Raw genomic sequence first — 115,343 nt, 5'->3', positions numbered from 1 at the left:
TTGCTCAATTTAATTGGAATTTTGTTGCTACGGATATTGATTTAGATTCTTTAGATGCAGCACAAGATATTATTGATGATAATAATTTAGAGTCAAAAATTGAATTGCGTCAACAGTTAAATGAGCAACAAATTTTAAAAGGAGTTCTAAAAGATGATGATTTATTTTCTGCTGTAATGTGTAATCCACCTTTTTATAAATCTGCAGAAGAAGCACAAGGCGCTAATAGAAGAAAAACCAAAAATTTAGGTAATAATGCTGTTAGAAATTTTTCTGGAAATAATAATGAATTATGGTTTCCTGGAGGAGAAAAAGCCTTTTTACATAATTATTTGTATGAAAGTTCTTTGTTTTCTAAACAAAGTATTTGGTTTACAAGTTTGGTTTCTAAAAAAGAAAATGTAGAAAGTTTACAAACGTCATCAAAAAAACTAGGAGCAAAAGAGTTTAAAGTAATTGATATGAATCAAGGAAATAAAGTTACTAGAGTTGTTTGTTGGCGGTTTTAGTAAGTGTTTTAAAGGTAAAAATGAAGAATTAATTTTTTTTAGTTAAAAACAATATCATTGATTTTATATTTTTTGCACACATAATGTAAAATTGAATAGACTAACATATGTACAAATAACAGACATATAAAAGCATACAACGGAACGCCTAAAAGTTGATAAGGCCAATAATAAGTCCAAACACCTAAATAAATTGTAATAACTTCGCCAAAAGCGGGTAATATTAAAGCTAATATTATTGCTAAAACAATTTTATTTTTTTGCGATTGATTAGATAAAAGCGGAATTAAATTGCGTTCTAATTTATACAAGTAATGAAAAGCTAACATCCAAGCAAATGGCAACCATAAAGGCAACTCTCTTGTAACTTTATTATACTCCCAATATCCATTAGAAACACCCCAAGTTTCACCAACAATTCCGCCAAAACCAGTTAATAACATCCCGATTAAAAGCAACCAGTTTTTGTTTGTTTTTGGTTTTATAATTTCTGTATAGATATTATGAAAAATTTTTAAAAGTAAAATAAAGGCAATTATAGCATCATATTCTTTTAAAACTCCAATAAAAATACCTGCAATAATTAATTTGGCAAGCGATTTTAAAATTTCTTTATAAAATTGTTTTTTGTTAGTGATCAAAATGTTGTTTTTCTTTTTTTAGTTTTTGATACCTTTTTTCGTGAATGCGAAAATCGATAAAGTAAGTAAATAGGTAATAAATAAAAAATGAAATGCTAAAAAGTAAAATGAATTTTAAAGATATTAAGTTTTTAAGACCATAATTTAAAATGCCCAAAAATATAGAAAAAGGAATTATAAAAATACAAGCTTGAAAAAAAGAATATTTATGTTTATTTTTTCTTTTATCGTTCCAATAATTTATAAAATTTTCGTTCTTTTTTTCATAATATTTCTTTGAATTCATAGCTTTATTACATCAACAAAATAAACACACATTTACCTATTTGTCAAAAATAAAAAAACCGAAACAATTTGTTTCGGTTTTTAAGATAATCTTTTTATAATCTTATAGATTAGGAATAACCAATTCTTGGCCAGGATGAATTACATCTGGGTTTTTTAAGATGTTTGTATTTGCATTAAAAATAACAGTGTATTTACCTGCACTACCGTAATATTGTTTTGCTATTTTACCTAAAGTTTCTCCACTTTTTACAGTATGATTTGCAAAAATTGTAGTGTCTGCTACTTTAATATCTGCCATAATATCTGTAGGGTTGTCGCCTCCAATTTCTTTAATTTTATCCCAAATTAAATTTTTTTCATATTGCGTAGCAGCAGTTCCTTTTACAATTAACTTTCCGTTTTCTTCTTTAACATCACCATTTTGAATGTTTAATTCTTGACCTAAATCTAGTACACTTTGATATTTTGCTTTCATATTATTGATTTTTGTTTAATATATAATTTTTTTATCTAATAGTTTTGACATCATCTACATAATATCCTTGTTGAGTTAAATCTCCATCCACTTCACCACCTAATTTTTCTTTTCTTCTCTGTAAATATATTTCTTCATAATCTTGTGTGTAATGAGCAGAAGTAACGACATTTAAATCAAATTTAATGGTTGTAAAAGTTTCTTTTTCTGTATTTGCTCTAATCATTATATAGAATTCTACATAACCAATATTTTTAGCACTGTCATAATCTAAGGTTATAAAGCCAAAATCATCCTTACCAATAGAATTACTTGGAAAATCTAGGGCAATACAACCACAAGATGCTTGTACATCATAAATAATTAAAGGAGCATTACCTCTATTATAAATTTTGTAAGTTGTGGAAATTTCTGAACCACGTAATATTGGATAATAGTGACGCTCTGGATCTTCAATTTCCATTTTGGTTTTCTCGACTTTGTCAATATCAGGTTTTCTTAAATCACAAGAAACCGTTATCAAAGCGATTAATAAAATAAAATATATATTTTTCATTGAAGTGATTTTTTAAATTTTAATTAAATATAATTTCATCACAAGCTAAAGCTTTTTTACCCTTTGTTATGCTTTTAGTTATTTTAACGATAAAAGTGTTTGGTAATTGTTCGTCATCAAACTTTGTAGGTAAATCTATAGATATTTCTTTTGTAGCTAAATCTGTGTTATCTACAGTAAGTTTTAATTTTTTTACTACTTTATAATTAGTGTCTAATATTTCAATTACACTAGGGTAAAATATAGCATGTTTTGTGTCTTGTAAAAATGAAAATGTTATTTTTTTAGATTCTTTAATTTGTTCTTTATCAATCTTTAATATTAAATCATCTATAGAGCAAATTAGCCAATTTGTATTATAATCTTTTAGACCAAATGCCGCATCATTTAACTTGCTTATATCTCTATAATCTTCATCTAATTTAGACAAAACTTTAAACGGTTTTTTGTAAAAATAATGTTTTCTTTTATGATATCTAAAAATATTTTGTCTCCAACTTTTTATGTAATCGTCTAAGGTGAATTTTAATTCATTGTATGTTTTTAATTTAGAAGATTTGCTAAAAGCAGTTAATCTATCTAATAAAAGAGCTGCTTCATTTTTTACAATTATTTGATCTTGTTTATTTAAAGTAGCAAAACCATAAGTACCTAAGCCATAATCTCTCATTATTTCTAATTTAAGAAAGGTTAGGGCAGTAGCAATTTTTAAAAACTCTTTATCATATTTGTTTTTCTCTGTATTAGCATCAAATTCTTCATAAAAACTAAAAAATAATTTAGGATCTAAATATTTTTCTATGGATTGATGAATGCCGCTATAAATACCTAATTCCTTTTTATTTATAAAAAATGAATTATTAACAAAAGAATAATAATTGGCTAATGCACCTGCTAATTTTTTTGGATATTTCTCATGAAAAAAAGTATCAATTTCATTGTCGATATTAATATTGGTATTCCATAAAAGTTTCGCAAATAAAGTAGCTTTTAAATCTTGAAAAGCACTGTAATCATATTCGCTTCCGTGCAAGAAAACACCATTAACACCAAGTTTTTTGTATAATTGTAAGTTAAGTTGTGTTACTCTTATTGATGGATAAATATCAAAGTAATTATCAAAATTTACGGTATAATCCCAAATATAAACGTTGTTAACGTAGCTACGCCATTTTTTAATATCGTTTTCAAATTTCTTATAATATTTAGAGAATTCAATAGGCACACCTTTTTGAATATTTATAGTACTGTAAAAAAGACCAACATTAGGTTCTGCTTTAAATTTAGGAATTTCTTTAACAGTAACATAAGCAGTTGTAAAAAATGATAAGTTTTTATAATTTTCAGCTAATTTATTTAAAAAAGTAAATATTGCTGGCGCTGCATCTTTTGTAGTATTTCCTACAGCTTTACATGTGTTACAAGTACATACAATATTATTATCATTTGGTAAAATCATGTATTTGTTTAATGCATGATCGCTTTCATATGTATTTTTAACATGTTCATTTACGTATTTAAATAAACTATCGCTTGTAAAACAATACTGATTTTTAACTCTTCTATTACCAAATTGAGCATAAACTGTTTCTGGTAAATTGTGTTTTTTTAGAATCTTAGATATATTATGCCCCCAAAGTCCCCATTCTAATTCTAAGTAATTTGTTTTATTCCAACCTCTAAAATTTGGGTCAAAATTAGTAGAAAAATATGGTTCTCTATATTCAAAATCTGGATAAGAGCAATGGCTAAATTTATTAGGAATTTCTATTTCATTAGTAATGGTATTTTCTATAACTTCTTTGGTTTTATCCTTAAATTTTAGCGGTGTATATTTTTGAAAAAAAGCATTAATTCCAAATACTAAATTTTGCGTATCAAATGCTTGTATTGTTATGTTATTATCTTTTTTATAAAAGCAATAATTTTCTTTTTGTGTAGGGTTTACTCTTAAAACAATGTAATTATAGTTGCTATTTAAACTATTACTTCTTTCTATATCTATAGAATGACCAGTAATTTTCTTAAAATTATTACGAAATTCATTTGCTGCTTGCTCAACAAATTTGTCTGCAGCAAGAGGAATATTTATTTTTGGATAAATTTTATGTTCTTTAGAATATAAGGGTGCATTTTTTTTTTGAGCACAAGAAGTAATGCTTAAAAAAATCATGATTATATAAATGCTTTTATTAAACATATGGAGGTAGAATTATTTATGTTTAGAATTTTGTTATTATTGATACCGATAAATTATATTGATTAATATAAGCCAATGCAGTGCTATCTGTTATTGGACTTTTAAAATTAATCCATGATCCATTTAATAAAAGCAATGTTTTTGCAGAAATATTATGTCCATAACCAGCACCAACAAGTACATTAGAAAAATCTAATAAAGCAGTTTCACCTTCTGGTAATTGATCGTTAAAAGGAGCGCTACCAAAAGAAACTATAAAGCTTATATAATCTTGTTTGGGATTAATATTTATTTTAGTTTGTGTGGCAAAATTAAAATACATATTTGCAGGATAATTCTCAACATCAGTAAATCCTGTAATAGCATTAGTTACACTAGTAGAATAGCCAGAAGAAGACATAAGCTGTAATTTAGCATTTAGCCAAATGTCTTCCCAGTTTTTAGACGCGCCAAGATTTAAGGTTATAAAACTAGAGTTATTTTGTAAATAAGAATAACGTAGTCCTGCTTGTGCTTCATACCCGTTTTTTAATTCTTTATATGCATTACCATATAATATAAATTTAGGAAAAAACTTTGATCCTAATAAAATACCAACATCAGCGTATAATGTTGGGTTAATAATTCTTGAGTAATTTAAACCACCTTGAACACCAACACCAGATCTTCTTGCAGCATAATTTAAATCTGCACCAAAGGTATTTTTATTATCATATTTATGAGAATAAGCTAAACTTGCTAAAGAAGTACTAAAAGGTAAAGAATCTGATGTAGCTTTTGTAAAAGAAGCAGCTAGTTTGTTTTTAAGTTCTGCTGCTTTAAGTATACTTAAAGAAGAATTCCATTCACTTCTTTCAAAAGGATCATCAACAACTCTAAATTTTTGATAATAATAAGCAGAATCATATTGCTTCATTAATTCAAATACAAGTCCTTTTTTATATTTTAAAAAAGTATCATTAGGATATTTTTCTATTTTTTCATTTATAATTTCTAAAGCTTCATCATTAGGTTTTTGAACAATATATAAATTAATCATTCTTTGTAAAGAATAGTTTTCTGCAGGATTTAGAGAATCAGACATATTATAATTTTCTAAAGCCTCGTCGATTAAACCTTCTTCCTCTTGATTTTTAGCTCTAAACCATAAAACTTCAGCTAAAGAATTTTTAATTGTTCTATCGTATTTATAAATTGTTTTTAATGAATCTAAAACAACTATAGCTTCATCATATTCTTTATTTTGAGCAAGTAGACCAGAAAGTTTTAATTTAAAGTTTTTATTTTGTGGATAAAAACTCAAAGCACTCTTGCTATAATTTATACCTCTTTCAAAATCAGGAATTGCAGAAGATGCATTAATTGCCATATCTAACAATCTTTTGTTATTGTTTTCTCTAGTTAACCCATCATCAATAACTTCTAATGCTTGACTATTTCGCTGTTCTTTTAGTAAAAAACTTGCATACTCTTCAACTTGTTGTACGTAAACAGCAGGATATCTTAAATTTAGAGGATATTTTTGCTCTAAACTTCTGGTAATGTCTAAAGCATCATCATATAATTCCATTTTTTGATACAAAGTAGATTTTCTTAAAAGGTAATCTGGATTTTCTGGATCCAAGCCAATTAATTTATCTATTTGATCTGTAGCTTCATCATATCTTTCTAAAGATAAAAGAATTCCAAATATTTGTTGTTCTGCAACTTCTTGAAAATCAGGAAAAGAAACTAATTCTACAAACATTGGTAGTGCAATGTCATATTGTTTATCTCCAACATATTCTTTTGCTCTATTGTACATAATATTATTGTATGCAGAAGTAATGTCGTCATCATTAGGAAATTTTTCATGCAATGCTAAAACCTTTTTTTCATAATTTTCATCAGTTTTAATGGGTTTATAAAGTTCCATCTCTTGAATTAATAATTTCTTACTATTCGGACTTTTCTTTATCGCTTTAGTTAAAAAATATTCTGCATCAACATCATATCCTTTTCCTAAAGCATTTTTGATAACATAATCTTGAGATTCTGAATTACCATTTAACTCTACTAATTTTTTATGTGTTTCATACGGATCGTTAAACTCATTAAAACCAGCAGTTTGTTGCATTAAGTAAGGCAATGTAATAGAATGAATATCTGGAAACTTGTCTTTAGGAACCTGTTTTGAGTCGTTTATAAAAGCAATTGCTTGTGCGTGCCTTCCTAATTGTTCTAATAAACCAATTTTTTTTTCTATTAATTGTCTATCATGCTCCATTACTAATAAAGCTCTATCTGTAAATTGTAATGCAGATTCTGGGTTTCCTTTTAATAATTCGTTTCTTATAATACCTAAGTATGCTTGTTTACTTTCAGGATTATTATCAATTACAATTTTATAGATTTCATTAGCATCATCATATTTTTTTTCTTCTAAGGCTTTGTTTCCATCGCCAATCATAATATAATTATAAGACTCTTTTATCTCTGTATCTTCTGGATATATTTGATAGATTCTTTTTAAAGCTCTTTCTGCTTCTTCAAAATTACCCATCTCTTTATAAATTGCAATTTTACGCAACCACCAAGTTTTACTGTATGGGGTTATTTCTAAAAGTTCATTTACAAAACAAATAGCATCAGAATATCTTCTTGTAGTTTGCTCAATATTAACCAGATATTTTAGAACTGTTGTGTTTTTTCTGTTTTTATCATAAACTTGTCTTAAAACGTATCTTGCAGTATCATATCTACCTAATTGTAAATTTGCAGCACCTAAAATAGTTTTTAAATCCTGATCTGTTGGAGATATTTGTAGACCTCTCCAGCTCATTTTTGCTGCTTTCGTAAAATTTTGTTCAGCAATATCTTTCTTAGCTTCCTGAAAATATAAATCGGAAGATTCATATACTTGAGCATAAACTTTTATTTGTGATAAAACAATCACAATAAAAATATATATAAATTTATTTACTTTCATATTCAATATTGAGGTAATTTTATGTTTTAATGATATCAGAATCTGCCGAATTCTTTTTCTTTTTTAATCTATCAAAAAGACTTTGTTTTTTTTCATTTGTATTAGGCTTATCATTATTATCCTTTTTCTTATCTTCATTATCAAACCCTTGTCTAGTCATAGTTCCCCAAGCAAGCTCTCTAGATGTAATATAACTAAAATATCCTTTTAAAGAAAAGAATAAAATCATTGGGTGATATAAAATAGGTTCAATAATTGCTGTTATAAATAATGTAACTACTTCTCTGGTAGTATTGTAATATTTAAATGTCATTTGATCCCAAATAATTACTATTGATGAAATCATAATAGCAAAAGTATAGGAGTATAACAAAATTAAAGGCGCAAAACTCCAGTTTACATAACCATAAAGCACTAAAAATATTGAGAAAAGAATACCAAAAGCTTCAATAATTGGAGCTAAAAATTCAAAAATAAAAATATATGGAAACGTGATTAATCCTAGTCTTTTATAACTAGGATTAAATAAAATCTTTCTGTGATCACTAAACATTTGGAACAATCCACTGGCCCATCTTGTACGTTGTCTACCTAAAATTTGAATATTTGGCGGACCTTCTGTCCAGCAACAAGAAAGTGGTATATAACCAATTTTATAGTCCATTCTGTTATTCATCATATGAGCTGCCATTCTAGTTAACATATCCATGTCTTCTGCATGAGAATCAGCTCCATATCCACCAGCTTTAACGGCAATTTCTTTATCAAACATACCTAAACCTCCAGATACATTAGGTACAGAATTAATAAATTCCCAACCCATTTTTCCTAATAGGTAAGATCTAATATATTCTAATTCTTGAAAACGAGGTATTAGTGCTTTTGGTGGTCTAACCCTAGTAATAACTCCTTCATCAATTTCACAGTTATTAGACATTCGTAAAGTTGCACCTACAGCAATAACCCTTACTTTAGAGTTTAAAATAGGCTTAATCATTTTTGTAAGTGTATTTCTTGCCAAAATACAATCTACATCTGTGTTTAAGTAATATGGAAAAACGGAAGCATTTAAGCCAGCATTAAAAGCATCTGCTTTTGTACCACCATTTTCTTTATCAATAACTGTTAATATCTCATACTTAGGGTTTTCTGATTTAAAAGTTCTTTTGTAAGGTTTCGATTTAATTTTCTCTACATAAGCAAAAGGTGCTTCAACTAATTCGAATTCTTCAATTAAAAGATCTAAGGTTTTATCTTTACTACCATCATTTACAATAATTACCTCAAACAATGGGTAGTTTAATGTAAGTAAAGATTTTACATTAATAATAATTGTTTTTTCTTCATTATATGCAGGTGCAATTACCGATATACCTGGTGCAAGATTAGAATTTAATAACTCTTCATCATCTATATCTGTATTATAACTTTTATATTTATTAATTGCTATAAATGAAAATACAGATAATATTAGGTAACTAAGAATTAATGCAGTTGCATAGAAAAAAATAAAGTATTCGTAAACTTTTACAAAAATATCAAACATTTATTTATATTTTATTAAAGGAGTTTCAATATGTTTTAAAATTAACAGATCAAATCCTTTTAATGAATTTTTTAGGGTTTGAAAGGCAATTTGTCCTTCATAGCTATAATTTAATATTGCTTCTGCAATAATTTTTTTTGTATCTATATTATTTGTTTCACCAAATATTTCTTGTAAAAAACTTAAAGATTTACCTGTATTAAGTTTTTTAATTGTTTTTACAATTGCTACTTGACAAACTTCTGGCTCTGTATAGTATCTTTCAATAAGTGTATCTTCGGTTTCTTTTATATCTAACTCTCCTAATGATAATATAGATTCTGCTCTAATATTTGCATTATCATCTTCTAATTTTTCTAATAAAATTTCATCAATACCTTTTTGTTTAAAAAAGCCAACCATTTTTATTAGAAAAATAACTAATGAGTCATTTTTAGAATAGTTAATCCATTTACCTAATCCCTCTAGATTACCTCTAATATTTTGTTGTTTTAAGTATTGCATTAATTCTATCTCATCCCATTTTGTTAGATTTCCTTCAAAATCATCAAAAAAACGATAAGGGTCATTAGAGCTTAATGCTAAGTAAGAGTTTCTAGCTTCACTTCTAATTCTTTTATTTTTACTATAAGCATATTGTAATATTTTAGAATCGAATCTATTTAAGTCTAAAACGAATGCTTCTTGAAAAGCATCCATTTTTTCACTATTAGATCGAGAGTCAAACTTTTCTTCTAAGTGTCTTACAATACCTAAAGCACTAATAATTAGTGGGTATTTTTCTGATTCTTTGTCGTCATTTTTAAATTGTACAAGGACATCTACACCTATATCTAAAGATTCTCTATTAACATTACCAACTATATCTTCAAAGCTATCAAAAACTTCTTGTTCAGAAAATTTTTTGTCTGTAAACAAAATTTGTTCAAACAGAGCTATTATATCTGGTACACTGTCTTTAAGTTTTTTCTGCAGTTTATTGTACCTTCTTCTAATAGTATATATAGTAATTACTAGTGCCAAAGTTGCAATTATAAAAAACACTGTTAAAACAACAGTTATTTGTATAATTAGAGGAAATGTCTTTATTTTATAGACAAATGAAAGAAACCACTCAACGAAGCTCATTTATTTAATGAATTATATATATTAAATTGCTTAAGTTGGGGATAGGTAATTATATTTGACGAAAGTAATAAAAAATCACCAAATACAGCTGTATTTCTATGAATTGTATATTTTTATAGGTGAATGACTTCATCATAAGCATCAGCAACAGCTTCCATTACTGCTTCACTCATGGTTGGGTGAGGGTGAATTGTTTTTAAAACTTCATGACCAGTTGTTTCTAACTTACGTCCCAAAACTGCTTCAGCAATCATATCTGTAACTCCAGCACCAATCATATGGCAACCTAACCATTCGCCATACTTAGCATCAAAAATTACTTTTACAAAACCATCAGGAGTTCCAGCTGCTTTAGCTTTACCTGATGCAGAAAAAGGAAATTTACCAACTTTTAATTCGTAACCAGCTTCTAAAGCTTTTGCTTCAGTTAAACCAACAGAAGCTATTTCTGGAGTAGCGTATGTACAACCAGGAACATTTCCATAATCAATTGGTTCTGTATGTAAACCAGCTAATTTTTCAACACAAGTAATTCCTTCTGCAGAAGCAACGTGTGCTAATGCTTGTCCAGGAACAACATCACCAATAGCATAATAACCAGGTATATTTGTTTGGTAATAATCGTTTACTAAGATTTTATCTCTATCAACTATAATTCCAACATCTTCTAAACCAATGTTTTCTATGTTCGATTTAATTCCAACTGCAGATAATAAAATATCAGCGGTTAAAGTTTCTTCTCCTTTTTTAGTTTTTACAGTAGCAACAACGCCTTCACCAGAAGTATCAACAGACTCAACAGAAGAATTTGTCATTACTTTAATTCCAGATTTTTTAATAGAACGCTCAAATTGTTTAGAAACATCAATATCTTCTACAGGTACTACATTTGGCATAAATTCTACAATAGTAACATCAGTTCCCATTGAATTATAAAAATGAGCAAACTCAACACCAATTGCACCAGAACCTACAATAATCATAGATTTTGGTTGATTTGGTAAACTCATTGCTTGTCTATAACCAATTACTTTTTTACCATCTTGCGGTAGGTTTGGTAATTCTCTAGAACGCGCACCAGTTGCAATAATAATATTGTCTGCACTATATTCAGTAACCGTTCCGTCTTCTGCAGTAACATCTACTTTTTTACCAGTTTTTATTTTACCAAAACCGTTAATAATATCGATTTTATTTTTCTTCATTAAAAAAGCAACACCTTTGCTCATTCCTTCTGCAACACCACGACTTCTTTTAATAACAGCTTCAAAATCTTTATCAATTGCTTCAGCTTTTAAACCATAATCATCAACATGTTTTAAGTAATCATACACTTGAGCAGATTTTAACAATGCTTTTGTTGGTATACAACCCCAATTAAGGCAAATACCACCTAAAGATTCTTTTTCTATGATGGCAACTTTAAAGCCTAATTGTGATGCTCTAATTCCAGTTACATATCCTCCAGGTCCACTTCCAATAATAATGATGTCGTATTTCATTCTTAATTTTTTTTATGTTTAAAGTTTAAAATAATGATAAACTATAGTTTTATTCTACTTAATATTTTGAATCGCAAATTTATCGATTCTAACTTTAATTTTATATAAAAAAAGTTATATTTTTTTTGGGCGTTTTAACAGGCTTTCCGTTCTATCTTTTTAAACTGAAAAAAGTTCAGTTTAAAAAGGATGCCACTTCAATCCCTAACGCGCTAATTTACTAATTTTTGTTTATACAACCAACTGTTTTCTGCAATTGCAAGCTATTTTACATTCTCTCAGGAACTTTAATTCCTAATAATGAAAATGCAGATTTTATAGTCTCAGCAACTTTATTAGCTAATTGAACTCTAAATATTTTTTTATCTTGAATTTCTTCACCTAAAATAGAAACATTTTGATAAAAAGAATTAAATTCTTTTACTAAATCATAGGTATAGTTTGCAATAATTGCTGGTGAATAATTTGCAGCAGCGAGTTGTATCGTTTCTGGAAATAATTCTAATTGTTTTAATAATTCTTTTTCCTTTTCATGTAAATCTATAGAAACAGATTTTGAAAAATCAAAGTCTGCTTTTCTTATTATAGACTGAATTCGTGCATACGTATATTGAATAAAAGGACCTGTATTACCTTGAAAGTCTACAGATGATTTTGGGTCAAATAAAATTCTTTTCTTAGGATCTACTTTTAGAATAAAATATTTTAATGCTCCTAAACCAATCGTTTTGTATAAATCTCCTTTTTCTTCCTCAGAATACCCTTCTAATTTACCTAATTCTTCAGAAATTTCTTTAGCAGTATCTGTCATTTCAATCATTAAATCATCAGCATCAACAACAGTTCCTTCTCTCGATTTCATTTTTCCAGAAGGTAAATCTACCATTCCGTAACTTAAATGATGCAATTGTTTTGCCCAATCGAAACCTAATTTCTTTAAGATTAAAAACAATACTTGAAAATGATAATCTTGTTCATTACCAACTGTATAAACCATTCCGCCAACATCTGGGAAATCTTTTACACGCTGAATTGCAGTTCCAATATCTTGAGTCATATAAACTGCTGTTCCGTCTGAACGTAACACAATTTTTTCGTCTAAACCATCGTCCGTTAAATCGCACCAAACAGAACCATCTTCTTTTTTATAGAAAACTCCTTTTTCTAAACCTTGATTAACAACGTCTTTGCCTAATAAATAAGTATTGCTTTCATAATATAAAGTGTCAAAATCTACCCCCATGTTTTTATAGGTGGCTTCAAAACCTTTATACACCCAAGAATTCATTTCTTTCCAAAGTGCAACAATTTCAGCATCTCCAGCTTCCCATTTTAAAAGCATTTGTTGAGCTTCTATTAAAAGTGGTGCTTCTTTTTTGGCTTCTTCTTCGGTTTTTCCTTCGGCTATTAATTGAGAAATTTCTTTCTTATATTCTTGATCGAATTTTACATAATAATTACCAACTAATTTATCGCCTTTTAAACCTGAAGATTCTGGAGTTTCTTCGTTTCCGAATTTTTGCCAAGCCAACATCGATTTACAGATATGAATTCCTCTGTCGTTAATAATCTGAGTTTTATAAACTTTTTTACCAGCTGCTTTTATAATTTCTGCAACAGAATAGCCTAATAAATTATTACGAACATGACCTAAATGTAAGGGTTTATTGGTGTTTGGCGATGAATATTCTACCATAATGGCTTTTTCATCCGCCTTTGGTAAAACGAGACCAAAACTAGCATCCAAATAAATAGTATTGAAGAAATTGGTATAAAAAGCATCGTCAATTACTAAATTTAAAAAGCCTTTTACAACATTGTAATTTGTAATTTCTGTTACATTTTCTACTAAATATTTTCCTAAATCTTCGCCTATTTGTACTGGGTTTCCTTTCTTGAAACGCAACATAGGGAAAACTACAACTGTAATATCTCCTTCAAATTCTTTTCTAGTTGCTTGAAATTCTACTGATGGAATTTCGATATTATATAAAGCTAAAAAACCTTCTTTTACTTTGGTTTCTATGGTGTTTTGAATGTTCATGTACGCCTAAAAATTAAGTTGCAAAATTACATAATTTTATTTGTTTTTCATTACTGTTTTTTAGAGCTTATTATTTGTATTTTTGCGCAATGGAAAAACGCTTACAAGAGCTTCCTAAATTAGCTGAACAAGCTAAAAAAGAAAGCAAAAAATATTTTACGAATCTAAAGAAAAGAACTCCTAAAAATTTAGATTATATAATGCAAGAATTGCATGATAAAGAGTTTGAAAAAACAGATTGTTTAGCATGTGGAAATTGCTGTAAAACGTCAAGCCCTATTTTTATTGATAAGGATATTGAGCGTATTTCTAAACACTTAAAAATGAAAGTTGTTGATTTTGTTAGTCAATATTTACAAAGAGATGAAGATGATTTTATGGTGTTAAAATCGGCGCCTTGTACTTTTTTTGATGAAACTGATAATACTTGTTTTATTTATGATGTTCGTCCAAAAGCGTGTGCAGAATATCCTCATACTAACAGAGTGAAATTTATACAAATTACAGACTTAACAATTGCAAATACGGCAATTTGTCCGGCAACTTATAATATTGTTGAAGCGTTAAAAAAACGTATTCCTTTAGAATCTAATGAAAAGAGAAAAAGAAAATAGATTTATTTATATATTAAATATTTATTTCTAATTAATTTAAATTCATTTAAATCTTTTGTCCAGGTTTTTCTAATTTCTTTTTCAGATACACCTTGTTCTATTTGTTTTTGTAGTTTTTCTGTTCCTGCTAATTTAGTAAAGAAAGTGTTAAAAAAATCTTTTTCTTTAGCATAGTTTTTATGACCTTTATAAAAATCAATTAACCATTTTAATTCAATTTTAGTTAATTTTTCTTCATTTCTTAAATCATATCCATAGCAAATTTCACCTTTATGTTTTGGATATTTAGCGCCATTATTTGGTTTTGGCTTAAATTCAAAATAAAATCTTTTTAATTTTAAATATGGACTTCCTGCAATTTGGAACTGCATTTCAGTTCCTCGACCTGCAGAAACGGTTGTTCCTTCAAAAAAACAAAGGCTAGGATAGAGGTTAATACTTTTATCGTTTGGTAAATTTGGCGATGGTTTTACAGGTAAACTATATTCTGTTTTGTGTGTATAATTTTCTAAAGGGATTACAGTTAAATCGCATTTAATTTCGTTTTCTAACCATTTTTCTCCATTAATCATTTTTCCATATTCGCCAATTGTCATTCCGTAAACAACAGGAACTTTGTGCATACCAACAAAACTTTTATGAGCTAATTCTAAAACTGGTCCGTCTATATAATGACCATTAGGATTTGGTCTATCTAAAATAATAACCGGAATTTTAAGCTCTGCACAAGCTTCCATTACATAATGTAAGCTAGAAATATACGTGTAAAAACGAGCACCAACATCTTGAATATCAAAAACAACAACATCAATATTTTTTAATTGTTCTGCAGAAGGTTTTTTGTTTTTTCCATATAAAGATATAATTGGTAAACCTGTTTTTGTGTCAATTCCGTTTTTTACAATTTCTCCAGCATCAGCTTTTCCACGAAAACCATGTTCTGGCGCAAATACTTTTTTTACTTTAATGTCTAAAGAAAGTAAGCTGTCAACCAAATGTCTTTGTACTTTATTTTTTGAAGTCGTTTGAATAATTGAAGTTTGATTGCCAACAATTGCAACATTTTTTCCTTTTAATAAATTAAGGTACAAATTAGTTCTTTCTCCGCCAGTTTTTAAAATGGAAGCACTAACTATATTTTTTTCAATTGTTGTATTTGGTTTTTGAGCGCAAGAAATTAGGGTAAAATTCATTGCTAAAAACCAGCATAAATATGTACTTTTGAAAGGTTTAAAATTTATCATCAATTTGAATTACGAGTTATTTATAGCCAAACGTATTATTGCTGGCAAAAAGTATAAAAATAGTATTTCGTCGCCAATAATAAAAATTGCAATCACAGCAATTGCGTTAGGAATTATTATTATGCTAATTGCAGTAGCAACTGGCGCAGGATTGCAGTATAAAATTCGCGATAAAATGGCTGGTTTTAAAGGTCATATTCAAATTGTAAATTATGATGCCAATAATTCTGATGTTTCTATAACGCCTATAAAAAAAGAACAAGAATTTTATCCGAAGTTTAAAAATATTGATGGCATAAAAAATATTCAAGTTTTTGCAAATAAAGTAGGAATTTTAAGAACAGAAACAGATTTTGAAGGAATAATTTTTAAAGGAGTTTCTACAGATTACGACTGGTCTTTTTTTAAAGAATATTTAGTTGCTGGTAAAGTACCTAATTTTAATCAAGACAGAACCAGAGAAGTATTGCTTTCTGAAACAGTTGTAAATCGTTTGCAACTAAAATTAAACGATACCATTTTATCAACCTTTGTTAAAACAGCTAATAGTAAATTACCATCCAACAAAAAATATATTATTTCTGGAATTTACAATACAGGTTTTTTACAGTTTGATAAAAACATGATGATTGGCGATATTAGAGAGGTTCAGAAATTAAATAAATGGACAGAAAATGAAGTTGGTGGTTTTGAAGTTCTCATTGATGATTTTAACGAAGTTGATAAAAAAAGAGAAGAAATTTATTTAGAATTACCTGCTACTTTAACTAGTAAAAGTATTGTAAACGCATATCCTAATGTGTTTGAATGGATAGAACTTTTTGATAATAATGTTTGGTTTATTATTGCCATTATGATTTTAATTGCAGGCATAAATATGATAACTGCTTTGCTCGTTTTAATTTTAGAACGCGTACAAATGATTGGTATTTTAAAAGCTTTAGGAAGTAATAATACAAGTATTAGAAAAATATTTTTATACAATGCTTCTTATTTAATTTTAAAAGGACTTTTTTGGGGCAATGTTATTGGTTTATCAATTATATCTATTCAATATTATTTTGGGATAATTACCTTGAATCCAGAAACATATTATGTAACAACAATGCCAGTTTACATCTCTTTTTCGGCTGTTTTACTGTTAAATATTGGTACTTTACTTTTATGTTTTTTAATGCTGATAATTCCGTCTTATATTATTACAAAAATACTGCCTTCTAAATCTATTAAGTTTGCTTAATTTTAGTTTCTAGCTTGTTTTTATTTTGGCGTTCCGCAAGCGGCGCGCTTTCCGTTATATCTTTTTATGAATAAAATTTTAGAGTTCATTTGTAAATTTAGAATTCATTTAAACTTATTCTTTTATTTAAAAATTCCGTTTACATAAAAAGGATGCCACTACAATCGCTAACGCAGACTTTTTACAAACTTTTAGACACTTTTTATACTAGTAGCAAATTTGCGTTAGCGATTGAATGGCGTGTTTGAGCTCTTTAACACTTTAATAAAAAAAGTGTTAAAAGCGAGTAATGAAAGCGCGACCTTTTTTAGGTAACGCCCAAAAAATACGTTTTTATAAGTTAGATGTATACTCAGAGCCAAGAAATTGTTTAAAGTACTGTTTTGATGATTCCCTTTATAAATCAATTTTAAGGAATAAAAAATGGTATTTAATTTACTTTTTACTAAACGGAATTTTTAGTCTTTTCAAAGTTATTGATTTGCATATGAACGATATTTAAAAAATAGAATAGATATAAGTAGTTTCTTTGTTGTGTAATTAATAGCAAACTAATTTTATAAGTTGGGGGACTTTTTAATATTAGTTCGAGGTCGTCTAAAGATTTATATTTTAGGCGATTCTCTTTTTTTTGTCAATTTTTTAAATTCAACGAGTTTTATATACCGTTTAAAGAGCTTTATTTACAATTCAACGAAATCGTTGCGTTAAAGACATATAAAATTGTTTCTTTGATATGTATTTAATTATACAAACATATTTTATAAGTTGGGGAATTTATAAATTGTAAATTTAAACCGTTTAAAATTAATTTTTTAAACGGTTTTTTTATTTAAAAAAATGAACAGAACTAAGTTTAGACTCTTTATGGTTTAAAGCCTTTTTTATAATTTTATAGACGATTTAGTATTTTCCTTAAAAAAGAAAAGCCCTATTTTTCAATAGGACTTTAATAAAACTAAACTAAACTTAATTTCTTCTTTTTCTAGTGGTTTCTGTCTTTCGAGAATTATTATCTGTTTTTTTATCTAATTTTTGAGTTGTACTTCTTCTTGTATCTTTTATAACTTCAGTTCTTTTATCATTTGTAGGTTTTCTGTACGAATTATTAGAGTTTCTTTTGTCTGTATTTCTATCAATCGTTGAAGTTGTATTTCTTCTCGTGTCTTTTATAATTACAGTTCTTTTATCATTTGTAGGTTTTCTGTACGAATTATTAGAGTTTCTTTTGTCTATATTTCTATCAATAGTTGGAGTTGTGTTTCTTCTCGTATCTTTTACAACTACAGTTCTTTTATCGTTTGTAGGTTTTCTATAAGAATTATTAGAATTTCTTTTAATATCTCTATTTCTACCAATAGTTGAAGCTGGTTTTCTTCTTTTTATGATAGTACTTCTTTTACCAATTTTAGCATTTGGGTTTGCTTTGTAGTAATAAAAGTTTGCATCTTCTCTAAAGCGATTGTAGTTTCTGCTAAAATCTGATCTATAAAAATATGCGTTATTGTAATCGAAAATATCACCAAAATTTATACTAAATCTTATTCCGTTATTGTAATAATAATCTCTTACATTTCCGTAAAAAGCAGGATTTCCAAATCTATCATAACGTATATTTAAATCGCCAACTTTTGTAAGTCTATCTCTATAATATCTCATAAAAATAGAACCAACTCTAGAAACATTTCCTCTATAATCATAATTAATAAAAATATTTTCTATTCTAGTAATTCTACCTCTGTAATCTCTATCAATTCTTAAACGGCTGTTATTTTTAATTCTTGAGCCATTATAATCATAATAAGTATCATTTTCAAGAGCGTTAAAATCAAAATCACCATTTGTAAAAATAAAGAACTCAATGCCGTGTTCAATAAAATTTACAGCATTATTATAAGTGTAATTTGCCTCAATTTTGTTAGGTAATTCGTAGTTTGTCTTAGCTTTAACTGTAGTAGTCATAATAAACATTCCTACTAAAATAAGTATACCTTTTTTCATAATATATGGTTTTAAGGGTTTTGCCTACACTAATTGCTTTTCGGCATCCGCATTTGTTTTTAATATTTTCAAAGAGCGTGCCAAAATTAGAAATGGTTTAAAGGTTTTAAATAATGTTAATTGTATTTTTCTGATTTATAGTGTTTTATTTGTATTCAAAAAAACATAATTAACTAGTATAATTTTCTATATTTTTACGATTTATAAAGAAATAATTAGAAAATGACCGAAGCCATTGAGAAAAGTCTAAAAAGAGGAGTTAAGTTATTAAATAATATTTCTGATGATGAGTATTCTAACATAATCCTAGAACTATTAAAAATAGTTAATCTAAGTTGTTTTTTATTTTTATCAGTATTTATAGAATTGATAAATATTTATCATTTATAGTAAAATAGAAAAATATACTCTAAAAATTAGTTCTTAATTGTTTGAAAATAAATTTTTTATCTCCTTGTTTAATGTACATTTCCCTACAGTTTGAAGGGTGTAAAAATGTATAATTTTTAGTAATGTCAAAAAAAGAATTATCTACAGTAAAACAACCTTCAAAATCTTTTTTACCACATTTAGCGTGTCTCGAAATTTTGTATTTTTTATCTTCTAATTTCTCATCAATATGAAACCAAGCGCCACTGCCAATACCAGATAACCAAGTGCCTTTTGGTAAGTTAAATGTTTCAATATCTGGTAATTCTGTTCCGATTAAATTAAGTTGATTATCAAATTTTTTAAAAAAAGCAGCATTGTATTCTTTTAAAATAGATCTGTTTTTATAAATCTCTATTTTTTGATTTTTTACATTGTAAACTTCTTTAACCGTTTTCCCTTTTAAAGTATTACCAATAGGACTTGGAGTTAGTAAATAAGAGCTTTTTAGCTTTAAAGTAATCCTTTTATTTGTACAAGAATAGATAAGTGTATCAGTAACAAATCGTGCACAATTGCTGGCTTTTTTCATAAATGCGCCATAAGGATATTCTTTTTCAGTAATTAAATTATGAATAAATTGTAATGCATTATCGTAGTTTATTTCATCATTTATACTTGCAATTAATCTGCCTTCTCCATGCGTTTTTTCTGGATGTTTTTCCAACCACAATAAAATGTTGTCTAAGTTTGATATTTTATTATTTTTAAACGTGGCTTTTAAAGGAATATGAAGCTCAGGATCTGTTGCTACAGATCGAACGCGTCCATTTCCATAAGAAGTTATATATCTACCAAAATCGAAATATTTAATTTCAGATTCATTTTTTTTTATCAACAATAAAGCAGCATGTCCTGCTTGAACTGCATGCTCGCTACCAATGCCAATTTTTGGCCAAAATTTACTTGAAGATTCCCAATAAGCAGGTCTAACAACAGTATCAGGATAAGATAAAATAACTATAATTGCATTTTCTAATTCACTTTTTTCCATTCAAAATTATTCTTTATCTAAATGTGAAATTTAGATAAGTTTTTTTTAATGTTTTAGTTATTGTCGAAAATTGCGTTTTTAATAATTCCAAAAGTTTTAAATGCGAAGTACATGGTAAAAAATAATAATGCTACACCAATAAAAATAATAGCATAGGCAACATATAATTTTGGCGCTTCTGTAAATTTATCTAAAGCTTTAAAACCAAATGTAATTATGATTGGCGTAATGATAAATAGAAATATCAAAATACCTAACCTAATTAACCCTTTGCTTAATAAATTTAAATCTGTACTCATTTTTTATAATTTTGAATAGCATTTCTAACACTTCCAAATTTTTGCAATAATTCACTAGCTTCTTTTTGGTCGATATTTAATTCTTTAACTAACATTTTTTCACCTCTATCAACTAATTTATTATTTGATAATTGCATGTCAACCATTTTATTGCCCTTTATTTTTCCTAACTGAATCATCGTTGCTGTTGAAAGCATATTTAAAACCATTTTTTGTGCAGTTCCAGCTTTCATTCTAGAACTTCCTGTCACAAATTCTGATCCAACAACTACATCAATAGGAAATTTAGCAGTGTTTGATAACGGGCTATTTGCATTACAAGAAATGCAACCAGTAATAATGTTATGTTCATTGCATTTTTCTAAAGCAGCAATTACATACGGCGTTGTGCCAGAAGCAGCAATGCCAACAACAACATCTTTATTAGAAATTGAATGTTCTTGTAAATCCAACCAACCTTGATTTGTAGAATCTTCGGCAAATTCAACGGCTTTTCTAATGGCATAGTCGCCACCAGCAATTAAACCAACAACCAATTCATGAGGAACGCCAAACGTTGGCGGACATTCTGAAGCGTCTAAAACGCCTAATCTTCCTGATGTGCCTGCACCAATGTAAAAAAGTCGTCCACCAATTTTTAGTTTATTAACTATTTGTTCTGTTAACTTAGTTATTTGTGGCAAAGATTTTTCTACAGCCAAAGGCACAGTTTTGTCTTCACTATTAATATTTCTTAAAATAGAAGATACAGACATCATTTCTAGATGATTGTATTTCGAATCTTGTTCGGTAGTTTTTATAAATTTCATGAATTCAAAAATACATTTTTTTTATGAAGAATAGATTTTAAAGCCTTTGTATTGTAAGTAAAATACATAAGTTTTTGCAGTTATAAAGAAGTAAATTTAATTTAGATTTTACTCTAAAATCCATGTTATAAAATCTTCTTTGTCAATAATAGACCAAGAATGAGGATGCCTTTCTCCATTTGCTCTATAGCCTTTATTTTGAGTTTCTATCAATTCTATATTAGATTCTCCAAATTCTGATTTTAATTTTTCTGATAACTTTTTAATATAAAAAGCATTTAAATCTTCATATTTATTATTTGCTCTTTTTTTCCACCAAACTAAATCTGGTTCTGTGTAAAATCTAATTTTTAAGTTTTTTAAGCCAGTTAGATTTTCTATATTTTCTGATTCAAATGTATATGGAGCGTTTTTTTCGTACGGTTTAATTCCATCGGATGGATTTCCAAAAATAGAATCAAATTGATGAATTACCCAAGTAGATTCTTGTATCGCAGGTTTAGAAACGTTCTGCTTTAAATTCTTTGCAGACACTCTATATAATGCTAAAAGATCAATAGGAGCATCGACAATAAAAACACCTTTTGGTTTAATTTGATTTTCAGATTTCATGAGATAATCAGTAATTAATAAACTCACATTTCCACCGCCAGAAAAACCACCAATAAAAATATTTTTTTCTGATATTTTTTCTTTACGAATTGTTTCTGTTAATAAATTAGCTAAATCTTGTTTTTCGGTTTCTGTTAAATATAAATGCAAATTAAAATTCATGTACAACACAGAAATTCCGTTTTTACTACTTATTTCTGCAATATTAAATTCTGATTTTGTGTTTTCTAAATCGCAAGGAAAACAAGGAAATAAAATTAGTAATCCGTTTTGTTTATCAGATTTAACTAATTCATATTCAGTAGTTTTTATTGTTTTTGATGAGGTTTTTTCGGAAATCGTTTCCTTATTTTGTTTTTTGCAAGAAATAAAAAATATAAAAATGATGATAAAGTATTTATGCATTTTCTTTTATTTTAGTTTGAAATAAATGAAATAGTTCTAATTTTTCTCAACCAAATCTAGCGTAAAAGTATCCGTTTCTGAAATATGAAAATATCCCAAAGGAAAATTATCTTCATTCGTTGTGTTAATCATATTACCTAACAATGAAGAAGGAACAGATTGAAAAGGCCCTCCAGAATTTTGCCCACTTTGACTATTTAGTATTTCAAAAAAAGTATAAAAATCTTTCGTAATTCCAGACATTTTTACGGTAACTCTATTAGGTAATTCTATTTCATCTTCTTGATAAAAAAAAGAAAAATTATAATCATTACCATCAAAAAATCGGTCGTCAATTGATAAAAATAGATTTTCTGAAAAATCAAATAAATAATAATTTTCTACAATTGGTTCATCAAAAAAAGATACTTTTAACTCTGTTTCTTCGCCAGAAAAAAGTGTTTCATCTCCTTGATAAACATCAGTAAAAGGTGTAGATTTTACTTTTGTAGCAAATCCTTTATAGGTTTCATTATTATAAATTACAGTTAATTCATAAGATGTATCATCAGCAGGAATAAATGAGTTTATAGGTTCGTAATTCCCATCAGAATTTGTGTTCGAAAAATTAATAATTGTATTTGTAGATACGTCTGTTAAAAACACTGTTGCACTTGTAACAGCAGGAATTGTTTCATCAAAATAATCTGCAGAAGACGATAATTTTACAATCGTTTTTGCAGTTACAGGGCTTCTATTAAAATAGACTTCAAAAGAAGCGTCAATAATTAATTTTGGTTCAATTGAAGGTACGTCAACATCTATTACTTTTTCGCAACTTGTAAAAAATAAGATGAATAAGATAGGAAGTATATATAGTTTTTTCATTTTTCTAAAATTTAAAATTATAAGTAACAGAAGGTACTAAGCCAAAAATTGAAGTCTGAATAGCTTCATTTCTATAGGTTTCTCGATTTTGACTAAAACTAATAGAAGCGGCATTTTGTCTTCCATATAAATTATATATTCCGAAAACCCACTCACCTTGCCATTTTCTATTTTTATTACTTTCTGGAGTTAAAGTTGCCGAAATATCAAGTCTGTGATAAGCTGGCAATCGATCTGCATTTCTTCTATTGTCATCATAAATTGGTACATTTAAACCTTGAAATTCATATTGTCCTACAGGATAATTTGTTGGCTGCCCAGTTTGAAACAAAAAGTTGGCGTTAAACATCCATTTTTTAGACAATTCATAACTCGCATTTAAAGAAATATCGTGCGTTTTATCATAAGCGGTATTATACCATTCTCCTTGATTTATTCCTGGTTCACTAGCAGTTCTTCCTGGTGTTTTTTGTTCAGATTTAGAAAGTGTATAGGAAAGCCAGCCTTTAAAATTTCCTTCATTTTTTTTAAATAAAACCTCTAAACCATAAGCTCTGGCTTGTCCGTTTAAAATAACAGTTTCAATTTCGTTATTGGCAACTAAGTTGGCGCCATTAATATAATCGATTCGATTTTGAATGTCTTTATAGAAAACTTCTGTTTCTAAAGAATAATCTCCATTTTTGATAGATTTAAAATAACCAGCAGCAAATTGATCTAGTAATTGCGGCTTTATATATTTGCCACTTGGCGCCCAAACATCTAATGGAGTAGGAGATGCCGTGTTGGAAAGTAAGTGTAAATATTGTGCCATTCTGTTGTAACTTAATTTAAATGAAGTTTCATCATTTAGTAAATAAGACATAGAAAGTCTTGGCTCAAAATTGTTAAAAGTAGCAAGAACATCGCTTCTTTTATATGATTCTGTTGATGTTGCTTCTGCAGATTCATACTTTTTAAATTGCGAATTGTAAATTACAGGATTGTCGTTTGCATATACATTTAATTCATCTTGTCCTAAACGTGTAAAGTTGCTAAAACGCGCGCCATATTGCAAGGTAAGTTTGTTATTAATTGAATGTTCTGCTTCTAAATATGCTGCAAATTCATTGGCATATTTGTCAATTAATTTTTCTGATTGTATACCAGAATCTTCTCTATTTGGAACAATTTCTCCTGGATTAAATTTGATGTAAATATTATTGATTCCATAACTCAGTTTTAAATTTTCATTTAAATAATGTTTAAAATCGTATTTTAAGTTGAAGTTTGTAATTCCAGAATCCCATTCAAAGCCAACAAAATCGAGGATTAACCCGTAGAAATAATCAGAATATATTGCAGAAAGATTAGAAAATATTTTATCAGAAAATAAATGATTCCAACGTAAGTTTACAACATTGTTTCCGTATTTATTAACGAAGTTATCACTAATTCCAAAAATGTCTTTTCCAAAATAAGTGGATAAGAAAACATTGTTATTGTCGTTAAATCTGTAATTTATTTTAGTATTTAAATCATAAAAATAGGCTGTGTTATCATTATCAAACAGTGGTAAAAATAAATGTGCATAAGATGCTCGTCCACCAATAACAAAGGAACTTTTTTCTTTTACAATTGGACCTTCTGCTAATAATCTGCTAGAAACTAAACCAATTCCTCCCGTTAAATTAAAATTTTTACTATTTCCTTCTTTCTGATAAATATCTAAAACAGAGGATAATCTTCCTCCAAAACGTGAAGGAATTCCACCTTTATATAATTTTACATCTTTAATTACATCCGGATTAAATACCGAGAAAAAACCAAGTAAATGAGAAGAGTTAAAAACAATTGCTTCATCTAACAAAATTAAGTTTTGATCAGCTGCGCCACCTCTAACATTAAAGCCAGAAGCGCCTTCACCAGCACTTGTAACACCTGGTAAGAGCAATAATGATTTAATAATATCTGCTTCACCTAAAACTACAGGAATTTTTTTAATCGTTGCAGCTGTTAATTTGTTAACACTCATTTGTGGAGTTTTAACATTTAGTTTTTCTATGTTACCTTCAATAATAATTTCATTTAAACTTTCGGTTTCTTCTGATAGTTTAAAGTTTTTTGTTATTTTTTCTGATAAGTTAATAGTTTCTGAAATTGATCTAAATCCTAAATAACTAACTTGAATCTTATAAGTTCCTTTAGGTATTGTAATGGAATAAAAGCCATACTCATTTGTTGTGGTTCCTGAGTTTAATTCAGGAAAATAAATAGAAACTCCAAATAAAGTTTCATTATTATTAGCATCATAAACAGAACCACTAATTGTTGTTTTCTCTTGACTAAAAGTAGATAATGAGAAAAGAAAAAGTATAAAAAATATTTTTTTGAGTTGAATCATATTTTTTTGTTTAATATAAATGGTTATTTAATCAACAAAAATACAGTTTAATAATGTTAAAAATTGATTAATTATAAACTATATCTTCAACTTCAATTTTTTTATTTTTTATAAAATCATACAAAGTTAATCTTCGTAAAGTGAAGTAATCTATCCAAAATTTTTCTAAAGAATTTAAATATTGTAATACAGAACTGTCTTTTTCTTGTAATGCTATATTTAAATCTGTAATTGTAATTTTACCAAGAACAAACCTTTTTTTAGTAATTTCATATCTTCTTACAGCAATTTCTTGCGCCTTTTTTGCTGTTTCTAAAAAGTTACGCTGATTTTGCCAATTTAAAACATGAAGATAAATTTCTTGTTCAAATTCTTGTTCGTCTTGCTCAATATTTGTGTTTACTAAATCTTTATTTGCTTCTACTAATTTTCTTTTAGATTTAGAAACACCCCAATCTAAAATAGGTATTCCTAGAGATAATGATACATTTTGTTGTTGATTATAGTCTTGAAATAAATCGTTAAAAACTGCACCTTGCTGAGAAATTCCAAAATTAGCATTTAAACTTAATTGTAACCTATTGCTGCCTTTTACTTCTGCAACATCTTGTTCTGCTTCTAAGCGTTTTCTTCTAAATTCTATAACAGCTTTTCTGTTTTCTTTTGCTTCTTCTAACGCTTTTTCTACTGTAACAGTAAAGGTTGATAATTCTTCTGGAATATTTAATAAAATACTTTCTGTATCTAATGATAAATATCTAGATAAATTTTGAGACGTTCTTTTAAAATTTATTTCATTTGTTGTTACATCATTTTTAGAGTTTAATACAGAAAGTTCTATTTGAAGTAAATCATTTTCTGCTATTTTTCCCATTTTAAATCTCCCTTTAGAAATTTGAAATAAAGTATCTTGATTAGATAAATTAGATTTTGCAATTAAAGTTTGAACTTGCGCTTTTAATAATGCAAAATATTTTAAAGAAGTGTTGTATGAAATTTGTTCCATATTTTCAATAAAATCTCTTTTCGCTTCTTCATATATTAAAGGCTCTATTTTTTTATTCCATTTATACTGATTATAGAAAAGAGAATTTTGTCTATAATTTATAGAAAAAGGTACAACAGCATAACCCGTTGAAGCATTATCGCCAAAAACACTAACTCTTTCTACTTGCGTGCTAAAAGAAATAGTACCACCAGTTAATGGAATATTCTGATTTAAAGATAAACTACCATCAATTCTAGATTGATTAGATCTAACAAAAATATCTTGTCCATTATCATTTGTCATTCTATTTACCGCGTTTGAATATTGAGGTAAAGTAGCATCTAAACGTAATTGGGGTAAAAAACTAGCTTTGTAATTTACAAATCTCCAATAACTAGCTTCATTTTGATTAAGAAGTGTTTTGTAATCAGGAGAATTTTTTTGTGCAATTGTAATTGCTTCTTCTAGTGTTATTTGTCTTTGACTAAAAATTGTAAATGATAGAAATAAACAAAATGGTATTAGTAACTTTTTCATTAATTTTAATTTTTTAAAAGAGTATTTTATTACAATTTATATGTCAAAACTAAATTTTTAACATTCATTTTTTATTCTGATCTTAATGCTTCAATAGGTCTTTTTTTTGCTGCTGCTTTTGCAGGAAATATTCCAAAAGTTAGGCCAACCATCACAGCAATAAAAAAGGAAGCGAAAATTGATGTTAAAGATAATACTGTTTCTATACCAGAAAAAGCTTCAATAACATAGGCTCCAATAATGCCTAAAATAATTCCAACAATTCCTCCGCCAACACTAATAAGAACAGACTCTGATAAAAATTGTAAAACAACATCTTCTTCAGTTGCGCCAAGAGCACGAATTATTCCTATTTCTTTGGTTCTCTCTAATACGGATGCAAGCATAATATTCATAATTCCTATACCACCAATAAGTAGTGATATTCCTGCAATTATGCTTAATACAATATTGAAAATTTGTTTTGTTTTTTGTTGTTGTTTTAAAAGTTGAATTGGTATCGTAATTTCAAAATCTAAAACATCATTATGTCTTCGTTTAAGCATTTTACTCAAAACTTCTGCAGTAGCTTTTAATTCATTCGAATTTGTAACCTGAATAGTTAATTTATCAATTTGATGATAATTACCTCTTAAGTTTTTCTTTTTTGGTCCGTTTTGATTTGTGTTTCTAACATTAACATCATCAACAATTATTTTTCGATCTTTATATCTAACCAAAAATGTATTTGTAGGTATGTAAATATCTTCGTTTAAATCTCTTATGCCTAAATTTTCTTGAGCTTTATCAGAAATTAATTTTTCTTCTATTACGCCAATTATTTGCAACCAAACATCTTTAACTTTTATATGTTTGCCTAAAGCACTTTCTCCTGTAAATAGTTTTTTTTCAACTTTTTTACCAACGATACAAACAGGTAAAGCATTTTTAATTTGATATTTAGAGAATGATTTTCCTTTTTCTAATTCAATATTTGTTGATTCTAAAAAGTTAGGTGTAATTCCCACAAGTTTAACAGGCAGTTGTCTTCCGTTATTAATAACATACGTGTTTAGTATTATTTCTGGACTAACAATCTTTACACTAGGAATATTTTTTTGAATACTTTCTGCATCTAAGATATCTAATCCTTTAGAAAATCTTTTATTTTCTGTTTTACTACTTTCATCTTCATTATCATTTTCATTCTCTTTTTTTTCATCAGGTATTGGTGTTACCACAATGTTATTTACACCAACTAATTCTAATTGAGATAATATTTCTTTTTCTGCTCCGTTACCAATTGCTAGCATTGTAATTACAGATGCAACACCAAAAATAATACCTAATGCTGTTAAGAAGGTTCTAACTTTATTTGTTTTAATAAACCAGAAAGCTTCTGTAAAATTAGAGATTAATTTTTCTAAAAGTATTTTGCTTATAATCATTTTTGCAAAGGTGTTATACTTTTATTTTCTAAATCTTCTGGTTTGTTTAGGTAAACAATATCATCTACGTTTAAACCTTTATTTATAATTATAACTTCATTATTAGATAAACCTAATTCCACTTGTTTTTTTTCGATAGATAATCCTGTTTTTACATAAGTGTAACTTATGGAATCTTTAGCAAAAATGGCTTCTAAAGGTATCATTAAAACATCTTCTATTTTTTTTGTAAGAATTTTATTAGCAGTTGTCATTCCTGGTCTAATATTTTCATTTGTTTCGTTAAGTTTAATTAATACTTGAAACAATTTAATATCAGAACCAGCTCTAGTTTCGCCAACATTAGCAACTTCTGTAACAACACCTTCTATTTCTATATCAGGAAAAGCATCAAAACCAATTTTAGTTATAAGTCCTTTTTTTATTTTTCTAATATCAACTTCGTTACTATATGTTTTAGATTCCATTTTGTTTAAATCTGGTAAACTAGCAATTGCAGGTTCCCAAGGCGATATTGTAGAACCAACTTTTTTCTTAGTTCCATTCCATTCTTTAACATAAGTAACCATACCATCGTCTTCAGAAAAGATTGTGAATTTTTTTTGCAAATCCATTAAGTCTGATATCTTTTTTCTGATCTTAGAAACTTCTGTACCTACTTCAATCATTTTAGCATTTGCCTGATTTTTTTTAATTGAGTAGTCTTCTTTTTTTTCTTTTAAATCGCGTTCATATTTTTCTATTTTAATTTCTAGTTGTCTGATTACTCCTGGAGCTTCAAATTGAGATTGTTTAAATTCTAATTTGTTTTCTTCAATATCAAATAATAGATCTTTAATAGAATTACGTTCTTGTTTTAAAGTAAGTGTTGTATCTAATTGTTGTTGAGTGTATTTAGATTCTGCTTTTTCTAAATTTAATTGTGCATCAAGAATTTTACCATTAAGTTCTGACATATCTAGTTTTCCTATATAGTCACCCTTTTTAACAACGGTACCTTCTGGTACTAAATCTTGAATTTTGATGTTGTATAAACCAAATCTTTGAGCATTACTTGGTCCATTAATTTGTTTTGAACTTGTAGATTGGGCTTCACCAGAAATATATACTTCGTTTACAAATGTGCCTTTTGTAACTTTGGCTGTTAAGTACGCATCAGCATCAGAAGAAGAGGAAAAATAATTATAAATTAAGTAAGTTCCTACAATGATTATGATGGAAATTATAGCAAATTTTTTCTTATTCATTTGTTTTAGTGTTTGTTGGAAACCAAAACTAATGAAAAAAGAGTGCTAAAAAGCACTCTTTTTTGTTAATGTTTTAAGAAAACGTAAATTTATAACTATTTTAAAATACTATTTAAAGTAGAATTTGGTCTCATAGCAGCATCTGTTAAGTCTTCATTTGGAAGATAATAACCACCTATGTCTACAGAGTTTCCTTGAATAGAATTTAATTCTGAAATAATTTTAAGTTCATTTTTAGTTAGAGTTTCTGCAATAGATGTAAACTCAGCTTTTAATTCTGCGTTTTTATCTTGATTAGCTAAAGCTTCTGCCCAATATAAAGCTAAATAAAAATGAGAACCTCTATTGTCTATTTCACCAACTTTTCTTGAAGGTGATTTGTCATTTTCTAAAAATTTATCAGTAGCATCATCTAAAGTTTCAGCTAAAACCAATGCTTTAGAATTATTAGTAGTTGTACCTAAATGTTCTAATGAAACTGCTAATGCAAAAAATTCTCCTAAAGAATCCCAACGTAAATGATTCTCTTCTAAAAATTGTTGCACATGTTTTGGAGCAGAACCTCCAGCGCCAGTTTCAAATAAACCACCACCACTCATTAAAGGAACAATGGATAACATTTTTGCAGATGTACCAACTTCTAATATTGGAAATAAATCTGTTAAATAATCACGTAAAACATTTCCAGAAACAGAAATAGTGTCTTCTCCTTTTATAATTCTTTCTAAAGTAAATTCAGTAGCTTTTATTGGTGATAAAATTCTGATATCTAAACCAGTAGTGTCATGGTTTGGTAAATATTTATTTACTTTTTTAATAATTTCTGCATCGTGTGCTCTATTTTTATCCAACCAAAAAACAGCTGGTGTATTTGATGCTCTTGCTCTAGTTACTGCTAATTTAATCCAATCTTGAATTGGTAAATCTTTCGTTTGGCACATTCTCCAAATATCTCCAGCTTCAACTGTATGTTCCATTAAAACTTTTCCAGCGGCGTCTATAACTTGAACTTTTCCATCAGATGGAATTTCAAAAGTTTTATCATGAGAACCATATTCTTCTGCTTTTTGAGCCATTAAACCAACATTAGGTACAGTTCCCATTGTTGTAGGATCAAAAGCACCATGTTTTTTACAGAAATCAATTGTTGCTGAATAAATACCTGCATAAGCACTATCTGGAATTACAGCTTTTGTGTCTTGTAATTTTCCTTCTGCATTATACATTTGTCCAGAAGTTCTAATCATTGCTGGCATAGAAGCATCAACAATAACATCACTTGGTACGTGTAAATTGGTAACACCTCTGTCGCTATTAACCATTGCTAATTCTGCACTATGATCAAGCGCAAAACGAATGTCTTGCCTAATTTCATCACGTGTATTTTTTGGTAATTCGTTTAATTTACCAAGAAGGTTTCCAAAACCATTATTAACATCAACGCCGATTTTCTTAAATGTTTTACCGTATTTTTCAAATAAATCTTTAAAATAAACACGAACAACATGACCAAAAATTATTGGGTCACTTACTTTCATCATTGTTGCTTTCATGTGTAATGAAAACAATACGTTTTTATCTAAAGCATCTTCAATTTGCTCTTCTAAAAACTCAAGTAAAGCTTTTTTACTCATTATTGTTGCGTCAATAATCTCACCATCTAACAAAGCTAATTTATCTTTTAAAACGGTAACTTTATTTGTAGTACTTGTATGAACTATTTTTATTGTAGTTCCTTTTTTTAAGGTAACAGATTTTTCATTATGTGCAAAATCACCTTCGGTCATTGTTGCAACATGAGTTTTAGAATCTTTAGACCATTTACCCATAGAATGTGGGTTTTTACGAGCAAAGTTTTTTACCGCTTTTGGAGCTCTTCTGTCAGAATTTCCTTCACGTAAAACTGGGTTTACTGCAGATCCTTTTACTTTATTATACAAAGCAGAAACAGCTTTGTCTTCATCTGTTATTACTTCTTCAGGATAATTTGGTATAGCATAACCCAAAGCTTGTAATTCTTCAATAGCATCTTTTAGTTGCGGTACAGAAGCACTAATATTTGGTAATTTTATAATATTAGCATCTGGCTGATTTGTTAATTCACCTAAAACAGCTAAAGCATCTTCAACTTTTTGATCATCAGTTAAATAATTAGAAAAATTTGCTAATATTCTAGATGCTAAAGAAATATCTTTAACTTCAATTTCTATATTAGAAGATTTTGTAAAAGCTTTTACAATAGGTAAAAATGAACGTGTAGCTAATGCTGGTGCTTCATCTGTCTTTGTATATATAATTTTGGCTATTTTGCTCATAAAAATGTTTTATTTTTTCTAGAATATTAATTGCTTTGCTGTTACGAAATTGATTTCGTTTAAAAAGCGGAACAAATTTATGAATTTAAGGTGAGATTTTTAATGTTAAATTAGTATTAATTTTTATTTATTATAAAGGTTTCTATAAAAAAAACACTCTTTTCTTAAGAAATTGATACTAAGATAAAAAGCCATATCTTACAATTGTTTGTAGAGATATGGCTTTCTTTGAAATAGTCTTTTACACTTTTTTGTATTTCTACAAATAAAATAAGAGTTTGCTCTTATATTTCTTATTTAAAAGAAATTATATTTTTCTATTTCAATGTTTGAAACATTCTTAAATTTAAACAAGCATTCTACTTTTTTTAAACTTTTTATTGATGTTTCTGTAGTTACCTTTATAGATAAGATATTTCATTTTTGTTAATAATTTTCATAATTAACTAAGTTAAAGCAGTAAATGTTATTTTTTAAATAAACATTTACAGCACTATCTTATTTTTTAGATAAAAACAATTTATAAAGAACGTACTTTATATTTTAATACTCATTTTTTAGTTTTTGAAGACTTAAAGTTGAATGAATATGTAAATTATACTCAAATATAAGTTGCTTTTTTAAATATACAAAAAATTTAAAATATTACTAATCAACATAATATGAACTGTAGTTGTTAACATTTGTTTATAAAAAAAAAGCGTTGTGAATTTTCACAACGCTTTTTTTTATTATTCTTTAAAAAGATATTATCTTCTTTTTTCAGTAATTCTAGCTTTTTTACCAGTAAGACCTCTAAAGTAGAAAATACGAGCTCTACGTACTTTACCTCTTTTATTAACTTCAATTTTTTGAATAGAAGGTAAGTTTACAGGAAAAATTCTTTCAACACCTACAGTTCCAGACATTTTTCTAATTGTAAAAGTTTCTGAAAGGCCTGTACCTTTTTTCTGTATAACAACTCCTCTAAAAAACTGAGTTCTTACTTTTTCACCTTCTTTAATTTCATAAAACACAGTAATTGTGTCTCCAGCAGCAAATTCTGCAAATTCTTTTTTTGTTACAAATTCGTCTTGAACAAATTTAATTAAAGCTTCCATTTCTTTATGTTTATAGTTTTCGTAAAACAACATTCACGATTTTTTCGTCAGAGGTTAATTTAGCGTTTGCAAAAGTAGTAATTATTTTTTGTTAGTAAAACTAAAAAGTATTATTTTTTGTGCTGATAATTAGTACAATAGAAAACCCAAAATTTACGAGATTCTTTATTGTTAATTTTTATAATAATAGGTGCTAATTCTGTAACATTTTCAAAGTATTCACTTAATAACGGATTTATTTCTCCTTTTAGTTTGTGATCTTTAAAACGTTTGTCAGAATCAATAAAAATAGCGTTTTTGTTTTTTAAAGTAGATAAATCATCACCTAAAAAATCGAAATGTAAAGCAGGTAAACCTATAATGTTTTGTGCGTAAACTTTATCATCCATAAAAAAGTTTAAACATGCTGATGTTTTATAATTATCTTCAGAAAATACAAATGTGTTTGGATATTTTTCTTGCAATTTAGTAGTTTCAATGGCTAATTCTTTCCATCCAACCCAAGTGTCGTCGCTTTTTATAGGAACTAAATAAAAGATAATTTGCAAGCTAAAAAGCACGTGAAATACAATTGAAAAGATAACTTGAATTTTTAATAATTTCTTATTGATAAACATTCCAGCTAAAATAATTCCTGTAATATACGAAGGCATCATCCAATTTAATTTTACCCAATAAATAGGAGTGAGGCTAAAGAAGCCAACAAAAGTTGGAATAAAAAATGCTAATAAGAATAAGGTTTTTGCTTGCGGAATTTTAAATTTTAATAAAGCTCTTTTTATATATTTATAGGTAAACGTAATAAATATCAGAAATAAAACAGGCAATAATAAAAACATTTGATGCCCAATTGCGCCAAAGAAATAGGATGTAGAAAATTTAAATTCTGATATTGAACTTGTTCTATCTGATGATTGAAAAGCAAAAGATGCAAACTCGTTTTGATAATTCCAATACCAAACAGGAAAAGTTACTGCTGCAGAAATCAGTAAGGAAAACCAAAGCCAAGGAGAAATTAATAATTTTCTGTATTTATTTGAAAAAAATAGAAATGCAATAAGTCCTATTTGTAATAATAAAGCGGTGTATTTGCTGTCGAAAGCTAAACCCATTGCAATTCCGCCTAAAATCCAAAACAACTTTTTACCTTCAAAAATTGCTTTGTATAAACAGATTAAACTCAATGTCCAGAATAATAAAAGTGGAACATCAGGAGTAGAATTAAAAGATAAAATGGAAATAAATATTGTAGAAGCTAATAAAACAAAAGCGCGTTGTAATTTTTTTTTGGATAAAAAGTAAGACGCTAATTTGTGAAAACTTAAAATGGTTAAAGAGGTAATTACAAAGTCGGCAAATTTTATGGTAAAAATTGATTGCCCAAAAACATCTGTAAAGATTCTTAAAATGTAGCCAATCATTCCAGGATGATCAAAATACGATAAAGATAAATTTTGACCGTATAAATAATAATAGGCATCTTGTGGCATTAATCCCATAAATGGGAGTAAAATCAAACGAAAAATTTGAAATCCTAAAACCCAAGAAATGGCTTTATTGTTTTTTATATATGATAAAAACTTATTCATCTTCAAGTAAATCTGGTCTTATTTGCTGTGTTCTTTTATAAGCTTGATCGCTTCTCCAATCATCAATTTTTGGAAAATTACCAGATAGTAAAACAGCCGGAACTTTCATGCCTTCAAATTCTGCTGGTCTTGTATACACAGGTGGTGATAATAAATTATCTTGAAAAGAATCTGTAAGCGCAGATTGTTCATCCCCAATAACACCCGGAATTAAACGAACAACAGCATCTACTAAAACTGCAGCAGCTAATTCGCCACCTGTTAAAACATAATCTCCAATTGAAATTTCTTTGGTAATATATTTATCGCGAATTCTTTGATCTACACCTTTATAATGACCAGTTAAAATTAAAATGTTTTCTTTTAAAGAAAGTGTATTTGCGGTAGATTGATTTAAAGTTTTTGCATCTGGCGTCATGTAAATTACTTCATCATAATTTCTTTCTGATTGTAATTTTTTAATACAACTTGCAATAGGTTCTATCATCATAACCATGCCAGCGCCGCCACCAAACTGAGTGTCATCAATTTGTTTGTAATTGCCTAAACCGTATTGGCGTAAATCGTGAATTACAATTTCTGCTAATCCTTTGTCTTGCGCACGTTTTATAATAGAATGATTAAAAGGACTTTCTAATAAATTTGGCGCTACTGAAATAATATCTATTCGCATCTTGCAAATGTAAGTTTTTTAAGGAGTTTTAAAAGAAGGTTTTTTTATGGATTTTGAAAATCAGAATCTATAATTTATATGTAGTTTAAAAAAAGTAACTATTAATTTACAGCAATAAAACTTACATTTTTTATTGAAATGTATAAAAAGAACTTTAGACTTAGTATTCTTAAAAAAAAGTTCTAAAATTAATCTACAATAAGTGTAAATGGGATACTATATTTAATGTTTACAGCTTTGCCAGATTGAAATCCTGGTTTTATTTGTGGCATTTGTAGCATAACTCTTTTTACTTCTTCTTCAATTTTTATATGAGGAGCTCTAACTTTTATATCTATAACATCTCCGTTTTTATCTATTTTAAAAGCAATAAAAACTCTTTTTCTTCCTTTTGATAAACCTAGTTGTTTTGGTAAATCGGCATTAAATTTTTTAGCAAAATGCATTTGAACACCTTTGCTAAAACATTTTTTTGCTGCTTGAAAACTTTCAGAATTTTCGCATCCAGGGAAAATTGGAATCTTTTGATAATTAATTACCGTATTTGTGTTTATGATTGATTGACTTCCATCAAAAGAAAAAATTTGTAGAATGTAACTATTAATGGGGCTTTTATCAGTAAAATTTAATTTTTGAATAGGATATTCTTTAAAAGCTGCAATTATTGCTGATTCTATATAATTTGATCTTGCTGATGTTCTTATATTAAAAGGTTTATCTTTATTATCAAGTTCAAAAAATAGATTTAATTTATTATTTAATCTGTTTAAATTTACTTTTTCTGTAATTCCTTCTGGTAATTTTTGAACTAAATATTTTGAAAATTCATTATCTGTAGATGGTTTAGAAAAAGAATCTGGATAAAGATTAGGTTCTTTGTAGATATTTTCTTCGCCTTTTTTATAAGGAATTGAAATTCTATAAGAAGTCTTGCTTAATTTGTTATTAAGCATTCCAGGTGTTTCAATTAGAGGAAAAGATGCAATTGTTCTTTTAATTTCATCACTATATTTTATGGTTTTTTTTGTTTTCTTTAGTGATAAACTACCATTTTTATTTAAAGTACATTCAAAGAAAATATTGGTTTCATTTTCGGTAACAATAGAAAAATTAAAAGTGTTGTAAAAATGTTTTTTAAATTCTATTTCTAAACAATTTTCTATGTCTTCAAAATAATCTAAATCTTCACAAGCTTTGCAAACAGGAGGCGTTTTAATAATTATTATTGAGCTACAATTAAAAATGTTTTTAGAACCTTTTTTAGAAATAATTTGAAATAAATAACTATTTTTTCTATCTAAGTTTTCTATGTTTAACTTTTCTAAAGGATATTTTTTAAATGCTTTTTTTACTTCATTATCTAAATCTACAGAACCGTAACTAGAAACTTTAATATTGTAGGGTTTGTCTTCTTTATTGATGTTAAAAGAAAGAAGAATGTTATTTTTATCTTTTAAATATCTTACTTTTCTTAAAAGTTTTCTTGGGATTTCTTTTTTGAAATATAGCGATAATTCGTTTTTTGGGTTTGGATCAGAAAGTGTTTCGTAATCAAAACTTTCATTAGATTGCGAAAAACTCATCAGAAATGAAAATAGAGAAAATAGTAATAGATAGTTTTTCATAAAAATTTATTTTTTAAGGTTTCAAAAATATGAAAGCTTATATTATTTTAATTATTTACACTTACATGAAACAAAGCTTCACCTTTATTTACAATCGGAGTTTTATTTATGCAAAAAATATAGCAATCAAACGGTGCGTAAATACGCTTTTTAAATTCACCAAACGGATCTTGAATAACTCCTAAAAGCTCTTTCTTTTTAACATGAGAACCATTTTTAGCTAAAAGTTTAAACATCCCAGAATAACTAGAACGCAACCATTTAGATTTATTAATAAAAATAGTTTTTTCAGTTAAGGAAATTTCTCCGTCAATAAAACCTAAATGAATTAACACATTTTTTGTTCCTCTAATTCCTTGATTTATAACTGTATTGTCTAAGTTTTTAGATTTACCACCTTCAAACAACAATACGGTTTTACCCATTTTTTTAAGTGATTCTCGTAAAGATTTTGCAATATAACCAGAGTGAACCACAAAAGGAGGGTTAAAAATATTGGCTAATTCTAAGGTTTCTTTCTCAGAACTTTCTAATCTAATTTGTGAAACATTATCACGCTCACCACCACCAGTATGATAATCAATAACATAATCTACAAAAGGTGCAATTTCTTTTGTAAATTGATATGCAAATTGACTTGCTAAAGAGCCGTTTAAAGATCCTGGAAACATTCTGTTTAAATCTCTACCATCAGGAAACTCTCTAGTCTGAATTAAATATCCAAAAATATTAAATACAGGAATACAGATAATTGTTCCTTTTTTTGGGACGTTTAATTTTTGGTTAATAATTTCTCTAATAATACTAACGCCATTTATTTCATCTCCATGAACACCAGCTAAAAGTAAAATTACAGGGCCTTCAACTTTAGAGCGTTCAATAATTACAGGTACTTTTACCGTAGTTCTTGTGTGTAATTTGGCAACTTCTATGTCTAAAACGGTACGTTTTCCTTCTGGAATATTTTTACCTAAAAGTACTAAAGGTTTATTCGACATGTATTTCTAAGTATCTAATAATTTCTTTTGCAATATTTTTTCCTGTAGCAATTTCTATTCCTTCTAAACCAGGAGAAGAATTAACTTCTAAAACCAAAGGTCCTTTAGAAGATTGTAACATATCTACACCAGCAACTCCTAAACCTAAAGCTTTTGTTGCTTTTAATGCTGTTTTTTCTTCTTCGTCTGTTAATTCTATAACAGTTGCATTACCACCTCTGTGTAAATTAGAACGGAATTCGCCTTCTTTTCCTTGGCGTTTCATTGCGCCAACAACTTTACCATCAACTACAAAAGCTCTAATATCTGCGCCACCAGCTTCTTTAATAAATTCTTGCGCAATAACCCTTGCACCTAAGCCATTAAAAGCTTCTAAGACAGAAGTTGCTGCATTTTTAGTTTCTGCTAAAACAACGCCTAAACCTTGTGTTCCTTCTAACAATTTTAAAATTAATGGAGCTCCACCAACAGATTCAACAACATGTTCTACATCTTTTGTGTAGTTTGTAAAAACAGTTTTTGGTAAACCAACACCTGCTCTTGCTAATATTTGTAAGCTGCTTAATTTATCTCTTGATTTTACTAATGCTTGGGATGAAACTGCAGAAAATACTTTCATCATTTCAAATTGACGAATAACTGCTGTTCCGTAAAAAGTTACAGAAGCTCCAATTCTTGGAATAATGGCATCTATATCTGTTATATATTCTCCTTTATAAAATATTTTAGGAGATCTTTTTTCAATTTCGATATTGCATTTTAAATGATCTACAACCAAAACTTCATGTTTTCTTTTTGTTGCAGCTTCGACCAATCTTCTTGTTGAATATAATTTCGGATTTCTAGATAAAATTACAATTCTCATTTATTCTATGTTTTTTAATTTATAGGATAGATTTTTCTTTGCAGTATCTATCACAAATTTTTTATTTAAAAATTTTCTTCCCAAAAGTATTGGAAAAGTCATGTCTTTACGTTCACTTAATGTTAAATGTATAGGAAAAGATTTGTTGAAAATAATTATTTTAGTTTCAATTAAAAACCTTTTTTCAGAAATTCCATTAGAACTTTTTACCATTTTTGATGCATAGTTTTTGGTAGAAAATTCTTTATTATTGTAAAACTCGTGTTCTGGATCTAATAACGTAAATCTAATAAAATTATCGCCTTCAACCTCTATTTCTTCTATATTAGAACAATGTATAGACGAAGTATAAGCTCCAGAATCTACTTTTAAATCAATATCTTGTAAATGTAATTCAGGAAAATCTGCTTTATCAATTCTACCTATTGTAGTTTTCATGTATGTGAATTAAACTGTTGTAAAATTAGTTATAGTTATTGACTTTATAACTAAAGATGAAAAAAAAATTAAAAAGCAGCAATTGCAGCTTCTGCACAACGTTCTCCATCCATTGCAGCCGAAACGATTCCACCAGCATAACCACCGCCTTCTCCACATGGAAATAATCCTTCAATTTCTGGATGCTCTAAATTTTCTTTTCTTGGAATATTTACTGGTGATGAAGTTCTAGATTCTACACCTATAATATTTGCTTCGTTTGTATAATAACCATGCATTTTTTGTCCAAAAGCAGCAAAACCTTTGCGTAATCTACTTCCTATAATTTTGGGCAATAAAGAATGCAAAGGAGCAGATTTTAAACCTGGTTGATAAGAACAATCATTTAAATCTGATGATAGTTTTCCATCAACAAAATCTACCAACCTTTGTGCTGGTGCAGCTTGTGTTCTTCCGCCAGCGAAAAAAGCTATTTTTTCTAAATCTTTCTGAAATTCTAATCCTTTTAAAGGACCAAATTTTTCATATTTTTTAAAATCTCTATCAATATCTAACTCAACAACAATTCCTGAATTTGCAAACTTATTATTTCTTCTAGATGGCGACATTCCGTTTACAACAACTTCACCATTTGCAGTTGCCGCAGGAACAATAAATCCTCCAGGACACATGCAAAAAGAATATACACCTCTATTATTAACTTGATGCACTAAACTGTAAGCTGCAGCTGGTAAAAGTTCATCTCTTTCTCCTGAGCAATGATATTGAATTTGATCTATAATTGTTTGCGGATGTTCTACACGAACGCCCATAGCAAATGACTTTGCTTTTAATGCAATTTCTTTTTTATGTAGCAATTCGTAAATATCTCTAGCAGAATGACCAGTTGCTAAAATAACAGAATTTACTGACATTTCTGTTCCGTTTAAAAGCTGAATTGCCTCTAATTTATTATTCTTTATTTTAAAATCTGTAACTCTTGTTTCAAAATGAATTTCGCCACCAAACTTTAAAATATTTTCACGAATATTTTCAATAATTTTTGGTAATTTATTGGTTCCGATATGAGGATGCGCATCAACCAAAATTTGTTCTGTAGCGCCATGAAAAACTAGGTTTTCAAAAATTCTACGAACATCTCCACGCTTTAAGCTTCTAGTGTAGAGTTTTCCATCAGAATACGTACCAGCTCCACCTTCGCCAAAGCAGTAGTTAGAATCTTCGTTTACAAAATGATCTTGATTTATAGCTTTTAAATCTCTTCTTCTGTCTTGTACATTTTTACCGCGTTCTAAAACAATAGGTTTAAAACCTAATTCTATACAACGCAAAGCAGCATACATTCCTGCAGGTCCAAAACCAATTATATGAACTTCTTTTGCCTTAGAAACATCTTTATATTCAAAAATATAATCAGATTTTTCTGGAATTTGCTCGTTTATATAAACGGCAACTTTATAATTAAAGATGATGTCTTTTTTACGAGCATCAATAGATTTTCGTAAAACTTTTACAGCAGAAATTTCAGAAACATCAATGCTAAGTTGTTTAGAAGCTTTGTATAATAGTATATTTTCTTTGCGTTCTTCTATTAAATTTACACGAAGTTGCAGGTCTTTAATCATAAGTAATTTTAGAAATTTATAGAGCTTCTAATCTGTCTAAAATTAATTTATATTCAATAATGCTAGCTCTACAAATAGGTATAACAAAATTTAATTTTTCTTTTATAACATCTTCGGGGTCATTTGCTTGAGCTTGTTTTTCGAGTTCTGTAATTTCGGCTAAACATTTAACTCCCATTAAACCAAAAGAAGATTTTAAAAAATGGCAAATGCTCCTCACAGATTCGTAATCCATTGTAGTTAAACTTTCCTCTAAAGTATCAACTCTCGGAGTTGTATCAGTTAAATAAACACCAATAAGTTGAATTAATGAATCTTTATCCGAAGAAAAGTATTCTTTAAGAGAGGTTAAATCGACAATATTACTGGTTAAAATTTCTTGAATATCCATGCTTTTAGTAAAATAGGGGAATAATAATATAATATTTAATAATCGGTAAATATAAATAAAAACTTGTACTAAATTTTTGATAAATATCAGTTAGTTAATATTTGTTCATTATTTTTGATATTTTCTTTCTAGTTCAATAGTTTTTTTACTTCTGAAGCTATTATTTTGTTTCCAAATTTTTGTGCAAGTTTGTCTCGTTCTTTTTGAGTTGCACCTTTATCCATTGATTTTATAAGACCATTTTTACCATATTCTTCAAGTTTATCTTTTGTGATGATTTCGTTGTTTACGATTATAACATAAGCTGGCTTTTCTATTTTTATATTTTGTCCGAAGAAATTAAAACCATAGAGGATAACAAGTAATACAATAATTTGTTTCATGTTTTTTAATAAAAAGTGTAAGCGAAGTTATGTTTTTTAGGTTCAAAATAAAAAAGCCGTAAAATGATTTCCATTTTACGACTTTTAAACGTTTTATAAATTTTACTCTTAGAGTAATTAAATCCTTTTTAATTTCTATCAATTACACTACCAGAGCCAACAGATTTAATATCTATATCTGTAGGATTTCCTTTATAGTAAACGCTACCAGAACCAACTACTTTTGCTTTTATTTTAGTGTCAACAGTAATTTTTACACTACCAGAACCCGCAATATTAGTGTTTAAAATATCTGTAGTTAAGTCATAGCTTTTTAAGCTTCCAGAACCTGCAATAGAACAAGTTAATTCGTTTGATTTTCCTGTTAATTCAATGTTTCCAGAACCTGCAATATTTGAACTAATTTCATTAGCTTCAACATTTAAAGTAATGTTTCCAGAGCCGCCTAAAGCCACCGTAAAATCGTGATTTTTTATAGTTTCATTACTTGTGATGTTTCCAGAACCAGCTAAAGAAATTTTTTCTATACTTTCAAAATAAACAGTAACTGTAAGTCTTTTGGTAGTATTGATATTTGTGTTTTTCTTAAATTTTATTTGTAAAAGATCTTTTTCTATTTCGGTTACTATATAAGGTATAATATTTTCTTCACCTTCAATAATAATTTTGCCTTCTTTTCCTTTTACAAGAATAACATCAAAAGAACCACCAACGGCAACTCCATCATAATTAGAAGTTGTTCTGTTTACTGTTATTACTTTTCCGTTTCCTCTAATTCTTTCGTTTTTTTGTGCGTTAACAGCAATTGTTACTGTAAAAATAATTGCAGTTAAAATGATTTTTTTAAACATGATTTTATCTTTTTTGGTTGATTTTTTATTAATATTCTCTAATTGAAACACCTCCGTATTGAGATCTTATTTTTAATTTAGAATTAGAGTTTCCTTTTCCAAATTTACCTTCGTAATATTTTTTTGCAGATTTTGATATTTTTTTATAAAATGCTACTTTATCATTTTCGATTTTAAAACCAGCATATTGCAAATCTACTTCGAAATCGAATACTGCATTACTTTCAACACCAATTTTAACACCTGCATATTGAGCATCAATTTCTACATTTTTAAAATTTTTGGTTAATTTTTTTACAGAAATAGAACCATAATCAGTGTCAATTATTAAATTCTTTTTAATGGTACCAAAACTCATACTTACATAATCAGAATTCCCGTTTATACTTGTAGCTTCATCAATTGATAAAGAACCATAATCTGCATTAAAATTAATATCTTCAACTGTACCAAATTTTAACGTAGAGTAATCGCCATTTATTTTTAAATCGCCAGCTTTGTCAATCGTAATTTTAGAATAATCAACATTTATATTTCCACTTTTTATGTAACCAATTGTAGATGAATTACAATAATCAAGAATAATATTGTTATAATTAGCCGTTAATTCGCCAACAGAAATTTTACCATAATCACAATCTATAGTTGCTTTTCCAGATAAATAATCTAAAAAGATACTTCCATAATCATTGTCTAAATCTACGGAATTAGATTTTGGCATTCTTATTTTGTAGTTAATTTGATAATTTATGTTGCTGCTTTTTTTCCAGAAAGACCAACTTTTTTGTTCTTTTTCAAAATTAGTTTTTGCAGAAACAAAATTAGAAGAAGCATCAAAAGCAACATCAATAGCTGCAAGTTTATCTTCTACGCTATCTAAATCATCACCTTTTACGGTAATTGTAACTTCAATTTCTACGCTGTTTTTATCCCAAGTAGTAATATTTAAATTTCCATATCTATTATTAATAGACACTTTAGCATCTGCATTTACAGTATATTTTTTCTTGATAATTTTCTTTTTTTCGTGCTTTTTTTCATCAGTAGTTGCTGAGGTAATGAGCGGAAAAAGTAAGAAAAGGAGTGTGATTTTATATATAGATTTCATTATTCTTAAGGTTTGGGTTTTTTATTTCTTCAATTTGGAGAAGCACATTTTCTAAAACTTCTAAACGCTGTTGATAATTTCTAATCATTGCATTTATAATTTTTCTTGTATTACCATCGGTATTTAGCTCCTTAACAAAAGTTTTATAATTGTCTTCTAATTCTTCTAATTGCTCTAAAGCTTCTTCAATAATTGTTTCTGTTTCTAAACTTCTGTTTTTTTCAAGATCTTTTAATTCTTGATGAATGGTAGAGACAAAATAGTTTTGCACTTCTTCCATTTTTGGCGAAACATCTGCTAAATCCATTTGTTGTTGTTTATGATTGCTGCCCAACCAAAAACCCAAAACTAAAACTACGGATGCTGCAACACTTAACCATTTCCAAGAAGTTTTATTTTTTTTCTGTGGTTGATTTAATTTGCGCTCAAAACGTTCTAAATGCCCTGAATGTGGCTCTTGAAAATCGAAATTATTTTCAGAAAAAAAATCATTTAATTTATTTTCCATATGCTTGTCTTTGTGTATTTTCTGCAAGTAAAACTTGCTTTAATTTTTTCTTTGCTCTAGAAATTGTGGTTCTCACATTTTCGTTTGTATAATTTAATATTTGTGCAATTTCCTCATAATCATAACCCTCAATTAAATTTAAAGTGAGCACAACTCTGTAATTTTCCTTTAAATTTTGTAAAGTATTTAAAACACTTTTTGGGTTTAAACCTCTATAATCTATTACCTCTTCTTCTATTTCATTATTTGGTATCACTTCCATTTTTACTTCTTGATACCTGTTGTTTTTCTTTAACTGAGTTAAACTTTTATTAATTACAATTCTTTTTAACCAAGCACCAAAAGTAACTTCTCCTTTATAAGTATTTATTTTTGTAAATACAGTTAAAAACGCTTCTTGCATTATGTCTTCTGCTTCATAATTATCTTTTAAAATTCTGTGCGCAGTATTATACATTGCTTTATAATAAGCTTTGTATAAATCTAACTGCGCGTTTTTATCCGACTTTTTGCAGCGTTCTATAAGGTTGGTTATATGTGGTTGATTAGTTTCCAATAAAACGTTTCTATATTAAAGACAAAATTGTTTTTAAGTTGTGACAGTTTGTATAAAATAATTTTTAATTGTTTTTTTTATATCAAAATTAAAGGTTGTTTAATATTGATTCTAAATTCGATTTATCTTCTATTTGATGAAATTCCCAACTTAAATTATAGGTTATTTTTTCATCAATTTTAAGCTGTTTTTCAGGGCTTAAACATTCTAATTCTGTAAATAAATGATTACCAAAAATAGTTACAGAAGTTCCATTATCTGGATACGTTGCTCTGTCATCAAAATTAAATTTTTCTATAAATAAAGTATCATTTAAATAACCAGCAACCCAGTTTTTGGCATCTAAACCAATTTTTTGAGGCAAGTCTTTAGATGATTTTAAAGATAAAACTCCGTTTTTTACAGCTACATTTTCTTCGGCATTATTTTTTGAGTCAGGCCATTTAGAGATTGTAAAACCATCTTTAAATTTACTGTTATCAGAAATTGGTGTGTAACAAATATTAGGAGTTTTAATTTTTGATAAACTCCAAATAGTTAATGGTATTTTTTCTAAATCGATATTTTTTGCAAGTTTCTTTTTTATCAATTCTTGATTGATATGTACCTGAGTTCCTTTTTCTGAAATTGTAATTGTTCTATTAATTTGAATCCCTAATAAATCACTTACCGGACTTTTTAAAACAACGCCATTTTTTAATAATGTAACAGAATAAGAACTCGCATTTATATAAGGATCAGGAATATGTCTAGAACCCGTAATTAAATGAAAATAATCTTCAGAACAAGGTAAAACTCTATTTCCACCAACATTTGGCGCTTGTTTTATGCTGTTAATAGAAAAATAATTTCCAATTTTAAAGTTGATACCTTCAAAATCTTCGTTTTCATAAAATACGTTTTCTCCATCTAAAAATCCGAAGAAAATAATTCTTCCAGTTTCTGGAGTTACAATTAATTTAATTTCTAAATTCGAAATTTCAATAGCCTTTTGCCAATTTTTGTAAGTTATATTTTTTACTTTAATCACGTATATTATTTTTCTTCATCACAAAAATGATAAAAAAAAGTGAAGTATTTATTTTAGTACTTAGTAAAAAATAAAATTGGTTTATAATACTTTTTGGTTTAGTTGTATAAATAAAGGTTGATTCTCCTTTTTAGTTTAACTTTAAAATAAAAATCAAAAATTATAAAGTTTGGTGTAGCATTATTATTTTAACCTTGGCATAACAATTGACTTAATTATTAAAGATAATTACTATTTGTTTTTTAAGTATTTAATTATCAAGTTTTTATAATTATAAGCGAGATGTTGGTTTTTCTTATTTAACAAAATCAATGTCACAATGACAGATATACAGCATATGAGCAAATCAAAGATAATAAAATTAGACAGTTTGTCGTTTCAAAATATGATGAACGAAGATTCTGAATTAATCCCGTTAATGACGGCAGAAGATGAAGAAATTATTAACAAAGAGAGCGTTCCAAAAACATTACCAATTCTTCCGTTAAGAAATACAGTTTTATTTCCTGGTGTTGTAATTCCTATTACAGCGGGTAGAGATAAATCAATTCAATTAATTAAAGACGCAAATAAAGGCAATAAAATTATTGGTGTTGTAGCACAACGAAATGAAGAAGAAGAAGAACCAACGTTAAAAGATATTCATGCAACTGGTGTTGTTGCACAGATTTTACGTGTTTTAAAAATGCCCGATGGAAATACAACGGTAATTATTCAAGGAAAAAAACGTTTTGAAATAGAAGAAATTATTCAAGACGAACCTTATTTAAAAGCTACTGTAAAAGAAGCGATTGACGATAAAGAGGTTACAGATAAAAAAGAATTTGATGCAATTATAGATGCAATTAAAGAGCAAGCTTTAGAGGTAATTAAAGAAAATCCCATGTTGCCTTCAGAAGCATCTTTTGCAATTAAAAATATTCATTCTGATGCATTTTTGGTCAATTTTATTGCATCAAATATGGATTTAACTGTAATGCAAAAACAAGTAATTTTAGAAAAAGACAATTTAAAAGAACGCGCATTACTTACTTTAAAAAACTTAAATAAAGAACTTCAAAAATTAAAATTAAGAAATGATATTCAATCTAAAACTCGTGAAGATTTAGACCAACAACAACGAGAATATTATTTAAATCAACAATTAAAAACCATTCAAGATGAACTAGGTGGCGTTTCTAATGACGAAGAGTTAGAAGAAATGCGTAAGAAAGCTAAAACAAAAAAATGGAGCAAAGAAGTTGCAGAAACGTTTGAAAAAGAAATCAACCGTTTAAAAAGAATGAATCCACAAGCTGCAGAATATGGAGTTCAAAGAAGTTATTTAGAGTTGTTGTTAGAATTACCATGGGGAATTTACTCTGAAGATAAATTTGATTTAAAACTGGCAACAAAAGTTTTAAATAGAGATCATTTTGGATTAGAAGATGTAAAAGACAGAATTATTGAACATTTGGCTGTTTTAAAGTTAAGAGGAGATATGAAATCGCCAATTATCTGTTTATACGGACCTCCAGGAGTTGGTAAAACTTCGTTAGGAAAATCTATAGCAGAAGCTTTAGGACGAAAATATGTTCGTATGTCTTTAGGTGGTTTGCGTGATGAAGCAGAAATTCGCGGTCACAGAAAAACCTATATCGGCGCAATGCCAGGAAGATTAATTCAGAACTTGAAAAAAGCAGGAACTTCAAATCCGGTTTTTGTATTAGATGAAATTGATAAGTTAAGTAATAGTCATCAAGGAGATCCTTCTTCTGCAATGTTAGAAGTTTTAGATCCAGAGCAAAACACTTCTTTTTACGATAATTATTTAGAAGTTGGGTACGATTTATCAAAAGTACTTTTTATTGCAACGGCTAATAATTTAGGGCAAATTCCTTGGGCTTTGCGAGATAGAATGGAAATTATAAATGTTACTGGTTATACAATTGAAGAAAAAATAGAAATAGCCAAAAGACATTTATTACCAAAACAATTAAAAGAACACGGTTTAACAACCAAAGATTTAAAGTTAGGTAAAAAACAATTAGAACAAATTGTTGAAGGATATACTCGTGAATCTGGAGTTCGTGGTTTAGAAAAGAAAATAGCAAAAGTGGTTCGTTTTGCAGCAAAATCTATTGCTTTAGAAGAAGAATATGATATTCATATTTCATCAGAAAAAGTAGAAGAAATTTTAGGAACGCCAAGAAATAGAGATAAATTCGAAAATAATGATGTTGCTGGTGTAGTTACAGGTTTAGCTTGGACAAGCGTTGGTGGTGATATTTTATTTATTGAATCTATTTTATCTAAAGGGAAAGGAACGCTTTCTATTACAGGTAATTTAGGAAATGTAATGAAAGAATCTGCAACAATTGCTTTGCAATATATAAAATCGAATGCAGAAGAATTTGGAATTAAACCAGCAATTTTAGAGAAGTACAATGTGCACATTCACGTACCAGAAGGCGCAACACCAAAAGATGGGCCAAGTGCAGGTATTACGATGTTAACTTCATTGGTTTCTTCTTATACGCAACGTAAAGTTAAAAATAAGTTAGCAATGACTGGCGAAATTACTTTACGTGGAAAAGTATTGCCTGTTGGCGGAATTAAAGAAAAAATATTAGCTGCAAAAAGAGCAAATATTAAAGAAATAATTTTGTGTAAAGAGAATGAAAAAGACATTTTAGAAATAAAAGAAAGCTATTTAAAAGGCATGACTTTTCATTATGTTACAGATATGAAACAAGTAATAGAATTGGCGCTCACAAAGCAAAAAGTAGCCAATGCTAAGAAATTAGTATAAATTTAAAAGCCTCTCAATTTTTTGAGAGGCTTTTTTTATGCTTAAATGTTATCATCAGTTTAAAAAGTAAACTCTTAATTTTAAAATAGAATATTTTTTTGAAGCTATTTCCTGCTTTCAGCACTCGCTTTTTTTATTCAGAAAAAGAATAAAAAAGAGCTCAAACAAATGCTTCAATCAGGGCTAGGCTTGTTTATTGGCTTTCTGTTTTTTTTAAGTTTTATTTTTTACTAGCAATTCTATTGTTTTTATTAAAAGATGTTTACGGAATTTGTTTTTTGTAATATTAAATTATTTCGTAGCTCTTTTTATAATCTTTATAGGTAACAAATTAAGTTGGTTTTTTACTGTAGAATATTTAAAAAGTAAAAACTACTTATTTTTTAAAAATGTAAATTACAGTTGTTTATAAAATTAATTTTATTTTAGATTTAATAAGATGTTAATACTGATATTTTTTGAAAGAAATTTATTTTGTCTAAATTTACTTTTTTATCATTTGAATAATCATCAATTATGAAGCAGTTTTTACTATTTTTTTCAGTAACGATCTTTGCTATTTTTATTGGTAGTCAAATTACAGAAGGTGTACTTTTAGTTCCATATTGGCAATCTTTATCAGCAAGTGATTTTTATACATTTTATAATAATTTTGGATCTTCTATCTCTCAGTTTTACACAGTTTTAACTATTGTTGCTGCATTAATTCCTGTTATATTTTCCGTTTATTGTTTGTCAATTAATTATAACGCTTTAAAATTTTCGTTAATTTCTGCGTTTTTTTCTCTACTTTTTGTTGCTAGTTTTTATATCTATTTTAAAGGTACAAACGAATTATTTTATCAAGCAACTTTTAATGAAGTTGAGTTAAAAAAAGAATTAATAATTTGGAGTTACTGGCATTGGGGAAGAGTTTTTATAGAAAGTCTTTCCTTATTATTTTTGATTTTAGCTTGTGTTAAAATTCAAAAAACAAATAGAGATTACACTTTTAAATAATTGAAAATATTATTCTAAAAAAATAAAACCTAAAAGCGTCTTTTCAAAATTTTGAAAAGACGCTTTTAGGTTTAAGAGACTTAATTTTTTTCTAAATGATTAAACGAACTCCGCCTAATTCTTCGATTTTATAAGGAAAACGATCTCCAGGAGAACCAATAAACATAAAGTTAATAGGAATTTTCCATCTTTTTGATAAACTTGTAATTAATTCTGGAGAAAATACACCTTCTTCAATAATAAACTCGATGTCTATTTCAGGATATTCTCTGTCTAGAAAATCAATTTCTAGTGCAAGGTTTTTAGGAATAGGATTACTTTCATTCGTTACAAATACAAGTTTTAATTTTTTTGTGTGCTCGTTTTTAGAAATATATAACATTACTTGGTTTAAGTTTGCAATATTATCTCCTTTCGTAAAGAAAACAAACTCTTGAGAATTAATACGATGAATTACAGCAAGTAGTTTTTTATCAGTTAATATTACAAACCTTCTTATAGGATCAAAAACAGTGTGTATCAGCTTTAATAAAAATTTTAATAATAAAGTTCTGTTTAGCATAATGCTAATAAAAATAATAGAAGGTACAAAATATTCTAAAAAGACAGATAAATTACTTGGTACACCTTCTTTTGGTTTCATTATTAAATTTCCAAATAGAGCAAAACAAACTGCAGTAAATGCAATTAAAATACCCATCCATCTTGCTTTTTCAGGACGAGGTAAACTATTTCTTTTTACTTTTAATAAAACGTTACCAATTGCAAATAATGCCATTACAGATAAAAAAGAAATAGTGTAAACACCAGCCAATAATTTTACATTTCCATTTGTAATTAATAACACAGATATCGTTAAAATTAAAAACACAATAATAATACGATAAGAACTTCCTTTTTTATTTTTCTTTAAAAAATACTGAGGCAACACACGATCAAGTGCCATACGTTCTAATAACCCAGAAACACCAACAAAACTCGTAAGTACAGCTCCACTAAGTACTAAAAAAGCATCAATACCAATTAAGATTGCTAGCCAATTACCACCAACGTGAGATGCCATTTCTATTAATAATGTATTTTGATATGAATCGCTTTGTAATAAAGGCATTGCAAAAAGTGCAAGCGCAAATACTGCTGCTAACGGGTTGATAACACTCACTACAACCCACATATTTTTTAATGTTTTTGGAAAAACCCCTTTTTGTTGTTCTTCAACAAAATTGGCAGAACTTTCAAAGCCAGAAACTCCAAGCATTGATGCTGCAAAACCAAGAAAAATTGCCTTAGTTATGCTGCCGCCAGTTACTGGTAAATTCCAGTTTTCAATAAAAGTTCCGAGTCCGTGAGATATTAAAAAATAAGTTATAAAAATACTTAATATTAGAAAAGAAGATAAGTGAAAAATAAAAATTCCGATGGCAACTTTAGCGGATTCAGAAACACCACCAATGGTAAGAATTGCAAAGAAAAATAATAGAATTATCGTAGCAATAATAATGGGAATTGACGGAATTAAATGGTGTAAATAATGAATTGCTTCATTAGCAGAAATAACAGCAGTTGCCATGTAAGATAACAGCGTTAAAGTAGCTGCAAATGATGCAATAGACTTACTTGTTGTGTTTAATAAAGCATTATATGCACCACCATTTAAAGGTAAAGCACCAACTACTTCTCCATATATTTTTCTAAAAAGAAAGAGTACGGCAGAAACAATTAGTAGCGTAATCCAAGCATATTGGCCAGCAAAAGCAATTGCTAATGCAGAAACATATAAAACCGATGAACTAATATCGTTTCCACTTATAGCAGTAGCTGCTAATACAGATAGTTTTTTATGAGTTTTCATTAATTAATTTTTGTTTACTGAGAATTTTAAGTAGTAAAAATATTTTAGTGTATAAAAATATATTCAGTTTGTTGCTTTATTATTAAAAAAAAACCAAGCTAATCTACTAGTTTATATAATCAATAAATAAAAAAGCAATTCCACTGTAAAATTAATATTAAAAAATCAGAATTATATTAAATTATTAAATTATTAATTCTAGATAATTCTTCTTCAGAAAAAGTAGTGTTTTTTATCGCTTTAACACTATCTAAAATTTGATCTGTTTTACTTGCTCCAATTAAAACAGAGGTAATTCTATCATCTTTTAAAATCCAAGAAATTGCCATTTGTGCTAAATTCTGATTTCTACTTTTGGCAACTTCATTCAGCGCATTAATTTTAGGAAGCATTTCTAAAACTTGATCGGTTTTTAAATAACGACCATCTTTTACTGCTCTGGAATCTTTAGGTAATCCTTTTATGTATTTATTAGTTAACATCCCTTGTGCTAAAGGCGAAAAACAAATGGCACCAACACCAGAATTCCCTAATAAATCTAATAATCCATTTTCAACCCAACGATCAAATAAACTATACCTTGGTTGGTGAATTAAACACGGAGTTCCTAAGTCTTTTAATATTTTAAATGCTTTTTCTGCTTCTTTTGGTTGATAATTAGAAATACCAACATATAAGGCTTTTCCTTGTCTAACAATTAAATCTAAAGCACCCATAGTTTCTTCTAAAGGCGTGTCATAATCTGGTCTATGATGATAAAAAATATCCACATAATCTAACTTCATTCTTTGCAAACTTTGGTCTAAACTAGAAACTAAATATTTTTTAGAGCCAAAATTTCCATAAGGACCTTCCCACATATCATAACCTGCTTTTGATGAAATAACCAATTCATCTCTATATTTTTTAAAATCTTTTTTTAAGATTTTTCCAAAAGTTTTTTCAGCAGAACCATAAGGAGGACCATAGTTATTTGCCAAATCAAAATGTGTAATTCCGTTATCAAAGGCACATTTTAATAAATTCCGAGCATTATCAAAATCATCATTTTTACCGAAATTATGCCATAAACCTAACGAAAGTTCAGGTAAAAGCAAACCGCTATTTCCTGTTCTTCTATAGTTCATATTATTGTATCTTTCTGAATCTGCTATGTATTTTGCCATGATTATTTTTAAATTAATCTCTTAGAATAATTATTAATATTTAGAGTTGTATTCTATTCTCAAAGTAACAAAAAAGCAACGATTTTACAATCATTGCTTTTCATATATTTCCGTTAAATATCTTTTAGAAGTTTACTTAATTTCTTTGGATCTTCTTTTTACTGCCAACTGAAACTGAAAACTGAATACTAAATAAGTGCTTCTTTTAAAATTGTAATTGGGTGTTTTGCAATACGATTTGTTCCATCAAAAATTTGATGTCTACAGCTTGTTCCTGCCGCCACAATTTGAGTGTCTTTTGGTGTATTTCTAATTTTAGGAAACAAAGTATCTTCACCAACTTGCATAGAAACTTTATAATGTTCTTTTTCATATCCAAAAGAACCAGCCATTCCGCAACAACCAGAATTAATGATCGTTACTGAATAATTTTCTGGAATATTTAAAATTTGGAAACTTGCATGCGTTCCAGACAATGCTTTTTGATGACAATGTCCGTGGATTTTTAAAGTCTTAGCGTCTGATGTAAATAAAGAAGTATCAATATTTCCTTTTTCTAGTTCTTTGGCTAAAAACTCTTCGAACGTAAAAGCATTTTTTGCTATTTTTTTTGCGGATGTTTTATCATCTGCTAAACGAATGTACTCATCTCTAAAACCTAAAATAGCAGAAGGTTCAATTCCTACTAACGGAGTTTTATCAGTAATAATATCTTTAAAAGTATTTACATTGTTATTACAAATTTGTTTTGCTTCTTTTAAAAATCCTTTAGAAATATGACTTCTTCCACTTTCATCATGTTTCATCGTTTTTACTTCGTAACCTAATTTTTCTAATAAAATAACGGCATCTTGTCCTATTTCTGCATCGTAAAAATTGGTAAATTCATCATTAAATAAATAAACTGCTTTTTTAGATGTTTTTGGGTGATGTTTCTTTAACCAACTTTCTAATGTTTGATTTGCTAATTTAGGAACTGAGCGTTCTACAGCAACTCCTAAAACTTTTTTGGCAATAATTGAATTGGTAAAAAAGTTAGTAATTGAAGGAAAAGCACTTCCTAATTTATTGTATTTAGCATTATTTGCGAATAATTTATTTCTAAAAGAATACCCATTTACTTCTTGATATTGATATAAAAACTCTGCTTTCATTGTAGCAATATCTACATTACTTGGGCATTCTGATGCACAAGCTTTACAGCTTAAACACAAATCAAAAACTTGTTTTAATTCTTTATGATTAAATTTATTTGCTTGATCAGAATTTGTTAAAAATTCACGCAACGTATTTGCTCTTGCCCTTGTAGTATCTTTTTCATCTTTTGTAGCTCTATAACTTGGGCACATGGTTCCGCCAGCGTCTACAGGTTTTCTACAATCTCCCGTACCATTACATTTTTCTGCAAGTTTTAAAATTCCTTCATTATCAGAAAAGTCTTGAATTGTTTTAATTTCTGGTTCAACTCTATCAATTTCATATCGCAGACTTTCATCCATAGCAAAAGCATCTGTAATTTTTCCTTGATTAAATACATTATTTGGGTCAAATGCTTTTTTAATTCTTCTTAAAAGTTGGTAATTTTTATCACCAATAATTAATGGAATAAACTCTGCACGTACAATTCCGTCTCCATGTTCACCAGAAAAAGAACCTTTATATTTTTTTACTAATTCAGCAGTTTCAGTAGTAATTTTTCTAAATAAAACAACATCTTCTTTTTTCTTGATATTTAAAATAGGACGTAAATGTAATTCTCCAGCACCAGCGTGTGCATAATACACTGCATTTTGTTGGTATTTGGCCATGATTTGAGTGAATTCCTCAATATAATTTGGTAAATCTTCTAAAGCAACAGCAGTATCTTCTATACAGGCAACCGCTTTTTTATCGCCCACAATATTAGCTAAAGCACCTAAACCAGCTTTACGTAAATAATGCACTTTCGCAATGTCTTTACCATACACTTTAGGGTGATAATAGCCAAAGTTATTTTTCTCTAAATCAGTAATTAATTTATTTGCTAAAATTTCTGTTTCTTCCAAAGAATTTGCAGAAACTTCAAGCATTAAAACAGCTCCTGGATCTCCTTGCAAGAAGAAACGATTTTTAGCTAATTCTCTATTGTTTTTTGTGCAGTCTAAAATAGTTTTATCCATTAATTCACAATTATATAAATTGTGATTCATGGCAATTACAGTAGCTTTTAAGCTCTCGTTTATGGTTTTAAAATGTGTACAAACCATAATGCTTTCCTTTGGAGGTAAAGCGTCTAATTGTAAAGTAATTTTAGTAGAAAAAGCTAAAGTACCTTCACTTCCTGCTAATAATTTTGCAACATTTATGGTTTTTGAATTCCCTCCAAATAAATCAGAACTTAATAATTCGTCAATAGCATAACCAGTACATCTTCTATGAATGGTTTCTTTAGGAAACTCATTTTTTATTTCTTGTTGATTTTCAGTTAAAGAAAGTTCATCAAAAAGATTTTTATAAATTAGACCTTCTTGGGTGTTTTCTTTTGTTTTTTTGATGAAATCTGCCGAAGAAACCTCTTTAAAAATAGCTGTACTTCCATCACTTAAAATCGCGTCGATTTCTAATACTTTGTCTCTAGTTACTCCGTATTTTATAGAGGTACTTCCAGAGGAATTATTACCAACCATTCCGCCCATCATACAACGGTTAGAAGTGGAAGTATTTGGGCCGAAGAACAAACCAAAAGGTTTTAAGAAAACATTTAAAGAATCTCTTACAACGCCTGGTTGTAAAGTTATAGTTTTTGCTTTTTCATCAAATGAAATAATTTCTGTAAAATGTTTAGAAACATCTACTACAATTCCGTCTCCTACACATTGGCCTGCCAAAGAAGTTCCTGCAGTTCTTGGTATTAAAGTAATGTTGTTTTTTGTAGCAAAAGCAATTAAGGTTTTTATATCTTTTTCATCCTTTGGAAAAGCAACTGCTAAAGGAATTTTCCTGTAAACAGAAGCATCTGTTGCGTATAAAGTTTTGTGTAAATTATCAAAAAGAACATCACCAGAAAGTGAGTTGTTTAATGTTTCTAGAGTGGCATTATCAATCATCAAAAATGTAATTTATCTAATTAACAAATATCTGAATTATATTATCATTAAAAGAAAATAGGATAGGAGTTTACGTATTTTTATTGAATTGATAGAAAATGAATTAAAATGTTGCTAAATTGTTTAAATAAATTTTTCTATGCAATATTAATTTGATGATTAATAATCTTAATGTTAAATTTAAATGTTTAAAATTATTTTTTTACTTTTTTATCAATTTTTACCTACAAAAATGCTTGTGTTTATTTCGTTAATATCAAAGGCTAATTCCTCTCCATTAGTCCAAAGAATTTTTGCTTCTTCAATTTTATTACATTTTCCTAAACCAATATGAAGCGCAGTATTTAAGCCCTGACTGTAAGGAGAAGAGGTTGCGCCAACAACTCTTTTGTAAATATTATTACAGGTTTTTATAGTTAAAATTGCGCCTTGCGGACTTGTGTCTTTATTAGGAGAATTGCCAACTTTTATGGTAATAAAATTATTATTATTTATACTGTTGTTTGTGTATAAATGCCAGTTTCCTCGTTCATTTGCGTAAATAATATCTTGATCTCCATCTGCATCATAATCTATAGTTTGTGCTTGGCTACCAACAGCGCCTAATTCTTTAGAAATAATGTTATGATTTTTAATATTCTTAAAAGATTTTCCTTTTTGATTCATTAATAAAATCTGTTTGTTTTCTGATGCTGGATTTCCAAAACGAACAACAAATAAATCAGAAAAGCCATCATTATTAAAATCACCAACTGTTGCACCAGTAGTTTGTTCTGGAATAGAAATACCCATTTTTGTGGTAACATCAACAAAAATACCATTTCTGTTTTCTAGTAATTTTGCGTGCATTTTTTCTGTAGAAATTAATTCTGGAGCTTCTATAACATTATGAATTACACCAGCTGTTGGCGCTGCTTTTGTGTCTGCATGTACTTTCCAATACCCATTGCCAACATAACCAATGTAAAGTCCATTTTTTTTAGTTTCAGAAGGAAAACCTTTTGCTTCTTTTTGAGTTAAGCTAAAGTTTTTATAATCTTTAGACATATTTTTTATATCTAATTTTTGTTTATTTTTCCCTATGAAAACATCAAAATTAGGATAAGACATTTGTACGTTTTCTATTTTAAAATTCCCATCAATTTTCAATTTTTCAATTGTGTAGGGCTTAAATCTTTCAAAAAAAGCAAAACGTTTGTTTTCTTTATCATAAAAATCGATGTTATTAAAGGCGTGAGCTGCAGAAGTAATAAATAAATCAAAATCTCCATCATTATCAAAATCAATTTCAGAAATAGAACTAGCTTCAATAGTTTTTGCAGCATCACCTAAAACATTTTTATCTGCTTCAGAAAAAGTCATTCCTTTTTCTCCTTTTACAGCAATTATATTTTTACCTCCATAAAAAATAAAATCAGAAATAGTATCATTATTAAAATCGGTTAAGAGCGTTTTATAACTTAATCTATCTCCTTTTGGTAATTTGTTTAAAAACGTAAAATTTCCTTTACCATCATTACTATGAAAATTATTAGCACCATTTTTAAGTTGTTCTGGAGTAGGGAAACCAGTTATTAAAAGATCTAAAATACCATTAGAGTCGTTGTCTATTAATTTTGAAGCTCTTCCTCGCATTTTTTCTAAGCCTTCAATTTGACTTCCACGAACTATAGTTCTGTCTTTATTTATTTGATACAAAAGCGGATTTCTTGGTTTAGAACCACCGCCGCCACCTTGAACAACAATAAGATTAATAAGACCATCAAAATCATAATCTGCAATAGTAACGCCATGTAAATCTCCCTTAGTAAGTACTTTAGGTTTGCTAAAAGCTCCTCCATTATTCCAGAAAATTAAAACACGCCAGCTATGTTCTATTAAAATCATATCTTGTAAACCATCTTGATCTAAATCGCCAATAATTGCATTGTCCCATTTTTTTCGAGGTCTTTTTGCAATAGGTAATATCTCTTTGCCAGCTTCTGTAAACTGTAGTTTTTCGTTGCCAGCATTAGTAACTTTTTTTGAGTGCTACAAGAGATTAATAGAAGCAAGCATAAAATTGTTGTTAAGTTTTTAAGATTGATGAATTGAAGCATAATTATAATTTTATTTTAACAAAAATACTAAACTACGTAAGCGAAGGCTTTAAAGAAATTAACAAGAAGTACCTCAAAATTACCTTGTGTAAATAGAGGAATTTAGAAAATTATGATTTGTTATATTTGTAAAGAATCAAACTATCAATTCAAATGAAAAAACTACTGTTATTTTTTTTCTTATTTACTATTTCTTTATCAGCACAAGAAGTTGATTTGTCTTATTACTTGCCAAAAAATACAACATACAATCAAAACATACCAACACCTAAATCTGTAATTGGTCATGAAGTAGGTGAGTGGCATATTACACACGATAAATTAGTGGAATATATGAAAGTTTTAGCTTCTTCTTCGGATAGAATCTCCATCGAAAATAGAGGCACAACTTATGAGAATAGACCTTTATTATTACTCACAATTACATCGCCAGAAAATCATAAAAATTTAGAAAACATTAGACAAAAACACCTTGATGCAACAGATGATGCTGCTGTAGATATTTCTAAAAATCCAATTGTTGTCTATCAAGGATTTTCTATTCATGGTAATGAGCCAAGTGGTTCTAATGCTGCTTTGGCAGTTGCTTATTATTTGGCTGCGGCAGAAAATATTGACGAATTATTAAACAATACTGTTATCCTTTTTGATCCTTCTTTTAATCCTGATGGATTGCAACGTTTTGCATATTGGGCAAATACAAACAAGAATAAAAACATAAATCCAGATCCAAATGACAGAGAATATGCTGAGGTTTGGCCAGGTGGAAGAACGAACCATTATCAGTTTGATATGAACAGAGATTGGTTGCCAGTTCAATTGCCAGAAAGTAAGGCAAGAATAGCAAGTTTTCATAAATGGTTGCCAAATATTTTAACAGATCATCATGAAATGGGAAGTAATTCTAGTTTCTTTTTTCAACCGGGAATTCCGAGTAGAACAAATCCGTTAACACCACAAATGAACCAAGATTTAACCAAAGAAATTGCAACGTATCATGCAAAAGCGTTAGATAAAATTGGTTCTTTATATTATTCCGAAGAAAGTTTTGATGATTTTTATTATGGAAAAGGTTCTACGTTTCCAGATATTAATGGAAGTATCGGAATTTTGTTTGAACAAGCAAGTTCTAGAGGTCATGCACAAGAAACAGAAAACGGAATTTTAACATTCCCTTTTACCATTAGAAATCAATTTACAGCAGCTTTATCAACTTTAGAAGCGGCAAAAAATATGAGAGTAAAAGTCTTACAATATCAACAAGATTTTTATAAAGAATCTAAAAATTCTGGAGAGAAAAAAGCCATTGTTTTTGGTGATGAAAAAGATGCAGCTAAAAGTTTTTTATTGGCAGAAGTTTTAAAACGTCATCAAATTAAAATTCACGAAGTTGCTTCTGATTTTACAGAAAACGGAAAAAAATTTAAAAAAGGTTACAGTTATGTTGTGCCAATGAATCAGAAAAATCAACGTTTGGTAAAAGCAATGTTTGATGTAAGAACAAAGTTTAAAGATAGTTTGTTTTATGATGTTTCTGCCTGGACTTTTAATCATGCTTTTGGCGTTGATTATGTAGAAAATATTCCGCTTTCAAAAGCAGGAAATGAAATCACCGATTTGAAAATGAAAGTTGGTAAAGTTTCTTCTAAAAGTGATTATGGATATTTAATGCCTTGGAATGAATATTACACGCCAAAAGCGCTAAATGCAATTTTACAAAAAGAGTTACGCGCCAAAGTTGCTATGAAAAACTTTAAAAATCGAGGAAACGATTATGATTACGGAACGATTTTTATTCCTGTGCAAAATCAGAAATTAAATGCTGATGAGTTACATCGGTTTTTAGAAGAAGTAGCAATAGAGAGTAATGTAAAAATTACAGGAGTAACAACGGGTTTAAATGATGGAATTGATTTAGGAAGCGGAAATTTTAAGGTAATTACAAAACCAAAAGTAGCTATGTTGGTTGGTGATGGAATTGCAGGCAACGATTCTGGAGAAATTTGGCATTTGTTCGATCAACGTTTTGATATGACTTTAACGCGTTTAGATATGAGTTATTTTAGAAGAATTGATATCAGTAAATACACGCATATTGTAATTCCGAGTAGCAATATATCCAGTTCAGCTATCGATAAATTAAAAACTTGGGTACAAAATGGCGGTGTTTTAATTGGCTATAAAAACACAGCTAAATGGTTAGCAAGTAATAAAATGATTAGTTTGAATTTTGAGAGTTCAAAAATTGATGAGATTAAAAATGTCTCTTTTGAAGATCGTTCTTTACAATCTGGAGCGCAGTATATTGGAGGTGCTATTTTTGAAGCAACTGTAGACAGATCTCATCCTATCAACTTTGGATATAAGAATGAAAAATTAGCCTTATTTAGAAATTCAACAATGTTTATTACTGCGGATAAAAAGAGTTATAATAATCCGATTCAGTATACTTCAAATCCGTTATTGAGTGGTTATATTTCTAAGGAAAACTCAAAATTAATTAAAAACACAGTTCCTTTTAAAGCGCAGAGGTTAGGTAAAGGTAGGGTTATTGTTTTTACTGATAATACAAACTTTAGAGCTTTTTGGTTCGGAACAAATAAATTGCTCATGAATACTATTTTCTTTGGAGATATGATGTAGGTTTTTTTAGTTTCAAAGTTGCAGAGTTTCAAAATACATGCTGTCAATTCGAGTGATTTTCGACTTTATGAGAAAATTGTATCGAGAAGTTTTATTGATTAAGAGTCAGGTTCTGCAATTTTGAAACGTTGTAATTTAACATCTAAATTGTAACAAATTAAATACTTAAGCGTCTTATTTATGTAACCAACAATTTATACAAATGAGTTTCTTTAGAGTTTTATTCGCAATAATTTTTCCACCATTATCTGTTATTGATAAAGGTTGTGGATCTTTCTTTATCATTTTTTTGTTAACACTTTGTGGATGGATTCCAGGTGTTATTGGTGCTTTGGTAATTCTTAATAATCCGAAAAATTAAATTAAGTTTTACAATTAAAAAATGAGACTTATAAAGTGTATACTTTTTGTTTTACTTATCAATAGTTTTAATATCTATTCTCAAGAAACAGAAGTTGCTTTAATTGGAGTTTGAAGTTTTAAATCAGAAATAAATAAAAATCATTTTATTTTATCAAAAAAAGATTCTTTAAATTTTAGAAATATTGGATATCAATTTTTAGAAGAAGAAAAGTTAATTGTTAGACACTTTAAGAATTCTAGTATGTGTATGTTATCAGATGTAAGATTTATGAATTACAATACTAGTAATTGGAAACTTAAAGGCGATAATTTAATGATTACTTGGAAAAAGGAAAACCAACGTATTTCAGAAAAATGGAAAATTATTCATTTATCAGAAAAAGAGCTAGAAATAAAGATTTTAAGCTACATTATTAGCGAATAAATAACACCAAAAAAGAAGTTCGTGAAGTTTAAATTTGAAAATTGCTAACTAACTTTCTCTCCATTTTTAACGCTTTTAGAAGCTTGTAATAAAACCACATTTTCATCGATATTGTAAACACCTAAAATCAAACATTCGCTCATAAAATTAGCAATTTGTCTTGGTTTAAAATTGATAATTGCAGCAACTTTTTTATTTAGTAATTCTTCTTTGGTATATAAATCTGTTATTTGTGCACTCGATTTTTTAATGCCTAAAGCTCCAAAATCTAACTTTAATTGATAGGCTGGTTTTCTAGCTTTTTTAAAATCGTTAACTTCTATAATTGTTGCTATTCTAATATCAACTTTTAAAAAATTTTCAAAAGAAATTTCTTCATTCATTATTTTTAATTTTTTATCAAGTTTAAAGTAATCGAGAATATTATTCTTTCCATCCTTTGCGAATCATCAACTGTTCTATATGAGCAAAATGATGATTGCAATGCCAAGCATACATACCAATGTTTTCTTTTAAAGTAACTTTTTCATTACTTTCTGGATGAATAAAATAGCGTTCTAAATCATCGTTATTCAACTCTTTTAAAAGATAAATCCATTTAGCATGTAGCGCTTTTAATCCATCAATAGATAAGAAAATAGGAGCTGTTTTAGAATCTTGTAAATCTGCCCAACGATCTTCAAAATAAGCTTTAATAATTGGTTTATCTTCTGTTAAAGTCCATTTAAATCTAATGTAAGAGTTTAGATGACTGTCGAAACAATGATGTATAACTTGCCTTATATTCCAGCCATTTTCTCTGTAAGGAGTATCTAGTTGGTTTTCTGATAATTCACGTGTTAAAAACTCTAAATTTTGAGGGAAAGTTTCTAAAACAATAAGCCAATCTGCTATATGTTTTTTGCTGATATGTGTTGGAATAGTTGCTTTTCCTATCGGATATTTTAAGGTTTCTAAATCCATTTTTACTTGGTAACTTTAGTTAAAAATCGCTTAGCACTTCTGTTTTCTGGATTTATAGATAAGGCCTTTTTAAAATTAATTGCTGCATTTAAAGTATCTTTATTACGTAAATAAGCTTCGCCTAAACTATCGTAAACATTCGATTTTTCTGGGTGTAAAGCAACATTTATTTTAAAAACTTCAAGAGCAGCTTCAATGTTGTTTTTTCTCAAATAATTATATCCAAGACTATTTATTTTATTTTCTTTAATAATGGGACTTAAAGAATCTTGTTTTTTAATTTCTAAAAAAGCGGTTAATGCCTTTTTATAATCTTTGTCTTTAAAATATTCACTTGGCGTTTTTTCATCAATCTTCATTTTTCTAAAATGATAAATAATGCCATCGTGTTCTGTTTTAGGAGCTAATTCTATATGCATTTCTGGTTTTTCTACAAATATCATTTTTTCATTTAATGCTTTCATGTAGAAAGAGTTGTCTGTTACTTTTAAAGGTTTAATGTTTTCGTTTCCTCGCCATTTTGCGTATAATATATGCTCTTTAAAATAGATTTCTATTACTTCGTCGGCATTAAATAAATAGCGTCCAGAAGCGTTTTTTATAAAATCTTCAGAGTTTTTTTGAGAGGTACAATTAGTCAATAAAAGTAGGGTAATTAGTAGATATAAAATTTTTTTCATGGTTGGTTAGCTAAAAGGATTTTATTCTTTAGACGACTAATTTAAAGGTTTTGTTACAAAATATAGCAATTTATTATAGTAACTAATGTAAATTTAATGAGAAATTCTAAAATGAAAATGCTTTAATTTTCTATATTCACCATATAAAATAGTATTGTTGTTTTTATGACAGATAGTGAAAAATCAATCAAAAAAAAGAAAAAACCTTGGCCTACTAAAGATGCTATGGAGCAGATTTATGAATTAAAACTTTGGGGAGATAATAAAACTAAATTTTACTCAGGATCAGGATCTCATCAACCAGAAATATTAAATCCATATTTAGATGTTGTTATTGCATTTTTAATTTCTTTTAAAAATCCTATAACTGTTTGCGATTTGGGGTGTGGTGATTTTAATGTTGGTAAAAAATTAGTAAAACATGCTAAAAAGTTGATAGCTGTAGATATTGTTTCTGAGCTAATAGATTATAATAAAGAAAAGTTTAAAGAAGAGAAATTAGATTTTCTTTGTTTAGATATTGCAAAAGACGATTTACCTAAAGCAGATTGTGTTATTTTAAGACAAGTTTTGCAGCATTTGTCAAATAAAGAAATTAAAAATATTGTACATAAACTAACTGATTTTAAATATGTTATTATAACAGAACATATTCCTTTAGGAGATTTTATGCCAAATAAAGATATTATTTCTGGACAAGGAATTAGAATTAAAAAACAAAGTGGTGTAAATTTATTGCAACCACCTTTTAATTTAAAAATAAAAAGAGAAAAGGAATTATTAGTTACTAAATTAAAGGATAATAAAGGGGTAATTGTAACTGCTTTATATCAGAATTTTTGAGGCTTTTTTGGTAATAAAAAGATTTTATGTAATTTGTTTTAATTAAAAAATATGATTCAAATTATCTCGTTCTATATCTGTTATTAATTTTACAAAATTTAGTTGATCTTCTTTTGATAATTTATTAAAAAGTGCATCGCCTTCTATAATCATTTCAAGACCTATTTCTAATCCTTTAATTTGACTTTGAGAATAGTTAGCAGAGTTTTTTTGCATTGCTACTATGAGATGTTTTATAACTTCTTTAATTTTTTTAATAAGTTTTTTATCATTTAAAATCTCGAATAAAGTAATTGAGCTTTCAATAAATTTATCAATTTCTTCACGAGATAATAATTTTATAAGTCCATCAATCTTAGCCAAATCATAAGGTGCTTTTATGTTGTTCTTAATAGCTTCATTTACTAAATTGTTTTCGAAATTTGTAGCAGCTTTAAAAGTCTTCATTGCATTTAATCCTGCTTGTAATATTTTTGGCAAATGTCTTCCGTATTTAAAGATAAGTTTAACAGCTTCTAGCAAAAGGCTTAATAATTTTTGAGGATGTTTTATATAATCATCCAAACTATCAAAAGCTGCATTTAACGTTTCTCTTTGCTCGTATGTTGGATACATATAAGTCAAAAAATACTCTCGAAGTTGATTTACGGTGTTTTTATCGATAGACTCAGGAATTCCGTAAGTATTTTTAATATGTTGATATTGATATCTGTGAGAAATAGTATTTCTATATCCTTCAATTATTTCTGCTAAAACTTTTTCTCTAGTCATCTACTTCTAGACTTTATAAATTCTCTTGCAAAATTACTAAATAATAAAAAGCTTTGGTAAAAGTTGAGGTTTAGTCTTGGTGTTTCATAAACTACTTTTTTTGATAGAAATTATAAACATAACACTCAATATTGATTTCTGTTTTTTACTTTAAAACAATTTTTAAACATTATTAATAAATGTATATTTACATCAGAAATTTATAAAAGATGAAAGTAGTTACGCTTACCATAAATCCGGCTTTAGATAAAAGTGCAAAAGTTGCAGAAATGATACCTTTTGATAAATTAGATTGTTTAGATATAACATATCATCCTGGAGGTGGAGGAATTAATATTTCTAGAGTTTTACATCGATTAGCCATAGAAAGTCATTGTGTGTTTCCTTATGGCGGTAAAACTGGTGAGCATTTAATAGAATTATTACAAGAAGAGCGCGTATTTGTTTATTCGACTCCAATATCTGTTTGGACAAGAGAAAATTTTGCAGTTTTTGAAAACAAAACTAATTTGCAATATAGATTCGGAATGCCAACAGAATCTTTTAAGGAAGATGAAATGGAAAATGTAGAAAGATTGATAAACGAGCAAGTGGCAACAGACGATATTTTTGTAATTAGTGGTAGTTTACCAAAAGGATTACCTACAGATTATTATTCTAAAATAATTAAAAATTTAAAAGCAAAAGGAGTAAAAGTTATTGTGGATACTTCTGGTCCTGTTTTTAGTGAAGTTTTAAAAAACGAGTTATTTTTAATAAAACCAAATCAAAAAGAATTGGCACGTTTGGCAGGTAAAGAATCTTTGTCTAAAGAAGAGCGTGAGGCATTTGCTATGAAATTAGTAACTTCAAATGTGTCAAAATATGTGGTAGTTTCTTTAGGAAAAGACGGTGCATTTATGGCGCATAAAGACGGAATAGAATATGTGGCCGCTCCAGAAATTTCTGTAAAAAGTACTATTGGCGCAGGAGACAGTATGGTTGCAGGTTTAATTTACGCAATTGTAAAAAACGAAACTCCAAAAAATATGTTACGTTGGGGAGTTGCTTGTGGCGTTTCTGCAACTTTAAGTGAAGGTTCATATTTAGCGCATAAAGTTCATATTGATCAGGTTTTAAAAAAAATATAATTTTTTTAATAATATTGAATATTTTTTTTGAAGCTATTTCGAGCATTAACTACTCGCTTTTTTATCCTAAAAAGGAATAAAAAAGAGCTCAAACAGAGAGCCTGGCTTGAGCGAAGTCAAAAGGTTCAATCTGGGCTAGATTTAATTAGAAATGTCAGTGAAAAGTAGTTTTGAAAACTTAATTAGTAATTAATTTTTGTCTTTTTTATTAATTTCCCCTTTTTGATATTTCGTCTTCAGTTATAAAACCATCTCCATTTTTATCTCTTTTGTCAAAGTTCTCTTTCAGTCTACCTTTTACTTCGTTTTTACTAAGTTTTTGATCATTATTGGAATCCATTTTTTCTAACAATTCAGAAAACTTAGGAGGTGTATTATTATTTCTAGCAGGTTTTTGTTTATTTTGTTTTTTTGCTTGTGTTGTTTTTATTGTTGCCGTTTTTGTATCAATTTTTGTAGTTGGTTTTATATCTCTAACCGCTCTTACGTAATTATAAACATATCTCACATCACCCTGTGGTCCAAAATATTCAGGATAATTTTCTTTCACTCCACTTTTAGGATCGCTTCTTTGAGCGCCTGCGCCATGAACATCCATTACTTTATTTCTCATTTTTCCTTGTGCTTCACCAAAGGCAATGTAAACTGCACTTGCATTCGGATTTCTTCCATCTAAATGTGTTGTGCTTGTCCAGAAATAAGGATATTGTTTATTTCCATTTGGATCTTTAATTTCTGTAGTTTCAAAAACAGGATTGATGGCAGCAGAATTCATGGTTTGTAAAGATCTTGTATAATCAACTATACTTTGTAATTCTTTGGCATTTGGTAAACGCCAATCAGAATGAGATGCAAGTTCTAAATTTTCTGCATAAGACAAAGAGATTTCCCAATCTTTACCAATTCCATCATCTGCTTTTTGCCACATTAAACCTGTTGCTAAATCACTGATCGTTCCGTCATTATTATCAACAAAATTATTATTACCATACGCAGTATTTCCACGAACCATTCTAAAATACATTTTATTTTCACTTTTAGTTCTTGGGTTGTATTTTGGGTATCCTTTAATTCTTCCATCAACAAAATTAACACCAAAAACAGTTGCATCAGCATTCATTGTTTTACCAACATATTCAGTTGCACTCCACGTTTGTGCGTCAATTTCTCGTTCATTAGCATTTACATTTCCTAAAGGCTGATTAAAATATGCTGTATCAATAAACATTTTAATAGCGTGTTCACCTTTTACTTCTCCTGTGAACAAAATAAGGGAATAAAGTTCTTTTATAGTTGGAATTCTCCAATCTGAATAGCCGCCTAAAGTACTAGAATTTGCTTTGGTAAAAGCTTCATCAAAAGTCATTTTTTCTCCCATATCTTTTTGCCACATTAAGCCAGTAATATTGTCGGTTATTGTATTATCATTATTATCTGTGTAAGATGGTGAGTTCCCTATATAATGAGCATCTTGACCATAAAAAGGGTCATTTTCTAATGGTTTAGAAATGTTTTCTACATCAGAATAATAGTTTTTTACATTGGTATCTACAATTGGGTATGAAGATTTTTGAGTTGTTTTACTTTCGATTATAGTGCTTTTATCTATAGGAATTTCCATTAAATCTTTTGCGAAAAAAATGTTTCCGTTATAGTTCTTTCTAATTTCTGATGTTGTAGCAGCTTCATCAATATCTGTAAAATTAAAGTGTGTTAGCACTAAATTTTTAACATTAGCTTCTTTTGCCATTCGCGAACTTTCATCCAAATTTACATGTGCTTTTTGCGTGTTCTTTTTATTATTTTGGTTGTTATTTGTTCTTGGTTTTGATCCCATTTGTATCGCTCCACCAGAGTCTATAATTAAGTAATCGGCATTTTTAGCCAAAATAGGTAAGGATTTAGAATAGGTTAAATCTCCAGAAATTACAATAGATTCATTGCCAACATCAAAACGATATGCCAACGTAGCAATGGTATGATTTACTGGTGTGCACGTAATTTTAATATCTCCAATAGAAAAAGATTCATTTCCTTTTAAATCTTTATAAATACTATTTTTGGTGGCGCTTTCTAAATTTCTTCCAGATTTAGAAAGTCTATAATTAATATCAGCTTTATAAGTATCTAAAATATTGTTGACCATTTTTGATGTTGGTTCAGGACCATAAATAAAAGTCTTATTTCCTCCCAAAAGCGATTGAATAAAAATAGGTGTAAATTCTTCGTTATGATCTAAATGGTGATGCGTAAATAATAAACCATCAATTCTCCTTATTTTGGTATTATTTTTATCTAAATTGGCTTGGGTTCCATTTCCCATATCTACTAAAATCTGTGTGTTTTTGTATGATATTAATACAGATGGCCCAGAGCGTTCTCTATTAAATTTTGGGGAACCAGAACCTATAATTGTTGCGGTTAAATGATTGGTGTTTTGTTGCGCTAATATTGGTAAACTTAACCAAAGTAAGATTAAAATAAAATATGGTCTCATGAATATATTTTTAAATTAGACCTTTATTTTTATGTAAGGTTTAATTATCAATTAAGATAAAAAAAAGTTAAATGATCTCTAGTGTGTTTTAGGCTAGAATGATAAGAATATGTTAGTTTGAGTAATTCTGAGGAATTAAGAATTGTATCGAGAGCTAATTTGAGATTTAAAAATAGGTATTCTCGATACAAATTTCGCTTTTTTTTATCAGTAAATTTGATTCTAATTGATAGAATTTATCAAAATCGAAAAAAGGTTTAAATACAATTTATGCATTAAGTTGGTTAAAAAAGTTTTTGTAATTCGGCAAAGTCATCCACAACTATAGTAGGATTGTAATTGGCTATATTTTCATTGTAGTTATACCCGTAACTAACACCAATACTTTCTATGTTTGCATTTTGACTGGCAAGAATGTCGTTTTTAGAATCTCCAACCATTATGCTTTTTTCTAGACTTGTATTTAGTTCTTTTATGATGTGTAAAAGAGGTAAAGCACTTGGTTTTTTTTCGGCTAAAGAATCTTCACCAACCCAAATTTTAAAGAATTGTTTAATTTTTAACCCGTTTAAAACAGGTGCAATTAGGTTGAGTGGTTTGTTTGTACAAATTGCCATTTTGTACCCTTTATTATCTAGGTATTTTAATGTTTCTAATACTTCTGGATATAAAAATGTATTTTTACAAGTAACTTCTTTGTAAGCAGAAAGGTAAATTTTAAAAGCTTCGTCTACTAAGGTTTCAGCAACTTCTTGTTTTTTCATTGTGTAATTTAGTGCTCTTTGTACTAAAGGTTTTGCTCCGTTACCAACAAATGGAGTCAGTTCTGCTATGGTTAATGGAGATAAATGATAATGCAATAGCATTTTATTTATGGCTAAAGTTAAATCAGGAATACTGTTAATAAGTGTTCCGTCTAAGTCGAATATTATAAGATTTTTTTTAGTGAAATTCAAGGTGTTTATTTTTTAGGATTAAAAAATTTCTATAATAGGTTCTTTTGTTAACAATGCAGGAACAGCTTCTATAAAACGTTGAAAATGTTTAGAATTATTGTGAATTTCTATAGCACTTTCATTGTCGTATTTTTCGTAGATTACATAATTATTTTCTCTATCAATCTCTTTAAAAAAGCGATAAGTAATGCAGCCGATTTCGGTATTAGAATCTTTAACTAATGCTTTTGTTATTTTTAAAAAAGCAGTTGTTTTTGCTTCTTTTACATTAAAATGTGCAATAATTGTTTTTTTCATAATGTAATAATTTCTTAACAAAGGTAAAAATCTAAAGGCTCTAAAGAGCTAAAAAAAAATAATATTTTGTTACCAAGATAAAAATAATAACTATAAAATTAGAAAAAGGTTTTTAACTGATTTACTCAATTAAAAAATAATAATTTAATGGCCTATAAAATAAATAGACATCGTATTTTTTATCAGGATAACCAATTGTTAGTCAGTTGTATAAAAGCCTTTTTAACAGTTGGGTATAATGTAGTTAAACGTTTCAATATCAGCAAAACACAATAAAATTGTACTTTTGATAGCTGATACCTAATAATAGCAATAAATATCAAGAAAAATGGCAAAGACATTATTTGACAAAGTATGGGATTCACACGTGGTACGTAGTGTAAAAGACGGACCAGATGTGTTTTTTATAGACCGTCATTTCATCCATGAAGTTACAAGTCCTGTAGCTTTCTTAGGATTAGAAAGTAGAGGAAACAGTGTAGTATATCCTGCACGTACATTCGCAACTGCAGATCACAACACACCAACTATAAATCAACATTTACCAGTTGAAGATCCATTATCAGCAAATCAGTTAGATGCTTTAGAAAAAAATGCTGCAAAACATGGTATTTCTCACTGGGGTTTAGGTGATTTAAATAATGGAATTGTACACGTTGTAGGTCCAGAAAACGGAATTACATTACCTGGTGCAACAATTGTTTGTGGAGATTCACACACATCTACACATGGTGCTTTTGGTGCAATTGCCTTTGGTATTGGTACATCCGAAGTAGAAATGGTGTTGTCTACGCAATGTATTATGCAACCAAAACCTATGAAAATGCGTATCAACGTAAATGGTAAATTAGGTTTAGGAGTTACACCTAAAGATGTTGCTTTATACATTATTTCTAAACAAACTACTTCTGGAGCAACTGGGTATTTCGTAGAATATGCTGGTGATGTTTTTGAAGATATGACAATGGAAGGAAGAATGACAGTATGTAACTTATCTATTGAGATGGGTGCGCGTGGTGGAATGATTGCTCCAGATGCCAAAACATTTGAATATATTAAAGGCCGTTCTCAAACTCCTAAAGGAGCAGATTGGGACAAAGCAATGAAATATTGGGAAACTTTATCTACGGATGAAGGAGCAGAATTTGATGTAGAATTTAACTATGAAGCATCTGATATTGAGCCAATGATTACTTATGGTACAAACCCAGGAATGGGAATGGGTGTAACAAAATCGATCCCTTTAGCAGAAAATGTAGAAGGTGGAGTAGATACCTATAAAAAATCATTAGGTTATATGTCTTTCAGCGAAGGCGATGCTATGATTGGTAAAGAAATCGACTTTGTATTCTTAGGTTCTTGTACAAACGGACGTATAGAAGACTTTAGAGCATTTTGTTCTATTGTAAAAGGAAGACAAAAAGCAGACAATGTTACTGCTTGGTTAGTACCAGGATCTCACAAAGTAGTAGATCAAATTCAAGCAGAAGGATTAGATAAAATAATTACAGATGCCGGTTTTGTTTTAAGAGAACCAGGTTGTTCTGCTTGTTTGGCAATGAATGATGATAAAATTCCGGCAGGAAAATTATCAGTTTCTACATCAAACAGAAACTTTGAAGGAAGACAAGGACCAGGATCTAGAACATTATTAGCATCTCCATTAGTTGCTGCAGCATCTGCAGTAGAAGGTGTAGTTACAGACCCAAGAACTCTTTTGGTATAGTTTGCAGTTAGCAGTAAGCAGTTTTTCAGTCAAAAACTGATGTTTTGCTAATGAAATAAAATTTAAAATAATTATAATGACTGCCAACTGAATACTGGCAGACTGAATACTTAAAATATGGCTTACGATAAATTTGACGTACTAACAAGTACAGCATATCCTTTACCTACAGAAAATGTAGATACAGATCAAATAATTCCTGCTCGTTTCTTAAAAGCAACTGAGCGTAAAGATTTTGATATCAATTTTTTCCGTGATTGGAGATTTGAACAAGATGGAACACCAAAAGCAGATTTTCCTTTAAATAAAGAAATTTATGCAGGTTCTAAAATTTTAGTTGGAGGTAGAAACTTTGGTTCTGGTTCTTCTAGAGAGCATGCAGCTTGGTCTGTGTACGATTTTGGTTTACGTTGTGTAATTTCTTCTGCATTTGCAGATATTTTTAAAGGTAACTGTTTAAATGTAGGTGTTTTACCAGTACAGGTTTCGCCTAAATTTGCAGATACTTTATTTGCTGCAATTATGGCAGATCCTAAAACAGAAATAGAAGTTGATTTACCAAATCAGAAAGTAACTTTAGTTGCAACTGGCGAGTCGGAATCTTTTGTAATTAATACTTACAAAAAAGACAATATGTTAAACGGTTTTGATGATATTGATTATTTAAAAAACATCGAAAACGAAATTTCTGCATTTGCTGAAACAAGACCATTTTAAAAAATAACTTTTTAAGGTTGATGTATGGCGAGTAGAAAGATTGAAATAATGGATACGACACTGCGTGATGGCGAACAAACATCAGGCGTGTCGTTTTCAGTTTCCGAAAAATTAACAATCGCTAAATTATTACTGGAAGAATTAAAAGTAGATCGTCTAGAAATAGCTTCTGCAAGAGTTTCTGAAGGGGAATTAGAAGCGGTTAAAAAAATAACTTCTTGGGCTACTGAACAAAATTTTTTAGATAAAATTGAAGTGCTAACTTTTGTTGATGGAGGAAAATCTATCGATTGGATGCTAGATGCTGGCGCTAAAGTTCAGAATTTATTAACCAAAGGTTCTTTAAATCACTTAACACATCAGCTTAAAAAAACACCAGCAGAACATTTTGCAGATATCAAAGCAACTATTGATTTAGCTGCTAAACACGATATAAAAACCAATGTTTATTTAGAAGATTGGTCTAATGGAATGCGTAATTCTAAAGAATACGTTTTTGAATATTTAGATTTTTTAGATACTCAAAATGTAGAACGTGTTTTATTACCTGATACTTTAGGAATCTTAACTCCGGATGAAACTTTTAATTTTATTACAGAAGTTCGTCAAAAATATCCAAACTCTCACATCGATTTTCATGGTCATAATGATTATGATTTAGGTGTTGCAAATGTTATGGAAGCTGTAAAAGCAGGTGCAAATGGTTTGCATTTAACCATAAATGGGATGGGAGAACGTGCAGGAAATGCACCAATGGCAAGTGTAATTGCAGTTATTAACGACTTTTTAAAAGAGGTTAAAGTTTCTGTAAACGAAACAGCTTTAAATAAAGTAAGTAAGTTAGTAGAAACGTTTTCAGGATTTCGAATTCCGGTAAATAAACCAGTGGTTGGAGCAAATGTTTTTACACAAACAGCAGGAATTCATGCAGATGGAGATAATAAAAACAATCTTTATTTTAATGATTTAATGCCTGAACGTTTTGGTAGAAAACGTAAATATGCATTAGGAAAAACATCAGGAAAAGCAAATATCCAAAAGAACTTACAAGATTTAGGAATTAGTTTAAATGATGAAGAACTTAAAAAAGTTACCCAAAGAATTATTGAATTAGGAGATAAAAAAGAGGTGGTTTCTCAAGAAGATTTGCCTTATATTATTTCTGATGTTTTAGACAGTGACACCATTGAAAAACGTGTTATTGTAGAAAATTATGTGTTAGGACATGCAAAAGGAATGAAACCATCTACTACTTTACAATTAAGAGTTGAAGGTGTTTTGTACGAAGCACATGCACAAGGTGATGGTCAATTTGATGCGTTTATGAATGCATTGCGTAAATTGTATAAAAGACATAGCAAAAAAGATTTACCAGCTTTAATCGATTATGCAGTTAGAATTCCGCCAGGAAGTAATTCTGATGCTTTGTGTGAAACAATCATCACTTGGAGAAGAGAAAAAAACGAATTTATTACTCGTGGTTTAGATTCAGATCAAACAGTATCTGCAATTAAAGCTACAGAAAAAATGTTGAATATAATTTAAAATAATTGTCATTCCGAAGGAAGAATGATTGAAGGAATCTCTTAATTATAAAAACAGATTGCTTCGTAAACTCGCAATGACGAAATAAAAACAAAATTATGAAATTAAAAATCGCAGTATTAGCAGGAGACGGAATTGGGCCTGAAGTTATAGATCAAGCAGTAAAAGTATCTGATGCAATTGCTAAAAAATTTAATCACGAAATTACATGGAGACCAGCATTAACTGGTGCAGCAGCAATTGATGCAGTTGGTGAACCTTATCCAGATGAAACGCACGAAATTTGTGCATCTTCGGATGCTGTTTTGTTTGGTGCAATTGGGCATCCAAGATTCGATAATGATCCATCAGCAAAAGTTCGTCCAGAGCAAGGATTATTAAAAATGCGTAAAAAATTAGGTTTATTTGCAAATGTGAGACCTACGTTTACATTTCCTTCTTTATTGGGTAAATCTCCTTTAAAAAGAGAAAGAATAGAAGGAACTGATTTGGTTTTTTTACGTGAATTAACTGGAGGAATTTACTTTGGTGAAAAAGGTAGAAGAGACGAAGGTGAAACTGCATTTGATAATTGTGTTTATACAAGAGATGAAGTTAAAAGATTAGCTGTAAAAGGTTTTGAACTAGCTATGACTCGTGGTAAAAAATTATGTTGTGTAGATAAAGCGAACGTTTTAGAAACATCAAGATTATGGAGAGAAACTGTGCAAGCTATGGAAAAAGATTATCCAGAAGTTGAGGTTTCTTATGAGTTTGTAGATGCAGTTGCAATGCGTTTAGTACAATGGCCAAATAGTTATGATGTTTTAATTACAGAAAATTTATTTGGAGATATATTAACAGATGAAGCTTCTGTAATTTCTGGTTCTATGGGATTAATGCCAAGTGCATCTTTAGGTTCTGAAATTGGTTTATTTGAACCAATTCATGGTTCTTACCCACAAGCAACAGGATTAAATATTGCAAATCCAATGGCTACTGTGTTATCAGCAGCAATGATGTTCGAAAACTTTGGTTTACAAGCAGAAGGAAAAGCAATTAGAGATGCTGTAAATAATGCTTTAGATAAAGGTATTGTTACAGAAGATTTAGCTGATGGTGGAAAAGCTTACGGAACAATCGAAGTTGGAAATTGGATTGCAGAAAATATCTAAAAATTAGATTTTAAAGTTAAATATATTTTTTGAAGGTGCTCGAATTTCGAGCGCCTTTTTTTGTGTTTTAATCAATTAAAATAGTATAAATTCCGTTTGTATTATCAAAAGTATAATTTGAATTTTCAATTCTTATTTCTTCAAAATGTGTAAATGAACAGCAATTTTCATTTACTCTTTTTGCATCTGCATCTACATAGAGTGTTAAAATATCTTTATCAGCAATTTTTAAAGAATATTCTACGGTTTCTGTTTGCCAACTAATAGAATTAATACTTAAAATATTATAATCATTTTCATCAATAAAAGTGAAGTCAATATTCTTGTTATCAGTTAAATTAATAACTTGAATTTCGTTTTTATTAAAAGTATTATTTATAAATAAATTTTCATTGGTTGTAGCATCAACAAACTCAAATTGAAAAGAATTTGGAGGTGTAAAACATGCTTGACCGCAATCATTTAAATTGCAATTTTGAAATAAAATAATGCTGAAAATTGAAAGTAAATTTAAAATCTGCTTCATTTTTTTAATTATATAAAACCTAAGTAATATAATTGTTTAAAGTTTTATAGCTTCTTCTATATGATTTAATAAATCTTCAGGATCAAAAGGTTTAAAGATAAAACCATTCATACCACTTTCTTCCATTCTGTCTTTTACTTCCATAAAAACCGAGGCAGAAAGGGCTAAAATTGGTGTATGTTTATTAAATTTTCTTATTTCTTTAGATGCTGTGTAGCCATCCATAATTGGCATTTGAATATCCATTAAGATAACATCATAATCATTTTCTTTTACCATGTTAACTGCCATTAGACCATCATAAGCAATAATTACTTTTAAGTTTTCTTTTTCTAAAATTTGTTGAGCAACCATAATATTTATTAAGTTGTCTTCAACTAATAGCACCGTTTTTTGTTTAAAATCATGCTCTTTTTTAGAAGTAGTATTTTGAAAGTCTTGATCTGAAGCTAGTTTTAAATTTATTTGAAAATAAAAACGGCTTCCTTTGCCTATTACACTATCAATTTTAACTTCTGCTCCCATTGAGTTTACAATACTTTTTACAATTGGTAAGCCTAAACCTGTACCACCATATAAACGATTTGTTGTGCTTGATGCTTGTGTAAAAGCTTCCCAAATAGTCTCTTGTTTTTCTTCTGGAATTCCAATACCGGTGTCAATAATTTCTGTTAATAAATCTAATGAATCTGGATGTTGTTTTATTTTACGAATTCTTAGTGTAACACTGCCTTTATCTGTAAATTTAATGGCATTTGTTACCAAATTATTTATAACTTGATTAAATCTTACAATATCTAACCAAACGTTTTGTATATCAGGATCTATTTCTAAATTCATAGTAATTCCTTTTTTTAAACAAGAAGCTTCATGAATTTTTTTGATTTGTTTTACAGCTGCAGATAAATCAACAGGAATGTTATCTAATTCAATATTAGTAGATTGCATTTTGCTGAAATCTAAAACATTGTTAAGTAGATTAAGTAATATTTTACCAGAATAATTTAAAGCTTCAATATTTTCTATTTGGTCTTTTCTTGGTTTATTTTCTCCTAAAATATGAGAAAGCCCTATTACAGCATTTAAAGGAGTTCTAATTTCATGACTCATTGTACTTAAAAACTGCGATTTAGAATTTGATGCTTCTAAAGCTTCTAGTTCTCTTTTATGTATTTTATTAAAATAGTTAGAATTTAAAATAACAAAATAAATTAAGAGAAATAATACCAAAGATATTGCACTAGCTACAGCAATAGGATATACAAATTCTCTAGCAATTATTGGATCTAATTTTGTGGTTGTAAAAAGGTTATAATCTGTTTTGTAAAGAAGTGTCCATAAAATAAGGGGTAATATTGAAAATAAAATAACTAATATTCGTTCTCTTCTAAAAGAGAAAAATATAAATGGTAACCCAATACTAAACATATAAATAAACTCAATACTACCATTTTTACCGGCATAAGATGAAATAATTGCAATGCCAAAATTACTGGTTAATAAATAAAGTATTCTAGCAATATTTAGTTCTTCTTTTTTTGCAAGATAAGCAACCAATACATAAGCTAATATATTAAGAGCATTATAGTTTCTTAGCCAAATAAGATCAAGTTTGTGAGAAAAGAATGAAACGAGTATTGCAAATCCAATATTTACTAGAGCAATATTAAATACGAGATTAATTCTTCTTTGTGAATATTTTGACATATTTATTAGTTATTTATAGCTTCCTCAATTTTATCTAATAAATTTTCAGGATCAAAAGGTTTGTATATAAATCCGTTCATACCAGCTTCATTAATTTTATCCTTTACTTCCATAAAAATTGAAGCCGAAAGCGCTAGAATAGGTAAAGTTGTATTAAATTTTCTTATTTCTTTGGTTGCTGTATAACCATCCATAATGGGCATTTGAATATCCATTAAAACAACATCATATTTATTCTCTTTTACCTTGTTTACAGCTGCTAAACCATCATTAACAACGTCTATTGTAAGTCCAGATTTTTCAATAATTTGTTTACCAACCATTACGTTAATTAGGTTGTCTTCTACTAAAAGTAATTTTTTACCTTGAAAGTTTCTTTCTTTTTTTTGATTTGTTTTAACTAACTCTTTTTCAGAAGCAAGTTTTAAATTGAGAATAAAATAAAACCGACTTCCTTTGCCAAATTTACTGTCTACTTTTACTTTAGACCCCATAGCTTCAACAATACTTTTTACAATTGGTAAACCTAAACCTGTGCCGCCATATAAACGATTTGTACTAGATGAGGCTTGTGTAAAAGCGTCCCAAATTGATGCTAGTTTCTCTTTCGGAATTCCAATTCCGGTATCAATAATTTCTGTAAGAATGTTTATGCTATTTTTAGTTTCGTATCGTTTATGAATATTTAGAGTCACACTACCTGTGTCTGTAAACTTTATTGCGTTGGTAATTAGGTTATTAATTATTTGATTGTATCTAACAATATCTAACCAAACTGGAGGAATATTATTATCTATTTTTAAATTCATAGAAATTCCTTTTCGTAAACAATTGGGTTCGTGAATTTTTCTAATCTGTTTTAAGGCATTAAGAATATCTGTAGGAATTGCATCTATTTGTATGGTAGTAGATTGCATTTTACTAAAATCTAAAACATTATTAAGAAGGTTTAATAAAATTTTACCAGAATAATTTAACGCTTCTATATTTTCTATTTGATCTTCTCTTGGTTTAGTATCGCCTAATATATGAGATAGCCCAATAACAGCATTTAAAGGTGTTCTAATTTCATGACTCATTGTACTTAAAAAATCAGATTTTGCTTTTGACGCTTCTAAAGCATCTTCTCGACTATTATGAATGGAATATGAACTATTAAAGTTAGAGTACGAATATTGCATCAATTGAAAAGCAACTAGAATAATAGTAGTAATTATTGAAATAGGATAAATAAAATTAGCAGCGATTTTTACATCTATTTTTGATGTAGTTATCAAATTAAAATCTGTAATATATAAGGCTGTCCAAAGTAAAATAGAGATTAAAGAATAACTAGCAATAGAAATTTTTTCGTGTCTAAAAGAAAATACCATAAAAGGTAAACACATAGAAAACATGAGCATAAATTCTATACCTGCATCTTGACCAAAATAAGAAGCAGTTGTAACTATACCTGCATTTAAAATAATTAAATATAATAATCTAGAGATATTTAAATTTCCTTTTTTAGCAACAAAAGCTGTTATAGTAAATAAAAAAGTGTTTAAAATATGAAAATATATTAAATCATTAATTTTAAGTTTTATTGATAATAAAGTACACATAATACTAACAATAATAGCAATTAGCGATAATGCTAATATCATTTTAGTACGTCTTGGGGAAAAATCTGACATATTGTATTTATCTTAATGACCTAAATATACGAAATCTAACTCTATTAGTTAATTTTAATTGCATCTTCTATTTGATTTAATAAATCTTCTGGATCAAAAGGTTTAAATATAAAACCATTAATGCCACAATCTTTCATTTTGTTGTTAACTTGCATAAAAACAGATGCAGAAAGGGCAAGAATAGGAATATGTTTATTAAATTTTCTAATTTCTGTGGAGGCTGTGTAGCCATCCATAATCGGCATTTGAATATCCATTAGAATAATATCAAAATGAGAATTTTTTACCATATTTACGGCAGATAAACCATCTCTTGCAACTTCAACTTTTAGATTTACTTTTTCTAAAATTTGCTGTCCAACCATTACATTAATCATGTTGTCTTCTACTAAAAGAACCTTTTTACCTTTAAAATTGTAGGCTTTTTTGTAAGTAGTTTTAAATAACTCTTCTTTTGAAGCTCTTTTTAAATTTAGTTGAAAATAAAAACGACTTCCTTTATTTATTTCACTATCTATTTTAATTTTAGATCCCATCGACTCCACAATATTTTTTACAATTGGTAAACCTAAACCTGTACCACCATATAAGCGATTGGTAGTGGTAGATGCTTGTGTAAAAGCTTGCCATATTGTTTCTTGCTTGTCTTCTGGAATTCCTATTCCTGTATCAATAATTTCTGTAAATAAGTCAATAGAATCTTTCGTTTCATTTACTTTTTTAATTTTAAGTGTAATACTACCCTTATCAGTAAATTTAATTGCGTTAGAAACTAAATTATTAATAATTTGATTGAATCTAACAATATCTAACCAAACAAATGGGATATTTTCATCAATTTCTAGATTCATGATAATTTTTTTTCTTAAACAAGATGCTTCATGAATTTTTTTAATTTGTTTTATTGCTGATGATAAATCTACAGGAATATTATCAAGTTCTATCTCTTTAGATTGAATTTTAGTAAAATCTAAAACGTTATTTAATAAATTTAATAATATTTTACCAGAATAGTTTAAAGCCTCAATATTTTGTGTTTGATCTTTTCTAGGGTTATTATCACCCAAAATATGAGAAAGACCAATAACAGCATTTAAAGGTGTTCTAATTTCATGACTCATAGTACTTAAAAATTGCGATTTAGCATCTGATGCATCTAAGGCTTGTTGTTTCGTAGAATGAGCATTTTTATTTGCAAATGAATTTATATATGAATAATAAGTTAGTTGAAATACTGTAAAGATTAGTGTAGCTGTTATAGAAAAATAGTAAATGATATTTTTTATTCTAGTTGGATTTTTTAATTCAACATCAACAAAAGGTTTAAAATTGGTAAAAAATAGTAACAACCAAAGTAATAATGGTAGAAGACAAAATAAAATAATATATACTTTTTCTCTACTAAATGAATAGAAAATAAAAGGCATACCAACAGCAAAAAATAAAAAAAACTCAACACTAGCTTCTTTGCCTAGGTAAGAAGAAATAAAGTAAATAGAGAAATTAAATAACATCAAAAATAAAGATCTTGCAATTTTTGGATATCCATTTTTAGATAGAATAGCAGTGGTAAAAAATAGAGCAGCAGCAAAAAGTAAATAATAACTAAGTATATTAATTTCTAAATAATTGGTTAAAATAAACCAAATAACAGACATTGTTAAGCACACCATAGAAGTAGTAAAAATCATTTTTATTCTTCTTTTTGAAAATGGCCAACTATTTGTTTCTAACATTTTTTTGAAATTAATTACGGGTAAATTTTTCAATTTGACTTAGTAAATCTTCTGGTGTAAATGGTTTAAAAATAAAACCATTCATACCACATTCATCAATTTTATCTTTTATTTCTGTAAAAACATTAGCAGAAAGGGCAAGTATTGGTAGTGTTGTATTAAATTTTCTAATTTCTTTTGTTGCATTATAGCCATCCATAATTGGCATTTGAATATCCATTAAAACAATATCAAAATCTTGTTCCTTAACTTTATTTAAGGCAGCTAAACCATCATTTGCAACATCTACTTTTAATTTTTCTTTTTCTAAAATTTGTTTACCAACCATTGCGTTAATAAGGTTGTCATCAACTAATAAAACTTTTTGACCTTTAAAGTTGTATACTTTTTTTACGATTTTTTTTTCGATAATATCTTTGTCTGCAACTTTTAGTTTTAGTCTAAAGTAAAAGAGACTTCCTTTGCCTGTTAAACTACGTATTTTTACTCTAGAACCCATTACATTAATAATGCTTTTTACAATAGGTAAACCTAAACCAGTACCACCATATATTCTATTAACAGTATTTGATTCTTGTGCAAAAGCTTCCCAAATTAATTTTTGTTTATTTTTTTGGATGCCAATACCAGTATCTTTTACTTCAATTTGAAGTATTGCATTACGTTTTGTGGTTTTAATCTTTTTTATAGTTAATGTTACACTTCCTTTATCAGTAAATTTAATTGCGTTAGAAACTAGATTGTTGATTACTTGACTAAACCTAACAATATCTAAATAGACAAAAGGAATATTATCATCAACTTTAATTATTAATGAAATACCTTTTCTTAAACAAGCTGCTTCGTGAGTTTTTATTATTTGCTTTAGATCTACTGTAATGTCAGTTGGTATGTTATCTAGCTCAATAGTTGTAAATTGCATTTTACTAAAATCTAAAACATTATTTAATAAACTTAATAACGTTTTACCAGAATAGTTTAATGCTTCTATATTATTTATTTGATCTTCTCTTGGATTATTATCACCTAATATATGAGAAAGCCCAATTACTGCATTTAAAGGTGTTCTAATTTCATGACTCATTGTGCTCAAAAATTTAGATTTTGCCATAGAAGCCTCAAGTGCTTCTTGTCTTTTTATGTGAATTTTCGAATAGTATTTGGTGCCTAAAATAGAAAAATAGACTAATTGAGTTACAACCATAGTAAACAAGCAAACTATAGAAATAGGGTATAAATATCTGCTAGCAATTTCTACATCAATTGGTGTATTTGTAAATAGTTTAAATTCGGTGAAAGCTAAAGCTATCCAAAGAATACCAGAAAGACTAGAAAAGAAGTACACATACCTTTTTTCTGATTTAAATGAGAACACAGAAAAAGGTAAAGCAAGTGAAAAAAGAAATAAATATTCTGAACTAGCTGCTCTACCATAAAATGAAGCTGTTATTGTTATTCCTAAATTTAAAAGGATAAAAAAGATAATTCTAGAATAATAAATTCTACCTTTTTTTGAAAGATATGCACAATATATATATACAATAACTGTAATTAAATGGTAATATCCTAAATTATGTAAACCTAAATTAAAAGAAGCTATACCAGATAATAATGCGAAACCACCAATTAATAAACTAATAGTATACATTAGCTTATTAAGCCTTTGTGAAGTAGGTTTTTTTTTGTCTCTGGACATAGTTCTATAAGTTTATAAAAACCTATCCCAAATAAAAATAAATGAATCTTTTGGGGGGAAGATTTTTATTTTAAAACACTATATATTTTATAAAAATAAATATAAATTTAAATTATAATCTATATTATTAAATACACATTATAATAGCTACTAAGTTAGTGAAAATAAATGTAATATTCTTTATAAAAAATAAAAACTCTCGAATTTCGAGAGTTTTTATGCATTTTGAAAATGTAGAATGGTTATTTTACATTCATTAATTCAACGTCAAAAATTAAGGTTGCATTTGGTGGAATTACACCTCCAGCACCAGCAGCACCATAAGCTAAGTTAGATGGAATTACAAAACGAGCTTTATCTCCAACTTGTAATAATAAAATTCCTTCATCCCAACCAGCAATTACTTGTCCAACACCAACATTAAAGTCAATTGGTTCTTTTCTTTTGTAAGAAGAATCAAAAACAGTACCGTCTAATAATTGACCTTTATAATGTACAGAAACATTAGCACCTTTAGTAGCTTGTTTTCCAGTTCCTTTTTGTAAAATTTGGTAACGTAAACCACTTGCAGTTTCTTCGTAACCAGCAGCAACAGTATCTAATAATTCTTTTTGTTTTGCTTTTTCTTCTGCCTCACGTTTTTCTCTTGAACCTTCAAAAGTTCTAAAAGCTTCTACAGCATTAAAAGCTTCTGCTTTTGCACCAACTCTAATAATTTCTACTTTCATGTCATCGCCTTGTGCAACTGCATCTACAACATCTTGGCTATCTATAACTGTACCAAAAACTGTATGTTTACCATCTAACCAAGGAGTAGGAACATGAGTAATGTAAAATTGACTTCCATTTGTTGCTGGACCAGAATTAGCCATTGCTAACTTTCCAGGAGCATCGTGTTTTAAATCTGGATGAAATTCATCATCAAACTTATAACCAGGGTTACCTGTACCTGTTCCTTGAGGACAACCTCCTTGAATCATAAAATCTGGGATTACTCTATGAAATTTTAATCCATCATAATAAGGAGTTCCTTGGTTTTTTGCTGAGTTTTCTAAGTTTCCTTCTGCTAAAGCTACAAAGTTACCTACTGTTCCTGGTGCTTTTTCGTGTTCTAATTTTACTAAAATTTCACCTTTTGGTGTGGTAAATTTTGCGTATATTCCGTTATCCATGTTTAATTATTTTACTATTTAACTTCTCGCGCGCAGTCGAGAAATGTTTTTATTTGTATTAGTTCTTGACTGCGCTCGAACTGATATTTATTTTAATCTTATAAAAAAGTAAGATTATTTTTCTTTTAAATGATTTCTAAAACAAGCTTAGATTCTCTTATTTTTTTGTGTTTAAAATTGATAAATTATATGTAAAACCTATATTTAAATTTGTAGAGTTTACATTTCCATAAGGTGTTCTAGTTTGTCCTGCTGCAATATTGAAAGAAAAACTATCACTTAAATGGTAATTAACACCAATTGTTGGTCTTACTAAAACTCCCTCGCCAGTATCAACACCAGCGCCACCAGCAACGCCTCCCATTAATTCAATAAAAGTTGAAATTTTACCACTTAAAAATGGATTGCTTCTAACTCCTAATCCAAATATTCCATGAGCATAACCGCCAGATTTACCTTCATAAGCAAAAGAAGTTTCGCCAACTAAATAAAAACGTTTATTTAAGTCGTAGAATAATTTTAGTGCAATCATTTCTAAATCAATCGTTGTATTATCATCTTTAGCCATTTTAAAATATGTCTGATTCTGAACACCAACTCCAACTCCGTGAGTTTTTATTTTTGATGCACTTTCTTTAGAAAAAGGATCTTTTAAACCACCAGTTAATCCATAATATTTTAAACTTACACCAGCAGTGTAGGCTTCAAATGTTCCGCCAATTGCTCTATGATAACCACCATGAGCACTAATTCCTAATTTATCATTTAAATGAACATCAAAACCAGCGCTAGGGTACATTGTTAAACCGCCTTCAGGATAAATTCTTCCTCCAGCAGCACCAATTCCCATTTTTGCAAAGAAGTTAACGTTTTTAGTTTCAATAAAATTCTTTCCAATACCAAAAAATAAATCCATAAATCCAGATACCAAACCACTATACATGGTGTCTACATGAGCATATATAAATGTATTTGAAGTTAAATATCTTTGATATTCGAAACCAATAATTGATAATGTTTCTGTGAGTGGTTTGTATTGAGGGTTTGTAGTAATATCTGCTCTTGACATTCCTATTGGAAAGAAATAATCAAAAGTTATTTGTTGTACACTTTTTACAGCTGGTTTTGCCCAAAATTCATCAATTGAGTTATCATTTAAAATAAAGGTTTTTTGAGCATCTTTATACGAACTTAGTCTTAATAGACTTGGAATTTCTACAAAGAAAGAAATGTTGTCATTTTTCTGAATTCCAGTAAAAAAGTTTACATAACCATATTGAACACCAAAAGAATAGCCGTTTTTTTTATACTGTAAACCAGCATTTGGGTAAATCATTCCACCACCATTTACTAAGCTTCTAAATCCGCCACCGCCACCAAAATGTACATTTGCATCAAAATATAAATTTTTATAAATGGGTGTATTTACACCTAAATTAACACCTAAGGTAAATAAACCACCTTGATCTCCTGTAATTGCGGTATGAAAACCAGCACCCGTGTACAACCAATCATTTAATGGAATATTGTAGTTTAGACCAATAAATCCTAAAGTTGGAGCTAATTCGTAATTTACTTGTTCAAAAGGCTGATGAACCAAAATATAATTTAATCGAATACTATTATGTAATTCTTTTCCTTTTAATTCAGTTAAATTAAACGTCTGAGAATAATTTTGAAAACTCAATAGAACAACAAATAGGAACAATAAATTTTTCATGAATTTTAACTTTTATACTCGCTAGTAAAGTGTAATTTTACTGATGGATATTTACTTTGAGTCATTTGTATGGTAAATTCAGAATCCGCTAAAAAAACCAATTGACCTTGTTTGTCTTTAGCTAAATAGCGTTGTTTAACACGTTTAAATTCTTTAAACTCATCATTTTTAATATCTTTAGGTTCTACCCAACAAGCTTTATGAACTTGTAAATTTTCGTAAGTACATTTTGCACCATATTCGTGTTCTAATCTGTATTGAATTACTTCATATTGTAAAGCACCAACTGTACCAACTACTTTACGACCATTCATGTCTAAGGTAAATAATTGCGCAACACCTTCATCCATTAATTGATCTAAACCTTTAGATAATTGTTTAGATTTCATAGGATCTGCATTGTTAACATATCTAAAATGTTCTGGAGAAAAACTTGGAATTCCTTTAAAATTAAGTATTTCACCTTCTGTTAAAGTGTCTCCAATTTTAAAGTTTCCAGTGTCATGAATACCAACAATATCTCCAGGATACGATTCATCAACAATTTCTTTTTTCTCAGCAAAAAAGGCATTCGGACTAGAAAATTTTACTTTTTTACCGTTTCGAACATGTAAATAAGGAGAATTTCTTCTAAAAACTCCCGATACAATTTTTATAAAAGCAAGTCTGTCTCTATGTTTAGGATCCATATTTGCATGGATTTTAAACACAAAACCAGTTAAATTTTTTTCTTTAGAATCAACTAGACGTTCTTCTGCTTTTTTAGGTTGTGGAGAAGGAGCAATTTCAATAAAAGCATCTAATAATTCTTTTACACCAAAGTTATTTAATGCAGAACCAAAAAATACGGGTTGTAATTTTCCTTCTAAATATTCTTGTTGATTAAAATCTGGATAAACCTCGCTAATTAATTCTATTTCTTCTCGTAAAGTTTCTGCTGCTTTATCACCAACAATAGTATCTAATTCTGGGTTTGATAAATCATCAAATTCAACTCCTTCAGAAATTGAAGTTTTATTATCACCAGAAAAAAGATTTAATTTCTTTTCCCAAATATTATAAATTCCTTTAAAGTCATACCCCATCCCTATAGGAAAACTCATAGGAGTTACTGTTAATCCTAATTTTTGTTCAACTTCATCTAATAAATCAAAGGCATCTTTACCTTCTCTATCCAATTTATTGATAAAAACCAACATTGGTATATTTCTCATTCTACAAACTTCAACCAATTTTTCGGTTTGTGGTTCTACACCTTTTGCAACGTCAATTACAACAATAACGCTGTCTACAGCTGTTAAAGTTCTAAAAGTATCTTCAGCAAAATCTTTGTGACCAGGTGTGTCTAGAATGTTTATTTTTTTGTTTTTGTAGATGAAAGCTAACACAGAAGTTGCTACAGAAATTCCTCTTTGGCGCTCAATTTCCATAAAATCGGAAGTTGCACCTTTTTTAATTTTATTATTTTTTACAGCCCCAGCTTCCTGAATTGCTCCTCCGAATAATAACAACTTTTCTGTTAAAGTAGTTTTACCAGCATCTGGATGCGAAATGATACCAAATGTTCTTCTACGTTCTATTTCTTTTAAAAAACTCATCTACAAAATTTGAGGTGCAAAGATAGGTTTTTATTCTATATTTTTTTATCATCACAGAGATTTGAATATAAGACAGTAATTTCATAGTTTTAAGTATTGTTACTCAATATAAAATAAGAACTAATCTTTCTGTATTTTGATAATAATCAAATATAAAAATGAAGTGTTTTTTTAGTTTTATCCGTGGTAATCTGTATCAGATAGAATTTCTATCAAAAAAAGTATATGAGAATTAATTTTTATTCTAGAATTTCTATCGTCATTTTTATGTCTTTGATAGGCCATTCATCTGCACCAACTTTAACTTTAGAAATTTTATCCATTGTATCAAAACCAGAAATAACTTCGCCAAAAACAGTATGTTCATTATTTAAATGATGAGCGCCATTTCTATCATGAACCATATAAAACTCAAACGGACTTGATAATTTATTAGGATTGTTTTCCCAATATCTTGCAGCTGCTAACGCACCATATTTATGTTTTCTATTTTTTCTAAATTCTGGTTTTAATAAATAATTACCGTATTTTCTTCGTTGTTTTTGCGTGTACATATTATCAGAATTACCTCCTTGAATTACAAAGTTTTTGGCAACTCTATAAATAACAGTTGTATTAAAATATTTAATTTTTGTTAGAAATATAAAATTAGCTCTGTGTATAGGAACATCATTATATAATAGTAGTTTAATATTACCAAATTCTGTTTTTATTATAACTTTTGTTTCTGTGTTTTGTTTACCATATTCAGTTAAAAAAGCTTCTGTGTTTTCATTATTTAAACTGTCCCAAGGTTTTATTATTTTTTTTTCTAGAGCAGTTTTTCTCTTTTCAATTTCAACAGAATTTTCTTTTCCAACTTTATTATTATCACAGTGATAAAAGGAAATTATAAATACGAGGAATACTATTTTAAAGAAAATTTTCACTTTAGGATTTTATTTTTACGAATCCTCAAATATAATTCATCAAAATAAAACTATAGAAAAATCTCAAGGTTTTATTATATTTTTAAGTTTTAAACCTAATTGAATCTATTATATTTGCAATTATGGAGGAACTAGTGATTTTAGTTGATAAGAACGACAATCAAATAGGCGAAATGCCTAAAATGGAAGCGCATGAAAAAGCTGTTTTACACAGAGCTTTTTCGGTATTTATTTTTAATATTAAAGGTGAGTTAATGTTGCAACAAAGAGCAGCACACAAATATCATTCGCCTTTATTATGGACAAATACTTGTTGTTCTCATCAAAGAAGCGGAGAAAGTAATATTGAAGCTGGAGAAAGAAGATTACAAGAAGAAATGGGTTTTACAGCAAGTTTAAACGAAGTTTTTTCATTTATTTACAAAGCCCCTTTTGATAATGGCTTAACAGAGCACGAATTAGATCATGTATTAATTGGCTATTTTGATGACGAACCTAATATCAATAAAGATGAAGTTGAAGCTTATAAATGGATGCAATTAGATGATGTAAAATCGGATATCGAGAAAAATCCTATAATTTATACTGAATGGTTCAAAATAATTTTTAAGGAATCTTATGATAAAATCAAGAATTACAAAATATAAGTTTTCGTATTAAAACAAATTAAAAATCTGATTATGCCCAAAGTTACTGTTCATAGAAAAGCACATTTTAATGCAGCTCACAGATTATATAGAAAAGATTGGTCTGATGAAAAAAACTTTGAAGTTTTTAGTAAATGTAGCAACCCAAATTTTCATGGTCATAATTACGAATTAATAGTTTCTTTAACAGGAGTTATTGATAAAGAAACTGGTTACGTTTTCGATTTAGGTATTTTAAGTAACTTAATTAAAGAGTATATCGAAAACAATTTTGATCATAAAAATTTAAACTTAGAAGTCGAAGAATTTAAAAATTTAAATCCAACTGCAGAAAATATAGCTGTTGTTATTTATGATAAATTAAGAAAACATTTACCCAACCATTTAGAGTTAGAAATTACTTTGTACGAAACACCTAGAAATTTTGTAACCTATTCTGGGTAGTTTTTTAATTTTTACTGTAAGTATAATAATTTACAGATCTTTCGAGAATAGAGTAGGAGTGATAACTAAAGCCATCAAAATTTAATTTCTTTTTTAGGTTTGCATTTATACTATTCATTTTGTCAAAAAACTTACTTTCTCCGTTGTCTAAACTATCAAATTTTAACCAATAACCAAGTTTATCCATATTGGTAGAAAAAATGATTGAAGCTTTTATTTTACTATTCGTTTTATAAAGATTTTCTAAGTTTTTTTTAGCAAACGAAAAACTTAATTCAGGGCTTTTACCATGCGCTTGTATAACTAAACGATCACAGTTTTTGCTGATTTCTAGAATTTCGTTTTGCGTATAATAACCAACATAAGCATCAACTTTTACACTATGCTTTTTATTCTTTGTAAGTAGTTTTAGATCTTTTAAATTATCAATAAAATATTTAAAAGAGCCTTTTCTAGTACAAGGAAGTTTATTTTCTTCTAAATAATTTACACAATAATAACCATCAATTCCAGACGCATTTTTAGACCAATATTCGTACTCTAAATTATAAATATCAAACTTTTCTTCGGATTTATTTCTAGAAGTATTATAAATATCAATCCTATTTTTAAAGAAAGTGGCAGATTCTCCAGACGCGCCAATACGCTTTATATTAAACTTGGTTTTAGCTTTTGATATAAATTCTGCTAAAATGTTGTTTTTTCTAGGATCTGTTAAAGAATACAATTTGTCAACTTTATTTAATTGATATAATATTAAAGTATTAAAGTTGTTTTTACTAGCAAATTTTAGAAGTTTATCTTCATTTGATGGGCTACCTAAAATAGAATTAAAATTATCTACATACAAAGTTCTTTCAAGGGAAAAAAGTTTAGTAAAAAACAGAACAAATAGAATTAAGAATACTTTTTTTTTCACTTTAGTAAATTGATAAATTAAAACGATAAAGATAAATAAAAAACCTAGTTCTCTTCGGATAAATTACCCTAATTTTCCATCGCCATCAATATCTTTACCAAGATGCTTTTCTAATGTTACAAGTGTTTTTCTTAATAATATTTTAGTGTTTTGCAGTTCTTTTTCTAAAATTAAAACCCTTTCTTCTAGATTATTTGCTTTATCACTTTGTTCGTTTATTTTACTTTGCTGAATTAAATCCCAGAAAAATCCCATATATTTATTGTTATATTTGTAATTAAATCAAAGTTAATTATTTTTTTATTACAATAATTGTATAGAAGAAGTATTAAATTTGTTTTATAAATATATATATATGAAAATAAATCAGTTAATAAAATTTAAACCTATTTTAAAGGATAAAATTTGGGGAGGAGAAAAATTAGCAACTTTATTAAATAAAAAATCAACAAGAAAAGATATTGGCGAAAGCTGGGAAATTTCTGATGTTGAAGGAGATACATCTATTGTTACAAATGGAAAATTAAAAGGAAAAAATTTAAAAGAACTAATTTCTGAGTACAAATCTGATTTAGTTGGCGATAAAATTTATACTCATTTTGGAGAGAAATTCCCGCTTTTAATTAAATTTATTGATGCAAAAGAAGCGTTAAGTATACAATTACATCCAAATGATAAATTGTCACAAGAACGCCATAATTCCTTCGGGAAAACAGAAATGTGGTATGTAATGCAAGCCGACGAAAAAGCGAATTTAATTGTTGGTTTTCAAAAAGAAGTTACATCAGAAGAGTATTTAAAACATTTAGAAAATAAATCGTTATTAGATATTTTAAATGTTGATGAAGTACAAAAAGGCGATGTTTATTTTATTCCAACAGGTAGAGTTCATGCAATTGGTGCAGGCGTTTTGTTGGCAGAAATTCAGCAAACATCAGATATTACTTATAGAATTTATGATTGGGACAGGCCAAATCCTGATGGAACTTTTAGAGATTTACACACAGAAGAAGCAATTGATGCCATCGATTATTCTGTAATAGATTCTTACAAAACAGTGTATTCAGAAAAAGAAAATGCAGCATCAGAGATTGTTTCTTGTCAGTATTTTACAACCAATGTTTTGCCAATTAAAGGCGAGATTTCTATCAACCATCAAGAAAAAGATAGTTTTGTAATTTATATGTGTGTAGAAGGTAGTGTTGAATTTCAGTATGAAAATCAAACCGAAAAATTACAAACAGGAGAAACTATTTTAGTTCCTGCGTGTATCAAAAACATTAAAATTAGTTCTGAAGGAAAATCAGAATTATTAGAAGTTTACATCAAATAGTTTATGAAAATAATTGCCATGATTCCTGCACGTTACAGTGCAAGCCGTTTTCCAGGAAAGTTGATGAAAGATTTAGGAGGAAAACCTGTAATTTTAAGAACGTACGAAGCTGCCTTAAACGCTAATTTGTTTGATGAAGTATATATCGTTACAGATTCTGATGTTATTTTTAAAACGATAAATAGCGTTGGCGGAAAAGCAATTATGAGTAAAAAAGAACACGAATGTGGTTCTGATAGAATTGCCGAAGCTGTAGAAAATATTGATGCAGATATTGTTATAAATGTACAAGGAGATGAACCTTTTATAGATGAAGTTTCACTTTCTAAATTAATTGATGTTTTTAAAAAAGATAGTAAAAAAGAAATTGATTTAGCTTCTTTAAAAGTGCAAATTACAAACAAAGAAGATATTGAAAACCCTAATAATGTTAAGGTAATTACGGATGTAAATAACTTGGCAATTTATTTTTCTAGAAGTGTAATTCCTTTTCATAGAGATCTAAATGTTGATGTAAAATATTACAAACATAAAGGTGTGTATGCGTTTAGAAAACAAGCTTTAATCGATTTTTATCATACACCAATTACGCCTTTAGAAGCATCAGAAAAAATTGAAGCAATTAGATATCAAGAAATTGGTAAAAAAATTAAAATGGTAGAAACAGATGTTGAAGCTGTTGGAATTGATACACCAGAAGATTTAGAAAAAGCGATTAAATATTTAAACAAATAATGAATTCTAAAATTAAAGTAATTGCATTTGATGCAGATGATACTTTGTGGGTAAATGAAACTTATTTTAGAGACGCAGAAAAAGAATTTGCACAAATTTTATCTGGGTATGAAACCGAAAATAAAATAGATCAAGAGCTCTTTAAAACCGAAATTAAAAATTTATCAATTTATGGTTACGGAATTAAAGGTTTTGTGCTGTCTATGGTAGAATGTGCTTTGGAACTTTCTAATTATCAATTAGAACAAAAATCGTTTGAAAAGATTTTAAATATTGGTAAAGAAATGTTAGAAAAACCAATAGAATTATTAGACGGAATAGAGGAAGTATTACAATCTTTACAAGGTAAATATAAGTTGGTTGTTGCCACAAAAGGCGATTTGTTAGACCAAGAACGCAAGCTAGAAAAGTCAAACTTACTTAACTATTTTCATCATATAGAAGTAATGAGTGATAAAAAAGAGAAAGATTATCATAAATTAATAAAACATTTAGATATTGATCCATCAGAATTTTTAATGATTGGAAACTCTTTAAAATCTGATGTTTTACCTTTGGTAGCAATTGGTTCATCTGCAATTCATGTTCCTTTTCATACAACTTGGGCACACGAAAAAGTGTCAAAAGAAAAAGAATCTAAAACAAACTATGTTACTGTTCTAAATATTAAGCAAGTATTGTCTTATTTATAATAAATAGACTACTTTTGCATCTTTAAAATAAAATAAATTATGTCAAGTATAAAAAACTTAAAAAAAGATATCAATTACGTTTTAGGTGATGTTATTGAATATGCAATTGATGTTGCAGCTTTAAAAAATCAACAAAAAGAAGGTAATGTAATTATTGATGAAGCTATTGAAACATTTGATGCTTTAATTGCTAACGTTAATACTAAAAAAGTTGAAAACAAAAAAGCTCATTTTAAAGCTATAAATGCAGATTTAGAAGCTAAAGCTAAAGGTTTAGTAGAAAAAATTAATAGTTTATAAATTTAACAATTTTTAAACAAAATATTAAGACCAACATCTGTAAAAGATGTTGGTTTTTTTGTTAACTTTGGTCTATACTAAAACGATTTAGTTTACGTTCTAATATTATAAACTTAATTTTTTAAAAATATGGCTAGAGCAATGTTTGAGTACACCAAAACTGTACTAAAAAAAGTGAGCTTTAATTCAGATTTATTTTGTAAAGAATTAGAGAAAGCTTTAAATATGCTGTTACCTTTTGAAGTAAAAGAGTTAACAATTTGGATAAAAGAGTATACAGCAAACAAGCCAGAGTTATACGCTTGTATGTATTTAATAAAATAAAAAAAACAAAGGCTGTCTATTTAGATAGCCTTTTTTAATGGTTAGAATTTTGATAAAAGTGTTTAATTTTTAGTCAACCTATTTCAGGAAAGTATAGTTTGTATTATACTGATATAGGTTGACCTTTTTTTTTATTAATTTACCCGTTCAAACTATTTTTTTTAGCCGTTTAGAAGGCAAAAAAATAATTTGAACTAGCTTTTAGATTAAATTTTAAGTTCAGGTAAATTTACTTTATTTTTTCGATATGATTTGTATTTGATGTTAGGATTTAAATGTACGTCAGCAGGATTTCTTAAATCTAGGCTAAAATGCTTTCTCAAATTATTGTATATATCTACAGCTTGTTTTGTGATTTCTTGAGCAATAGCAGTGTTTTTAATACAGTTTCTAAGTCCATATTCATATTTTAAAGTTCTATTAATTCTCTCAGCGATTGCATTTTCGTAAGGATCATATTGTTCTGTCATACTCATTATCATTCCATTTTCTTCGGCAAATGCTGTGTATTTAGGATTACAGTATTGAAAACCTCTATCGGAATGATGAATTAGTTTTTCATTAGGATATTTTCTGTTTTTAATAGCCATAGCAAGAGCTTCTGTACAAAGAGATGTTTTCATGTTGTTATCTAATTTATAGCCCATAATTTGCTTGGAATAAGCATCTGTTACGATTGCTAGATAATTGTGTCCATTTTCTGTTTTAATGTATGTTATATCGGTTACCCAGAGTTGTTCTGGTCTATTAGGCACTTGGTCTTTAATCAGGTTTTTATATTTTCTAAATTGATGATTCGAATCTGTTGTTGTCACGTAATTTTTAAGCTTAGGGACGAGCAAATTATGGAGCCTTAAAAAGTCGTAAAATTTATCTCTTCCCATCTTTATGTTTTGTTTTATGAAGTCAGATTTTAGTTCATCATACAGCTTAATACCACCAGTTCTCATGCCTACTTTTTTGCGATAATCTAGTATCATTACAATAAGTTTATCATAATTTATTTGTTTGATTTCTTGCTCTTTACATCTTTTGTAGAAGGCTTGTTTACTAATCCCAAAACATTCATAGAACCACTTTCTTTTAAACGGTTTTTCTTTTTTAGCTCTATCTCTTTTACTAATGTTTTGGGCAGCGACTTTTTTGATAAATCGACTCCTGTAATGATTTCCATATCGGCAATAATATCTTGCTGAAAGTCTTTGATAAACTCAAGGGCTTCAATACGTTCCTTTAATTTTTTTATTTCGTTTATTTTGCTCATTCCTGTATTTTGTTGCACTAAAGTACTATATTTTTTAATCCAATAGCCAATGGTAGTTCTAGGAATGTCATATTTTTTAGAAGCGAAGTTGGTTGAGATCTGACCATTTTGAATTTGGTCAACGACTAATAATTTAAGCTCTAAAGTTACTTTTTCGTAAGTTTTTTTTCGGCAGTGTTCATTTTGTGTTTTCATAAGTGACTATAATTAAGTGTTTAATTTTTAGTCAACCTATTTCAGGAAAGTATAGTTTTCAAATGTTTGCTAACGTGTTTGTATATGGTTTGTTGCGTGGTTAAGCACCTAATTTAGCAAATAAAAACCGAATAGAAAATCCGCGAGGATTTTCGTAAGTAGGCTAGAACTAGCAATAAATTATATACGATGTTACCTACAGTTATTTATTTCCAAATTTTACTAATTCAGGTTTTATTATTATTAATTCACTTTTTCTTGGAAATTTTCCGTGTTCAAAAGTCAGTTCGACACTATTCTCTTTCTTTTCGAGCATTTTTATGTCAACATCATAAAAGTCCGAAATCACGAACGTTTTATTTTCATAACCTAATTCAGTCGGTTGAATTAAAATATGAATATCAGTTTTAGAATTTTCGGTTTCGATAGGTAAACTTTGTCCATTATAAAAAGTCATTACTCGTACAAAAAAGTCATTTCCATATTCCGATTTAACTTGGTCAAAATCACGCAAGACTGATTCAAATTCCGATTCAGACGTTTGAGTGATTTCAGATGTGTGTTTATAAACGAAAAAATTGTCTGATATGTCTAAAGTATCTTTAAAGTCCTTTTTATCGATTAATTTTTGTACTCCGATTTTTAATTTTTCCGCAACATTTATTTCAGAGTCAGTAGTTTCCACGAAGCGATAATAGTCAGAAGTTTGAGTGTTCTCAGTCCGCTTATTAATTTTTTCTAAATTCTCAATTTGACTTTGCAATTCCGAAATCCGATTTTCTTTTTCGTTAAGTTTTTTTGTTAATTTTTCCAATTCCGATGAAGTTTGTTTTGAATCGCAACTTGCAATTAAAATCAATGTTAAAATCAGTAACGGAATGTTCTTCATAATTGTAGGTAACGTTGTTGTGTATTAAAAGTTGCGATTTTGTGAACGAGGAATTTCCAGCGGAAATTCAGAAGTTTGCAAAAAAGCAACAAGTTTTAGTTTAGCTAAATATAGCAATTTTTTATACACGGTGTTAGGCACTGATGGTTATTTTTTCCAATAAAAATGTATCTGAATTAATTCTCATTTTATTAAAGATAATATTATTTTCACCATAATTTAAATTTATTTTTTTCATAGTTTGGTTTATATCATTTTCAGGTACCATACAACCAAATATTATTTCTGAAACATATTTTCTTTCAAATTCTATAAGTCCGTATGAATTAGTATTCTTACTTTGAGTAATAGCTCTAATCTCTTTTTCATAACTCCACCTTTCCGACTTTGTTGTTAACCAATATAAAATAACTTTTGTGGCTTCCGATTCTCCATCTAGTTTCTCGATTTTTTCCAGATATTTTATTGGGCAAAGAATAAATTTCCCTGGATATTGATGAGGGAAACTAAAACCAATACAAATTCCTCTATGTTTATCGGAATAATGAGACCACATTAGGGTTTCATCTGACTTTTCTGAGAAACAAGCTAATTTGTAATCCTTTTTCGTTTCTTTCATCTGAGAAGATATTGTATTGGGATTAGTTATTTTTTTAATTAGCCTTGTTCTTTCATTTCTAGTTAATTTTTGCTTTGAATCTTTAATTTGTTTTATAGCAGACTCTTTAGTGATTCTTAATTTTAACAAATCTTCATTACAATCAAAAGGGTCATTAAATTCATTCGGACTAGAAAATTTTAGATTATTATTTAAAATTATTTTTTCTACTCCAATTTCAAAATTTGAATAATGATATACAATATTAGTATTCAGAACTTTGAGAAGATCTTTTCTTATTATTCTATCTATTTCGTCTAATTCGATCATTGAATTTGTGCCTAACGTGATTGTGTATGGTTAGTTGCGTGGTTAAGCAACTAAGTTAGTAAACTTTAACGAACCCGTGAAAATTCCGCAGGAATTTTCGCAAGTAGGCTAGAACCTAGCAATTAATTATACACGTTGTTGCCACACGTTTTTTTATTTCCAATAACTTATTTTTCTCGTATCAACATAAATTGGAACGAATCCCTTTGAATTATTAAAATGTTCTTTCAATGATACATTTTTCTTAATCCAATTCCCATTCTTGTCAAATTCATAATCAAATTTCAATTCTCGGTTTAATTTTGAATCGTCGAATTCTTTTGAATTGATAGGATTATATAAAATATCAAATTCAGTTATGTTGTTTGTATGCTTTTTTAAATCCGCTGATATTGTATAGGAAGTTTGTTTAAAAATTCTTCCATCTTTCCATTCCGTTTCGCTTATCATTTCCATCCATTCTGTTTTATATGACGATTCTATTAGGTTGTTGTTATTGTCATATTTAAACAGATTAGTTGTCATTGATTTGTCATTCCCTTTTTCTTTTTGTGTAGAAGATATTATTTTATCATTATCGTCAAAAACGTATTCTAAATTAACTTCGGTTGTATCATTTCCTTTAATAGAAATTCGCTTTATTTGATAATCATTTTTTCCATAATAAAAAGTTGTTTTATGGTCAATTGTATCATTAACGAAGACACTCAATTCACTTGTGTTTTTGATAGTATCATATTCCGAAATTTGAATAATATTTGATTCGTTTGATTTGTTAATTGAAACACTTTTTATGAACTCTTGGTTTTTGTTATAATCAATATCATTGGTTTGTGTAAGTTCTCCATAATTATCGAAGTATTCTACTTTTTTCAATTCCCCAAAATCGGTGTATTCTTCTATTTTGTTCAGAACAGGTTTATCTTCATTTTCTATGTTCTGAAAAGTTGTTTTGTAATATTCAATTTTTTTAACTTTTCCATACAGATTGTTTCCTTGTAAAGCGTTTTTCGAATCTGAATAAATTGGCTGTAAATCAGTTCTCAATTCCGTTTTCTTTTGGCAGTTAAATAAAATAATTGACATTAAAGTCAGTAAGTAAATTTTTCTCAATGTTCTTATTTTCAAATGTGTGGCAACGTGTTTGTGTATGATAAGTGGCGTGTTTAAGCACCTAATTTAGCAAATAAAAACCAAATAGAAAATCCGCGAGGATTTTCGTAAGTAGGCGTGAACCAGCCATTAATTATACACGGTGTTAGCTGTAGTTTTTATTATTCCTAATTCTATATGTTCTTATTAAATTCTCTAATTTTTTAGGACTAATATTGAAATCATCAATTTTTATTTTTTCAAAACCATTTGAATAATCATAAATCATATAAAATTCCTTATTTTTTCCATAACCTTCTATAATAATCTCTTCATTTTTTATTTCACTCCAATTTTTGAATTCAGTAGTAGCTGTTTTTATTCCTTTATTATCTATTGTTATTTGTGGACTAAAATTAAAAACTTTTTTTATTTCCTTAAAACCAAAATATGTTCCAGATAAAACTAATAATGTTCCAATTATATAACTGTCTGATTTAAGAAGTAAATAAATTCCACCACCCAAAGCTATTAACATTATTAAAAATTCATAAGTATTTTTAATTTTCGAGTAATAAATAATTGATTTTTTAGAAACAGATTGATCTTCTTTAAAGACATCTTTTTTATCAAATTTTTTCTCCAAGACTTTCCATTGCAACTTGTCAGAGTTAGTTCTTATTTCAGTTTTATTAAACCAACTATCGTCATTCCACATTAAACCTTGTTCGATAGCTTTCTTTTTCAGTTCGTGAACATTTCTAACTTTATTAAATGCCCAAATTCGCCATTTCATAATCATAAAACTCCAAGTTAACCAAGCAAGTGTAAATCCAATTACAAAACTGACTCCAATTCCCCAATTAGGAATTAAATTTTCAGCTGAAAAATAAAATGCTAGAGCAGGAATTCCAAACATAGATATACAAACTGGAAGATTCACAATTAAGTGACCTCTGTTTATTGCTTTACTAATTGAAATTCTTTGTTCCATAAGGTTTCGAGTGGTTAATTACAGCTAACGTTGTTGTATAAGCTTTGTTGCGTTGTTTAACGCAGTGAATTTACTAAATAAAACACGAACGGCGAAATTCCGGAGGAATTTCCCAAGTGAGCCAAAACCAGCAATAAAGTTTATACGGTGTTGGCAACAGGCTTTTATTCAGACTCCTTAATTACTTTTGTAATTCCATTTATATATTCTTTAATTGCTTTCGGAAAAGTTTCAAATTTTGACTTTGCGTTTTTATCAATGATACAAATATCAGACATTAAAAGGCAAGTCATAATTGTAGCATATTCAGTTGTTGGTTCTGTATGTTTGTCAGATATAATTTTCCCACGAGTATCTTTAAATTCTGCTAAAGCAGGAAAATTCGAGTGAGAATGAATTGACGTATATTTATATAAGTTAACAAAACCTTTTTGTTTACAAACGTGTTTTACTAATTCAAGTATTTTTTTTGGTTTTATAAGGTCATTTTTAATTAAAAACTTCCAATTTGCACTTTTAAAATTAGGATTATAAATTTTTATAGATTGTTCAGAGTTTAATTTCTTAAAGAATTCAGATTGTTCTATTTGTTTTTGAGTGTTATTTATTAATTCATTGTCTTTTTTAAGTATTTCCTCCGCTTTTTCAAAATCAGATTTATCAATATCATATTTCCTTTTTTGATAAAGTCCATCAAGTTTCCAAATCAAAAAACGTAATTCTGTTTCTTGCTCAGATTTTGGTTCAACAAAAAGATTATGAAATGTCACATAAGTTTCTAATAATGCTCTAAAAGTTGTGTTTACAGTAAATAAATCATAACCATTTATTCTCTTTTTTTCGCCTGATTTTCTATGTTCAATAATTCCTTTTGATAAATGGAAGAATGAAGATGAATGTATTGCGAATTTGTCAATAAGTAGATTTGAAAAGCTCATCCAATCAGAAAGTTCAGTCTCTTTTCTTGCAGAATATAATTGCATTAAAGGACCTAAAAGTAATTTTTCATAAAAATCAAGAGTAGAATTATTTGAAGGATTTTCGTTCATTTTTTTCAGCTTGTTGCCAACGTTGTTGTGTATTAAAAGTTGCGATTTTGTGAACGAGGAATTTCCAGCGGAAATTCAGAAGTTTGCAAAAAAGCAACAAGTTTTAGTTTAGCTAAATATAGCAATTTTTTATACACGGTGTTGTAAAACGTTTTTTATTTAAATTTTCTATAGTTTTTTTCAGCTTTCTTTTTTTAATTATTTTATTCAGCATTTTTCTTATGTTATCTTAATTCTATTTCAATTTCTGATTCAAATTTTATTGGAATTTCGGGTTTATAATATGAATAAATTATTAATTTATTATTTTCGGCTTTAAAGATAATTTCTAAAAATTCTTTAAAAACATAATCTGAAATAGTTTCAGTTTCAAATTGGAATTTCTTTTTTTTTGATATTACAGTAGTTTGGTGATTTCCTGTTATTCCACAAGTTTTTCTTTTCAGATATAAAGACTCTCTTTTTTCGGGAAAGTAAATTCTTTCAATTTTATATTCAGGTTTAAAAGTTTCATCCAATTTTGTAAATTTACGTTCAACTCTCATTCCCAACCAAAGGAAAATTCCGATTATTATAAACGAAATAATAATTAAATATCTTTTTTCAAGGTCTATCTCGGGTTTTTTTTTTAATGTTTAACAAGTTGTTGTGGGCAATTAAAAAACCTACATATTTCAAAGTTCTTCGCCTTTAGTAACTCCTAATTCTTCAAGAGTGATACGAAGGTTCTTAAGTCCATCAACATTATATAACTTTCGCTTTTCCGGATCGTTTAAAATCTTATCTACATAATCAATAAGTGTTTCTTTTTTACCATCTATAATTTCATAGGTGTTCATATTAATGGAATAGTCGTCGCTTTCAGCTAAGTGATCAAAGTACACATAAGCGTGAAAAGCAATAGCTCTTTTAAAGAAATGCTCCCTTTTTCTAAATTTTTGTCTAGTGTCGTCACCGCAAATTAGTCTGTCATGATTCTTATTAAAGAAGTCTGAAATTTTTTGGGATCTCAGTGGGTCATCGGCTTCAACTCCTATTTCATTTATTATAGTCATTTCTAGAGCTTTAACCGGATTTGCCCCTCCCCAAGAAATATAACTTGCTCCACATATTTTATTAGCTAAATCGTTATTATCAGAGTTTATATTTAATTTTTCATTGGTTTTTTCGTCTACAGTTTGGGCGAAAGAGAAATTACTAATGAGTAATATTGACAAAAGAAGAATTGATTTAATAAAGTTTTTCATACGGTTGTTTCTTTAAAATGTATTAAATAATGTTTTTTTACTTGATGATAAAATTTCTTTTAATATTGTGTTTTAAATATGGTGCACAATGTTTTACAACGTTGTTTTGTATGGAAAGTTGCGATTTTGTGAACGAGGAATTTCCAGCGGAAATTCAGAAGTTTACAAAAAAGCAACAAGTTTTAAATTAAACTAAATTAAGCAATTTTTTATACAAGGTGTTGGCAATAGTTATTAGTTATATTCTTTTATGTTTATTAAAAACTTTTTTTCGTTCTTTTCTAATATGTCACCATATTCTATATCTGTATTTTCGTGCTTGAAGCTTAAACAAATTTTTTCTATATAATTCATATTAACTTTTGGATGGATTAGTTTAGAAAGTTCACAACCAATTTTAGTAAATGATAATACTTGGATATTTCTTTCTGGTGAATTCTGTTTTCTTTTTATTTTAAATCCTTTATTGCCATAAGTAATATAAATATTTTTATCATTGTTATTAGTTGGTTCAAAACTAATTACAAAACTGTTTTCACTTGAAATTAAACCTAATTCAACCATTAATAAACAATCATTAAACGTAATGCCAAATTCTTCTTTTATAAATTTTCCTTTGTCATTATTTATAATTACAGTATATTCATTAACTTTAATTTTTAATTCCGCAAATTTTGTAAATATTTCAGCTTCTTCTTTAGAAAGGTTTTTCAATACTTCTAAAGTTCGTTTAGAATAGGATTTTGGTTTTTTTGTTTCTCCTGCAAGAATTCTTCCCCACAAAGCCTGCATTTCCTCATCAGTAGTATCTTGGACTAAATTAAAAAATCTTTTAGACCAATCTTTATCTACAGGTTCTTCAGATATATTATCTTCATTTTTTAGCTGTTCAGCAGCAATTTCAACAACATTATCTATGCTCTTTTGTCTTTCAGTTTCGTTAAAAAGTAATCTTTCTTGAATTCTTAAATACGTTTCCGCTTCTAGTACTTTTCCTTCTGCAAGAGCTTTTGATTTAGCTTGTTCAATAATTCCAATTTCATAGGCTTTAGAATCTGCCTCTTTTCTGATTGCTCTAGGTTTGTATAAGGTTCCTATTCCTTTACTAATAACGTCAATTAGTTTTTCAAAGGGTTTTCCTTCTAATTTGATAAGGTTAATTTCAGGCATAGATTTTTTTTTTAATTATTGCCAACGTTGTTGTATAAGAAAAGTTGCGGTTTTGTCAGCGAGGAATTTCCGGAGGAAATTCAGAAGTTGGCAAAAATGCAACTGCCTTTGATTAAGCACTAATTTAGCAATTTTTTTTATACGGTGTTGGGCATAGTTTTTTTATTCCTCTTTTTTTTCCCTTTGTTCATAATATTCTCCAAATATTTCACCACATAAATAACCAGTTGCCATTGAAAATTTTAATCTTATCTCATAATCAGGATTAATAAAATCCTCACTTGCAATTTGACTAACAGAATTGACATATTCTTGAATTAGTTGTTCGTTAACGGTCAATGTATGTGCAATTCCGTTTCTTATTTTATTTAATAATCGAAGAGATTTTACTATTTCTAAAGTTCTACCACCAAATTTTCCAAAATGTTCAATCATTCCTATTTTTAGACTATGATTATATCTTTCTTTGAAAAAATTTGCGTCTAAACTATTTGATAAATTTTCTAGGTAACAGTTAATTGTAAATTCAGTAATTATATGTCCTTTAAGGATTAATAATTCTAAATCATAAATTTCCTTGAAATGATTTAGAAGAAGTTTTTTAAATTCTTCTAGATTATAATTTCTTATTTGTTCCATTTAATTTCGATAATTATTGCCAAATATTTTTAGGCGTTGTTTTTACTTTTCTAAAATAAATTTGAATGGGATTAGAATTTTTATTCTAACTTTTTTTCCGTTTTCAATTTCTGCTGGTTTCCAATCTGGAATTTTAGATATTACTTCATACGAAGCATAATCATAATTTTTTTCCAATTTTTCAACAATATTTATGTCAACTACTTTTCCAAGAGTGTCAATAATAAAAGTTGATTTTACTTTTCCTTCTATTTCCTTATAATCTCCTTTTGGAAGTTCTAAATTTCTCTGGATAAAAACAGTAAGCGAGTCAAAACCGCCTGGAAATTCAGCCATTTTTGTTAAGCTCGAAAATTTTATTTGTTCATTATTTTCTCCCAAAAGCTGATATTCCAAGTTTAGAGAGTTTTTAGATTCCACTTTTTTAAATTTCGCTTGAGTTAGTTCATTTTTACTTGCAGTATTTTTTTTCGTCACTTTTTTTTCCAAATTCATACAGGAACTTAGAAGTAAAAAAGTCAATATAATTCCTATTATTCTATTCAATTTCGGATTTTTCTTAAATTATGCCCAACGTGTTTGTATATGGTTTGTTGCGTGTTTCAAGCAACTAATTTAGTAAATAATTACCGACCAAGAAAGTCCGCGAGGACTTTCGTAAGTAGGCGAGAAGCCAGCAATAAATTATATACGGTGTTGTGTGTAGTACTTTATTTTTCCGTAAAATTCAATTCAATAATTTCTTTTTCAAACTCAAATATGAACCTCATTTCTTTGCTTGAATTTATATAGCCAAATCCTTCAATATCTCTATGTATGTATTTATTTTGTTCATTGTAGCTATAAGTATTCTTTTTAGGTTTTTTGTAGGTGGCAAATATTGAATTATTTGTTAAAACTCCATTTATTGAATGTTTTTCTTCTCCATTTTCCCAAGAAAATTCAATTGTATTATTGTTTTGGGAAATCGTAATTGGGATATCATCATCATTATACCATTGATTTGATATTTTAAAACTTATTTTTTTTGAAGTAAAAACTGCATTTCCAAAATGATTAAAAAATCTAAATTTTTTCTTTGCTTTTTTTAGAATTTTTTCTTCTTCCTCTTTTTCTTTATTTATTTTCGTTTTTATTAAAGAAGTGGCTTCAAAAACATTTTCGTGTGGATCTTCAAACTCCTCTGCTTTTTTTAAATATTCTTCAGCTTCTTGTACAAATCCAAGATGAATTAATTGATTAGCAATATTTGAAGCGGCTAAACTATTTTTTAATTCAAATGCCTTTTTATATTGTTCTGTAGATTTTACCTCTAGCCCAAGATTTCTATAAGTAACACCAATATTGTTTAATGCACTTTGAAATTTTGAATCAAAGCCTAAAAGCTTTTTATAAAATAAAAGGCTTAAATCTTTTAAATCTTGTTCTGTCTCGCTAAAATTATAAGCTGCATCAAATAATAAATAAGTGTTGTTAGGTGTTAATTCAAGTGCTTTTTGATATGCGATTGATTCTAATAATTTATTTTCAGTTTTTTTATAATAATTAGCTAATGCTCTATATAAGATTACTTTAGGTTGTTTTTCATTAATGTTATCTATGCTTTTTATGATTATTTTGAGCGACTCTTTTGTATTGTCATTTTCTAAATGATAATCTGAAATCCTAGAAACACAAAATGCTTTTTGTTGATTGTCGTTTGTTATTTCTAAAGCTTGAGTAGCTAGTTGAACTGATTTTTCATAATTGTTAGCTTGATTGTATATTAAACTTAAATAGAATAAACCGTGAGATTTTTTCTCGTTGTCGTTTTCAATTTTATCAGTAAACTCTTCTAATTCTCTAAAAGCAGAAGTATCACCATACTGATGCCTTAAATAATAACTACGTACAACTTCCTCTTTTTTTCGATTTGGACTCTCTATTTCAGCTAAAACTTTATCTAATAATTCACTCGCTTCTTTAAATTTCTTTTCACTTAGAGCATTGTGATATTGAATAAAAATATTTCCATTGTTTTCTAATTCTGATAATTCTTCATTGTCATCTTCTAAAGAATCTCCTTTGGGGATTACTTTTTCTTGATTAGTCGTTTCACTATCTTCTTTGTTTTCTTTGCGGTGCATTTCAAATTCAGTCTGCCCTCTTTTTACTCTAATTTGTGTAAAATTGCCTATGAATGACCAAATTGTTTTCCATTTAATAATGAAAACAACTATAAGAAATACCACTAATAAAAACTTCCATTGACTTCCAATCGTTTTAATTATTTCAATTGTATTCTGCTCCATTTATTTTTCTTTGGTTTTCTGTTTGGTATTACACACAACGTGTTTTTGTATGGAAAGTTGCGTTTTAAGTCGACGGCTATTTTCCGAAGGAAAATAGAGGTTGACAAAAAAGCAACAAACTTTACTTAGGCACTAATTTAGCAATTTTTTATACAAGGTGTTGTAAAATGCGTGTTTAATTTCCAATTAACAAGTTCTAAGATTCCTACTTCTATTCTTTCCTTTTTTGAGTTTCTGAGGAAATTCCGAAATTTTAATTTTTCAGCGTTTTCCCAGGCTTTTAATTCAGAATATTATGAAACACTTTTTTTACTTCTAGAAATCTCTCAGCCTTTATAAATTTTGCTTTAAAAAACGAATTTCTCCGACTTTTACACAATACTTTGCTCAATTATACAATTTTTAGTTTCAAACAGGATTTTAGTTTCAAGTTTTCAGATATTTTCAAACAAGCTAAATTATGCAAGTTTTTCCTTTTTTTTAGCGTTTTAAAACTCAGAACTTAAACAACTATTTAAATTTTTAAATTCCCAAAAACCAACAAAATTATTTCAAAATTTTGATTCGCGAGAGAGTGTTTCAAAACTAATTTTTTCAAACTTTTTTTTCGCCTTTTGAGTTTTCAGACTTTTAAAGCCAAATGTATTTTAAAATAACTTTTGTTCTTAAATTATACTTTCGCCCAGTTTTTTACAACGTTGTTGTGTAAGGAAAGTTGCGTGCTTTAAGCAATGAATTTAGTAAATAAAACACAAACCAAGAAAATCCGCGAGGATTTTCGCAAGTAGGTTTTTACTAGCAATTTTTTTTACACGTTGTTGGCTATAGTTTTTTTTCACTAATTCTATTTCCTTTGAAATCAAATTCATTTCCAAAATCATCTTTCCAAGTATATCCATTTTTACTTTTTCTGAATGACTTAGAATCAATTCCTTTTAACACTTCTGTATTATAAAATACAAATTTATCGTCTTTAGAAAAACTTAAACCCAATACTTTAAATGTTTTTGGATTTGCTTTTTCAATTATAAAATTATTGAAATAGACATTTCTAATATCTTTATAATAATTAAAGCTTATTTTAGAATGAGATTCATATAAAGTTTCAAAACTATTATAATCTATTTTAATTTTTTTTAAAGTTTTAGGATCTAAAGGCTCGTACTTTGTCCCAAAAGAGAAAATTATTGTATCTATTGAAACTACATTTTTAGAAATAGTACCAAACTTTTCATATTTTTCTATTTTTTCCGAAAATAAAGAAATTCTATTTTTTTTATTTTCTCCGACATAGTATAAAGTATCGTTAGATAAAATATATTTTTCATTGACTTTTTTAGGGGTACTTTCAATTTTAGAAATTGTAATTATTTTCCAACCTTTTAAATCAGAATAAAGATGCTCATTGTCATAAAAAAAATCTTCATTTATAAATTTTAAGCTATTATAATTGATATTCAATTTTTTTCCCTTGAAGTAATAATTGTTTTTATCTTTTGCCCAAGAATATTTACTTGATCTATTTTTTCGTAAATATTCAAATGTTTCAATATCAATACCTTCTATTGTAACAGGTTTTAGATAGTTAATTCCATATTCATAAACATTATTTTTGTCTTTTGGAATTCCATTTGAATCTAATTTAAAGGATGAGTAATCTATTTGACTTTGTTTTTGATATCCAAAATAGATTGATTTAGAATCCTTAGATATTTGTTCAGAAAGTATTTCAAATGTTTTGTAATCTGCTTCAGATTTATTGTATCCTAATTCAAACCAATTCCCATTAGGTGAATAATAAATATTATTATTTTTAATAAAATATGATTTTGATTTTTTTGCATCAAATAATTCGCCTTTTACACATGATAAAAAGCTAAAAACTAAAATTATTATGTAAAATTTCTTTTTCATTTGTATTATACTGATATAGGTTGACCTTTTTTTTTATTAATTTACCCGTTCAAACTATTTTTTTTAGCCGTTTAGAAGGCAAAAAAATAATTTGAACTAGCTTTTAGATTAAATTTTAAGTTCAGGTAAATTTACTTTATTTTTTCGATATGATTTGTATTTGATGTTAGGATTTAAATGTACGTCAGCAGGATTTCTTAAATCTAGGCTAAAATGCTTTCTCAAATTATTGTATATATCTACAGCTTGTTTTGTGATTTCTTGAGCAATAGCAGTGTTTTTAATACAGTTTCTAAGTCCATATTCATATTTTAAAGTTCTATTAATTCTCTCAGCGATTGCATTTTCGTAAGGATCATATTGTTCTGTCATACTCATTATCATTCCATTTTCTTCGGCAAATGCTGTGTATTTAGGATTACAGTATTGAAAACCTCTATCGGAATGATGAATTAGTTTTTCATTAGGATATTTTCTGTTTTTAATAGCCATAGCAAGAGCTTCTGTACAAAGAGATGTTTTCATGTTGTTATCTAATTTATAGCCCATAATTTGCTTGGAATAAGCATCTGTTACGATTGCTAGATAATTGTGTCCATTTTCTGTTTTAATGTATGTTATATCGGTTACCCAGAGTTGTTCTGGTCTATTAGGCACTTGGTCTTTAATCAGGTTTTTATATTTTCTAAATTGATGATTCGAATCTGTTGTTGTCACGTAATTTTTAAGCTTAGGGACGAGCAAATTATGGAGCCTTAAAAAGTCGTAAAATTTATCTCTTCCCATCTTTATGTTTTGTTTTATGAAGTCAGATTTTAGTTCATCATACAGCTTAATACCACCAGTTCTCATGCCTACTTTTTTGCGATAATCTAGTACCATTACAATAAGTTTATCATAATTTATTTGTTTGATTTCTTGCTCTTTACATCTTTTGTAGAAGGCTTGTTTACTAATCCCAAAACATTCATAGAACCACTTTCTTTTAAACGGTTTTTCTTTTTTAGCTCTATCTCTTTTACTAATGTTTTGGGCAGCGACTTTTTTGATAAATCGACTCCTGTAATGATTTCCATATCGGCAATAATATCTTGCTGAAAGTCTTTGATAAACTCAAGGGCTTCAATACGTTCCTTTAATTTTTTTATTTCGTTTATTTTGCTCATTCCTGTATTTTGTTGCACTAAAGTACTATATTTTTTAATCCAATAGCCAATGGTAGTTCTAGGAATGTCATATTTTTTAGAAGCGAAGTTGGTTGAGATCTGACCATTTTGAATTTGGTCAACGACTAATAATTTAAGCTCTAAAGTTACTTTTTCGTAAGTTTTTTTTCGGCAGTGTTCATTTTGTGTTTTCATAAGTGACTATAATTAAGTGTTTAATTTTTAGTCAACCTATTTCAGGAAAGTATAGTTTTTTAAATGCCACATAACGTGTTTGTGTATGGTTAGTTGCGTGGTTAAGCAACTAATTTAGTAAACTTTTACGAACCCGTGAAAATTCCGCAGGAATTTTCGCAAGTAGGCAAGAACAAAGCAATTAATTATACACGGTGTTGGCAATTGGCTTTATTCAATTCGTTTTTTTCTTCTTTCCATTGAATTTATACTTTCGTTCAAAAGTTGTTTTATTTTAATCAATCTCCTACCTGAACTTAATATGTTTTTCCTCCTCTGGTATCTTAACGCTTTTGTCTGTTCGTAGCTTTTACGGCATTCCATTAAGAGTTTTCAATAACAGGTAAAATTCTTTGGTCATCAGAGTTTTTATATGCAACAATTTCATTCATAAAAGGAATTATGATAGAGTTATAAAACACTTCCATATTTTGGTCATTTCCATTCTCCATTAATTTTCGCTGTTCAACTACAATATATTTATGTAGTATCGGCATTAGGGAATCGTCTTTACTAGGTTTTAAAAAAATGTAATGATTATATAATTGAGTTAAATTTTTTAAACTGCTATTCCAAATGTCCAAATATTTGTTTAAATCTATATGAGGCTTTTCATTTTCATCTTTATGTTTTTGAACAAAGTCTTCTATGTTATGCAAGCAGTTCTTAATATTTATAAAATCTTGCATTTTTTCTTTATTATTTCCTTGTCTGTCTATTACTAATATTTGAAACAAAGTTTTAAAGTTTAACTCTCTTAATTCAGTCATTTTTAATTCAGAGAATGTTGCTAAAGTCAAATTTTTATGAAACCAATTTTTAGTGTTTCGAGAAGTCTTTGAAATTGCATCAACTTGTTGGTCTATGAAGTATAATATTGATTTTAAATTATAAAAGAAATATTCTTCAGTTTCAAAGTTGTTTTGAATTCTGTTTTTTCTTTCTTCTTGTTTTTTCTTGTTAAGACCTTTGTTAAAAACCCAAACTGAAAATAATCCTCCAACCAATGCAGATATTAAAGGGATAATTATGTTTTGAAATATTTCCATTTATAAAAATTATATTCTCGGATTCTCGATTTTCAGCTTGTTGCCAACGGGTTAGAATATGAAAAGTAGCGTGTTTGAAAACGTACTTTTCAGATGTTTAAAATTAATATATTTTTGCGTTATAAATTTCATATTTACAATGATTTAGCTATTTTTTATATGCATTGTTGTACACAGTTATTTTTCAATTCAACATTTTTCCTTTGTTGTCAAATAATTTAAAACTTTTATATGAAGTTGATAAGAATGATTTCTCTTCTTTAGTCATTAATTCCTCGAATTTATAACCTGGTAATTCAAAATCCTTTGGAATTCCTAAAGTCAATAAGTTACCATTGCCTAATAAAATGAAGCGTACATATTTTCTATTCGGAAATGATATGTACAAAGAAATTGCATTGTTGAAATCCAGTGCAGAAGTTAATTCTTCTGGTATTTCTTCGGTTACCTTATTTCTATAGTTAGCAAATGATTTGTCGTTTGTGAATTTAACATACAATTTGTTTTCACTATTTTCATTAAGGATTTCTTGTAAAAAAGAATGACTTATAACACGAGATGTCAATTCATCTTTTTTATAAAGGAAGTTTTGAAAAGGTGTTATTTCCTCTCCAATAGCCATTGTCAAATCATAAATGATTTTTCCGTTTGAACCTTTCTCTATTAATTCTGCTTGCCAACAATCGCCACCATAACTGTAAGAGTAAATATTTGCTATTATTGAGGATTTAATTTCAAACTCGTCTAACTCATTTTTTTCTCGATAAAGTAAATCGTAAAGTTGCTTATTAGGATTTTCAATTCTTGACTTTATTTCATTAGGAAGTAAAGGAATTAGTTTTTCAATATTTTTATCTGCCTCATTCTTTTTGAGACTATCTTTCAAAAAATATTGATAACTTCTATAAGTGTTATAAAAATGAAGCTTATTAAACGCATCTATTGATTTGTCGCTAATAATATCAGAAATTGTTTTTTCAAAATAATGCTGATTTTCAGAATCTAAATTTGCATAAGCTTTAGCTATTTTACTACCATCAGAAAAATAGTGTTTTTGAACGGTGTCTTGAATTCTCAAATTAGAACCCAACAAGATTTTGTCAATATCTAAATCCAACTTTGCCAATTCTTCTATATAGGTATTTCTGGCGTTAGACGCAATATTACTATTGGCATTTCTTGTAACGTTATCATTCATAACATTAAGGAATGACTGTATAAACACTTCCCAATTTTGATTTTGAGCAGCAAGAGCTGCAATTCTTTTTTGTTGGATTACTGGACCATTATCAAAACTGCAAGAACCAACCTGTCGATTTTGTCGCATTAACTCTAAAGCTCTATTTTTAGAAATTAATTGAGATGTAAAATCTTCCAAATCTCCATTCGAAACTTTATTTTCTTCTGCATATGATAAGGCTTCTATTAAAAGCTTTTTAAAATGTTTATCCGTTTTATATAAGCTATCGGAAAACTTTTGCTTTTTTGATTGCCATTTGTCTAATTCTTTTCTGCGTGCAATAAAGTCTTGTTCTTTCCGATAAGGTGGTTTGTTAGTTTTAGTTTCATAATAACTTACCAAAGAGTCAATAATAGTTTTTTTATAGCTTCTTAACCCACTTGATTTTTCTTTGTTGTCATAGAAAATAGATGTCTCTGGTTTTACTATAATATCTGTATAGTGTATCCAATTTGTATATTTTTCAGGAATATTAATCGACTTAAATTTATTAATTAAATAAAACCCTTGAATGATTGAAGCATCTTTGTAATCGCTCCAAGTTTCTTTATGTATTGAATAGAGAAATTTAATGTTACTATTGTTTAAAGAATCGCTATATTTTATTTCAATTAAATGTCTTTGACTTTGACCTATTTCAAAAGATTTGACTTCAATTTTTTTTTCTTTCTTATAATTGAAACCTACATTTTTAATAATTAATAAATCTCTATCAATTTGAAGGGTTGGGTTTTCCTTAATCAGTTGTTCAAAATTTTCAGCATTGTCTAATGAATTTAGAAAATCATTTGGCTTGTTTGTAATTATTTTAAAGTAGTTTGCCGATGTATGTGGTAATGATTTATATGTTGGAGTTTCATTTCCATTAAATTCTTTCTCTAAAGATTTAATAATTGAATTTAGTTTAGGGATATCATTCTCATTCACAATATGATTTTGAGCATAAATATTATATGAAATTAAAGTTAATAGGAATGTGTAGAGTGTCTTTTTCATAATTGTGTACAACGTTGTTGTGTATTAAAAGTTGCGATTTTGTGAACGAGGAATTTCCTACGGAAATTCAGAAGTTTGCAAAAAAGCAACAAGTTTTAGTTTATGCTAAATATAGCAATTTTTTATACACGGTGTTAGGCAAAGTTTTATTCAATAACTCTAAATCCTCTATCATTATGTCTATTTTCAAAATATTCTTTAATATTCCAATTTTTAATTTCGCTCTTTTCTGATATTACCCAATTATTACATAAAAAACTACTTTTTAGAATAGTATCGTTCTCAAAAAAACCAAATTCTTTTTTAAGATGAAGTTCAAAATTTCCGTAAACATTTGAAGCAATTGAATAATTGAATTTTGAAATATTTATTTTATATTTTTCTATTGATAGTGAATCAAAATCAATTCCATTATATTCTTTTTCGGTCGATTTAGAATACAAATTTATACTTTCGACAGTACTATCTTTTAGTACAATAGTTAAAAACTTAAATTGTCCACTTATGGTTTTCAAATAGCCTAAATCTCCAATTTGTAAAAATCTATTTCTTTTCTTAAAACTTTCACTCAAAGTATCTAATTCCTTTTTTGTTGGAATAGCAGTTTTAAGTTGTATTTTTATTCTATTATCTTTCTTATACTTTTTACATTGACATAATGATACTATACTATCTTCTTTTATTGAATTTGATATTTTTAAATCCCCAAAGAAATTCTTTTTAACAAGTGTCGTGTCAACTTCAAAGCTGTTTTTAAATTCTTTTTTAGGATAAATTATTTCTTTTTTTTCTTCAATATTTATTACGTTTTCACTTTTATTCTGTTCGTTTTTTTGAACACAACTAAAAGTCAAAATTAGTATACTTAATAATATTTGAAGTTTCGGTTTCATAATTTTGCCTAACGTTGTTTTGTATGGAAAGTTGCGGTTTTGTGAACGAGGAATTTCCGGAGGAAATTCAGAAGTTTGCAAAAAAGCAACAGGCTTTAGTTTAAACCAAATATAGCAATTTTTTATACAAGGTGTTGGGCACTGTTTATTTAAATATTTTCCTAATCATTTCAATCGCATCTTCCTTTGTCCCTTCTAGAAGTCTAAGTTTTTGTAATTCAAGTTTTGTGGTATGCGGTCCTACAGTGTATAATGGTACATTTTTAAATTTATCTTTTCGAAGTTTATCAAATTTAATTTTTAACTTTCTTTCGTTATCATTTGTTGGTTGCATAAATTTATAACCGATTGAAATTTCTTCAATACAATTTTCATTAAAATGATATTTATTTTCAACTTGAGAAGGATTTTGAAATAATAATCTCCATTCACTCTCATAATTCCAGTTTTCTAGTTTTAAAATATATTGATAATATTTAGCAAAATTTGATTTTAAAGAAATAGATCTTGGCTCTTTTGAATAAATTACTTTTTTAAGTTTTGCAAATTCAAGATTTTTTTTGATTAAAAATTCAGGTTTAAATTTTAGACAAAATCCACGATATGAATTTGCATAATGACTCCATAATAATGGCTCAATTCCGTTTTCTGAAAAACTACAAATTCCAATTCCTGATATATCATTTAGACTTTCAACATATTCCAAGTCTTTAATTTCTTTTTGCTTTTCAATAATTAAATTTCTGTTACAGTCAAATGGGTCATTGAAATCTTTAGGATTACTTAAATAAACATAATTATTTTCCAATGAGTCTAAACTATATTCATTTAAAGAAAAATATTTAAATAAGTTTTTTGTTTCAGTTTTTTCAAGCTTTCCTTCTTTAAATACTTTCCAATCATTTTTGTCAAATAATATTTCAGTTTTTAAATCAATTACGATTTTTTCCATTTTTACTTTAAGTTTGTAATAGTGCCCAACGTTGTTGTATAAGCTTTGTTGCGTAGTTTAAGCAGTGAATTTACTAAATAAAACACGAACGGCGAAATTCCGGAGGAATTTCCCAAGTGAGCCAAAACCAGCAGTAAAGTTTATACGGTGTTGTAAAACGTTTTTTATTCAATTAGTTTTTCAATTTTTTCTAAATGTATTTTTCCGTCAAAAACTGTATCTGTAATTTTTCCTTTTTTATTAGCTAAAAGATAATGAGGGAAAGTTGTTCTTTCATTCAAATCAATTATTTCAGTTTTTAAATAACTTTTATAATGATTATAATTTTCAAAGTTTATGTGAATTCCATTTAAATTGAGATTATTCATTTTTATAAACCATTTCTTATAATTTTCACCTTCAAGACCGTTTGAAATAAAAATAATATTAATATTTTCATTCTTAAATTTTTCAAACATTTCATTTAAAACTATTTTGTCAGACTTCAGTCTTTTTTCAGACAATTGAGTGTTAAAGTAAATAAAGGATGGTTTATTTATTAATTCAGGAATTTTCAGTAATTCAGAATAAGTTTTTATTTTGGAAGAGTCAATTTCAATAACTTTTATTCCAGTTTCATTTTTTATATTTTTCAAATAATAAAATTCGATGCTTTCTTTAGAATTCCAAATTATTAATATAACAATAAAAAGAATGTAATATTTCGTTTTCAGCTTTCTTTTCGGCATTTTTGGTTAATGTTTTACAACGTGTTTGGCTAGGAAACGTAGCGTTTAGACTAGCAATTACTTTTCAGATTAAAATTACACAAAATAAATAAAACACAGACATTGGGAAAGCACAAACTTAGCTATGTTTTTTAGCCGGTGTTGGCTAAAGTACTTTGTTTGTCAGAATCGTATATAATTTATGATTGATATAATAATTCCCTGTTCCTAACTTTTGTTTTATTAAAATTCCGTCTTTTGCTAACTTATTCAAATAATTTCCAGCAGTTATTCTGGATACACCTAAATCTTTTTCTATAAATTCAATTTTAGTGTATGGATGTTGGAATAAATTATTCAATAAATCTTGACTATAAAATTTATAATTATCTCTTATTAAGTGTTTGTATTCAAGCATTAAAACTTGAATTTCTTTAATTGTAGAGATTGTTTGTTTTGATGTTTGCTCTACAGCTTGAATAATATATAATAACCAATTTTCCCAATTCCCAGTTTCTCTAACTTCTTGTAATAGTTCGTAATATTTAGCTTTATTTTCTATAATATATCTACTAAGATAGAGTATAGGTAAATCCAATAAATCTTTCATTACAAGATATAGTACATTTATAATTCTACCAGTTCTTCCGTTTCCATCATAGAAAGGATGAATACTTTCAAATTGAAAATGAATGATTGCCATTTTTACAATAGGATCAAATTCTGACAAACTATCATCGTTAGTAAATTGTTCAAGATTAGTCATTAATTCTTTAATTGTTTCATAATCTTGAGGAGGGGTATAAACAACTTCTCCTGTAGTTGCATTTTTCAAAGCAGTACCAGGAACTTTTCTAAATCCCGCATTATTTTTTTCAAGTTCAGCTTGAATTTCAATAATGTTATTGTTGGTTAATATATTTCTTTTGGAAATTAATGAATAACCAATTTTTAATGCTGAAATGTAATTTTGTACTTCCTTAGCATCTAATGATTTTAAACCGTCAAGATTTAACTCAGCTTTGTAAAGGTCATCGTGTGTTGTAATGATATTTTCAATTTCAGAACTATCCTTAGCTTCTTGAAGTCCTAAAGTATTTATTAAAATATGTTCATTAGGAATACTAGAAACTAAACCTTTTAATTCAGCTAAAGCTCTATGTGCTTCATTAAGTTTCTTTAAAATATTTTTAGTTTCAATATCTTTTGTAAGTGGTAATTTTTCTAGTTTGAAATTATTCATAGTGATAAGAAAATCTATTTTTCTATACAAAGATAATTCTTTTGATAAGAAAATTGACTTTTCTTTACATATAAAAAATATATGATAAGATTTTTAAAAATTCTTTACATTCAATTTTTTCAGCGTGCTACGGTATTTTTGCCAACGTTGTTGTATAAGGAAAGTTGCGGTTTTGTCAGCGAGGAATTTCCGAAGGAAATTCAGAAGTTGATAAAAATGCAACAACCTTTGGTTAAGCACTAATTTAGCAATTTTTTTTATACGGTGTTGCCCACAGTTATTTTTTTCGTTTTTTCCATTCAGAAATCGCTTTTTCAAAGAATTCAT

Annotated in this window: 102 protein-coding genes (2 of these 102 only partly in view); 21 read left to right on the top strand and 81 right to left on the bottom strand. The window is 28.0% G+C overall.

Annotation, left to right across the window (positions count from 1 at the left end):
* On the top strand, positions 1-509 hold the 3' portion of the coding sequence (rlmF, locus tag BLT70_RS10230) for a 23S rRNA (adenine(1618)-N(6))-methyltransferase RlmF (protein WP_091894110.1). Its footprint begins 346 nt before the window's first position; only the last 509 of its 855 coding nucleotides appear in the window; its start codon lies beyond the left edge, outside the window; its stop codon occupies positions 507-509.
* A gap of 38 nt (positions 510-547) precedes the next feature.
* Here the strand turns inward: rlmF and BLT70_RS10225 are convergent, their stop codons facing one another.
* The 9 genes from BLT70_RS10225 to argS all read right to left on the bottom strand — a co-directional run bounded on the left by BLT70_RS10225 (position 548) and on the right by argS (position 13,857).
* Complete coding sequence (locus tag BLT70_RS10225) at positions 548-1,150, bottom strand: hypothetical protein (RefSeq protein ID WP_091894108.1); 603 nt, start codon at positions 1,148-1,150, stop codon at positions 548-550.
* A gap of 388 nt (positions 1,151-1,538) precedes the next feature.
* Positions 1,539-1,913, bottom strand: coding sequence for a LysM peptidoglycan-binding domain-containing protein (locus BLT70_RS10215; RefSeq protein ID WP_091894104.1), 375 nt, complete (start codon positions 1,911-1,913; stop codon positions 1,539-1,541).
* Between the two features lie 31 nt (positions 1,914-1,944).
* The gene (locus BLT70_RS10210; protein WP_091894102.1) at positions 1,945-2,469 is read right to left on the bottom strand and encodes a DUF1573 domain-containing protein; all 525 of its coding nucleotides are present in this window, start codon (positions 2,467-2,469) and stop codon (positions 1,945-1,947) included.
* A 19-nt stretch (positions 2,470-2,488) separates the two neighbouring features.
* Positions 2,489-4,642 (bottom strand): DUF4838 domain-containing protein, encoded by a 2,154-nt coding sequence (locus BLT70_RS10205; protein WP_157691885.1) that lies wholly within the window; start codon positions 4,640-4,642, stop codon positions 2,489-2,491.
* Positions 4,643-4,691: 49 nt separating this feature from the next.
* Positions 4,692-7,637: a tetratricopeptide repeat protein gene (locus BLT70_RS10200; protein ID WP_091894098.1), complete on the bottom strand. Its 2,946-nt coding sequence runs from the start codon at positions 7,635-7,637 to the stop codon at positions 4,692-4,694.
* Positions 7,638-7,656: 19 nt separating this feature from the next.
* Positions 7,657-9,183 (bottom strand): glycosyltransferase, encoded by a 1,527-nt coding sequence (locus BLT70_RS10195; RefSeq protein WP_231962679.1) that lies wholly within the window; start codon positions 9,181-9,183, stop codon positions 7,657-7,659.
* Positions 9,184-10,206 (bottom strand): HEAT repeat domain-containing protein, encoded by a 1,023-nt coding sequence (locus BLT70_RS10190; RefSeq protein WP_157691884.1) that lies wholly within the window; start codon positions 10,204-10,206, stop codon positions 9,184-9,186.
* 218 nt (positions 10,207-10,424) lie between these two features.
* Positions 10,425-11,813 carry a dihydrolipoyl dehydrogenase gene (gene lpdA / locus BLT70_RS10185; protein WP_091894094.1) on the bottom strand — a complete coding sequence of 463 codons (1,389 nt, stop codon included), beginning with the start codon at positions 11,811-11,813 and terminating at the stop codon, positions 10,425-10,427.
* A 268-nt stretch (positions 11,814-12,081) separates the two neighbouring features.
* Positions 12,082-13,857, bottom strand: coding sequence for an arginine--tRNA ligase (argS, locus tag BLT70_RS10180; protein WP_091894092.1), 1,776 nt, complete (start codon positions 13,855-13,857; stop codon positions 12,082-12,084).
* An 89-nt stretch (positions 13,858-13,946) separates the two neighbouring features.
* On the opposite strand from argS, the gene BLT70_RS10175 reads away from it, so the two are divergent.
* A complete protein-coding gene (locus tag BLT70_RS10175) occupies positions 13,947-14,471 on the top strand; it encodes a YkgJ family cysteine cluster protein (protein ID WP_091894090.1) in 525 nt (174 codons plus the stop codon).
* A gap of 2 nt (positions 14,472-14,473) precedes the next feature.
* Here the strand turns inward: BLT70_RS10175 and BLT70_RS10170 are convergent, their stop codons facing one another.
* On the bottom strand, positions 14,474-15,664 hold the full coding sequence (locus BLT70_RS10170) for an exo-beta-N-acetylmuramidase NamZ domain-containing protein (protein WP_231962676.1): 1,191 nt from the start codon (positions 15,662-15,664) through the stop codon (positions 14,474-14,476).
* Between the two features lie 55 nt (positions 15,665-15,719).
* Here BLT70_RS10170 and BLT70_RS10165 point away from each other — a divergent pair, with 55 nt between their 5' ends.
* Positions 15,720-16,955, top strand: coding sequence for an ABC transporter permease (locus BLT70_RS10165; protein WP_091897610.1), 1,236 nt, complete (start codon positions 15,720-15,722; stop codon positions 16,953-16,955).
* 969 nt (positions 16,956-17,924) lie between these two features.
* Here BLT70_RS10165 and BLT70_RS10160 read toward each other — a convergent pair.
* The 26 genes from BLT70_RS10160 to BLT70_RS10035 all read right to left on the bottom strand — a co-directional run bounded on the left by BLT70_RS10160 (position 17,925) and on the right by BLT70_RS10035 (position 46,008).
* Positions 17,925-18,956: a hypothetical protein gene (locus BLT70_RS10160; RefSeq protein ID WP_091894086.1), complete on the bottom strand. Its 1,032-nt coding sequence runs from the start codon at positions 18,954-18,956 to the stop codon at positions 17,925-17,927.
* A gap of 409 nt (positions 18,957-19,365) precedes the next feature.
* Positions 19,366-20,379 (bottom strand): DUF6695 family protein, encoded by a 1,014-nt coding sequence (locus BLT70_RS10155; RefSeq protein WP_091894084.1) that lies wholly within the window; start codon positions 20,377-20,379, stop codon positions 19,366-19,368.
* Positions 20,380-20,432: 53 nt separating this feature from the next.
* Positions 20,433-20,678: a DUF6095 family protein gene (locus BLT70_RS10150; protein WP_091894082.1), complete on the bottom strand. Its 246-nt coding sequence runs from the start codon at positions 20,676-20,678 to the stop codon at positions 20,433-20,435.
* A complete protein-coding gene (gene murQ, locus BLT70_RS10145; protein WP_091894080.1) occupies positions 20,675-21,487 on the bottom strand; it encodes an N-acetylmuramic acid 6-phosphate etherase in 813 nt (270 codons plus the stop codon). Before murQ ends, BLT70_RS10150 begins: the two co-directional genes overlap by 4 nt.
* Positions 21,488-21,595: 108 nt before the next feature.
* Positions 21,596-22,504 carry a hypothetical protein gene (locus tag BLT70_RS10140; RefSeq protein ID WP_091894079.1) on the bottom strand — a complete coding sequence of 303 codons (909 nt, stop codon included), beginning with the start codon at positions 22,502-22,504 and terminating at the stop codon, positions 21,596-21,598.
* A gap of 36 nt (positions 22,505-22,540) precedes the next feature.
* Entirely contained in the window at positions 22,541-23,371 is an 831-nt protein-coding gene (locus BLT70_RS10135; RefSeq protein WP_091894077.1) for a DUF4249 family protein, read from the bottom strand.
* 4 nt (positions 23,372-23,375) lie between these two features.
* Positions 23,376-25,754 (bottom strand): TonB-dependent receptor, encoded by a 2,379-nt coding sequence (locus tag BLT70_RS10130; RefSeq protein WP_091894075.1) that lies wholly within the window; start codon positions 25,752-25,754, stop codon positions 23,376-23,378.
* A 67-nt stretch (positions 25,755-25,821) separates the two neighbouring features.
* Entirely contained in the window at positions 25,822-27,279 is a 1,458-nt protein-coding gene (locus BLT70_RS10125; protein ID WP_091894073.1) for a TolC family protein, read from the bottom strand.
* Between the two features lie 71 nt (positions 27,280-27,350).
* Positions 27,351-28,706: an ABC transporter permease gene (locus BLT70_RS10120; protein ID WP_231962674.1), complete on the bottom strand. Its 1,356-nt coding sequence runs from the start codon at positions 28,704-28,706 to the stop codon at positions 27,351-27,353.
* A complete protein-coding gene (locus BLT70_RS10115; RefSeq protein ID WP_091894071.1) occupies positions 28,703-29,953 on the bottom strand; it encodes an efflux RND transporter periplasmic adaptor subunit in 1,251 nt (416 codons plus the stop codon). The genes BLT70_RS10120 and BLT70_RS10115 overlap by 4 nt, the downstream gene beginning before the upstream one ends.
* Positions 29,954-30,048: 95 nt before the next feature.
* Complete coding sequence (locus BLT70_RS10110; RefSeq protein WP_091894069.1) at positions 30,049-32,268, bottom strand: NADP-dependent isocitrate dehydrogenase; 2,220 nt, start codon at positions 32,266-32,268, stop codon at positions 30,049-30,051.
* A gap of 749 nt (positions 32,269-33,017) precedes the next feature.
* Complete coding sequence (gene rplS / locus BLT70_RS10105; protein ID WP_091897604.1) at positions 33,018-33,368, bottom strand: 50S ribosomal protein L19; 351 nt, start codon at positions 33,366-33,368, stop codon at positions 33,018-33,020.
* Positions 33,369-33,478: 110 nt separating this feature from the next.
* Entirely contained in the window at positions 33,479-34,957 is a 1,479-nt protein-coding gene (locus tag BLT70_RS10100; RefSeq protein ID WP_091894067.1) for a glycosyltransferase family 39 protein, read from the bottom strand.
* A complete protein-coding gene (gene trmD, locus BLT70_RS10095; protein WP_091894065.1) occupies positions 34,950-35,630 on the bottom strand; it encodes a tRNA (guanosine(37)-N1)-methyltransferase TrmD in 681 nt (226 codons plus the stop codon). Before trmD ends, BLT70_RS10100 begins: the two co-directional genes overlap by 8 nt.
* A 188-nt stretch (positions 35,631-35,818) precedes the next feature.
* On the bottom strand, positions 35,819-37,255 hold the full coding sequence (locus BLT70_RS10090) for an energy transducer TonB (protein WP_157691883.1): 1,437 nt from the start codon (positions 37,253-37,255) through the stop codon (positions 35,819-35,821).
* A gap of 47 nt (positions 37,256-37,302) precedes the next feature.
* Complete coding sequence (locus BLT70_RS10085; RefSeq protein WP_091894062.1) at positions 37,303-38,253, bottom strand: succinylglutamate desuccinylase/aspartoacylase family protein; 951 nt, start codon at positions 38,251-38,253, stop codon at positions 37,303-37,305.
* Complete coding sequence (gene rimK / locus BLT70_RS10080) at positions 38,243-39,118, bottom strand: 30S ribosomal protein S6--L-glutamate ligase (protein ID WP_091894060.1); 876 nt, start codon at positions 39,116-39,118, stop codon at positions 38,243-38,245. Before rimK ends, BLT70_RS10085 begins: the two co-directional genes overlap by 11 nt.
* Positions 39,119-39,556 carry a RimK/LysX family protein gene (locus BLT70_RS10075; protein WP_091894058.1) on the bottom strand — a complete coding sequence of 146 codons (438 nt, stop codon included), beginning with the start codon at positions 39,554-39,556 and terminating at the stop codon, positions 39,119-39,121.
* A 68-nt stretch (positions 39,557-39,624) separates the two neighbouring features.
* Positions 39,625-41,181 carry an NAD(P)/FAD-dependent oxidoreductase gene (locus BLT70_RS10070; protein ID WP_091894056.1) on the bottom strand — a complete coding sequence of 519 codons (1,557 nt, stop codon included), beginning with the start codon at positions 41,179-41,181 and terminating at the stop codon, positions 39,625-39,627.
* A 16-nt stretch (positions 41,182-41,197) separates the two neighbouring features.
* Entirely contained in the window at positions 41,198-41,572 is a 375-nt protein-coding gene (locus BLT70_RS10065) for an Hpt domain-containing protein (protein WP_091894054.1), read from the bottom strand.
* 128 nt (positions 41,573-41,700) lie between these two features.
* The gene (locus BLT70_RS10060) at positions 41,701-41,955 is read right to left on the bottom strand and encodes a hypothetical protein (protein ID WP_091894052.1); all 255 of its coding nucleotides are present in this window, start codon (positions 41,953-41,955) and stop codon (positions 41,701-41,703) included.
* Positions 41,956-42,083: 128 nt separating this feature from the next.
* The gene (locus BLT70_RS10055; RefSeq protein ID WP_157691882.1) at positions 42,084-42,806 is read right to left on the bottom strand and encodes a head GIN domain-containing protein; all 723 of its coding nucleotides are present in this window, start codon (positions 42,804-42,806) and stop codon (positions 42,084-42,086) included.
* Positions 42,807-42,834: 28 nt separating this feature from the next.
* Complete coding sequence (locus BLT70_RS10050) at positions 42,835-43,914, bottom strand: hypothetical protein (protein WP_091894048.1); 1,080 nt, start codon at positions 43,912-43,914, stop codon at positions 42,835-42,837.
* Positions 43,898-44,422: a hypothetical protein gene (locus tag BLT70_RS10045; RefSeq protein WP_091894046.1), complete on the bottom strand. Its 525-nt coding sequence runs from the start codon at positions 44,420-44,422 to the stop codon at positions 43,898-43,900. Before BLT70_RS10045 ends, BLT70_RS10050 begins: the two co-directional genes overlap by 17 nt.
* On the bottom strand, positions 44,412-44,978 hold the full coding sequence (locus tag BLT70_RS10040; RefSeq protein ID WP_172824409.1) for an RNA polymerase sigma factor: 567 nt from the start codon (positions 44,976-44,978) through the stop codon (positions 44,412-44,414). The genes BLT70_RS10045 and BLT70_RS10040 overlap by 11 nt, the downstream gene beginning before the upstream one ends.
* A gap of 88 nt (positions 44,979-45,066) precedes the next feature.
* Positions 45,067-46,008, bottom strand: a complete 942-nt coding sequence (locus BLT70_RS10035) for a DUF4380 domain-containing protein (RefSeq protein ID WP_231962670.1) — start codon at positions 46,006-46,008, stop codon at positions 45,067-45,069.
* 319 nt (positions 46,009-46,327) lie between these two features.
* Between BLT70_RS10035 and lon the strand changes: the two genes are divergently transcribed.
* Positions 46,328-48,799: an endopeptidase La gene (gene lon / locus BLT70_RS10030; RefSeq protein ID WP_091894042.1), complete on the top strand. Its 2,472-nt coding sequence runs from the start codon at positions 46,328-46,330 to the stop codon at positions 48,797-48,799.
* Between the two features lie 516 nt (positions 48,800-49,315).
* Positions 49,316-49,798, top strand: coding sequence for a hypothetical protein (locus BLT70_RS10025; protein ID WP_091894040.1), 483 nt, complete (start codon positions 49,316-49,318; stop codon positions 49,796-49,798).
* 91 nt (positions 49,799-49,889) lie between these two features.
* Here BLT70_RS10025 and BLT70_RS10020 read toward each other — a convergent pair whose 3' ends face one another.
* The 4 genes from BLT70_RS10020 to BLT70_RS10005 form a co-directional block, all read right to left on the bottom strand.
* Positions 49,890-51,650, bottom strand: a complete 1,761-nt coding sequence (locus BLT70_RS10020) for an APC family permease (protein ID WP_091894038.1) — start codon at positions 51,648-51,650, stop codon at positions 49,890-49,892.
* Positions 51,651-51,826: 176 nt separating this feature from the next.
* Positions 51,827-52,816 (bottom strand): aldo/keto reductase, encoded by a 990-nt coding sequence (locus tag BLT70_RS10015; RefSeq protein WP_091894036.1) that lies wholly within the window; start codon positions 52,814-52,816, stop codon positions 51,827-51,829.
* 188 nt (positions 52,817-53,004) lie between these two features.
* A complete protein-coding gene (locus BLT70_RS10010) occupies positions 53,005-55,902 on the bottom strand; it encodes an FAD-binding and (Fe-S)-binding domain-containing protein (RefSeq protein WP_091894034.1) in 2,898 nt (965 codons plus the stop codon).
* Positions 55,903-56,115: 213 nt separating this feature from the next.
* A complete protein-coding gene (locus BLT70_RS10005) occupies positions 56,116-57,822 on the bottom strand; it encodes a CRTAC1 family protein (protein WP_302847811.1) in 1,707 nt (568 codons plus the stop codon).
* A gap of 332 nt (positions 57,823-58,154) precedes the next feature.
* Here BLT70_RS10005 and BLT70_RS10000 point away from each other — a divergent pair, with 332 nt between their 5' ends.
* The 3 genes from BLT70_RS10000 (at position 58,155) to BLT70_RS17150 (ending at position 61,431) form a co-directional block, all read left to right on the top strand.
* Positions 58,155-60,644: a M14 family zinc carboxypeptidase gene (locus BLT70_RS10000; RefSeq protein ID WP_091894030.1), complete on the top strand. Its 2,490-nt coding sequence runs from the start codon at positions 58,155-58,157 to the stop codon at positions 60,642-60,644.
* 202 nt (positions 60,645-60,846) lie between these two features.
* Entirely contained in the window at positions 60,847-61,005 is a 159-nt protein-coding gene (locus tag BLT70_RS09995; protein ID WP_076686390.1) for a YqaE/Pmp3 family membrane protein, read from the top strand.
* A 270-nt stretch (positions 61,006-61,275) separates the two neighbouring features.
* A complete protein-coding gene (locus BLT70_RS17150; protein ID WP_157691881.1) occupies positions 61,276-61,431 on the top strand; it encodes a hypothetical protein in 156 nt (51 codons plus the stop codon).
* A 44-nt stretch (positions 61,432-61,475) separates the two neighbouring features.
* Here BLT70_RS17150 and BLT70_RS09990 read toward each other — a convergent pair whose 3' ends face one another.
* Genes BLT70_RS09990 through BLT70_RS09980 form a run of 3 tightly spaced genes read right to left on the bottom strand, consistent with a single transcriptional unit; the run spans position 61,476 to position 63,074 of the window.
* A complete protein-coding gene (locus BLT70_RS09990; protein ID WP_091894028.1) occupies positions 61,476-61,814 on the bottom strand; it encodes a tRNA-binding protein in 339 nt (112 codons plus the stop codon).
* A gap of 40 nt (positions 61,815-61,854) precedes the next feature.
* Positions 61,855-62,394 carry a YfiT family bacillithiol transferase gene (locus BLT70_RS09985; RefSeq protein WP_091894026.1) on the bottom strand — a complete coding sequence of 180 codons (540 nt, stop codon included), beginning with the start codon at positions 62,392-62,394 and terminating at the stop codon, positions 61,855-61,857.
* A 2-nt stretch (positions 62,395-62,396) separates the two neighbouring features.
* Complete coding sequence (locus BLT70_RS09980) at positions 62,397-63,074, bottom strand: lipopolysaccharide assembly protein LapB (protein WP_091894024.1); 678 nt, start codon at positions 63,072-63,074, stop codon at positions 62,397-62,399.
* 165 nt (positions 63,075-63,239) lie between these two features.
* Between BLT70_RS09980 and BLT70_RS09975 the strand changes: the two genes are divergently transcribed.
* The gene (locus BLT70_RS09975) at positions 63,240-63,917 is read left to right on the top strand and encodes a class I SAM-dependent methyltransferase (RefSeq protein ID WP_091894022.1); all 678 of its coding nucleotides are present in this window, start codon (positions 63,240-63,242) and stop codon (positions 63,915-63,917) included.
* A 42-nt stretch (positions 63,918-63,959) separates the two neighbouring features.
* On the opposite strand, the gene BLT70_RS09970 is transcribed toward BLT70_RS09975, so the two are convergent.
* On the bottom strand, positions 63,960-64,688 hold the full coding sequence (locus BLT70_RS09970) for a hypothetical protein (RefSeq protein ID WP_091894020.1): 729 nt from the start codon (positions 64,686-64,688) through the stop codon (positions 63,960-63,962).
* 209 nt (positions 64,689-64,897) lie between these two features.
* Between BLT70_RS09970 and BLT70_RS09965 the strand changes: the two genes are divergently transcribed.
* Positions 64,898-65,818 carry a 1-phosphofructokinase family hexose kinase gene (locus tag BLT70_RS09965; RefSeq protein WP_091894018.1) on the top strand — a complete coding sequence of 307 codons (921 nt, stop codon included), beginning with the start codon at positions 64,898-64,900 and terminating at the stop codon, positions 65,816-65,818.
* A 208-nt stretch (positions 65,819-66,026) separates the two neighbouring features.
* Here BLT70_RS09965 and BLT70_RS17330 read toward each other — a convergent pair whose 3' ends face one another.
* The 3 genes from BLT70_RS17330 to BLT70_RS09950 all read right to left on the bottom strand — a co-directional run bounded on the left by BLT70_RS17330 (position 66,027) and on the right by BLT70_RS09950 (position 69,568).
* Positions 66,027-68,315: a DUF1566 domain-containing protein gene (locus tag BLT70_RS17330; RefSeq protein ID WP_197678357.1), complete on the bottom strand. Its 2,289-nt coding sequence runs from the start codon at positions 68,313-68,315 to the stop codon at positions 66,027-66,029.
* Positions 68,316-68,599: 284 nt separating this feature from the next.
* Positions 68,600-69,271 carry a phosphoglycolate phosphatase gene (locus tag BLT70_RS09955; RefSeq protein WP_157691880.1) on the bottom strand — a complete coding sequence of 224 codons (672 nt, stop codon included), beginning with the start codon at positions 69,269-69,271 and terminating at the stop codon, positions 68,600-68,602.
* Between the two features lie 18 nt (positions 69,272-69,289).
* The gene (locus BLT70_RS09950) at positions 69,290-69,568 is read right to left on the bottom strand and encodes a putative quinol monooxygenase (protein WP_091894014.1); all 279 of its coding nucleotides are present in this window, start codon (positions 69,566-69,568) and stop codon (positions 69,290-69,292) included.
* 328 nt (positions 69,569-69,896) lie between these two features.
* Between BLT70_RS09950 and leuC the strand changes: the two genes are divergently transcribed.
* From leuC to leuB, 4 genes are all read left to right on the top strand, one after another.
* The gene (gene leuC, locus BLT70_RS09945; protein WP_091894012.1) at positions 69,897-71,294 is read left to right on the top strand and encodes a 3-isopropylmalate dehydratase large subunit; all 1,398 of its coding nucleotides are present in this window, start codon (positions 69,897-69,899) and stop codon (positions 71,292-71,294) included.
* A gap of 117 nt (positions 71,295-71,411) precedes the next feature.
* A complete protein-coding gene (gene leuD / locus BLT70_RS09940) occupies positions 71,412-72,011 on the top strand; it encodes a 3-isopropylmalate dehydratase small subunit (protein WP_091894010.1) in 600 nt (199 codons plus the stop codon).
* A gap of 24 nt (positions 72,012-72,035) precedes the next feature.
* Positions 72,036-73,556: an alpha-isopropylmalate synthase regulatory domain-containing protein gene (locus tag BLT70_RS09935; RefSeq protein ID WP_091894008.1), complete on the top strand. Its 1,521-nt coding sequence runs from the start codon at positions 72,036-72,038 to the stop codon at positions 73,554-73,556.
* Positions 73,557-73,654: 98 nt separating this feature from the next.
* Positions 73,655-74,710: a 3-isopropylmalate dehydrogenase gene (leuB, locus tag BLT70_RS09930; protein ID WP_091894006.1), complete on the top strand. Its 1,056-nt coding sequence runs from the start codon at positions 73,655-73,657 to the stop codon at positions 74,708-74,710.
* A 67-nt stretch (positions 74,711-74,777) separates the two neighbouring features.
* Here leuB and BLT70_RS09925 read toward each other — a convergent pair whose 3' ends face one another.
* The 9 genes from BLT70_RS09925 to BLT70_RS09885 all read right to left on the bottom strand — a co-directional run bounded on the left by BLT70_RS09925 (position 74,778) and on the right by BLT70_RS09885 (position 87,470).
* Positions 74,778-75,236: a hypothetical protein gene (locus BLT70_RS09925; protein ID WP_091894004.1), complete on the bottom strand. Its 459-nt coding sequence runs from the start codon at positions 75,234-75,236 to the stop codon at positions 74,778-74,780.
* A 36-nt stretch (positions 75,237-75,272) separates the two neighbouring features.
* Complete coding sequence (locus tag BLT70_RS09920; protein WP_091894002.1) at positions 75,273-76,943, bottom strand: response regulator; 1,671 nt, start codon at positions 76,941-76,943, stop codon at positions 75,273-75,275.
* Positions 76,944-76,948: 5 nt separating this feature from the next.
* The gene (locus BLT70_RS09915; RefSeq protein ID WP_231962668.1) at positions 76,949-78,619 is read right to left on the bottom strand and encodes an ATP-binding protein; all 1,671 of its coding nucleotides are present in this window, start codon (positions 78,617-78,619) and stop codon (positions 76,949-76,951) included.
* Positions 78,620-78,663: 44 nt separating this feature from the next.
* On the bottom strand, positions 78,664-80,355 hold the full coding sequence (locus BLT70_RS09910; protein WP_231962665.1) for a response regulator: 1,692 nt from the start codon (positions 80,353-80,355) through the stop codon (positions 78,664-78,666).
* A 10-nt stretch (positions 80,356-80,365) separates the two neighbouring features.
* On the bottom strand, positions 80,366-82,051 hold the full coding sequence (locus tag BLT70_RS09905; protein ID WP_091894000.1) for a response regulator: 1,686 nt from the start codon (positions 82,049-82,051) through the stop codon (positions 80,366-80,368).
* Positions 82,052-82,293: 242 nt separating this feature from the next.
* A complete protein-coding gene (locus BLT70_RS09900; protein ID WP_091893998.1) occupies positions 82,294-83,223 on the bottom strand; it encodes a peptidylprolyl isomerase in 930 nt (309 codons plus the stop codon).
* Positions 83,224-83,380: 157 nt separating this feature from the next.
* Positions 83,381-84,943 (bottom strand): hypothetical protein, encoded by a 1,563-nt coding sequence (locus tag BLT70_RS09895; protein ID WP_091893994.1) that lies wholly within the window; start codon positions 84,941-84,943, stop codon positions 83,381-83,383.
* 5 nt (positions 84,944-84,948) lie between these two features.
* Entirely contained in the window at positions 84,949-86,541 is a 1,593-nt protein-coding gene (locus tag BLT70_RS09890) for a peptide chain release factor 3 (RefSeq protein WP_091893992.1), read from the bottom strand.
* Between the two features lie 239 nt (positions 86,542-86,780).
* Entirely contained in the window at positions 86,781-87,470 is a 690-nt protein-coding gene (locus tag BLT70_RS09885; protein ID WP_091893990.1) for a peptidylprolyl isomerase, read from the bottom strand.
* 122 nt (positions 87,471-87,592) lie between these two features.
* Here BLT70_RS09885 and idi point away from each other — a divergent pair, with 122 nt between their 5' ends.
* Complete coding sequence (idi, locus tag BLT70_RS09880; RefSeq protein WP_091893988.1) at positions 87,593-88,117, top strand: isopentenyl-diphosphate Delta-isomerase; 525 nt, start codon at positions 87,593-87,595, stop codon at positions 88,115-88,117.
* A 33-nt stretch (positions 88,118-88,150) separates the two neighbouring features.
* Positions 88,151-88,561: a 6-carboxytetrahydropterin synthase gene (locus tag BLT70_RS09875; RefSeq protein ID WP_091893986.1), complete on the top strand. Its 411-nt coding sequence runs from the start codon at positions 88,151-88,153 to the stop codon at positions 88,559-88,561.
* Positions 88,562-88,565: 4 nt separating this feature from the next.
* Here BLT70_RS09875 and BLT70_RS09870 read toward each other — a convergent pair whose 3' ends face one another.
* Positions 88,566-89,480, bottom strand: a complete 915-nt coding sequence (locus tag BLT70_RS09870) for a hypothetical protein (protein ID WP_157691879.1) — start codon at positions 89,478-89,480, stop codon at positions 88,566-88,568.
* A gap of 63 nt (positions 89,481-89,543) precedes the next feature.
* Positions 89,544-89,735, bottom strand: coding sequence for a hypothetical protein (locus BLT70_RS09865; RefSeq protein WP_091893983.1), 192 nt, complete (start codon positions 89,733-89,735; stop codon positions 89,544-89,546).
* Between the two features lie 100 nt (positions 89,736-89,835).
* Between BLT70_RS09865 and BLT70_RS09860 the strand changes: the two genes are divergently transcribed.
* The 5 genes from BLT70_RS09860 (at position 89,836) to BLT70_RS09840 (ending at position 92,864) form a co-directional block, all read left to right on the top strand.
* Positions 89,836-90,813, top strand: coding sequence for a type I phosphomannose isomerase catalytic subunit (locus tag BLT70_RS09860; RefSeq protein ID WP_091893981.1), 978 nt, complete (start codon positions 89,836-89,838; stop codon positions 90,811-90,813).
* Between the two features lie 3 nt (positions 90,814-90,816).
* Positions 90,817-91,548 carry a 3-deoxy-manno-octulosonate cytidylyltransferase gene (gene kdsB / locus BLT70_RS09855; protein ID WP_091893979.1) on the top strand — a complete coding sequence of 244 codons (732 nt, stop codon included), beginning with the start codon at positions 90,817-90,819 and terminating at the stop codon, positions 91,546-91,548.
* Positions 91,548-92,240, top strand: coding sequence for an HAD family hydrolase (locus BLT70_RS09850; protein ID WP_091893977.1), 693 nt, complete (start codon positions 91,548-91,550; stop codon positions 92,238-92,240). The genes kdsB and BLT70_RS09850 overlap by 1 nt, the downstream gene beginning before the upstream one ends.
* A 39-nt stretch (positions 92,241-92,279) precedes the next feature.
* Positions 92,280-92,540, top strand: a complete 261-nt coding sequence (locus tag BLT70_RS09845) for a hypothetical protein (protein WP_091893975.1) — start codon at positions 92,280-92,282, stop codon at positions 92,538-92,540.
* Between the two features lie 129 nt (positions 92,541-92,669).
* Positions 92,670-92,864 (top strand): hypothetical protein, encoded by a 195-nt coding sequence (locus BLT70_RS09840; protein WP_091893973.1) that lies wholly within the window; start codon positions 92,670-92,672, stop codon positions 92,862-92,864.
* 206 nt (positions 92,865-93,070) lie between these two features.
* On the opposite strand, the gene BLT70_RS09835 is transcribed toward BLT70_RS09840, so the two are convergent.
* The 23 genes from BLT70_RS09835 to BLT70_RS09725 all read right to left on the bottom strand — a co-directional run.
* Positions 93,071-93,919: an IS3 family transposase gene (locus BLT70_RS09835; RefSeq protein ID WP_231962853.1), complete on the bottom strand. Its 849-nt coding sequence runs from the start codon at positions 93,917-93,919 to the stop codon at positions 93,071-93,073.
* Positions 93,865-94,323, bottom strand: coding sequence for a helix-turn-helix domain-containing protein (locus tag BLT70_RS09830; RefSeq protein ID WP_091893387.1), 459 nt, complete (start codon positions 94,321-94,323; stop codon positions 93,865-93,867). The genes BLT70_RS09835 and BLT70_RS09830 overlap by 55 nt, the downstream gene beginning before the upstream one ends.
* Before the next feature lie 202 nt (positions 94,324-94,525).
* A complete protein-coding gene (locus tag BLT70_RS09825; RefSeq protein WP_091893969.1) occupies positions 94,526-95,212 on the bottom strand; it encodes a hypothetical protein in 687 nt (228 codons plus the stop codon).
* A gap of 133 nt (positions 95,213-95,345) precedes the next feature.
* Complete coding sequence (locus BLT70_RS09820; RefSeq protein ID WP_091893967.1) at positions 95,346-96,140, bottom strand: DUF2971 domain-containing protein; 795 nt, start codon at positions 96,138-96,140, stop codon at positions 95,346-95,348.
* A 153-nt stretch (positions 96,141-96,293) separates the two neighbouring features.
* Entirely contained in the window at positions 96,294-97,253 is a 960-nt protein-coding gene (locus BLT70_RS09815; RefSeq protein WP_157691878.1) for a hypothetical protein, read from the bottom strand.
* A 145-nt stretch (positions 97,254-97,398) separates the two neighbouring features.
* A complete protein-coding gene (locus tag BLT70_RS09810; RefSeq protein WP_091893963.1) occupies positions 97,399-98,226 on the bottom strand; it encodes a hypothetical protein in 828 nt (275 codons plus the stop codon).
* Between the two features lie 164 nt (positions 98,227-98,390).
* Positions 98,391-99,275, bottom strand: a complete 885-nt coding sequence (locus BLT70_RS09805; protein WP_091893961.1) for a DUF5677 domain-containing protein — start codon at positions 99,273-99,275, stop codon at positions 98,391-98,393.
* A 224-nt stretch (positions 99,276-99,499) separates the two neighbouring features.
* Positions 99,500-99,793 (bottom strand): hypothetical protein, encoded by a 294-nt coding sequence (locus BLT70_RS09800; protein ID WP_157691877.1) that lies wholly within the window; start codon positions 99,791-99,793, stop codon positions 99,500-99,502.
* A gap of 156 nt (positions 99,794-99,949) precedes the next feature.
* A complete protein-coding gene (locus BLT70_RS09795; RefSeq protein ID WP_091893957.1) occupies positions 99,950-100,522 on the bottom strand; it encodes a hypothetical protein in 573 nt (190 codons plus the stop codon).
* A gap of 234 nt (positions 100,523-100,756) precedes the next feature.
* On the bottom strand, positions 100,757-101,692 hold the full coding sequence (locus tag BLT70_RS09790; protein ID WP_091893910.1) for a DUF2806 domain-containing protein: 936 nt from the start codon (positions 101,690-101,692) through the stop codon (positions 100,757-100,759).
* A 162-nt stretch (positions 101,693-101,854) separates the two neighbouring features.
* Positions 101,855-102,331: a hypothetical protein gene (locus BLT70_RS09785; protein WP_091893955.1), complete on the bottom strand. Its 477-nt coding sequence runs from the start codon at positions 102,329-102,331 to the stop codon at positions 101,855-101,857.
* A gap of 42 nt (positions 102,332-102,373) precedes the next feature.
* Positions 102,374-102,826: an energy transducer TonB gene (locus BLT70_RS09780; protein ID WP_091893953.1), complete on the bottom strand. Its 453-nt coding sequence runs from the start codon at positions 102,824-102,826 to the stop codon at positions 102,374-102,376.
* 215 nt (positions 102,827-103,041) lie between these two features.
* Entirely contained in the window at positions 103,042-104,622 is a 1,581-nt protein-coding gene (locus BLT70_RS09775) for a hypothetical protein (RefSeq protein WP_091893951.1), read from the bottom strand.
* An 822-nt stretch (positions 104,623-105,444) separates the two neighbouring features.
* Positions 105,445-106,536: a DKNYY domain-containing protein gene (locus tag BLT70_RS09770; protein ID WP_091893949.1), complete on the bottom strand. Its 1,092-nt coding sequence runs from the start codon at positions 106,534-106,536 to the stop codon at positions 105,445-105,447.
* A gap of 108 nt (positions 106,537-106,644) precedes the next feature.
* The gene (locus tag BLT70_RS09765) at positions 106,645-107,493 is read right to left on the bottom strand and encodes an IS3 family transposase (RefSeq protein WP_231962852.1); all 849 of its coding nucleotides are present in this window, start codon (positions 107,491-107,493) and stop codon (positions 106,645-106,647) included.
* A complete protein-coding gene (locus BLT70_RS09760) occupies positions 107,439-107,897 on the bottom strand; it encodes a helix-turn-helix domain-containing protein (RefSeq protein ID WP_091893387.1) in 459 nt (152 codons plus the stop codon). Before BLT70_RS09760 ends, BLT70_RS09765 begins: the two co-directional genes overlap by 55 nt.
* Before the next feature lie 362 nt (positions 107,898-108,259).
* Positions 108,260-108,985, bottom strand: coding sequence for a hypothetical protein (locus BLT70_RS09755; RefSeq protein WP_091893947.1), 726 nt, complete (start codon positions 108,983-108,985; stop codon positions 108,260-108,262).
* Positions 108,986-109,169: 184 nt separating this feature from the next.
* Entirely contained in the window at positions 109,170-111,221 is a 2,052-nt protein-coding gene (locus BLT70_RS09750; protein WP_157691876.1) for a hypothetical protein, read from the bottom strand.
* Positions 111,222-111,367: 146 nt separating this feature from the next.
* Positions 111,368-112,195: a hypothetical protein gene (locus tag BLT70_RS09745; RefSeq protein WP_091893943.1), complete on the bottom strand. Its 828-nt coding sequence runs from the start codon at positions 112,193-112,195 to the stop codon at positions 111,368-111,370.
* A gap of 64 nt (positions 112,196-112,259) precedes the next feature.
* Entirely contained in the window at positions 112,260-113,066 is an 807-nt protein-coding gene (locus BLT70_RS09740; RefSeq protein ID WP_091893941.1) for a DUF2971 domain-containing protein, read from the bottom strand.
* A gap of 164 nt (positions 113,067-113,230) precedes the next feature.
* Positions 113,231-113,701, bottom strand: coding sequence for a hypothetical protein (locus tag BLT70_RS09735; RefSeq protein WP_157691875.1), 471 nt, complete (start codon positions 113,699-113,701; stop codon positions 113,231-113,233).
* Between the two features lie 238 nt (positions 113,702-113,939).
* A complete protein-coding gene (locus tag BLT70_RS09730) occupies positions 113,940-115,016 on the bottom strand; it encodes a Fic family protein (protein ID WP_091893937.1) in 1,077 nt (358 codons plus the stop codon).
* 277 nt (positions 115,017-115,293) lie between these two features.
* A protein-coding gene (locus BLT70_RS09725) for a hypothetical protein (RefSeq protein WP_091893935.1) crosses the window boundary here: on the bottom strand, positions 115,294-115,343 show its 3' end. 397 nt of this gene lie beyond the right edge of the window; only the last 50 of its 447 coding nucleotides appear in the window; its start codon lies beyond the right edge, outside the window; the stop codon is at positions 115,294-115,296.

Source organism: Polaribacter sp. KT25b, from assembly GCF_900105145.1.
Taxonomy (GTDB): Bacteria; Bacteroidota; Bacteroidia; order Flavobacteriales; family Flavobacteriaceae; genus Polaribacter.
This window is presented reverse-complemented; position numbering and strand designations above follow the sequence as displayed.

Coding starts and splice junctions, on each gene's coding strand:
- BLT70_RS10215 (WP_091894104.1), bottom strand. CDS start 1,913: ATGAAAGCAAAATATCAAAGTGTACTAGATTTAGGTCAAGAATTAAAC.
- BLT70_RS10210 (WP_091894102.1), bottom strand. CDS start 2,469: ATGAAAAATATATATTTTATTTTATTAATCGCTTTGATAACGGTTTCT.
- BLT70_RS10205 (WP_157691885.1), bottom strand. CDS start 4,642: ATGATTTTTTTAAGCATTACTTCTTGTGCTCAAAAAAAAAATGCACCC.
- BLT70_RS10200 (WP_091894098.1), bottom strand. CDS start 7,637: ATGAAAGTAAATAAATTTATATATATTTTTATTGTGATTGTTTTATCA.
- BLT70_RS10195 (WP_231962679.1), bottom strand. CDS start 9,183: ATGTTTGATATTTTTGTAAAAGTTTACGAATACTTTATTTTTTTCTAT.
- lpdA (WP_091894094.1), bottom strand. CDS start 11,813: ATGAAATACGACATCATTATTATTGGAAGTGGACCTGGAGGATATGTA.
- argS (WP_091894092.1), bottom strand. CDS start 13,857: ATGAACATTCAAAACACCATAGAAACCAAAGTAAAAGAAGGTTTTTTA.
- BLT70_RS10175 (WP_091894090.1), top strand. CDS start 13,947: ATGGAAAAACGCTTACAAGAGCTTCCTAAATTAGCTGAACAAGCTAAA.
- BLT70_RS10170 (WP_231962676.1), bottom strand. CDS start 15,664: ATGAATTTTACCCTAATTTCTTGCGCTCAAAAACCAAATACAACAATT.
- BLT70_RS10160 (WP_091894086.1), bottom strand. CDS start 18,956: ATGAAAAAAGGTATACTTATTTTAGTAGGAATGTTTATTATGACTACT.
- BLT70_RS10155 (WP_091894084.1), bottom strand. CDS start 20,379: ATGGAAAAAAGTGAATTAGAAAATGCAATTATAGTTATTTTATCTTAT.
- BLT70_RS10150 (WP_091894082.1), bottom strand. CDS start 20,678: ATGAGTACAGATTTAAATTTATTAAGCAAAGGGTTAATTAGGTTAGGT.
- murQ (WP_091894080.1), bottom strand. CDS start 21,487: ATGAAATTTATAAAAACTACCGAACAAGATTCGAAATACAATCATCTA.
- BLT70_RS10140 (WP_091894079.1), bottom strand. CDS start 22,504: ATGCATAAATACTTTATCATCATTTTTATATTTTTTATTTCTTGCAAA.
- BLT70_RS10135 (WP_091894077.1), bottom strand. CDS start 23,371: ATGAAAAAACTATATATACTTCCTATCTTATTCATCTTATTTTTTACA.
- BLT70_RS10130 (WP_091894075.1), bottom strand. CDS start 25,754: ATGATTCAACTCAAAAAAATATTTTTTATACTTTTTCTTTTCTCATTA.
- BLT70_RS10125 (WP_091894073.1), bottom strand. CDS start 27,279: ATGAAAAAGTTACTAATACCATTTTGTTTATTTCTATCATTTACAATT.
- BLT70_RS10120 (WP_231962674.1), bottom strand. CDS start 28,706: ATGATTATAAGCAAAATACTTTTAGAAAAATTAATCTCTAATTTTACA.
- BLT70_RS10115 (WP_091894071.1), bottom strand. CDS start 29,953: ATGAATAAGAAAAAATTTGCTATAATTTCCATCATAATCATTGTAGGA.
- BLT70_RS10110 (WP_091894069.1), bottom strand. CDS start 32,268: ATGAGCAAAATAGCCAAAATTATATATACAAAGACAGATGAAGCACCA.
- rplS (WP_091897604.1), bottom strand. CDS start 33,368: ATGGAAGCTTTAATTAAATTTGTTCAAGACGAATTTGTAACAAAAAAA.
- BLT70_RS10100 (WP_091894067.1), bottom strand. CDS start 34,957: ATGAATAAGTTTTTATCATATATAAAAAACAATAAAGCCATTTCTTGG.
- trmD (WP_091894065.1), bottom strand. CDS start 35,630: ATGCGAATAGATATTATTTCAGTAGCGCCAAATTTATTAGAAAGTCCT.
- BLT70_RS10090 (WP_157691883.1), bottom strand. CDS start 37,255: ATGAAAAACTATCTATTACTATTTTCTCTATTTTCATTTCTGATGAGT.
- BLT70_RS10085 (WP_091894062.1), bottom strand. CDS start 38,253: ATGTCGAATAAACCTTTAGTACTTTTAGGTAAAAATATTCCAGAAGGA.
- rimK (WP_091894060.1), bottom strand. CDS start 39,118: ATGAGAATTGTAATTTTATCTAGAAATCCGAAATTATATTCAACAAGA.
- BLT70_RS10075 (WP_091894058.1), bottom strand. CDS start 39,556: ATGAAAACTACAATAGGTAGAATTGATAAAGCAGATTTTCCTGAATTA.
- BLT70_RS10070 (WP_091894056.1), bottom strand. CDS start 41,181: ATGATTAAAGACCTGCAACTTCGTGTAAATTTAATAGAAGAACGCAAA.
- BLT70_RS10065 (WP_091894054.1), bottom strand. CDS start 41,572: ATGGATATTCAAGAAATTTTAACCAGTAATATTGTCGATTTAACCTCT.
- BLT70_RS10060 (WP_091894052.1), bottom strand. CDS start 41,955: ATGAAACAAATTATTGTATTACTTGTTATCCTCTATGGTTTTAATTTC.
- BLT70_RS10055 (WP_157691882.1), bottom strand. CDS start 42,806: ATGTTTAAAAAAATCATTTTAACTGCAATTATTTTTACAGTAACAATT.
- BLT70_RS10050 (WP_091894048.1), bottom strand. CDS start 43,914: ATGAAATCTATATATAAAATCACACTCCTTTTCTTACTTTTTCCGCTC.
- BLT70_RS10045 (WP_091894046.1), bottom strand. CDS start 44,422: ATGGAAAATAAATTAAATGATTTTTTTTCTGAAAATAATTTCGATTTT.
- lon (WP_091894042.1), top strand. CDS start 46,328: ATGACAGATATACAGCATATGAGCAAATCAAAGATAATAAAATTAGAC.
- BLT70_RS10025 (WP_091894040.1), top strand. CDS start 49,316: ATGAAGCAGTTTTTACTATTTTTTTCAGTAACGATCTTTGCTATTTTT.
- BLT70_RS10020 (WP_091894038.1), bottom strand. CDS start 51,650: ATGAAAACTCATAAAAAACTATCTGTATTAGCAGCTACTGCTATAAGT.
- BLT70_RS10015 (WP_091894036.1), bottom strand. CDS start 52,816: ATGGCAAAATACATAGCAGATTCAGAAAGATACAATAATATGAACTAT.
- BLT70_RS10010 (WP_091894034.1), bottom strand. CDS start 55,902: ATGATTGATAATGCCACTCTAGAAACATTAAACAACTCACTTTCTGGT.
- BLT70_RS10000 (WP_091894030.1), top strand. CDS start 58,155: ATGAAAAAACTACTGTTATTTTTTTTCTTATTTACTATTTCTTTATCA.
- BLT70_RS09995 (WP_076686390.1), top strand. CDS start 60,847: ATGAGTTTCTTTAGAGTTTTATTCGCAATAATTTTTCCACCATTATCT.
- BLT70_RS17150 (WP_157691881.1), top strand. CDS start 61,276: ATGAATTACAATACTAGTAATTGGAAACTTAAAGGCGATAATTTAATG.
- BLT70_RS09990 (WP_091894028.1), bottom strand. CDS start 61,814: ATGAATGAAGAAATTTCTTTTGAAAATTTTTTAAAAGTTGATATTAGA.
- BLT70_RS09985 (WP_091894026.1), bottom strand. CDS start 62,394: ATGGATTTAGAAACCTTAAAATATCCGATAGGAAAAGCAACTATTCCA.
- BLT70_RS09980 (WP_091894024.1), bottom strand. CDS start 63,074: ATGAAAAAAATTTTATATCTACTAATTACCCTACTTTTATTGACTAAT.
- BLT70_RS09975 (WP_091894022.1), top strand. CDS start 63,240: ATGACAGATAGTGAAAAATCAATCAAAAAAAAGAAAAAACCTTGGCCT.
- BLT70_RS09970 (WP_091894020.1), bottom strand. CDS start 64,688: ATGACTAGAGAAAAAGTTTTAGCAGAAATAATTGAAGGATATAGAAAT.
- BLT70_RS09965 (WP_091894018.1), top strand. CDS start 64,898: ATGAAAGTAGTTACGCTTACCATAAATCCGGCTTTAGATAAAAGTGCA.
- BLT70_RS17330 (WP_197678357.1), bottom strand. CDS start 68,315: ATGAGACCATATTTTATTTTAATCTTACTTTGGTTAAGTTTACCAATA.
- BLT70_RS09950 (WP_091894014.1), bottom strand. CDS start 69,568: ATGAAAAAAACAATTATTGCACATTTTAATGTAAAAGAAGCAAAAACA.
- leuC (WP_091894012.1), top strand. CDS start 69,897: ATGGCAAAGACATTATTTGACAAAGTATGGGATTCACACGTGGTACGT.
- leuD (WP_091894010.1), top strand. CDS start 71,412: ATGGCTTACGATAAATTTGACGTACTAACAAGTACAGCATATCCTTTA.
- BLT70_RS09935 (WP_091894008.1), top strand. CDS start 72,036: ATGGCGAGTAGAAAGATTGAAATAATGGATACGACACTGCGTGATGGC.
- leuB (WP_091894006.1), top strand. CDS start 73,655: ATGAAATTAAAAATCGCAGTATTAGCAGGAGACGGAATTGGGCCTGAA.
- BLT70_RS09925 (WP_091894004.1), bottom strand. CDS start 75,236: ATGAAGCAGATTTTAAATTTACTTTCAATTTTCAGCATTATTTTATTT.
- BLT70_RS09920 (WP_091894002.1), bottom strand. CDS start 76,943: ATGTCAAAATATTCACAAAGAAGAATTAATCTCGTATTTAATATTGCT.
- BLT70_RS09915 (WP_231962668.1), bottom strand. CDS start 78,619: ATGTCAGATTTTTCCCCAAGACGTACTAAAATGATATTAGCATTATCG.
- BLT70_RS09910 (WP_231962665.1), bottom strand. CDS start 80,355: ATGTTAGAAACAAATAGTTGGCCATTTTCAAAAAGAAGAATAAAAATG.
- BLT70_RS09905 (WP_091894000.1), bottom strand. CDS start 82,051: ATGTCCAGAGACAAAAAAAAACCTACTTCACAAAGGCTTAATAAGCTA.
- BLT70_RS09900 (WP_091893998.1), bottom strand. CDS start 83,223: ATGGATAACGGAATATACGCAAAATTTACCACACCAAAAGGTGAAATT.
- BLT70_RS09895 (WP_091893994.1), bottom strand. CDS start 84,943: ATGAAAAATTTATTGTTCCTATTTGTTGTTCTATTGAGTTTTCAAAAT.
- BLT70_RS09890 (WP_091893992.1), bottom strand. CDS start 86,541: ATGAGTTTTTTAAAAGAAATAGAACGTAGAAGAACATTTGGTATCATT.
- idi (WP_091893988.1), top strand. CDS start 87,593: ATGGAGGAACTAGTGATTTTAGTTGATAAGAACGACAATCAAATAGGC.
- BLT70_RS09875 (WP_091893986.1), top strand. CDS start 88,151: ATGCCCAAAGTTACTGTTCATAGAAAAGCACATTTTAATGCAGCTCAC.
- BLT70_RS09865 (WP_091893983.1), bottom strand. CDS start 89,735: ATGGGATTTTTCTGGGATTTAATTCAGCAAAGTAAAATAAACGAACAA.
- BLT70_RS09860 (WP_091893981.1), top strand. CDS start 89,836: ATGAAAATAAATCAGTTAATAAAATTTAAACCTATTTTAAAGGATAAA.
- kdsB (WP_091893979.1), top strand. CDS start 90,817: ATGAAAATAATTGCCATGATTCCTGCACGTTACAGTGCAAGCCGTTTT.
- BLT70_RS09850 (WP_091893977.1), top strand. CDS start 91,548: ATGAATTCTAAAATTAAAGTAATTGCATTTGATGCAGATGATACTTTG.
- BLT70_RS09845 (WP_091893975.1), top strand. CDS start 92,280: ATGTCAAGTATAAAAAACTTAAAAAAAGATATCAATTACGTTTTAGGT.
- BLT70_RS09840 (WP_091893973.1), top strand. CDS start 92,670: ATGGCTAGAGCAATGTTTGAGTACACCAAAACTGTACTAAAAAAAGTG.
- BLT70_RS09830 (WP_091893387.1), bottom strand. CDS start 94,323: ATGAAAACACAAAATGAACACTGCCGAAAAAAAACTTACGAAAAAGTA.
- BLT70_RS09825 (WP_091893969.1), bottom strand. CDS start 95,212: ATGAAGAACATTCCGTTACTGATTTTAACATTGATTTTAATTGCAAGT.
- BLT70_RS09820 (WP_091893967.1), bottom strand. CDS start 96,140: ATGATCGAATTAGACGAAATAGATAGAATAATAAGAAAAGATCTTCTC.
- BLT70_RS09810 (WP_091893963.1), bottom strand. CDS start 98,226: ATGGAACAAAGAATTTCAATTAGTAAAGCAATAAACAGAGGTCACTTA.
- BLT70_RS09805 (WP_091893961.1), bottom strand. CDS start 99,275: ATGAACGAAAATCCTTCAAATAATTCTACTCTTGATTTTTATGAAAAA.
- BLT70_RS09795 (WP_091893957.1), bottom strand. CDS start 100,522: ATGAAAAACTTTATTAAATCAATTCTTCTTTTGTCAATATTACTCATT.
- BLT70_RS09790 (WP_091893910.1), bottom strand. CDS start 101,692: ATGCCTGAAATTAACCTTATCAAATTAGAAGGAAAACCCTTTGAAAAA.
- BLT70_RS09785 (WP_091893955.1), bottom strand. CDS start 102,331: ATGGAACAAATAAGAAATTATAATCTAGAAGAATTTAAAAAACTTCTT.
- BLT70_RS09780 (WP_091893953.1), bottom strand. CDS start 102,826: ATGAATTTGGAAAAAAAAGTGACGAAAAAAAATACTGCAAGTAAAAAT.
- BLT70_RS09775 (WP_091893951.1), bottom strand. CDS start 104,622: ATGGAGCAGAATACAATTGAAATAATTAAAACGATTGGAAGTCAATGG.
- BLT70_RS09770 (WP_091893949.1), bottom strand. CDS start 106,536: ATGAAAAAGAAATTTTACATAATAATTTTAGTTTTTAGCTTTTTATCA.
- BLT70_RS09760 (WP_091893387.1), bottom strand. CDS start 107,897: ATGAAAACACAAAATGAACACTGCCGAAAAAAAACTTACGAAAAAGTA.
- BLT70_RS09755 (WP_091893947.1), bottom strand. CDS start 108,985: ATGGAAATATTTCAAAACATAATTATCCCTTTAATATCTGCATTGGTT.
- BLT70_RS09750 (WP_157691876.1), bottom strand. CDS start 111,221: ATGAAAAAGACACTCTACACATTCCTATTAACTTTAATTTCATATAAT.
- BLT70_RS09740 (WP_091893941.1), bottom strand. CDS start 113,066: ATGGAAAAAATCGTAATTGATTTAAAAACTGAAATATTATTTGACAAA.
- BLT70_RS09730 (WP_091893937.1), bottom strand. CDS start 115,016: ATGAATAATTTCAAACTAGAAAAATTACCACTTACAAAAGATATTGAA.